Here is a 115,343-nt window from a genome sequence, read left to right as displayed (position 1 = left end):
AACGTCGCTGCCGGATCCGCTCTCACCCGACCTGATCCTCGCGTCGATCGGCAACATCGTCACGTGGGAGTTCGTCGGCTACAACATGCTGATCCTATATTCCGCACTGCGGGTGGTGAACCCCGCGCTGTATGAGGCCGCGGCGATCGACGGGGCCGGACAGCTGAGGATCATCAGAGCGATCAAGTTGCCGGCGCTCCGCGGCCCCCTGCTGATCGCCACGATCTTCTCGATCATCGGCAGCTTCCACCTGTTCAACGAACCGAGCATCCTCCAGACCCTGGCACCGAACTCGATCACCACGTACTTCACGCCGAACCTCTACGCGTACTCGTTGTCCTTCGCCGGTCAGCAGGTCAATTACGCGGCCACGGTCGCGATCGTCATGGGCGTGATCACGATGGTCGTCGCCTACCTGGTCCAGCTCCACGGCATCCGGAAGGCGGTCTGAGCATGGCCCTGGCCTCAGCGGCCACCCGGACAGCCGGACGCCGTCCACCGCGACTGCGGCGACGCGCCACCCGCCGCCGCGGCAGCGTCACGCTGACCGCGCTGACCGGCCTCGTGCTGGTCTACGCGCTGCTGCCGCTGGCCTGGCTGCTGATCAACGCGACCAAGACGCAGGAGGGGCTCTTCGACTCCTTCGGACTGGCCCTCGCCGACGACTTCGCGTTGTTCGACAACATCGCCGACACCGTCTCCTACAACGACGGCATCTTCCTCCGCTGGCTGCTCAACACCCTGCTCTACGTGTGCGTCGGTGCCGGTGGCGCTACCGTGCTGGCCGCGCTTGCCGGTTACGGACTGGCGAAGTACGACTTCCGCGGCCGCAAGGCGATCTTCGCGGTGGTCATCGGCGCGGTGGCGATTCCGGGCACCGCGCTGGCGGTACCGACCTTCCTGATGTTTTCCAGAATGGGCCTGACCAACACCCCGTGGGCGATCATCATCCCGTCGCTGGTCTCCCCGTTCGGCCTCTACCTGATGTGGATTTTCACCGCCGACGCGGTGCCGGACGAGCTGATCGAAGCAGCGCGGGTCGACGGCGCTGGCGAGTTCCGGACCTTTTCTCTATCGGCACGCCGCTGCTGGCCCCCGGGACGGTCACCGTGCTGCTGTTCAACCTGGTCGCCACCTGGAACAACTACTTCCTGCCGTTGATCATGTTGAAGAACCCGGACTGGTACCCGCTCACCATCGGACTCAAGACCTGGAGTCAGCAGGCTGGCACCGCAGGCGGTGAAGCGATCTTCCACCTCGTGATCACCGGTTCGCTGCTGACCATCGTGCCCCTGATCGCGGTGTTCCTGCTGCTCCAGCGGTACTGGCAGTCCGGCCTGGCCGCCGGGAGTGTCAACGAGTAGCACGCTCGACGCCCGACCACTCGCCCGTCAGCGGTCCCACACCCACACGAAGGGAACGATCATGATGGTCCTACCCCGGCGGACGCTCCTGGTGAGCGCGGTCCTCTGCGGCTCGCTCCTGGTAACCGGCTGCGGCTCCGGTGACGACGGCGACTCCGGTGGCCCACCGGCCGCCGTGTCCGACGCCGACATCGAGGCCGCCCTGGAGGCCGGCGGCACCATCACCGTGTGGGCCTGGGAGCCGACCCTCAAGCAGGTTGTCGCCGACTTCCAGGACAGGTACCCGAGGGTCACCGTCAATCTGGTCAACGCCGGCACCGGCAACGACCAGTACACGGCGCTTCAGAACGCCGTCACGGCGCGCTCCGGCGTGCCCGACATCGCCCAGGTCGAGTACTACGCGCTGCCGCAGTTCGTGCTCGCCAAGTCGCTGACCAACCTGAGCGGATACGGCGCCGACAAGCTCGAAGCGACCTTCACCCCCGGCCCGTGGAACGCCGTGCGGTCCGGCGACGGCGTCTACGGTCTGCCGATGGACTCCGGCCCGATGGCACTGTTCTACAACAAGGAGGTTTTCGACAAGCACGGGTTGACGGTCCCCACGACCTGGGACGAGTACGTCGCCGAAGCCGAGAAGCTGCGGCGGGCCGACCCGGATGCGTACATCACCAGCGACACCGGGGACGCCGGCTTCACCACCAGCATGATCTGGCAGGCCGGGGGCAGACCGTACCGCGTCGACGGCACCACGGTCGGCATCAATTTCGCCGACCCCGGAACCCAGCGGTTCACCGCCACCTGGCAACGACTCATCGACGGCAGGCTGCTCGCGCCGATCACGAGCTGGAGTGACGCCTGGTACAAGGGCCTGGGCGACGGCACCATCGCCACGCTGGTCATCGGCGCCTGGATGCCCGCGAACCTGGAGTCGGGTGTGCAGTCCGCCCACGGCAAGTGGCGCGTCGCCCCCATGCCGCAGTGGGACGCGGACGGTTCGGTCACCGCCGAGAACGGCGGCAGCTCACTGGCGATCCCCGACCAGGGCACCAACAAGGCACTCGCCTATGCCTTCCTCAGGTACGCCACCGTCGCCGAGGGTGCGCAGACCCGGACCGACCACGGGGCCTTCCCCGCCACCACCGGACAGCTGAACTCGCCGCATTTCCTCGACAAGGAATTCCCCTACTTCGGTGGCCAGCAGGTCAACCAGATCCTCGCCGAGTCCGCGAAACAGGTCGCCCCCGGCTGGTCCTACCTGCCGTTCCAGGTCTACGCCAACAGCGTCTTCGGCGACACCGCCGGCAAGGCGTACCTCGGCGCCACCACCCTCCAGGACGGACTTGTCGCCTGGCAGGACGTCTCGGTGACGTACGGCAAGGAACAGGGCTTCACTCTCCGGTGACCCATCGCGCCGTCCGGGCGACCGCCCGGCCGTGGCCGGGCGGTCGCCCGCTTCAGGTAGAGATCGCCATCGTCGTTGGGAGCTCGTCGTGGGAGAACACCGTGATCATCGATGGCTACGCTGGCCCTCGGAGCCCGACCGGGTCCGCCTGGGGTACGGCGCCGACTACAACCCGGAGCAGTGGCCGCGCCACGTGTGGCGTGAGGACGCGCGAGCGATGCGGACCGCCGGGGTGAACATCGTCTCGCTGGCGATCTTCTCCTGGGCCCGACTGCAGCCCGTCGAGAACGAGTGGGACTTCGCCTGGCTCGACGAGGTCATGGACCTGATGCACGAGAACGGCATAGCGGTGGACCTCGCCACCGCCACCGCCTCCCCACCGCCGTGGCTCACCACCAGGCATCCGGAGATCCTGCCGGTCGATCGCGACGGCCGCCGGCTCTGGCCCGGCGGCCGGCAGCACTGGCGACCGACCTCGCCCATCTTCCGGCGTCATGCGCTACGTCTGACGCGCGAGCTCGCGAAGCGCTACGGTCCGCATCCAGCGCTGACCGCGTGGCACGTCTCGAACGAACTGGGATGCCACAACGTCCACGACTACTCCGACGACGCCGCCTCCGCCTTCCGCACCTGGCTGCGCGCCCGCTACGGCACCCTGGAGGCGCTGAACAAGGCGTGGGCCACGGCGTTCTGGTCACAGCACTACAGCGACTGGGAGCAGATTCTGCCGCCCCGGCTGGCCGCCACCTACCCGAATCCCACCCAGCAACTGGACTTCCGACGTTTCTCCTCCGACGCCCTCAAGGACCATCTGCGCGCCGAACGTGACCTGCTGTTCCAGCTGACCCCGGACATTCCGGTGACCACCAACTTCATGGTGACCGGAGAGAGCAACGGGATCAACTATGCCGACTGGGCCTCGGAGGTCGACTTCATCGCCAACGACCACTACCTCGCCCCCGGCCCCCAGGCGTACGACGAGCTGTCGTTCTCCGCCAACCTCACCGCCAACCTCGCCGGTGGACGGCCCTGGTTCCTGATGGAGCACTCCACCAGCGCCGTCAACTGGCGACCGGTGAACCTTGCCAAACGGCCCGGCCAGATGATCCGCGACTCCCTGACGCACGTCGCCCACGGCGCGGACGCGGTCTGCTTCTTTCAATGGCGGCAGTCGGCGGCCGGTGCCGAGAAGTACCACTCCGCAATGGTGCCGCACGCCGGTGAGGACAGCGACGTGTTCCGGGGCGTCACCGACCTCGGCGCCGCCCTGCACACCCTGGCACCGGTGGCCGGCGCGACGCGAAGCCGGGCAAGGGCCGCCATCGTCTTCGACTGGGAGTCCTGGTGGGTCGCCGAGCTCGACTCCAGCCCCACCGACCGACTCCGCTACCGGCAGGAGGCGCTGGACTGGTACACGGCCTTCCTCGACCTCGGCCTCCGGGCCGATGTCGTGCCCCTGAGTGCTCCGCTGGAGGAGTACGACCTGCTCGTCGCCCCCATTCTGCACGTCGTCCCGAGGTCCCTGGCCGACCGGCTCCGGGCCTACGTCGCCGCGGGTGGGCATCTGGTCACCACCTACTTCTCCGGCACCGTGGACGAGCACAACCACGTCTGGCTCGGCGGCTACCCCGGTGCCGTCCGAGACGTGCTCGGGATCCGTGTCCAGGAGTTTGCCCCGCTCGCCGACGACCATGGCGTCACGCTCGACAACGGCACCACCGGCATGCTGTGGACCGAGCGGATCGACCTCACCGACCCCGAGACCGAGGTGCTGGCCCGCTACACGGCCGGGAACCTGGCCGGCCACCCGGCCGTCACCCGTCGGGCCGCAGGCGACGGCTCGGCCGCCTACGTCTCGACCCGGCTCGGGCCGGCGGGCCTGTCGACCGTCCTGGCAGAACTGGCCGCTCTGGCGGGCGTGCACAGTGAACTTCCCGAGCGGTTGCGCGGTCGCGTCGACATGACCGTACGGGGGCGCTACCGGTTCCTGATCGCCAGAACGCCAACGGGACATGTCGCCGGCGGGGAGTTCGACACGGACAGGGCAGTGCCCGGCGGCACGCTCCTGCTGCAGCTGGGCGACGTGACGGTCATGCACCTACCGGCCGAGGATCCCGTTTCGCGACCCTGACACCGGACGATCGGGTGACGTCGGGTCTGGTCCGGACAGCAGCTGGGCGACGTGACGGTCATGCACCTACCGGCCGAGGATCCCGTTTCGCGACCCTGAGAGGGTGTTTGAGAAGTTCTCGTGATGGGTGGCGTGTCGCGCCGTCGGTTAGCGGCCGTTGGTCCATAGTGGCTCGATGTCGCGTCAGCGTCGCTACCCCTCGGACCTGACCGACGCCCAATGGGCGCTGGTCGAGCCGCTGCTGCCACCACCGAGAACCGGTGGCCGGCCGGAGAAACATCCACGCCGCGACGTGGTGAACGCGATCCTGTACGTGGTGCGGACCGGCTGCTCGTGGCGGCAACTGCCGGTCGACTTCCCGCCGTGGCAGACGGTGTACTGGTACTTCACCCGCTGGGAGGAAGACGATGTCACCGAGCGGATCCTCGTCGCGCTGCGCCGAAGGGTCCGCGCCGCCCAAGGCCGCGCCGCCGAACCCACGGCAGGCATCATCGACTCCCAGAGCGTCAAAGGCGCCGACACCGTCGGCCGGGACACCCGTGGCTACGACGCGGGCAAGAAGGTCAACGGCCGCAAACGGTTCATCGTCACCGACACCCTGGGTCTGCTCCTAGTCGTGTGCGTGATGGCCGCGAGCGTGCAGGACCGCGACGGAGCGAAGACGACTCTGCTGTCGGCGTACCTGTTCACCCCGGTCCGGTTCGTCTACGCCGACGCCGGCTTCGCCGGAACCCTGGTCGACTGGTGCCAACGCATCCTGCGCACCACCCTGGAAATCGTACGCAAGGCCCCAGGCCAGAAAGGATTCGCCGTAATCGCCCGCCGATGGGTCGTCGAGCGCAGCCTTGCCTGGCTGACCGGCCACCGCAGACTGGCCCGCGACTACGAACGCCACCCCGCCACCTCCGAAGCCATGATCCGCTGGGCCGCCATCAACGGCATGCTCCGCCGCCTCACCCGCGGCCGACCCGCACGCCGTCAACGAGCCTGGACCCTCGACAACCTCAAAGCCTGACCCTTCTCAAACACGCTCTGACACCGGACGATCGGGTGACGTCGGGTCTGGTCCGGACACCGGTGTCCGGACCAGACCCTGCTACCGGCCGCCGACCTGTGCCGGCGACGGTCTGCTGCGCGACGTCGGACAGCACGACGGCCGGTTCGGGAGCGGCCCGAGGGCTACACCGGAAGCGCCGTACCGTGCCGGCATCCGGAGCAGCCCACCGCGCTCAACGCGGTCCACGTGTTGAGGTCGGAGCTCGTGGCGGTCCACAGCCCACCGTTGGTGTACCTGTCGACATAGATACGCCACCTGCCGTCGTCCAGTCTGACCAGGGACGGACCCTCGTGACCGGAGGTCCACAACCGTCCCCGGTTGGTCCATCCCTCGAACAGGTTCGCGGTCGTGGTCCAGTGCTCGATGTACTTCGTCGTCTCGTTCTTGACGAACGCGTGCCACACGGTGCCCGACCTCACCACGAAGGTGTCGATGTAGTTGGTGCCCAGACCCCACATCCGGGCGGGGCCGCTCCATGCGGTCAGATCCGTGTTCTGGGCGGTGTAGACGTACGGGCGGAAGCAGTTGGAGCAGGTGGTGGCAGCGACGCTCGCGATGATCCGTACGGTGCCGCCCTCGACGTAGAACTCGGGAGCCCAGGTGAACCTGGTGTTGGCGATCCCGGAGTTGACGCTGGCCACGTGCGTCCAGGACGTGAGGTTGGTGCTGGACGCGATGTTGAAGTAGGTCGAGTTGGTGGTCCAGGACTGGACGGTGTACGCGATGTAGTACCTGCCGTTGTGCCGGATGATGCTCGGGTCGCGGAGCACGCCGGTGGGGCCTCGGAAGTTGGTGTCCGACAGCACGCTGTAGCTCGTGCCGCCATTCGTCGACCGGTAGACCCACAGCTCCTGGTCTGCTGCGCCGTCACCCTTGAACGTGGTGTAGACCAGAGTCGTGGCGGCCGAGGCCGGCTGTGGTGCGACGACGGCACCGGCGAGGACGGCGCACACGCTGACCAGTGCGGCCAGCCAGCGCAGCAGTCTGCTCGATGGGTTTCTCGACGTTGTCATGCTGCCTCCGTTGGCTCTGCTGACGCCTCGGCTGTTCGGGAGCCGTGCGTTGGTCACCGCGCTCACGCCTCCGTACGGGACCATTGCTGGTTGGTTCCGTTGCCACAGGTGTACTGCTGGATGTCGGCGCCGTCGCCGGTGCCGGCGTTGACGACGTCCAGGCACTTGCCGCTGTGGCGGGCGCGGAGCTGGTGGTAGCTGCCGATCGCCGTCCACTGCCACTGCTGGTTGGTGCCTGTGCCGCAGGTGTACTGGATGATGTTGGCACCGTCGGCGGTGGAGCCGGAGGCGACGTCGAGGCACTTGCCGCTGTTCTGGTTGACGAGGCGGAAGTAACCACCACCGGCGTCCTGGAACTCCCAGCGCTGGTTCCCGCCACCATTCCAGCCGTACTGCTTGACCTCGGCGTTGTTGGCCGTGGAGTTGCTCACCACGTCCATCACCCGGCCACTGTTGCGGTTCGTCACCCGGTGGTACGTCGGGGAGTTCGCCGTGATGGTGCCGGTAGCTGTGTCGATGGTGATCGACGGAGCCCAGCTCAGGCTCATGCTGGTGCTGGACGGGAAGGTGATCGGCAGCCAGACGTACTGGGAGTCGTTGACCGGGCCGCCCCAGGCACCGGCCCAGCGGTCGCCCAGGTACAGATAGCTCGTGGTGGTCGTGCCCTGGATGGGCAGCACGAACGCCGGCTGGGAGCGGAAGGTGGTGGAATCACCCACGTTGGTCCAGCCGGTCCACGGACCGGAGATACTCGACGCGGTCGCGTACCTGGCCTGGTTCGGGCTCCAGCCGGTCGCACCCGAGGTCAGCATGAAATAGGTACTCCCCCGCTTGAACAGGGCGGGAGCCTCACGGTGGGCGTCGTTCCAGAAGTTGCCGACGAGGCTGGCGACGTTGAGGTAGTCCGAGGTGAGCCGGTAGATGTGCAGGTCGTAGTTCTCGTCGGCAGCCGAGATCATGTAGCCGGTGCCGCCGTCGTTGTAGAGCGTGATGTCTCGCGACATGTGCCCGAGCGGGCGAAAGCTGCCGTGGTAGGTGTAGTTGCCGTCGACCGTGGCCGACGAGGCCACGGCAGCGCGCGCCTCGCTGTAGTTCGTGCCGTTCTCCTTGTGCATCCACATGACGTAGCGCCCGGTACTGGCGTTGTAGATGACCTTCGGCCGCTCGATGTTGGCGGACTGCAACTCGGCAGCCGAGGACTGGGTGAGGACGTTGTTGCGGAACTCCCAGGTACGCAGGTCGGTGGAGCGGTAGACCGACACTGCCCGGAACGTGTTGTTCGGGTTGCGGTTCTCGCCGAACCAGTAGTAGTAGGAGCCGACCTGGAGTACGCCGCCGCCGTGGGCGTGCAGGGCGTTTCCGCTGGTGTCGGTGAACTGGGTGCCGTTGGTGATGGTGACCGCGACCGCCTGGGCGGGTCGGCCGTCGCCGGCGACCGCCGCTACGACCATTCCGGTTGTCACGGCGAGCGTCATCGCGAGTGACAGCAGCCCTCTGCTCGATCTCACTGCGCTACCCCCTTCTGCGGGCCGGAGTGACCGTCGCAGGACGCGGGCAACGATGCCTCTGGTGACCGTTTCTTGTCCGCCCTGCGGCGATGCCGTCGCCGGCGGCGCGGCACGTCCGGTCCAGCGACGATTCACACGTGGGTAACTTCTTGGTAATCGACGCGGTCCGAGCACGCCATAGATCGCACCAAATCATTCACGAACATACATAGACGAACGTCACCAGGGTCGCCGGTCCCACTAACGCATCGGTGAACGCGGCCACGACGAGTCGCGGACGACAAGCTCGGGGGCGAGAAGCACCCGGTACGCCGGGCGGCGTTCGCCGTCGAGCAGGCGCGAGACCATCAGTTCCACCGCGAGCCGGCCGACGTGACTCTTCGGTGGCCGGATCGCCGTAAGCGCCGGATCGGCGAGGTGGGCAAGCTCGTCGTCGTAGGAGACGATCGCCAGGTCTTCGGGAATCGCGAGGCCGTGCTCGGCGCAGACCTGCGCGACCGCTATCGCGTGCGAGTCGCTGTGGATGATCAGTGCGGTGATCTCGGCGTGCCGGCACCGCCGGACAAGGCGGCCGATGGTGTCCCGGTCGTCGCTCGTACCGAGCGTCACCCGCTCGCGCAGCACGAGCAGGTCGGACACGGCGGGATCGGCCGTCGCCGCCTGCCAGGCCCTCAGCAGGTGGGCGGAGGTCGGGCTGCCACGAGACACGACGAGGCCCACCCGGCGGTGTCCCTGTTGCCGAAGATGGTGGATGGCTATCTCCAGACCGAGTGCGTGGTCGCTGCGCACCCACTCGATCTGCCGGGTGAGGGGCGTCCATCGCCGGGGCTGGCGCTCGACGAGAATCGTCGGCACCTGTAGGTGCCCGATCCAGTCGAGCATGTCCTCCGCGCGGTCGTCGTCGAGGCTGGGGGCGAGGAGCAGACCCTGGACCTGTTGGCCGGCGATCAGCAGGCCGATCTGGCGCCGGTCCTCGTCCGGGTCGTAGCTGGAACCGCGCAGCTGGATGCTGACGCCGAGGGCAGCCGCGGCGGCTCGTGCCCCGCCCACGATCGACGGCCAGTAGAAGTCCAGCGACGGTACGACCATGCCGACGGTGAACCGCATCGGAGCGCGTCGCGGCTGCTTGTCAGCGCCGCCACGCAGCGGCAGGGTCGCACCACCGTGGACCTTGGAAACCAGTCCTCGTTGAGCCAGGGCGGCGATGTCACGGCGAATGGTCAGTTCGCTCACGCCGAACTCGCGGGCGAGATCGCGAACCCGCACGGCTCCGTTCCCGCGAAGTGCGGCGAGCAGTCGCTCCTGCCGCTGCGTACCGAACAGCCGCCCTTCCATCATGCCCGCCTCACCTGAGGCCGCCAGACGATCGCCGGCAGCGGTCGGGCGGCCTCGACGAATGTCGCGGCCCCCGAAAGCGGGTTCCGCTGATGTCCACGTCCCGTCCGTTCACGTCGTCCGGCGGCTACGCCGTGCGCCCGAGAGGGTCGCCAGGGTGTTTCTAGCGGGCGAGCCAGCCGCCGTCCACCGGTACGACGGCACCGTGCACGTAGCGGGCGGCGTCGGAGGCGAGGAAGACGACAGTGCCCGCCAGGTCGTCCGCTGCCCCCCAGCGGCCGGCGGGAATCCGTTCCCGGATGGCGCGTTCCCGGTCGGGATCCTCGCGTAGTGGCGCGGTGTTGTCGGTGGCGATGTAGCCGGGCGCGATCGCGTTGACATTTACCCCGCCGGGAGCCCACTCGTTTGCCAGTGCCCTGGTCAGGCCCACCACGGCGTGCTTCGCCGCGGTGTAGGAAGGGACCCGGATGCCGCCCTGGTAGGACAGCATCGAGGCGATGTTTATGATCTTCCCGTGGCCGTGGTCCAGCATCACCCGCCCGGCCGCCTGACTGAGGTGAAACACCGCGTTGAGGTTGACCCGCAGCACGGCGTCCCAGTCCTCGGCCGGGTACGCGGCGGCGGCCGCGCGGCGGATGATCCCGGCGTTGTTCACCAGGATGTGCAGGCCACCAAGTCCGGTGACCACCGCGCGCACGGCGTCGGCGAGTTCGTCCGGTCCGGCGGCGGCTAGATCGCCGGGCACCACCAGGGCGCGCCGGCCCGTCGCTTCGACGTCGGCAACCGTCTCGGTAGGGTGAGTGCGGCCCAGCAGGGCGATGTCGGCACCGGCCTGGGCCAGGGCGATCGCGATCGCCCGGCCGATGCCCCGGTTGCCGCCGGTGACCAGGGCGACCCGTCCGTCCAGCCGGAATCTGTCCAGAATCACGGCTACAGGCCCACGCTGCGCAAGGTGGGCACGGTACCGCCGACCCAGGCGAGGTCGGTGTCCTCCCGGGCACCCTGGGTGCGCTGGGAACCGGCAAGGAACCACAGGTAATAGGTGGTGTACCCGGGTGCGCTCACCACCGTGTGATAGCCCTCCGGCATCATGTGCATGCCGTGGTCACGGACGGTGAAGTTCTCCTCGTACCCGTCGTCGGTGTACATCCGGCAGATGCCGAACCCATCAGACGGGTTGACTCGGAAGTAGTACATCTCCTCGTGGGCGGCCTCCGACGGCAGGTCGTCGACCTTGTGCCGGTGCGGCGGATAGGTGCTCCAGTTGCCGGAGGGCGTGTACGTCTCCCCCACGATGAGCCGACCGGCCGGCAGATCCGGCTGCGCAATCTCAGTGAGGATCTGGTGATACGTCCGGCCGAAGTTGGCAGCACCCCAGCGGCCACTCGCGACCCGATCCGGTTCGATGACGTACGGATCGACGGCCAGGTCGCTCGGCGCGCTCGGGAGTGCGATCTCCACCGCACTGTCCGCCACGATGGCGACGTCGGCGCCGGCGGGAATGAAGACGGAGTGGGGCTTTCCGGAGAACACGTCCGCCCGCCCGCCGACCTGCGCGAAGTGGTGTCCGGCGACGGTGAAGCTCGCGGCTCCGCCGAGGACGACCGCGAGGATCTCCCGATCGCCGGACTCACCGGTCCAGCGCTGGCCCGCCGCCAGCTTCAGCAGCGTGAAGTCCAGCAGCCCGCACGGGTTGAAGGGCAGCTTGTTGTGGCCGTACTCAGCCGGGAGGTAGCAGTGGTAGCGGTAGTCCATCAGTTGGCCTTTCGGTCGGGGTGGGGTTTGCAACGGACGCTGGCGGCAGCTACCAGGGGCTGGTCCAGCCCGGATCGGTCGCGCGAACCAGGGCTTCGAGATAGAAGTAGTCGCCCCACAGGTTGCCCTCGTCGACGCCGATGCCTTTCGGCTTGTCGTACACCCCGTGCAGGATCAGCGCGTTCGAGGCCGGGTGGCGGCTGGCGGCGTAGTGGTCGATCAGCGAGCGGAGGATCCGATCGGCTGCCTCGCGGTAGCTGTCGGCGCGCGCGGTGTCCGTGAGGTTGTCCGCCAGCTCGATCAGACCGCAGACGGCGATGGCCGCCGCCGAACTGTCACGCTCCTCGCCGCTGCCGTCGGTGAACTCCAGATCCCAGTACGGCACCTGGTCGGCGGGCAGTCGGGCCAGGAAGTAGTCGGCGCAGATCTGGGCGGCCACGAGCAGCGACGGATCCCTGGTGTAGCGGTGGTTGAGGCTGAAGCCGTAGATGCCCCAGGCCTGCCCCCGCGCCCAGCAGGAGTCGTCGGCCTGGCCCTGTTCGGTCTCTCCGCGCAGCGGCGCCCCGGTGGCCGGGTCCCAGTAGAAGGTGTGGAATGTCGTGCCGTCCGGGCGCAGGATGTGTCGCCGTAGTTGGCTGCTGTGCCGGTGTGCGGCGGTTGCGTAGCGTTCGTCTCCGCTGGTGTGACTCGCCCAGTACAGCAGCGGCGTGTTCATCAGGCTGTCGATGATGGTGCGCCCACGCTGACGCGGGTCCCGCAGGTCGCCCCAGGCCTGGATGATTCCGGCCGGTTCCAGGACACGGGTCATCAGGTGGTCGGCGGCCGTGAGGGCGGCCTGCCTGGCCGATGTGTCACCAAGGCGTCGTGCCGGAACGACGCAGGCGAGGGTGTAGAGGAATCCCAGATCGTGGGTGTCCAGGTCGATCCGGCTGGCCACCCGGGCGACGAAGCTGTCCACGTGCGACACGCCCGCACGGCGGTAGCGTTCCGCTCCGGTCAGATCGTGTGCCAGCCACAACATGCCCGGCCAGAAGCTCGTGGTCCAACCCACGTTGGCGCCCGCCGGTTGCCCGCCAGCCGGTGCGCGCATCGGGTAGCGGTTGTCGACGGTGGTGTCCGCCGGATACTGGTCGCCGAAGGTGTCGATGTTCGCGTCCAGGGTGCGCAACGCAGCGGACACGGCCGTGGGGATCGTCTCGGCGTCAGGACTGGGACGGGCACTGATAGCCGTCATGGAGGTTGCTCTCCCTCGGGTCTGCGGTCGGATCACCATCGGCCCGACCTGGTTGTCGGACTGTGGTGACGGACGATCGGGCGGTTCGGGGTTCGGTCGGCGGATCGAGTGCCACGCGTAGGCTGAAGCGACTGTTCGCCCAGACCACGTACAGCAGCGGCGCGGCGGCGATACCCAGGGCGATCGCCGGACGCAGCGCGACGAGCTGCGCCAGCAGGGCGAGCACCAGCAACGACGCGACGGTGAGGTACCAGCGACGCACCGCCAGGTAGAGGCAGGCCCGCGCCACCCGGCGCAGCCGCGCGGCGGGCTGTTCCGCGATGGCCACCAGTCCGAGCAGCGTGGTAGCGACGGTGAGGACGGCCAGCATGGCCAGGATCGGCAGCGTGACCGCTCCGGCCCGGTGTCCCCAGAGGGCATACGCGTCCACGCCGAGGACGACCAGGACGGCGGTCGCCGCGGCGGCCCAGAGCGTCGCCGGCCGGGCGGTGGCCCGCCAGGCACGGCCGAAGATGCGCAGCGGGCCTTCGGCCCGACCGGCCGAGTAGGCGGACATCACCGCGAAGATCCCGCAGAGCCCCGGTGCACACAGCGGAGCCGCCAACGCGTACAGCGGCCAGGCCCGGGTGCTGTCGGTGGTGACCGCGAGCAGCACCAGCGGCAGGCCGCCGGCCACCAGCAGCAGGTTGGTGACCAGTGCGGTGTACACCCCGTCGAAGATGGCCTGGATGGTGTCGTGTCGCATCGATCAACCCTTCAGACCGGTGGTGGCGATGCCTTCGACGAAGTGCCGCTGCCCGAGCAGGAAGATGACCGCCACCGGCAGCACAGACAGCACGGAACCCGTCATGATGAGCGCGAACTCGGCGTTGTACTGGGTGATGAACGTGCGCAGCCCCAGCTGGATGGTGCGCAGCTCAGGGCTGCGCAGGTAGATCAGCGGACCGAGATAGTCGTTCCAGGTCGTGACGAACGTGAGTAGCGTCAGACTCGCCAGCGCCGGGCGGGACAGCGGCAGCATGATCCGCCGGTAGATGCCGAACTCGGAGAGACCGTCCACCCGTGCCGACTCGCTGAGTTCCTCGGGGACCGTCTCGTAGAACTGCTTCATCAGGAACACACCGAAGGCGCCGAACGCCTGGAGTGCCACGATCGCCCACAACGTGTTGGACAGCTGCAGCTTGGACATGAGGATGAACTGCGGGATCATGTACGACTGCCACGGCACGGCGATGGTCCCGATGTAGGCCAGGAACAGCAGGTTGCGCCCCGGGAAGCGGATCCGGGCGAAGCCGTACGCGGCGAAGCTGCCGGTGAACACCTGGAGCAGGGTGACGATGACCGACAGCAGCAGGGTGTTCTTCAGCCACGTCGTCATGTCTGACCGTTGCCAGATGTCGACGTAGTTTCGCCATATCAGCGTGTCCGGGATCCATTTGATCGGGATGGTGAACACTTCGCTGTTGGTCTTCAGCGACGACATCACCATCCAGTAGAACGGCAGCAGCAGCGCGACCACCGCGAGGACGAGACCGAGGTATCCCACCACCCGCCAACCGCGGGAGGGGACGCGGCGACCGGGTGCGGAGTTGACCGGCCCGGTACTGGAGAGGGGTACGGGGGTTGTGGTGAACCGGGTCGCGGTCATCAGCTCTCCCGCCGGTTGTTGATCCAGAACTGGATGGCCGTGACCCCGAAGCAGATCGCGAACAACACAATGGACACCGCCGAGGCGTAGCCGAACTGGTTTTCGACGAAGCCCTTCTGGTAGATGTACTGCGACAGCACCAGCGTGGACTGGCCGGGACCGCCCTCGGTCATCACGAGGATGAGGTCGAACACCTTGAAGCTGCCGATGGTCAGCATCACGACGACGAAGAACGTCGTGTGCCTCAGCCCCGGGATCGTGACGTGCCGGAACCGTTGCCAGGCGGTCGCGCCGTCGATCTTGGCGGCCTCGTACAACTGGGCGGGGATGGTCTGCAGGCCGGCCAGGAACAGCAGCATGTAGTAGCCCATCTCCCGCCAGGTCCCGACGATGATGACCGCCGGCATCGACCAGTCCGCGGATGTCGTCCAGCCGGGCGGGCTGCCGACTCCGATGGCCCGCAGGAACGCGTTGACCGGCCCGTACTCCGGGCTGAACAACTGGTTCCACACCACCGCGATCGCCACGATCGAGGTGATGTAGGGAAAGAACGCGACGGTCCGGAAGAAGCCCACACCCCGTAGCCTGCGGTTGAGCAGCAGCGCCAGGCCGAGGGCCGCAGCCATGGTCAGCGGGATGTGCAGGACCGAGTAGTAGAGGGTGTTCTGCAACGCCGTCCAGAAACTCGAGTCCCCCCACATCCGCCGGAAGTTCGCGCTGCCGGTCCACTCGGCCGCCCCGAACACGTTCCAGTCGGTGAAGGCCAGGTAGAACAGCGCCACCACCGGCACCAACGTGAGCAGGGCGAAGCCGACGAAGTTCGGCAGGATGAACGACCAACCGGCGACGGTGTTGCGCCATACCAGGCGGCTGCGTCTGGGGCGCGGCCGTGTCAGTGTTGCTGCCATCAGGGACTCTCCGGGGAAGGCGTTTTCGGGTCAGGTGGCGGGCCCGACGCCGGTTCGCGTCGTACGCCGGACCCGCCGATCGCGCTCAACGGCGACCTGTCGCCGGACCTTTCTCAACAGGCACCGCGCGCCGGCCGTGACCGACCGCCGGTGGGTGGACGGAGGAGGTCACTGGTTGAGGACCTCGTTCTTGGCGCGGGTCTGCGCCTCCGTGATGGCCTCGTCCAGGCCCTTGCTGTCGGACATGACCGCCGAGTGCAGGTCGTTGAGCACGTTCTGCGTGCCGGCCGTGTGCTTCGAAACCGGGTTCTCCGGACGAATCTCGTGCGTGCCGTAGGCGAACTTCGACAGGTCGTCGCCGGGCACTCCGTCGAGGGCGAACAGCGTCTCGGTGATCGGGTCGGAGGACTGGGCGGGAGTGATGCCGATGCCCGCCAGCGCCTTGCCGGCATCCTCACTGGCCACGTACGCGAGGAATGCCTGAGCCGCGGCGATCTTCGACTTGCTGATCTTCGGGTTGATTCCCATGCCCGTCGGATCGCCGAAGGTCACCGGTGTGGCGGAGGTGCCGGCGGTGGACTGGTCGTACTGCGGCGCGGGGGCGAGGCCCCATTCGAACGTGTCGGATTCGCCATTCTTGCGCTGGTTGAGCAGGGTGGCCACGTACCAGGTGCCCATGAGCAGCATCGCCGACTGCTGCTTGCCGAACTGCGCCTGGTACGTGAGTTTGTTGGTGTTCGCGGTGCCGAAGGTCGGCTGCGCGCCGGCGGCCTGCAGGTCGAGCGACCGCTGGTAGTAGGGCCTGAGGTAGGCGAAGTCGCCGGAGAGCAGATCGGCGCCGGGTGTCTGGGCGAGCGCGAATCCCTGCGTTGTCGACTGCCAGACGTGTTGGTAGGCGCCGGTCGCGCTGGATCCGGCGGCCTTCAGTCCGGCGGTGAGCTGCTTCGCCGCGGCGGCGTACCCGTCCCAGGTCCAGGTCCCGGTCGGATGGGCCACCTTCGCCTTGTCGAACAGTTCCTTGTTGTAGTACAGAACCCACGAGTCCTGCCGGTACGGGACCGCGTAGGTCTTGCCGTCGACCTGGTACGGGGCCAGCGCGGGCAGCGAGCCGAGCGCGGACCCGGCGTCGGACACGTCGAGAAGCTGGCCGCCACTCTGGTAGGTGTAGAAGTTCTTCAGGTTCTTCAACACGTACACGTCCGGCGCGGTGCCGGCGGCGAGATCGGCGATCATCTGGGTGTCGTAGTTCGCGGCGTCGTACTCCTTGAGCTCGACCGTCACGTTGGAGTGCGTCGCCTTGAACCCATCGGCGAGCGTCTGGAACTCCGGCGTTGAGGACAGGCTCCAACCCGCCAGGGTGATCGTCACCGGGGCGTTGGGGTCGACTGGCTCGTCCTCGCCGCCGCAACCCGCCACGACGAGCGTCAGCGCCATCGCGGTGCTGACAACGGCTGGTATCGCGCGTTTCATACCTTCTCCTTGGATCAGGGGCCCTGGGGGTGGGTCCACGCTGGCACCAGGTCGATCAACCGGTTGGCCTGGTCGGTTCCATGTCAAGGCGAATCGTGGTAGTGAGTCCGTCCGGCCAGTCGACCGTCACGTTCGCGTCAGCGGCATCAAGGACTGCCCGACAGGCCGGCCGTGCTGCGCTCGCGTCACCGCCGGACAGCTCGACGAGGCACGCGGTCCAGGTGCCGGTTCGGGCGGGGTACGCGAGCCACGGCACCGTCAGCGCGCCACCCAACGGCCCACCGTCGGGGACCGAGGTGACACCGGGGGAACCGCTGCCGAGGACGCTCTCCAGCCGGCTGGTCAGGCCCCCTCCGGTCACGCTGAGCGCGTCGCCGTGGGCGGTGGCGGCCACCCCGTCCGGTACCGCCCAGCCGCCGACGACCAGCCGCAGACCGGTGGCGTCGACCCTCTCGGCGAGGTCCTCGATGCGGGCCAGGCGCAGCTCCCAGGGGCCGCGGACCAGCGAATAGACGGTGAGGTGACCGGCCGGCCACGATTGGCCAGCGCGCCCGCTTCCATGGTCGCGCTGGCCGGGGTCGGGGTCGACCCAGTGTGCGAGGGTGCACGAGCCCGCCACGCCGATGCCGTCGTCAGCTCGCAGTACCAGCAGCCGCAGGCCGGCGCGGTGGGTGGCGCGACCGGCACCGTCGACCAGGGTGACCGACTGGTCGAGCGGCGTCAGCCAGCCGCACTCGGCGAGCACCGGGCTTGTCGCGGTCGAGTAGCCCAGGCGTGTGTAGAGAGGTGAGTCGCCGACGCTGGCGCCCTCGACCGCGTGGTCGGTGCCGTGGTTGACCACCCGCACGATGCCGTCGGACCGCACGGCCGAGATCAGCCAGCCCGGTGCGCGTACGGCCCGCACGGTGTCGCGCTCCTCGACCGGCAGCGGCTGCTCCGGCGATCGCCACACCGGGTGATCGTCGGGCAGCGCGATACCGAGCAGCCCCTTGCCGGCCCAGTAGGGGGACCCGGGCCCCGAGTAGTGCTGGGCGAGCCGCGGCCACGGTCGATGCCAGCCGATGGTGAGCAGGTCATCCGCGTCGGGAACGCCGTGGGTGACGAAGTGGCGCACGGTCTGCGTGGCGGCCCGACGCAGCTGCCCGAGGCTGACCGACGGCACCCCGGCGATGACGCCGACCCAGAACGGCGCCGCGGCGGCGAACCGGTAGATCAGGCTCCGCCCCTGGATGAGCGGTGCTCCGTCGGCGCCCACCAGAGCGACCGCGTCGCGCAGGAAGCGGTCGAGGTTCGCCCGGTCCCGGTCCCGGCGATCGACAGCGAGGTCACCAGCGCCGGCCATCCTCGCCCACAGCGTCGGATACAGGTGCAACGCCCAGCCGACGTAGTGGTCGTAGGCGCGTTCCGGCCCATCGGACATCCACCCGTCTGGGCGCGCGAAGCTGTCGTGGGTGGCGAGATCCTCGGCCATCTCGTCCAGCGAGTACGGCCCGCCCACCGAGCGCAGGAACGTCTGTACCAGCAGCCGGAACCAGACCCAGTTGATCCTCGGATACGTGTCGTCGCCGACGGCCGGTGCGAGGTACCGCACCACGCGCTCCTGCACGTCGGCCGGCAGCCGGTCCCAGAGCCACGGCCGGGTCAGGTCGAGGATCAGGGCCAGCGAGGCGGCCTCCACTTTCGCCTGTGGGTGCTCGTCCAGCCGGACCCACCGCTCAGCGGAGGTCGGATCGGTGCCGGCGGCGATCCCGGCCGCGTACCAGTCGATGAGATCGTCGACGCCCTCCCCCCGTGCCCCGGCCACCCGGAAACCGGCCAGCAGGAACGTCCGGGCGAAACCCTCAAGCCCATCGACGGCTCGCCCGTACCCGCCGGCCGGGCCGGGAAAGGTGATGAGGGCGTGCCGCGGCGAGGCGTGCGCCCGGGCGGCGGCGAGCAGCCGGTCGGCGAGGGCCAGCCAGTCGCGGCGGCTCCATGTCCCGTCGCTGTGCGGGACCGTCGTGGTGGGGACCACGTCGCTCGGCGTGCCGGACATCATCAGGCAGGTCCTGTCGCATCGGCCCACGTCGGGGGAAGTAGGCGAACGGAAGATGTCGCCAGCTCTGTGTCAGCAGAGCGACAGCTGGGTTTCCGAAGTAAAGCGCTCACAACCGAACAAGTCAATGCCAGTAACAAACTCAGACGGACATGTTCGATCAAGAACGCGCCTAAGCCTATATAGATATTTGCCGTTTTAATCTGCAAAAAGGGCATGGCCTACGAACAGACCAAAGGGACGAATCTCCACTTTTGTGGGCCACAAGCTCCCGGCCTCAGACTCTGATCGATCGAGATCGACCCTGATACGGTCACAATGGTTCATGTCCGCTCTTCCGTTCATCGAGGAACCATGCCCGCCATAGACCGCTTCACCGGTCCGCTCGCCGCCGCCTGGCCGGGTGTCGGAGCCACCCTGCTCGAGCAGGTGCTTGAGCCGGCCGAAAAGTCGCTGCCCGTCCCCCCGGCAGAGGAGCGGGCCGTCTGGGCCGAGTCGCGTTTGGACGTGCCCACCCTGAGGCGGTTGCGGACCCGAGCTGAAGAGGACCTGGGCCGACCCTGGCCTTCGCTGTTGGCTCGTCACTACGCCAGGTACTTCCGCGACGGCGACCGGGACGCCTACGAACAACTGGTCTTCGCCCGGCAACAGCGGTTGAGCCGGGCCAGCGTTCTCGCCGCCGCAACACTCGAACCGGACTGGCTCGACGAGGTGGTCGACGGCGTCGTGTTGCTGTGCGAGCAGAGTTCCTGGTGTTGGCCCGCCCACGACGACACCCGCGCTCGCCACGACGCGGTGCTGCCGACCGTGACCGATCCGGTCCTCGACCTCGGCGCGGGCGAGGTCGCCGCGCAGCTCGCCTGGATCGACCACCTGCTCGGCGGGCCACTCGACAAGCACGCACCCGGCCTACGCCCGCGCATCCGGCACGAGGTCGACCGGCGCGTGCTGACGCCGTTCACTCGCCGCCGCGACTGGCACTGGCTCGGCCTTGACGGCGACGCCCACAACTGGAGTGCGTGGATCCACGCCAACGTCCTCGTCGCCGCGCTGCGCCTGGTCGACGACCCACCGCGCCGAGCGGCGATCGTTGATCTGGTCATTGAGGGCCTGGACCGGTACGTGGCCTCTCTGCCGGTCGACGGTGCCGTCGACGAAGGCTACGGATACTGGTGGCAGGGCGCGTGCCGGGCCCTTGAGGCACTCGACATCCTCGCCCACGCCAGCGGCGGGACGCTCGACGGCGTGCCGGGCGAGGCCCTACGGCACACCGTCGCCTTCCCTCATCGCATGCACCTTGGCGGTGCCTGGTATCTCAATCATGCGGACGCGGTGGCACGGCCGCCGGCCAGCCAAGCCTGGGACGCCCTGTATCGGGGCGCACGACGCGTTGGCGACCAGGATGCGCTGGCACACGCCACCGCCCATCGTGACCGCGACGCGCCCGTGGCCGATGAGGATCAGGGGCTCGGCCGGTTGCTGCGCGCGTTGAGCCACCAGGAATGGATCAACGCCCTCCCCGGCACATCGCCGCTGCCACGCGACGTGTGGCTCCCCTCCACCCAGGTCCTGCTGGCCCGCCGCCGCCACGGCAGTTCGGCCGGTCTGACGCTGGCGATCAAGGGCGGGCACAACGGCGAGCATCACAACCACAACGACGTCGGCGCCATCGTGGTCGCGCTCAACGGCGTACCCGTGCTCGTCGACGCCGGCCGCCCCACCTACACCGCACAAACCTTCGGACCCGACCGCTACGACATCTGGACAATGCAGAGCGCGTGGCACAACGTCCCCCACATCCGAGGTACCGCCCAGGCCCCCGGCCACGACTACCGCGCCCGCGACGTGGCGGCCGTCATCGACGAGACGAGGGCCGAGTTGTCCCTGGACATCGCCGCCGCCTATCCACGCACCGACGTGCACCACTGGCGGCGCAACGCACGGCTGGAGCGCGAAAGCGGGCGGATCGTGGTCACCGACACCTGGGACCTCGCCCCGACCGACTCGGCCGCGCCGACCCACGTCCACCTGCTCGTCGCCGGTGACGTGCGGCTCAGCGCGGGCCGGGCGGAGATCACCGCACGTCACGACGCCGGCCGCCTCACGCTGACCTGGCATCCCGCGTCTGCCCCCGGCACCGCGACTACGCGACCACTTGATGATCCAATGCTCGTCAGCGTGTGGGGACGGACACTCACCCGCCTGGAGATCGACGTCGGCGCGACCACGGCCACCGGCACGTTCATCCTCACCGTCGAAGAGTCCCCAACCCGCGAAGTGTCTTCCTCGGAGGTGCCCGATGCCCAGGAGAGGTGACGCCGTCAGCCCGCCCGAGGCCCAGCGGGGGCCATTGCAGGCCGCCCGTCGCCAACACCTGCTGGAAGCACTGCACCGCGACGGATGGATGCGCATCTCCGACCTGTCCCGGCGGCTCGGTGCCGCGCCGGTCACCATTCGCCGCGACCTGGCACAGTTGGCTGCTGAGGGCCTGGTGCAGCGGGTCCACGGCGGCGTGGCCCTGATCGAACCGGGCGAGCCGCCGGCACCCGAGGAGGAGCCCGCCACCGGGCTGGAATCCCTCAGCGGGCGTACCCTCGGCATGCTCGTGCCCTCCCTCGACTACTACTGGCCTGACGTGGCCCGCGGCGCCGAGGAGGCTGCACGCGAGCTCGACATGCGGGTGGTCCTGCGCGGCTCCTCCTACGACACGGAGGACGACAAGCCGCAGCTGACCCGCCTCGTCGACCGGATGGGCGTCGATGGACTGATCGTCGTCCCCCGTATGGACGCTCCGACCGCCGGACGGACCATCGACTGGCTCGCCCACATCGGCGTTCCGGTCGTACTGCTGGAACGGTCCGCGACGGTCGGTGCGCACCATGCGGTGATGGAGTCGGTGGTGACCGACCACGCCCTGGGCGCGGCCATGGCGGTACGACATCTCACCGCCCTCGGGCATCGCAGGGTCGGCCTCGTGCTCGACGCCAACAGCCCCACCCGGCCACACGTGCGCCGCGGTTGGCTCGATGCGGCGGCCGAGTGCGACATGAACCCTCAGGACGCCCTGGAGGCCGTGATTCCCGACATCCGCTCACCCAACCGCGACGCCCTCCTCGACCAGGTCCTCGACCGCTGTCGGGAGACCGCAACCACCGCGCTGCTGGTGCACGCCGACGCGGAGGCCATCGCGCTGGTGCAGCGCTGCGAGGAACGGCACATCACCGTGCCCGGCGATCTGTCCATCGTCGCTTACGACGACGAGATCGTGGGGCTCTTCAGCCCACCGCTGACGGCGGTCCGCCCCCCGAGACGTTCCATCGGCCGCGCCGCGGTACGCCTCGTCGCCGATCGGCTCGCCGATCCCGACCGGCCCACCCATCGGGTCGTCATCAGCCCCTCCCTCCGGATTCGTGAGTCGACCGCAGCACCGCGGGCATAGCCTTCCCACATTCGTCGGCACCAGGTCCGGCGGCTGAGGTGATGGCCGCGCGTGCCGCCCAGCCAGTTGGCGACGTCCTCCGACGCGGCAGCCGTCACCGGGGCTGCTGGATCGCTGCGACGGCAGTATGTGAGCGATAACGTCGCATGCTCCTTGAGATGTGCCGGTCGCTGCCTATAGCAGAACAGCGGCAGTAGGGCCGCCTCGAATTGTAATGATGTCTTGACATTCTTCGATGTGAACGACAACATTCCTACAGGGCGAAGGTCCTGACACAGTAGACCTTCGTCCTCCGGAGCGCTCTCGAACGCCGATCCGAGGAGTGCGACATGCGCCTGCTCCACCCCGGTCGAAAAGCGGTCGCCCGCGCGATGACGGTCATCCTCGGCATCTCCGTGGTGACGATTGTCGCGACACGGCCCGCCCACGCCGCCGAGATCCCGACCGGGGCACGATCGCTTCAATCGGTGAACATCGCCGACTCCTACCTGCGGCACGCCGACTACCTCGGCGGCATCGCGGCGGTCAGTGCCTCCAGTTCCGCGCAGGCCAAGAGCGACGCGACCGTCACGGTGACCCCCGGGCTGGCCGGCGGCGCCGGCTGCGTGTCATTTCAGGCCGCGAACGGCATGTGGCTGCGGCACCGCGACTACCGGATCCGGCTGGAGGCCAATGCTGGCACCGGCACCTTCCTCGCCGACGCCACCTTCTGCGTCCGCGACGGCTCGGTCAGCGGATCGGTGCGTTTGGAGTCGGCCAACTATCCCGGGCGGTTTCTCCGTCACCGCAACAGAGAGCTCTGGCTCGACCCGCCCACCACGAACCCCTCCACGTTCGCCGCGGACAGTTCCTTCCGCGTCACCACGCCGTGGGTCGCCGGCAGTCGCAGCCCGGTCATCAAGGGCCTCTACGCCGACCCGAACATCGCCCACCTCAACGGTCGCTACTACCTCTATCCCACCACCGACGGCCACAACGGCTGGAGCGGCAGCCGGTTCACGGCTTTCTCCTCCACCGATCTGGTGAACTGGACCCACCACGGCACCATCCTCGACCTCGGCCCCCAGATCAGCTGGGCCGACGACCGGGCCTGGGCGCCGACGATCGCCTACCGCAACAACCGCTACTACTTCTACTTCAGCGCCGCGACCCACATCGGGGTCGCGACATCCAGCAGCCCGGCCGGCCCGTTCACCGACCCGCTCGGCCGCCCCCTGGTCCCCGCCGGCTTCCGCAGCGGCCAGATGATCGACCCGCACGTCTTCACCGACACCGACGGACAGTCCTACCTCTACTGGGGCAACGGCTCGGCATACGCCGTACGACTGAACGCCGACATGGTCTCCTTCGACCCGGGGCAGGTCCGCACCTTCAGCCTGCCCAACTACCGTGAAGCGGCATTCGTGTTCAGGCGCGACAACAGGTACTACCTGACGTACTCGGTAGACGACACCCGCTCCGAGAACTACCACGTCGAGTACGCCACGGGCACGTCACCGTTCGGCCCCTGGACCCACCGCGGGACCATCCTGTCGAAGAACCTGAATCTCGGGATCAAGGGCCCCGGACACCAGTCGGTGGTCCAAGCCCTCGGGAGCGACACCTGGTATATCGCCTACCACCGCTTCGCCATCCCGGCCGGCAACGGAACCAACCGCGAGATCACCATCGACCAACTGCGGTTCAACGTCGACGGCACCATCCAGCCCGTGATCCCCACCCGCTGATCGGCACGTCGGGAAGGGTGACCGAGCGGGTGCAACTCCGGTTCCGACCACCCGCCCGGGGCTCGTACGGCTCGGTCGACGCACACACGTCCGATGAGATTCGGCCGGTACCAGCATGCCAGACCACGACAACGATTCGATCCAGATCGATTGACAGCCGAATGCCCGGCCGGAAAACTGGCTGGTGCGGACCACCCTTCCAAAGGTGGCGTCGCTTCAGGCTCGCATCGACGACCCGACGATCAGCACCGCGCGAGCCGCCGCGTCGCGCGGGACGGGTGCCACCGAATACCGCACATGGAGGATCCGATGCAGGTATTGAAACGATTCATGGCTGCCGCTGCCATCGGATCCCTCGCGCTGAGCATGGTTGGCTGCGGGGGCGACGCCGGTTCGGACTCCACCACCCTGCGGTACTCGTGGTGGGGCAACGCCGACCGCGCCGCGCTGATGCAGCAGGCGATCGACCTGTTCCAGGACCGGAACCCGAACATCAAGATCACCCCAAGCTTCCAGGAGTACGAGGCGTACTGGCAGAAGATCGCGACGGAGACCGCCGGTAACAACCCGCCCGACGTGTTCCAGATGGACTTCTCGTACCTGCGCGAGTATGCCGACCGCAACGCGCTCTACGACCTCAAGAAACAGGAGGGCGACGCGCTCAGGCTCGACGACCTCCTCGACGGGCTCAAGGGTGCGGGTGAGGTCGGCGACGGCCTGTACGGCGTCCCGGTGGGCGGCAACACCTGGGGGTACATCTACAACCCCGCGGTGTTCGAACAGGCCGGCGCACCGGAGCCGAAGCGCGGCTGGACCTGGAACGACTACCGAGCCACACTTGCCAAGATCACCCAGGCCACCGGCGGCAAGGTGTATGGCGGGGCCAACTACATCGGCAGCTACTACAACCTGGAACTGCAACTGCGACAGGAAGGCGGACTGCTGTACACCGAGGACGGCAGGCTCGGCTTCGACAAGGCCCGGCTGGCGAAGTTCCTCAACGAGGGCAAGGCGCTCGCCGAGGCCAAGGTCGTGCTGCCGGTGGAGAAGGGTGTCCAGATCAAGCCGCAGCACGCGCTGGAGCTCGACCTGATCGCCAGCGACCTGAGCTGGGACAACTTCATGGCCCGGTACGCCGCCAGCACGAAGGAACAGCTTGAGCTGGGGCCGGTCCCGTCGGACGTCCCAGGCAGCCAGGGCCAGTACCTCAAGCCCGCCATGCTGCTCAGCGCCTCGACAAAGTCGAAGCATCCGGAGGCGGCGGCCCAGTTCATCTCCTTCATGATCAACGACCCGGAAGTGGGCAAGATCTTCGGTGCCAACCGGGGGCTGCCGGCCACCAACGCGCAGCGCGCCGCCGCCCAGCTCGAAGGCCCGCTCGCCGCCGTCGCCGCGTACGAGGATGAGCTCAAGGACCAGCTGACCAAGGCGCCGCCCGCGCCGCCGAAGGGCGCCGGCACCATGGAGCAGGCGTTCATCCGGATCGCTGAGGAGCTCCAGTACGGCCGGATCACCGTTGACGAGGCGGTCAACCAGTTCTTCACCGAGGCCGAAGAGACCCTCGAGCCCTGACGATGACAACAGTCACGCCGACCCGGCATACCGAGGTCGACAGTGCCGGGCTGTCGGGTCGCAGCAGAAGTGGGAGTACCCGACAGTCCGGCGACGGGGTGGCGGGCTACCTTTTCCTCTCGCCGTGGATCATCGGCATCCTGCTGCTCACCCTCGGCCCGATGCTGGCCTCGCTGTACCTGTCGTTCACCGACTACGACCTGTTCAACCGCCCGCAGTGGATCGGCCTCGACAACTACCAGCGGATGTTCACCGACGCCCGATGGCTCACGTCGGTGCGGGTCACCACGATGTACGTGGTGCTCGCCGTGCCGATCAAGCTGGCCTGCGCGCTTGCCGTCGCCATGCTGCTCGACAACGAGCGGCGGGGGCGGTCCTTCTACCGCGCCGCGTTCTACGGCCCCTCGTTGATCGGCGCTAGCGTCAGTCTGGCGATCGTCTGGAAGGCGATGTTCAGCGACGACGCCGTGGTCGACCGACTGCTGCAAACGGTCGGCGTCAACGTCGGCGGATGGGCCGGCAATCCCGATTTCTCACTGCTCATGCTCGTCCTGCTGGCCGCATGGCAGCTTGGCGCCCCAATGGTGATCTTCCTCGCCGGGCTCAAGCAGGTACCCCGGGAGTTGCACGAAGCGGCCGAGGTGGACGGTGCCGGCGCGTGGCGACGGTTCCGATCCATCACACTGCCGATGATCTCGCCGGTGATCTTTTTCAACCTGCTGCTGGAGACGATCAACTCGTTCCAGGTCTTCACGTCCGCGTACATCGTCGGCGGACCCAACGGCCAACCGGCCGGCACCACACTGTTCTACACCGTCTACCTCTTCGACCGTGGCTTCGGCGACTATCGCATGGGTTACGCCTCGGCCATGGCGTGGATGCTGCTGGCCGGGGTCGGGCTGGTGACGCTCCTCCTCTTCCGCACCGCCCGCAGCTGGGTGTACTACTCGGGGGACAGGCAATGAGACCGAAGCTGTCGACCGTGGCCTGGCACGCTTGCGCCATCGCGTTGCTCGCCGTCGTGCTGTACCCGATCGGCTGGGTGTTGGCGGCGACCTTCAAGCCCACCGAGGACATCATCGGCAGCCTCCAGTTACTGCCCACCCGCGTCACGACGGTCAACTACGACCGGGCGCTCGACGGCATTGCCGGCATCAGCGTGGTCCGCTTCTTCTGGAACTCGATGGTCCTGGCGGTGCTGTCCGTCGTCGGCACGGTGGCCACCTCAGCCATGGCGGCGTACGCGTTCGCCCGGCTGCGGTTCCGCGGTCGCGGCCTCATGTTCGTCCTCATGATCTCCACGCTGCTGCTGCCGTTCCACGTGCTCATCATCCCGCAGTACGTGGTCTTCCAGAAGCTCGAACTCGTCGACACGTACGCCCCGCTGCTGCTGGGCAAGTTCCTCGCCACCGAGGCGTTCTTCGTGTTCCTCATGGTGCAGTTCATGCGGGCGATCCCGCACGAGCTGGACGATTCCGCGAAGATCGACGGCGCCGGCCACTGGGGCATCTTCTGGAACATCGTGCTGCCGCTGTCCCGCCCCGCCATCATCACCACGGCGATCTTCACGTTCATCTGGACGTGGAACGACTTCTTCGGCCCCCTCATCTACCTCAGCACCCCCGAGAAGTACCCGTTGCCGTTGGCGCTCCAACTCTTCATCGACGAGACCGCCGGTTCCAACTTCGGCGCGCTCATGGCGATGTCGATGCTCGCGTTGGTGCCCGTGATCCTGTTCTTTCTGTTCTTCCAGCGCTTCCTGGTCGAGGGCGTCTCCACGTCGGGCCTCAAGGGGTGAGGCGCTTCGCGCTCTTCGGGGAGTGCCTGACGGCCGGTCTACTGGTCGCGCTGGCGGTCCTCCCGGTCGTCACGCTGCTGCCAGCGCTGGCGGCCGGCTGCGCGCACATCCGGGCGCACGTCGACGGTGAGAGCACCGCGATCCGTACCTTTTTCGCGCGGATCGGCGCGGCGTACCCGGGGAGTCTCCCGCTGTCGCTCGGCGTCGCCGCCGGTTATGCGGTCCTCGCCACCGACCTGCTCGTCCTCCGCGCCGGCGTGCCCGGTGGTGGCGGCGTCGCCGCCGCGTGCGCCGTCGTGGCTGTGGCGCTGTCGGTGGTCGTCCTACGCGCCGCGGCCGGCTGGTCGCCGGGCATACCGTGGACTCAGCTGGTACGGCGGGCCGCCGGCCTCGCCGTCAGGGGCGATCCGTCCGGATCCCTGCTCCTCGTCATGGCCCTCGCCGTCCTCGTTGTCGTCACCTGGCAACTGCTGCCGCTCGTGGTGCCGATGCTCGGCTGCCTGCTCATGGCCGCCGTGGCGGTCGAGCGCCGCCATGCCGCCGGGCCGGTCTAGGCCCCAGGAGCGTTCACCGAGCCGCCCCGGGTTCGACCGAAGGCGAGGTGGCGGCCGGCACCAGCGGCCGGCAGGGCGGTCGGCGACCAGTTCAGGTGGCATCGGCAGGCTCTGGCCCTCGGGCCGACGACCGGATAGTATATCGACAGGCTTCTATTAAAACGTTTCAGGGTCGCGCTGACGTCCAGCCCACAGGCCAGCCGACGCGGGAGCAGTTGGGCGGGCACCCACCACGCTCCGCGCCCGGGCGGGCAGACATCACAACCCAGGAGACCAGATGAGTCCTCGCTACAGACCCCGTCCCCGGCTCGCCGCAACCCCAGCCGGACTGCTCGCGGCCGTCTGCGCCACCGCCGTTGCCGTGGCAGCCACGCCAGTGTCCGCCGAGCCCGGCCACACCAATCGCGTCGGCGTCGTCCAACTGGAGCACCTCAACCGTGGGCTGGTGGCCGCGACCACCGACGCAGGGGTGTTCCTCAGCTGGCGCCTGCTCGGGCACGAGGTCACCGGATCGGCCCCCACCGGCATGACGGGAACGAACTTCCACGTGTACCGCGACGGCAGGCGGATCGCCACGGTCACCGACAGCACCAACTACCTGGACCCAGACGGCACCCCTACGGCCAGGTACCGCGTGGCGGCTGTCGTCGGCCGGCACGAGATCGACCGGAGCCCGACGGTGACCACGTGGTCCGACGACTTCCACGATCTTCCGCTACGCAGGCCGGCGGATGGCGTCACCCCGGCCGGGGAGAGCCACACCTACTCGGCGGGCGATGTGAGCGTCGGAGACCTCGACGGCGACGGCGCGTACGAGTACATCGTCAAGTGGGATCCGTCGAACGCCAAAGACGTGTCGCAGGTCGGCTACACCGGCAACGTCTTCGTCGACGCGTATCGGTTGGACGGCACGCTGCTGTACCGCATCGACCTCGGCGTCAACATCCGCGCGGGCGCACACTACACCCAGTTCCTGGTCTACGACCTCGACGGCGACGGCCGGTCGGAGCTGATGTTCAAGACCGCGCCGGGCACGACGATCACCAGGTACGACAGAAAGGGCAACGTCGTCTCCAGGCGGTACATCAGGCTTCCGAAGAAGGACGTCCAGGCGGGCATCTCGCACACCGACGACTACCGCCTCAGCGCCACCGACTACCACGCGCACATCGTGCGGATGTTCCGGCAGTGGCACCGTCACCCCGAGGTGATGGCCGGGCGCTGGCCCGCCACCCTGGAACAGGCGTTCGGTATCGAGCCGCGCTACCCGTACCCACTTTCGCGGGAGGACGCGCAGACACTCGCGGACCACTTCATGGACGTCTACGCTCCCAGCCGCAGCAGCCGCAACAATTTGCGGGCCTTCGAGGGCTTCATCCTGCACGGCCCCGAATACCTCACCGTCTTCGACGGCGCCACCGGACGAGACCTGGAAACCGTGCACTACAAGCCCGGACGGCATGACGACGGCCTGATGTGGGGCGACTACGCGATGAGCCGTATAGAGCCGGGAAACCGGGTCGACCGGTTCCTCGCCGGCGTGGCGTACCTGGACGGCCGGCGTCCGTCGGCGGTATTCGCCCGCGGCTACTACACGCGGTCGACACTCGTGGCCTACCGCTGGGACGGCGCGCGACTGACCGAGGACTGGTACGTCGACAGTGGCTGGACGCCGATGACGAACCCCTTCCACGACAGCCCGCACGGCCGGGACGGCACCGACCCGCAGTTCGGCACGATCACCACCCAGGGCCAGCACTCGCTGAGTGCGGCCGACGTGGACGGCGACGGTAGGCACGAGATCGTCTATGGCGGGGCAACCATCGACCATGACGGATCCCTGCTGTACAGCTCGTTCGGCACCATGCCACCGGAGAGCGCCGACCCGGGAGCGTCGGCCCGGATCGGTCACGGCGACGCGATGCACGTGACCGACATCGACCCGCACCGTCCAGGGCTGGAGACATACCAGGTGCACGAGGGCGGGCAGTGGGCTCCGTACGGCTTCACCCTGCGCGACGCCGCCACCGGCGGGCTGCTCTACGGCGGCTACACCGGCGTCGACACCGGTCGGGGCATGATCGGTGACGTCGTCCCCGAGCATCCAGGTCTGGAAACGTGGTGCTCGCAGCCCTCCGGGTCGATCGACGGACTCGGGCTGCGCGGCGCGGACGGGACGCGGCTCGGTGACCGGGTGCCCGGTACGAACCAGAGCATCAAGTGGGCCGCCGACATGACCACCCAGATCGTCAACGGGGCGATCGACGCCACGCCGACCATCGACGACTGGCGGCGCGGCACGCTCCTCACCGCGGAGGGAACCCGCACCAACAACCACACGAAGGGGAACCCGAGCCTGGTCGCCGACGTCTTCGGTGACTGGCGGGAGGAGATGCTCGTCCGGACCGCGAACAGTTCGGCACTCCGGATCTACCTCAGCACCGAGGTGACCGATCGCAAGCTGTACACGCTCATGCATGATCCGCAGTACCGCGCCGAGGTGGCCCGGCAGCAGACCACCTACAACCAGCCCTCGTATCCGAGCTTCTATCTCGGCTCGGACATCGACTGGTCGCAGGTGCCGTTGCCCAGGATGCGGGCACCGGGCAGCGTTGCCAGGCCCGGCGACCGGCTCGACACACGGATCCGTGCGGATGAGGTGCCCGGCCCCATCACATGATCGGCCACGCTGACGGCCCGGCCGGGAGAACGACGACCCGGCCGGGCCACGTTCCGGTTCGGTCGATGCCGCCGCACAGCAGTTTGCGGGCCACGCTCAGACGGCCCCTCCGGTCACCCAGCGCAGCGCATGGGCCAGATGGTCACGGAAGGCTTGCTCGGCGTACGCCTCGATCGTGTGTCCGAGCGCAGTGTAGAAGACTCGACCCCCGAGCCGTTCGTGACACCAGGCCAGCGGATGATCCGCGCCCATGCCGCCACCGTCGTACGTGGACTCGTCGATACGCAGCAGGATCCGGGCGTCGGGGTACGAGCGGAAGTCGTACCATTCGTCGACGCGCGGCCAGGACACTGGCAGGTGGGCGGTGGCCGGATGATCCGGGTCGACCACGGTGACCGTGGCCGGTTGCACCTCCGGGTGCTTGTCGAACCAGGCGCCGACCAGTTCACCGTAGAACGGCCAGCCGTACTCGGTGGCAGCGGCGGAGTGCACGCCGAGGAAGCCGCCGCCGCCGCGCACGTACGCCTCCAACGCGCTCCGGGCGGCGTCGGTGAGCACGCGGCCGTTGGTGTTCAGGAACACGACCGCGGCGAACCGAGCCAGATTGTTCCGAGTGAAGGCGTCCGGGTCCTCAGTGGCCTCGACATCGTCTCGAAGCTGGCGGATGGTCCGCACGCCGGCCGGGATCGAATCGTGCCGGAACCCCGTCGTACGGGAGAAGACCAGAACTCGCTTCATCCGACATCGATCCCGGGACCGCTCATCACCTGCATGATGCCACCTGCGCTCCGGGTCGTCAGCTGCCGGGCTCGGTGGTCGATGATCGGTGGGCCCGGGCACCACCCGGCCGGCGACGGGTGACGCCTGACGCGCGGCGGTTGGAGCGACCCGCGCCGGTGTCCTGCGACAACCGCATGATGACGGGGATGGATCCGATCGGTCGTACCTAATCCCTGTGTTCGAGCCTGAATGTTCCTGAACGTGTCGGTTCGAGTTCTGGTTTCTTGTTGTTGTTTCCGTTACCGATGTAACTCAGACGACATCAGCCTGATGTCCGAGCCGGAGGCCCAGTTCAGTGATTGGACATTCGATGACACGGATCACATCGTCTGATGGGCATGCATCAGGGCCGTCGCGGAGCACTCGATCGTCGCGCCGGCTGCTGATCGCCCTGGTGACCGCTCTGACAGCCCTGGGTAGCGTCGTCGCCATCTCGTCGCCGGCCACTGCCGCCACCCGCCAGTTCCGAGGCATGAACTGGGCCGTGCTGGGAGACAACTTCAGTACCGGCCCACTCGTCGTGCAGGGTCTGAGCTCGTCGGACAGCAACGCGACGGTGCGGGCCAAGGCCAACGCCCTCTACGACGACATGGCCGCCACCATGGGGGTCAACACAGTCCGGCTGCCGATCAACACCCACACGGTGGGGACGACGTGGTGGAATGCCTACCGGGGCGCCATTGACGCCGCCACCGACCGCGGATTCAAGGTCATCCTCGCCTACTGGGAGGACGGCGCCGCCTCCGGCGGCAGGATCACGAACCTCGCCGCGTGGAACACGATGTGGTCCACCGTGACCAACACGTACGGCTCGAACCCCAACGTGTACTTCGAACCGATGAACGAGCCGCACGGGTACAGCTCGACGGAGTGGCGCAACGTGGCGGCCAACTGGCTCAGCTACCACTACTCGGCGGCGCCCAGCCGGGTGCTCATCGGCGGCACCGGCTACAGCCAGGACCTGCGCGACATCTGCAACGACAGTCGCTTCAACTCGACGCTGCTCTCCTTCCACCACTACGCCTTCTTCTACAGCGCGATGACCTACGACGCCTTCCGGAGCCACATCCAGACCCGCCTCGGCAACTGCGCCTCCCGCGCGGTCGCGACCGAGTTCGGCGCGCCCATGGACAACGGTCTCAACTACGGCGACCCGAACAGCACCGACAACTTCGTGCGCCACATCCGCGCGATGGCCCAGGTCATGCGGGACAACCAGATGGGCGGCACCTACTGGCCGGCCCTCGGCGGCAAGCCCGGCAACATCGGCTACGACTGGTACTCGATGTTCGCCCTCAGCGGCAGCGGCACCAACCTCAACCTGACCATCCGCAACAGCTCCGGCGCCGACCGGATCCGGTACGCCTGGGGTGACACCATCGGCGGCGGCCCCACGACGCCTCCGCCGGCGGCGGGAACGTTCTATCGCATCGACGTGCGTCACAGCAGCAAGGCCATGGACGTCCAATCGCCGAACACCGACAACGGTGCGCGCGTCGGCCAGTACACCTACGGTGGCAACGCCTGGCAGCAGTGGCGGTTCGAGGATGCCGGCAGCGGCTACTGGCGCATCATCAGCCGGCACAGTGGAAAGTGTCTCGACGTGGTGAGCGCTTCCACCGCCGACGGTGCCGAACTCATCCAGTACACCTGCGGCACCGGCACCAACCAGCAGTTCCAGATGGTCGCCAACGGCAGTTACTTCCAGCTCCGGGCGCGGCACAGCAACAAGTGCGTGGACGTACCGTCCGCGTCGACCGCCAACGGCGCGATCCTCAAACAGTATCCGTGCAACACCGGCACCAACCAGCAGTGGTCGCGCACAGCAGTCTGACGGCCACCTCGACGCGACCGCGATCCGCGGTCTCGCCTCAGCCCCGGTGCCGAGTTCGTGCGCGGCGCCGGGGCCGGTCGTCCCGGTCATTGCGGAAGGAAGGGTCACCGGCCCTCGCCCACGCGGTCCGAGCGTATGCGGTCCAGTCGTGGTCAGTTCCACCCGCCTGAACATCGCACCACGCGCGTGCGACCGTCGAAAGGACCGCACCATGCGCATACGTAGGCAAACCATTGCCACCGCGTTGGTCACCGCTGTCACCGTCAGCGTGGGCCTGGTGGTTTCCTCCACCCCGAGCAGCGCGGCTCCTGGAGAATCCTTCCAGAACCCCATCGTCGGTACGCCCAACAGTGCCGACCCGTGGCTCGGATACCACAACGGCAACTACTACTACACGGCCACCACCTGGACCGGGAACATCTACATCCGCAAGGCGTCGACTCTTGGCGGCCTGCGGACCGCGCCGGAGACCCGGGTCTTCACGATGTCGCAGCCGAACGCGACGTCGAACATGTGGGCTCCCAGCATGCACCTGCTCGACGGCCCGAACGGGCAGCGCTGGTATTTGTACTACTCGGCCGGCCCGAGCGCGTGCTGCGGCGGGCAGCGTCAGCATGTGCTGGAGAGCGCGGGAACTGACCCGATGGGTCCCTACACGTATCGGGGCCAGCTCAACCTGATGCCGAACAACGGCTGGTCGATCGACGGTAGCGTCATGACGGTCAACGGGGTGAACTACTTCGTGTTCTCCGCGTTCAACAACAACAGCGGGTTCGACAACGGCGGCCTACAGAGCCTGTACATCACCCGCCTGACCAACCCGTGGACGCCCGCGGCGTTGGGTACGCTGATCTCCGAGCCGACCCACTCGTGGGAACGCCAGGGCAACCCCGTCAACGAAGGCCCCTATGTGCTGCAACGCGGCGGGCGCACCTTCCTCACCTACTCGGCCAGCTACTGCGGCACACCCGACTACAAGATCGGGGCACTGGAACTGACCGGCTCCAACCCGCTGAGCCGCAGTTCGTGGACCAAGCTGGCCAACCCGCTCTTCCAGCGCGCCGACGCCAACGGGGTGTACGGTCCCGCCCACCACTCCTTCTTCACCTCGCCCGACGGCACCGAGGACTGGATCGTCTACCACGCCAACTCCTCGTCCTCGCAGGGATGCGGTACCACCCGCACCAGCCGGGCCCAGCGGATCTCCTGGAACCCGGATGGCACGCCCAACCTGGGCATGCCCGTCGCCACCTCGACGGTGCTGGCCGGCCCGTCGGGCGAGCTCGACAACGCGGGCGCGGTGCCCGTCCAGCGGTTGCAGTCGTTCAACTTCCAGAACCGCTACGTACGGCACCAGGACTACGCCGTCCGGATCGACTCGAACGTGAACCCGGCGTTGGACGGGCAGTTCCGGGTGGTCCCCGGACTGGCGAACAACGGAGCCGGGTACGTGTCGTTCGAGTCGGTGAACTTCCCCGGGCACTACCTGCGGCACGCCGATTACGTCCTCCAATTGAGTCCGAACAACGGCTCGGCAGTGTTCAGCGAGGACGCCACCTTCCGTCAGGTGGCCGGACTGGCCGACTCGTCATGGTCGTCGTTCCAGTCCTACAACTTCCCCGACCGATACGTCAGACACAGCAACTACGTGTTACGGATCGACCCGATCAGCAACGCCACGGGCCGCGCCGACGCCACGTTCCGCCGGACCTCCTAATCCTTCAGCAGAACTTTGTTGAACCCTGTTGTGGTGGCTCATCGACATCGACGTTCGAATTGCGCGGACCCCGCAGCTGCCATCGCCCGCCCCGCCCCTCGCGGGACTTCCTGACCGGGTACGCGCCGATACCGCAGATCCGCGCTGTACCGAGTACCGGCGGAGCGGGTGACCGGTGAACTTCCCTGAGCCCGGCGGGTCGATGCCGATATCCGTACCTGCGTTGACAGCCTGAGTCCGTTCCGTAGTATAGATATACAATAGTCGATGGGTGGACGCCCAGTCGGGTTCCGCTCGGCCGCCCCGGTGATCGGTGAGGCACGCTCCGGCCCCGCCGGTCCGGCGCACCCGCCTGCTGGGTTCAGGTCCTCCGTCGATCCACTCCACCACCATTCGGAGGATCGGTAATGCGCGTACATCGTCCCCGGTCCCGGCTGTGGGCAGCCGGGACCGTGGCGGCAGTGGTCGTCGCCAGCGGAGCGGCTATCACCCTCGCCGGACCCGCAGTGGCCGCACCCGGCTGCCGAGTCACCTACACGGTCGGCTCGCAGTGGCAGGGCGGTTTCACCGCCACTGTCACCATCAACAACCTCGGCGACCCGGTCAGCTCCTGGACGCTCACGTGGAGCTATGACGCGGGCCAACGCGTCACCCAGGCATGGAACGCCACCGTGACGCAAAACGGGAGCCAGGTCAGCGCACGCAACGCCAGTTACAACGGCAGCATCGCGACCGGGGCCAGCACCTCGTTCGGCTTCAACGGATCCTGGAGCGGCAGCAACCCCGCGCCGACCAACTTCGCCGTCAACGGCACTGCCTGCACCGGATCGCCCGGCCCCAACCCCACGACGCCGCCACCCACCACACCGCCACCCACCACACCGCCACCCGGCAACCCCACCTGGGGCACCGCACTGCCGCCCGCAGGAGCGCAGACCAGCCGGGCGTACGACCTGATCGCCACCGCCAACGAGAAGGGCTACCTGCCCCGCTCCGGCGAGTGTTCGGTCGAGATCCACGCCCGGTACTGGACGTACGGTCCGGACGGCAAGGTCTACCCGACCTGGCACCCGCCGCGCGACCCCAGCGGTTGCAACTTCGGCCACGAACACGGTGACGACCCCAGACCGTCCGACCTGTTCAGCACCGCGGGCTGGCCCGCCTTCGGCTACACCAGCGAGGTGATGCTGGACCACATGCCCGAGCACAGCCACCGGCATGAGGACCACGTCGGGCACAAGGTGCTCACGGTCAACAACGTCAACGTGATCCAGGGCGACAACGGCAGCAGCTTCTTCCCGCCGCAGGGCACCACGATCGCGACCTGCGACACCCTGCTCAAGTTCCACCAGGGCACCCACTCGCCGGACGCGTTCAGCAACAACCTGCATGAACTGCTGTTCAACCAGCGCTGCACCGCCAGCAACGGCGGGCAGGTCACCGAGGCCCGGTACAGCGCGATGATCCCGCTCGGCCGGCCCGGCGGGTTCAGCCCCAGCGAATGCCCGGGCTTCGGTGGGCAGTTCATCAACGTCGCTCCGGCGGTGCCGGCGGACTCGCCGTCAGACACCCGCTCCCTCGGCCGGCTGATCACCGAACCGGGCTGCGTGCAGGCGATCCGGGAAGGCCGCACCCACTACGACCCCCTCTACCCCAACCCCGTGCCGTTCACCGTCTCCGACATGGACGACTTCTGGTTCTCCGACTTCCAGGTCACCGGCCCCGGGCTGAACTTCCGCCTGGCACCGCTGTTCTACGTGGTCAACCCGTCGCGCTACTACGACCCGTCCAAGCCGAACAACCTAGGCCGCATCGTGGACCTGTGCTACACGAACCTCGCCGGTGGTGACTACTGCGACCAGGCCCGCCAGGCCGGCCAGAACCTCGCCTGGGACGACCCACGCTCGCCATTCAAGGGCACCCTGCGAGAATTCCGACCCGGCACCTTCCAGGTGCAAAACAGCGGCCCGACCACCGTCTACACCGACGTGCACGGCCGAAACGCCTCCAGCACACCATTCACCGGCTCCATCAAGCAGTACTTCTCCGGCAACCAAGGCAGCTCCATGTACGTCCGGGGTGCCACCAGGGACTGGTCCGCCAGCGGAGTACACGCCCCGAACTGACAACCAGCAACCATGACCGGGCCCGCGACGGAACCTCCGTCGCGGGCCCGGACCGCGCCAGCGGGCAGCTATAGCCGACACGAGAAGGCCGGGCCCCACCGCTCAACGGCCGCCTGCGGGGATGACTTCGCGGAAGACGGTCACCTTGCGGCGCAGCTGGTCCAGGCCGGCACCAGCCGGCTTCCGCATCAAGTGCCTTCGACCATGGCGCTTCACAACCGGCAGGTGAGGTCACCGGGTTCTTCATGTACTGCACGTAGCTGTTCAGCTGCTCGGCATAGTCGTCGTAGTAGTTCGCCGGGGCGGTCCACGGCGAGGCAAGGATCTTGACATCGAATCCGTACGGCTTCGCCGTTTGCACGCTGCTCGCGTACAGACCGCACGGGCTCGACACGGGCGACACCACGGTCCTCATGATTGACAGACCGAGCTGGCCAAGCCCCCTACCGACGAGAGTCTGCGTTTGGCCTGTCGTCCACGGGTCACCGGAACCACCGAAAATCGGGGTCGCGGCCCCGAACCCATCGATTGTCTGGAAACTCGAAGCGGTGTTGACGGTGATTTCGGGTGTCGCGGCCAGCGAGGGTGGCGCGGTCAGGATTCCCCCCGCGACGGTGACCAAAACGGTCGCCGCAGACCAACGCAATCCGTGATTTTCACTTCACTGAGCTTCTGCGGCAACAGCTGACGAAGGGCGGCGAGCCCGCCGGCTCCTGATCACCGGGAGGCCCGCCGCCCTGCTGTCCAGGCGCGGCGGGCAGCCGGTGTCATCCCGTGGTGCAGGACCTGATCTGGGGTCGGGCCCAGCTGTTGCCGTTCATCATGGTGGTGAAGCCGAACGTGTTTCCGCTGCCGTTTGACCGGACGGTCATGATGTTTCCGCTGGCGTCCCAGCTGAAGCTGCCGCTCCAGGTGGTCGAGACCTTCTGCGGCGCGGTGATGGCCACGACCACCGTCCAGGTGCTGGCCCCGCTGACCGTCACCGACGTGTTGTAGCGGTCGCCCCATACCGTGCCGGGCGTCATCGAGGCGGTGCAGCTGCCGCCGGTCGGGGGCGGAGTCGTGGGCGGCGGAGTCGTGGGCGGCGGAGTCGTGGGCGGCGGAGTCGTGGGCGGCGGAGTCGTGGGACCGTCAGCGAGGGTTGGCGTCTGCCAGTCTCGCCACTGAGCCAGGTTGCCGGCCGCCTTGCTGGCGATTCGCATGGTGCCCGCGGAGTTGCCCGTCTTCAGCAGGAACTTCTGGATGTGCTGCTGCAACGGGATCCGCCATTCGGACCGGTTGGCGCAGTGACTGCCGTCCTGCACGTCCGACCAGTAGGTGATGTTGTCGCCCGCGCCGAGAGCCTTGTAGACCTCCGCGCCGCCCAGTGCCGCGACGCTGGCGGAGCGTGGCCCGAGGTTGGCGATGTGCGGGTTGTCCATGATGAACAGTCCCCGTGGGGCGATCATCGCGACGATCTCGTGGGTGTCCACCGGCAGGTTGTTCGGGCTACCCGTGAAGGAGCCGAACGCATCGCCGAGCCACGGCTGCTCGCCGTAGGCGCTGCTCAGGCTCTGGGCACCCTCGCCGGGAATGCCGCGGAAGATAGGGACACCGGCGCTGCCGGACTCGATCGGCATGGTCAACGCGATACGCTGGTCGAGCGCGCCGACCGCGAATGCGCCCTTACCAAACCGAAAACACCCGGTGACGCCGATGTCGGTCCGCAGGATGTTGCCGCCGGAGGACTCGATGACGTCGATGATCCGGCTCACCCCCCACGACCAGGCGGCCAGCAACCCGGTGCTGCTCGTGTTGCCGTAGATGCTGTAGAACGCGCCCTGCTTGTTACTGCGCGGCGTGCCCTCCCGACCAACGGCGTAGGGATCGTAGTTGATGACGGCTGCGCCAGCGGATCGAATGGCGGCCGTGTCCGCGCCGAAGCCACCCAACACCACAACGGCCGGGAAGGGACCGTTGCCACTGGGCAACTGGACACTAGCCGAGAAGCTGGAACTCCTACCGTTGTGCGACACGTTCACCGTGATGTTGCTGCTCGACACCGTCCCCGTGACGCTCGCCGGCTTCGCCGGCTTGTCACCGTACACATAGCGTTCGACCAATTCCCTGATCTGTGCCCGCTGGCATCGCCAGTCCGCCCTGCTGGAAATACGCGAGCCGTCCAGCCTGCGGAACGGGTCGGGCAGCCGGGAGTTCGCGGTCAACGAGCCGGGCAACGACACCGAACAGTCGACGCCCTCGTCCTCGACGGCGGAAGCTGCCGCCAGAGCGGCAGTGCTGTTGTTAGCTACTCCGATAGCCGTTCCACCGACGGCCAGCGCCCCGACCGCTAATGCGGCGAGCACCAGGCGAAATCTGGAACGGACTGAGCGGATGTGCATGGCCGGTCCTCTCCTGAGGTGATGTGTGGCTGCGCCACCTGTGTGCAGCGACTCAGCGGGCGGTCCGGCCACCAACCCACATAGCCATATTTCGATATGATTGCCAACCTAGCGTGACCGTCACTTGCTCGCAACCCCATCGGTTGAAAGGTCGGACAACGGGCAGCCGCACGAAACAACATGCCTCGTCCGATGCGAATCGCGCCGGGCGGGGTCAAACCCGAGTCTTATCAAATTAGTGCGCACCTGGGCTGGTGCGGATCGTCTTTGGGGGCATGGCGCAGGTCGCCGGGTAGGGGGTCAGCGGCGGTGAGGGTGTGGTCGTCGACGCGGTGGTGACGGTGCGGTGCTGTGCTCCCGGTCCTTGCGCGGATGGGGTTTTTCGGTAGGGCGGCAGCGCTTACCAGGCGCAGGGTGTGTAGTCCTTGAGGAAGCAGCCGTGTAGGTCTTCGCCTTGTTCGCCGCGGATGATCGGGTCGTAGACCCGGGCCGCGCCGTCGACGAGGTCCAGTGGGGCGTGGAAGCCGGCGTCGGCCAGGCGCATCTTCGTGGGGTGTGGCCGTTCGTCGGTGATCCAGCCGGTGTCGACGCTGGTCATGAGGATGCCGTCGGTCAGCATCTCCTGGGCGCTGGTGCGGGTGAGCATGTTCAGTGCGGCCTTGGCCATGTTGGTGTGTGGGTGTCCTGGTCCTTTGTAGCCGCGGGCGAACTGGCCCTCCATCGCCGAGACGTTCACCACGTACTTGCGGCGGGCGGTCGCTGCGGCCATCGCCGGTCGCAGTCGGCTGATCAGGACGAACGGCGCGGTCACGTTGCACAGTTGCACTTCGAGCAGTTCGACCGGGTCCACTTCGTGCACCCGCTGCACCCAGCTGTTGACCGGGTCGAGGTCCGGGACCAGGCCGCCGGCGTCGATGGCGTTGGCTGTTGCGATCCGTGCCGGTGAGGCGGAGCCGCTGGTCAGCGCCAGCGCGGTCAGGGCGTGCGGGGTGATGGTGGGCGAGTTCAGTGGGGCTGTCAGGCTGCCCGCCGGGTCGCCGCGGCCGGCCGGTTTGGCGAATGTGATCATTTCCGGCAGTGGGCCGTCCGGCAGGGCCGCCGCCTCCGCGGCGACGAGTTGCGCGTACGCGGCAGGCGTGCGGCGTACGGTCTGCGCCGCGTTGTTGATCAGGATGTCGAGTGGCCCCTGGCCGCTGACCGAGTCAGCGAGGGCGATGACCTGGGCGGGGTCGCGTAGGTCGATCCCGACGATCCGCAGGCGGTCGAGCCACTGCCCGCTGTCGGGCATCGCGGCGAATCGGCGGACCGCGTCGTGGGGAAACCGGGTGGTCACCGTGGTGTGCGCGCCGTCGCGCAGCAGCCGCAGCGCGATGTACATGCCGATCTTCGCCCGGCCGCCGGTGAGCAGCGCGCGCCGGCCGGTCAGGTCGGTGCGGGCGTCGCGGCGCTCCCGGTTCAGTGCGGCGCAGGGCGGGCAGAGCTGATGGTAGAAAGCGTCCACATCGCGGTAGCGCTGCTTGCAGATGTAGCAGCCACGCGGCTTGTGCAGGACGCCGGCCGTGGCGCCTACGGTGGGGGAGGCGAGCGGGTTGCCCTGGGTCTCGTCGTCGATCCGACCCGGGGCGGCGGTGGCGGTGGCCGCCGTCACCGCGCGGTCGGCCGCCGCGATGGCATCCCGCCGTTCCTCACGTCGCCGCTGCTTGATCATTTTGTAGAGCTTCGCGGTGGCCCGCTGCACCCGCACCACGTCGGGGTGATCGGGAGGCAGGTCCTCCAACGCCTCGAAGACGCTGAGACAGGTCTCCAGCCGGGCCGGATCAATGCGGTATTGACCGTTTTCTGTAATTCTGTCCGCCGTCATGGTGTCGCTGTCTCGTCCCGTTCCCTGCGCCGGAACATGTCCGGCCCACCCCAAGTCCGACCCGGAACTGTACGCACCGCGCGGCCTCCGACGCATCCCGCACCTGTTCATCAGCCCGACGACCGTAGAGGTCACACCTCGACCAGGTTCATATGTGCAGGTCCGGTCCGTCTGCGGCGGGTCGTAGGTGACGGGCCAGCACGTCCCATAGGGGAGCCGATCACCGGACCATCCGTGAGATACCACGGCAGTCGGATTGGAGTGGCGCTGGCGCAATCGCCAGCGCCACTCCCTCGATCACAACAACTCATAGGCCGCAGCGCCGTCCAACCGCTCAGCGCGTCCCAGCCATGCTTCTATCGTCCGGACAGTGCGCTGACATCGTGAGCCTTGAGGCCGGCGGTCGCCTACTCGCAGCCCGGCGGTTGTCGCCTCTTCCTCCCATTCCGACCGTTGAGGCCGCATCTCACCGGTGAAGACCACCGAATCGTCTGAGTTGAGGTTCCACTGGTCGCGCCGGTGCCGATAGGCCGAGTTCTGATCGGCATGGCGACCGTGCCTCACCGGCCTCTACCATGGCCGGCGACCCGGGGTACCGAACTCAGCCGACGGGTAGCGTCGACTCGCGCATCACGACGCGACTCGGGAATTCCTCCGAGGTGGGCACGGCTCCGTCGATGGCCGCGAAGAGTCGCTGGCCGGCTACCGCGCCGAGGTGCTTGAGGTTCATGTCGATGCTGGTCAGGCGCGGGCGGGAGTGCGCGGCGATCGCCTCCCAGTTGTCGAAGCCGATCACGGACATCGTCTGCGGCACGTCCCGCCCGAGATCGCGGAGCGTCTCGAGGACGCCGCGCGCGATCTGGTCGCTACCGCAGAAGATCGCGTCGACCTCGGGATGCTGCTCGACGACCATCCGCGCCGCCGCGCGTCCCCACGACTCGTCCCACGACCCGAAGTACGGCCGGTCACCGACCAGGTGCAGGCCGGCGCCCGCGAGTGCCGCCGCCGCGCCCTCGGCGCGGTCGCGTGCGGCCTGGAACCCGGCCTCACCGGTGATGTGGGCGATGTTGCGTCGACCGCACGCCAGCAGATGCTCGATGGCGAGCCGCCCACCACCCACGTTGTCGACGGTGATCGAGACGTCGGCCGGATTCGCGGAGGGAGCGTAGACATACACCACCGGGACGGGAATGTTGCCCGCCAGTGGTGGCCGGGGATCGGTGCGGGAGCCGACGACGATCAGGCCGTCCACCCGCCGGGACAGCAGCGCATGTACGTGGTGCTTCTCCCGGATCGCGTCGCCACGCGCGTCACAGAGGAAAACCGAGACCTGCCCGGCCCCGAACGCGTCCTCCGCGCCCATCAGGATGGGGATCGAGAAGCGACCCTCCAGGTCGCTGGTCAGCAGGCCGACGGTGCCGGTCCGGCCGCTGAGCAGTCCGCGGGCGAGGGCGTTCGGCGCGAAGGACAACAGCTCCGCAGCCTCCAGCACGCGTACCCTGGTCGTCGCCCGTACCTCGCCACGCCCGTTGATGGCCTTGGACGCGGTCGCCACCGATACCCCGGCGAGCTTGGCGACATCGGTGAGCGTCGGCGTGCGGTTGAGGGGGACCTCAGGCTCGCTGGTCATACGCTGCTCCCTTCCAGCGACCGGCACAGGTGTGGTGCGCCGCGACAGGCCGCCTCCGGAGTGCCGTGACCGCTCCTAGCAGAAGTCCAACCATAAAAGCTTTTCGAGAACGTTTCAGCACGGTTGCCGACATGGGGAGGCCAGCCCTTGGTCGGCTACCTATGCAGAACACTACACGGAAGCGCCCCGTCGACCGATGGCAGGAACACCCGGCCGGAAACCAGGCCCCGAAACCTGCGTCGAAAAGTCTCGGCGCGAATGGACCGGTACGCACGACGGTGGTAGCGCCCCGCCGGGACGCTCACCACCGCACTGCTCGACCAGGCCGTGCACCGTCGCCGCCCGGCCCAGCCCAGCCGCGCGATCGACCCATGTCTCAGCCTGCGTCGATCGCGTCGTACTCCGCTTCGATTCGTGCCGTCACCGGCTGCCTCTCGACGGCTCCGGTGACCTTGACGGTGGCGTGGGGCACCCGCCGCGCACGTCTACTGGGCATGTCCTCCTCCTCGTTATCGGCGCCGCCGGCCGGGTGAGGCGTCCGGCGGTCCACCGTGGCCGTGTTCGCGTAGCCGGGAGATATAAGGTCGCTGGCGTTAACATCGGGCCGGCCCTCAGGTCGGGGCCGGTCCGTCGGTGGCCACTGGAAGCCAGACCCGCATGGTCGACGGGCCACGGTTGGCCCACGCGTGGTAAGGCACCAGCGCCACCTCGTCGAGCACCTCACCGACCACCGGGGCCGACTCGACCGCGTCGGCGAGGTAGGGCCATTCGTGCTCCCGCGGGCGTACCCGACGGCAGCACACGGTGACCCGGCCGTCGACCAGGCGGGGTGGCCGGCTGACGTCGACCCGCAACTCGTCGACCGAGTCGACACCCGGCACGTCCACGGACTCCAGGGCGAGCACGAGGGGGCCGTGCTCCACCGCCACGCAGCCACGGACGGCGTCGATGCGGGGATCCGGGTAGGTGAACCGGGGCACCGTCGGCAGGGAGAGCACGACCTCGTCGCCGCGCCGCCACGCCCGGTGCTCCGTGACGGCTCCCGGGCCGACCGGCCGGGTGTGGCCGTCGACCGTCACCGTCGCGCCCCGGCCCGCCCAGCCGGGCACCCGCAGCGACAGCGACCAGGGGCGCTCGTCGTCGGTGTCGATCCGCACCCGGATCGTTCCGCCGCGCGGGTAGTCGGTGGCCACCGTCACGCACAGGTGACGGCCGTCGGCGAGGCGGTGCTCGACGGTGCCGGGAACGTACTGGTGGAGTTGGAGGCCGTCGTCGTCGGCCGTGGCGACGTAGGCGGTCAGGCTGGCCAGGGTGCGGGCGACGTTTGTCGGGCAGCAGGAGACCTCGAACCAGGGCGCCCGCAACGAGGCCGCCGCACGCAGGCTGGGCCGCTCGGCGTCCGGGTGGATGCCCAGCTCGCGGCGGTGCAGCGTGTTGGTGTAGAAGAAGCTGCGCCCGTCGGCCGACGGCGAGGTCGACACCACGTTGAACAGCGTCCGCTCGATGAGGTCGGCGTAGCGGGGATCGCCGTCGGCGAGCAGCAGTCGCCACGCGAGCATCACCGAGCCGACACCGGCACAGGTCTCCGAGTAGGCCCGATCCGGCGGCAGCACCCAGTCCGCACCGAACGCCTCGTCCTGATGGCGGGAGCCCTGTCCGCCGGTGACGTAGGTGCGGCGCGTCACCGCGTTGCGCCACTGGTTGCGTACCGCCTCCAGCAGGCTGGCGTCCTTCAGTTCCACGGCGACGTCGACGGCGCCGGCGGCGAGGTAGTTGGCCCGGACCGCGTGCCCCCGCAGGACGGTCGCCTGCCGGACCGGAAGCTCGTCCTGGAAGTACTCCCGGCCGAACTCCACGTCGCTGAGCCGGCCGTGACCACGCCGGTCGACGAAAAGCGCGGCCTGGGTCAGGTAGCGGTCCTCACCGGTGGTTCTGGCGAGTTCCACCAGCGCGGTCTCGATCTCCGGATGCCCGCAGAGCCCATCGATGCCGTCGGGCCCGAACGTGTCGCAGACGTTGTCCGCCGCCCGGCGCGCCACCTCCAGCAGCCCGTCATCCGCTCCGGGGCGCGTGCGGGCGCGGGCGACCGCGGCCTGGAGGAGGTGGCCGACGCAGTAGAGTTCGTGACCCCATTCGAGGTCGGACCACCGTGGTGCCTGCCCCGGCCGACCGAACATGGTGTTCAGGTAGCCGTCCGGTTCCTGGGCCGCCGCGACCCGGCGCACCATCTCCCGCAGCCGCGATTCGAGTCGCGGGTCGCCGGTGCGGCCGATCTCCCACGCCAGCGATTCGAGGTACTTGTAGATCTCCGAGTCGGAGAACTCGCGTCCCCGGCGCCCCTGCGGCAGGTCACCCCGCGCGGCGAGATCGAAGTTGCCGATCCAGCCCTCCCGTTCGAGCCAGTGCTCGATGTGGTCGAGAGTCGCCGTGCCGTTGATCGACTGACGCTCGGCCCAGAATCCGCCCGCGATACGCACGGCGTCCAGCCCGAGTGGCCGGAGCCGGCCACGGACCGGCACGACCGGCGCGGCCATGGGTACGGTGCCGCTCATGTTCATCCTTTCATCGCGCCGGACATGAAGCCGCGCACGTAGTGTCGTTGGAGCAGCAGGAACAGGACGATGCACGGAAGGGCGAGAACGACGACGCCCGCTTCGGTCGCCCCGTAGTCGACGACACCTTGGACCTGGCCGCGCAGGTTGGACACCGCGAGCGGGAGGGTCATCCGCTCGGTGTCGTTGATGAGGATCAGCGGCGCCATGAAGTCGTTCCACGCGGCGAGGAACGCGAACAGCCCGACGGTGATCAGGCCCGGCTTCACCGCCGGCAGCAGCACTCGCCAGAGTGCGCTGAACGACGAGCATCCGTCGACCAGCGCGGCCTCGTCGAGTTCACGGGGCACCGCTTCGAAGGAGATGCGCATCAGGAAGGTGGAGAACGGCAGCTGGAACATCGTGAGCACGAGGGCGACGCCGACCAGCGAGTTCTGCAACCCGACCTGGTTGAGCAGCACGTAGAGCGGGATGAGCAGCGTCGCGTACGGCACCATCAGGATGGCGAGCGTGACCAGGAACAGGATGTTCCGGCCCGGGAAACGGAACCGCGCGAAGGCGTAACCGCCGAGCAGTGAGATCAGCAGCGTCAGGGCAACCGTGAGCAGCGAGACGAACGCCGAGTTCGCGAGGTAACGCCAGACACCGGCCTGGTAGCCGGCCAGGGTCCGGTAGTTGCCGAGCCCCCAACCGTCCACCTGGTTCGTGCCGGCCTGCGGGGCGACCGAGGCGACCGCCGTCCAGACCAGCGGAGCCAGGAAGATGAGCCCCACCGCCGCGGTGAACACCCAGTACGGCGTACGCAGCGCGATGCCGGCGACGGTGACACCGCCGGGCCGGGCCGACCGGGCCGGCGTCGCCGTGGATGGCGGCCGGCCCTCGCCGGCGGTGGTCGAACTGGAACGGGAAACGACGACCATCGGCGTCAACTCTCCTCGGACCGGAACGCGCGCAGTTGCAACGCGTTGATCAGGACCAGGGCCAGCAACACGATCACAGAGAGGGCCGCCGCCACGCCGAGGTCGTTCTGCCCCTGGAACGCCACCATGTAGATGAGCTGGACGACGGTGATCGTGCTGTTGTCCGGGCCCCCCTTGGTGAGGATGTAGAACTGCTCGAAGGCGAGCAGTGAGCCGGTCACGCAGAGCACGGTCGTCAGTGCCAGCGTCGGGCGCAGCAACGGCAGGGTGATCTTCCAGAACGTCTGCCACCGGCCGGCGCCGTCGGAGCGGGCCGCCTCGTACACGTCCGCCGGTATGCCCTGTAGGCCGACCAGCATGAGCACCATGTAGAAGCCGGCGTAGCGCCACACGATGAGGAAGGTGGTCGAGAACAGCGCCGCGTTCGGGGAACCGAGGAAGGTGAAGCCCAACTGGTCCATCACCGGCGCCAGCGGGCTCGCGTACGGCGAGTAGAGCACGTAGAACAGCAACGACGCCGAGGCCAGGCCGAGCGCGCTGGGGATCAGGAACGACGCCCGCAGGAGGTTGTTCCACCGGCTCGACTCCTGCACCAGCAGGGCCAGTCCCAACCCGAGCGCCAGCAGCAGCACGGTCGCCAACGCGGTGTACTTGACGGTGAACACCACCGAGTCGGTGAAGAACCGGTGGTTGATCGCCTTGACGAAGTTGTCGGGTGCGTTGATGCCCTGGTCGCCGGTGAGCAGTGGCCACCGTGAGACCGACATCCTGACGACCAGCAGCAGCGGGACCGCGAACAGCGCGATGACGAACACCGCTGTCGGTGTCGCGTAGAACCAGCCGAGCAGGGCCCGGCGGCCACGCGGCCGCGTACGGCGCCGCATCGCCGCACTGGGCGGGCGAGACGGTGCGGTGACTTGCATCAGAACGGACCTCTCCTCGATTCGGCCGTGGGCAGTCGTTGACCCGCCCGCTTCATGTCCGCACCGCCGGCGGTGCCGAACTGGACGTGCGTGGGTCGGCACCGCCGGCGGCTGGTGGTTACTGCTTGAGCACGGCGGTGATGTCGCCGTTGTCCTTCTGTAGGTCGCCGCTGCCGTTGAGCACCTGGTTGCGCACGAGCGTGAGCCAGGGGCTGTTGGGCGCGTTGAACGCCTGCTGGAAGTTCAGCGCGACAGGCGTGTCACCCTGGCCGGCCACCTCGTTGATGGTGACCAGCCGCGAGTCCTCGGCGGCGTACCTGTTGTCTGCGAGATCGGCGCGGGAGACCACGTCCTTGTTCTTCGCCAGCACCTCGACCTGGGCCTGTTCGGACATCATCCAGCTCAGGAAGTTCCAGGCCTGCGCCGCTTTCTTCGAGTCCTTGGAGACACCGATGCCGTCCCCGCCGACGAAGGTGGAGGCGCCGCCGTCGGGGCCGGGGATACCGGCGACACCGACGTCGAACGGCGTCGAGGAGAGCAGGGTCGCCGGGTAGAACATCAGCCCGACCTTGCCCTCGGTGAAGGCGGCGGTCCACGTCGGTCCCGTCTCGCCGGCCGAGGCGGGCAGTACGGCGCCGGAGCGCCACAGGTCGTGCCAGGTGCGGTAGACCTGCTGGGCGGTGTCGTCGGCGAGCTTGGACTCGGTGCCGTCCTCGCTGAGCACCTGGCCGCCGCCGGCCCAGATGGACGGGAACCAGGTGAACACCAGGCAGCCGCCGCAGTTCAGACCGGCTGCCGTGCCGTAGACGCCTTCCTTCTTCAACGCCTGGATCGCCTTGGCCGCGGCCGCGTACTCCTCCAGGTTGGCCGGCGCCTTCTCCGGATCCAGCCCCGCGTCGGTGAACAGCTGCTTGTTCCAGAACAGCATCGACAGGTCGAGCACGAAGGGCAGCACGTGCGCCTTGCCGTCGACCGTGCCGGCAGAGAGGTGCCCCTTGTTGATGGAGTCCTTGAAGCTGAGGCCGCCGATGTTGGTGCTGAGGTCCTGGAACAGGCCCTGGTTGACCCAGTTCGGCACGTAGACGATGTCCGCGGCGAAGAGGTCGGGCAGGCTGCCCGAGCCGGCTGCCGCACCGACCTTCGCCACGTAGTCGTCGTTCGGCACGACGGTGAGATTCACCTGGTTCTGGTGGCTGGCGTTGTAGGCGTCGACCAGCAGCTTCGCCTGCTTCTCCAGCGGAGCACGGGTCCACAGGGTGAGTTCGCTGCCGTCGTCCACGCCGTCGGGCCCGGCCTCGGCGGCGCTCGGGCCGCTCGGTTCGTCGCTGCCGCACGCGGCCGCGCCGACGACCAGCGCCGCCACGAGGACGCCGGCCAGCGAGCGCAGGGCAGTCCGCCTGCCCAGGGTTCTCCTCATGATCTCTCTCCTCGGGTTATCCGGTCTGTCGGCCGGTCGCGGGGCGAAATCCATCCACTCGGGACGGTCTTCGGCGGCACCACCTCGGTGTTGAATGCCAGCCACGTCGCCATCCCGTCTCCGCCTTCCGCCGGATCCGGCGCGGCTCGTGGATCAGGTCATCCAGCCGCCACCGGGGTGATGGGTGTCACGTTCCGCCGCTAGCGTGTCCGACGAAAACGCTTTCGGCAAGATGTCGTACGGGTAAAACCCGAGAACTACTCGGTGCGCCGCCAGCTTCCCCTGTACCCGCCCTGCGCAGTACGCTTGCTCAGAATCGAGGGCGGCCGGGCACCTGCCCGCCGGCCTGAAAAGCTTGCGAAGGCATTTCGGTTGTTGGACCGGTCCGGCCACCTCCGGTCGAGGCTGGCCGATGGCGGCGACGCGCTCGGCGGAGCCACCGGCCGCCAGGGTCGGGGGCCGCGACGGCAGGCGGCGGACGGGACCGCAGGGCCCGTCCGCCGCTGTGCACTCCGGACATACCGTCGTTCAGCCGCTGGCCCTGACCTCCAGCAGCCCCACCGACGCGGTGCCCGCCTGCAACACCACCCGGAGCCTCGACGTGCTCACGGCCGGGAAGGTGACCTGGTTGTACCGGTTGAGCCCGAGCGGATATCCGCTGGCCCCGGGGATGTCGGCGTACCCGCTCCCGTTCCAGTACTGCAACCGCCACGACGCCGGCAACCGCACCCCGCCGTTGTCGTCGAAGAAGTACACCTCGGCCGCCCGCACCGTCTGCGCCGTCGACCAGGTCAGCTCAGCCCACTGCTCTCCGGCGTTCGGCCAGGTCCCCCACCGGGGATTGACCGTGTCGTTGGACGCCGGCGGGTCGATGCCGTCGTTTATCGCCGCCACCGTCTCCCAGGGAGAGGTGTACGACGCCGTGGGCGTCGCCGAGCCGGCCAAGTTTCCCGCAGGCGGCGGGGTACCGCCCCGGCCGTAGAGCTTGACCTCGGTGAGGCCGGTGCGGAACCCGGAGGCATGGGTCAGCTGCACCCGGATCCGCGAGGTGCTGACCGGGGTGAATCGGGCGCGGTTGAGGTTGGCCCGGGGCGACGCCGGGGTCTTCGCCTGGTTCGCGGCGTTGACCCAGGAACTGCCGTTCCAGTACTGCACGTTGTAGGACGCCGGCGCCCGGTACCGGTTGCCGGCGCGGTCGTCGCGGAAGTGCAGCCACGCGTCGTCGACCGTCCGGGACTGACCGAGGTTGATCTCGTACCAGTCGGTGGCATTCGACGACCCGGAACTTCCCCAGATCGGCGCGTTTGTGGGGAATCCGTCCACGGCCGCGCCGGTGGACGTGCCGGACGCGGTGTACGACGCCGACGTCGCCGCGCCCTGGGCGAGGTTCGGTGTGGTCGAGGTCAGGTCGACGCCGGCCTTGGCGAACATGTCCACCATGCGGGCGGACGTGTGGTTGACGTTCTGCGGCAGTTGCAGGCCGGCGAACGCGGCGCTGAACGTGGTCGTGCCGCCGGCCGGCAGGGTGACCGCGCCGGTGGCCGGGTTGTACTGCACCCGGGTGAGCCGGTCGACGGTCGCCACCCGGGTTCCGTTGAGGAAGATCGAGTAGCCCTGCGGGACGCCCGGGTACCGGCTCACCCCGTCGGCCGGGTCGTCCCAGACCACACTGAGATTCGCGTTGCGGTAGCGCAGGTTGTTGACCGCGAAGTGCGACCACCCGATGTCGATCGGCCACAGCTCGATCGTGTTGTCGGTGCGTGGCCGCAGCCCGGCGACGTCCTCGACCACGGTCCAGTTGCTGCTGCCCAGGATGTTGTGGTGGATCCAGGAGCGATAGGTGATCGACGAGCCGTTCCAGTTGGACCAGAACTCGTTGGCGTCAGGCCACTGGGTGTTGCCGTTGACGTACTGGGCCCAGACGTTCCAGTAGAGCAGCTTCTTGTAGTGCTCGGCGGTCATCCACTGGTTCGGGTAGTTGCGCAGCACCGAGGAGTAGAGCCGGAACTGCACGGTCGAGTTGATGGTGGAGAAGTTGTTGCTGCCGGGGTTGCCGGCGGCGGCAGCGGCGGCCTTGTCCCGCTGGTTGGCGGTGTAGAACGGGAAGATCGGGTACTCGGCCGGGTCGTCGAAGAGCCGCAGCGCCTCACGGTAGGTGGCGGTGTTCGGCATCAGGCCGACGGAGTACGGATAGTAGTTGTTGATCTCCTTCCAGGGCACGTGGGTGTTGGTGCTGACGTGCCGGTGCTCCAGCAGCCGCCGGCTCGGGTTCCACAACACGTCGACGATGCCGTCGCGGATCCGGTTGGCCAGGGTCTGCATCTCGTTGGCCTTGGCCGAGTTGCCCAGCACCGTGTACGCCTGCGCGGCGGCCAGCGCGTTGCTGTAGACGTACGCCCCCTCGGCACGGTCGAGGTTGCCGGAGCGCCAGTGGAACGACACCGCATCGGCGTCGTTGCCCGTCATCGCACCCCAGTTGTACTCGATCACCCCGTTGTTGTTGGTGTCGTAGGTGGCGAGCTGCCCCTTGACGTCCATCTCGGCGTACCGGGCGAAGTTGTGCAACATCGCCGGCTGGCCTCCGTGTAGCTGGTACGCCCGCCAGGCGGCCTCGGAGAGGTACTGCGTGTAGCTGTTGGACCAGTTCTCCGGATCGCCGGGGTTGTCCATGAACCGGCCGTTGGCCGACGACTGCCCGACCGACAGCCACGGCCCGTACGAGTAGATCGGGTTGCGCAGGTACTTCAGGTCGTCGACGTGCATCGGCTGGGTCAGCACGATGGCGTTGTTGTACCCGGTGACTCCCTCGATCGAGGTCGGGAACTGGAAGTCCTGGCCGGGGATGTCGACGTCGAGATAGTTGAAGCGCATCAGCCACCAGCGGTAGTAGATGTTCTTCTTGATCGCCGGGTCCGGCACGTCGATGTAGGGCACGTTCTCCGCCCACCAGCGGTTGTACTCGCGTACGTGGGTGGCGAAGGCGCTGGCCGGGGTGGCGTTGCGATAGCTGGTGTACTCGGTAAGCGACTCGGGGATCTCGTCGGTGACGACGCCCAACTGCACCTTGGTGGTGACGCTCTGGCCGGCGCCGAGGGTAACCGAGCGGTTCAGGCCGCCACTGCTGACGGTGAACCCGTCGGCGGAGAGCCGGGGCCGGATGGTGGTGAGGTTGTTCTTCACCTGCCGGCTGCCGGTCAGCTCACTGCCGCTGCCGGAGGTGGCGTACGGCGAGGTGACCCGCAGTTGCACCGTACTGCTGGCCGAGCCGGTGTTGGTGACGGTCAGGTTGGTCACCGCGACGTTCTGGTGGGTGATGAACTTGGTGACCTCGACGCGCAGCGAGCCGCCGGTGTGCACGCTACGCCAGTGGCTGGGTGCCTGCCAGCGCTGTGCCACCTGCTCGGTGAGGGTGCCTGAGCCGACCGTGACGGTGTAGGCGCCCTGGCTGCTGATGTTGTCCCAGTAGGCCGTGTTGCCGCCGAAGCCGATCACCGAGGGGTTGTGGGTGTACATGAACAGGCCGCGGCCCCGCGTCATCAGCCAGGTGCCGGCCGGGTCGTTGCCGGGCCGGGCGAGCAGCCGGTCCATCCAGAAGTTGGTGCCGGCGCTCTCGGCGTCGTAGATGGCCTGCATGGTGTTGCCGGTCGAGTAGCCGACTGGCGGGGCCGGCACGGCCGGGCCGGAGAAGGTGGGGTAACCGATGGTCTGGGCCGCGTGCGCCGGCCCGCCGGTGGTGGCGGCCAGGCTGCCCGCCACCAGGGTGGTCGTGACGAGCGCGGCCAGTGCCGCGCGCAGGGGTTGGATTCCGCTCATGATTGGAACGCCATCCATTCCAGGACTCCGGTGGAGTATCCGCTACGGGAGGTGATGCTCAGTCGCAGCCGGGTCGTGCTGACCGGGCTGAAGGTGGTGACGTTGTAGGTGTCGCCGGCCACCCCGCAGGCCGACTGGTTGGGCACCGGCACGTACCCGCTGCCGTTCCAGTACTGCACCTGGCAGGAGGCGGGCAGGTCGATGCCCTGGTTGTCGTCAAACCAGTAGGTGGCCGTGCGATTGGTGTTCTGCGCGGTCGACCAGCGGTACTCGATCCACTGGGTGCCCTGCTGCGGCCAGTTGCCGTAGGCCAGGTTGCTGCGGTCGGCGGAGCTGCTCGGCACTCCACCGTTGTTGATCGCGGCCAGGCTCTCCCACGCGGAGACGTGCGAGGTGGCGGCGGTGGCGCTGGGTGCCAGGTTGGTGCCGCCCGGCGGCTGGACTCCGCCGCCGGGGTTGGGCGGCGGTCCGGTGCTGGTCTGCACCACCGGCTGGATGGTGCCGTCGGCGTTGAAGTACATCCGGTCCACCGCGACCGAGCGGCGGAAGTTGCCGCCGCCGGGGGCGTTGGCGTTGTGGTACACCATGTACCACTGGCCGTTGAGCTGGGCTACCCCGGCGTGGTTGGTGGTCGACGAGACCTGACCGAGCACGACGCCCCGGTGCGTCCACGGGCCCATCGGGTTGGTGGCGGTGGCGTAGCGCTGGCATGCGTAGCTCGACGAGGTGACGCAGCCCTGGGTGTCGTTGGCCGCGTAGATCATGTAGTAGAGGCCGTTACGCTTGAACATGAACGGGGCCTCCCAGAAGTTGGTCAGGCCCTGCGGGGTGACCACCGAGCCCACCGTGTCGATCATGTTGCTGGCCAGCCGGACGGCCCGGGCTCCCCAGTAGCCGCCCCAGTACATGTACGCCTGGCCGTCGTCGTCGACGAAGACGGTGGGGTCGATGTTCAGCGGCGAGGAGTTCGGGGTGCTGTCGCTGATCAGCGGCCCGCCCTTGGCGTCGGTGAACGGGCCGAGCGGGCTGTCGGCGACGGCGACGCCGATGTTCATCCAGCCGGGACCGTTGCCGTTGACCGAGGTGTACCAGTAGTAGCGGCCGTTTCGGTATTCGACCTCGCTGGCCCAGGCGTCGGCGCCCGCCCAGCCGAACGTGCCGATGTTCGCCCGGGCGCCGTGGTGGGTCCAGTTCGCCGCGTCGGTGGTGGAGAGCACGTGCCACTCGCGCATGACGAAGTTGTTGGTACCCACCGGCGCCTCGTCGCGGCCGGCGTAGACGTACATCGTGTTGCCCACCACGAGGGGGGCGGGATCGGCGGTGTAGATGCTGGTGATGATGGGATTGGCGGCCGAGGCGGGCGGTGCGAGAGCCAGGCTCGCGGCCAGCGCCGCAGCACACCCGGCGGCCAGGACGCGGACAACCGTTCGTCGTCGCATGGGGAACTCCTGTCGGCAGGGGATTGACTTACATCACTTCCAGCCGCCAGAGTGCGTTACGAAAACCCTTTCGACAAGATGTCGACCGTGTAAAAATTGCGGCCTCCTGGTGACGCAGCCACCTTTCCCCATAGCCCGTCTGGGCACTACGCTTCCGGTCAACATGGGCACGGCAGCGCACCCGCCGGCCGCCCTAAAAAGTTTGCGAAAGGCTTTCGGTGGGCCGACGACGATCCCAGTCAGTGACGTTGAGCGACGTGGCGACCCGCGCCGGGGTCTCCGTGGCCACCGCGTCGAAGGCGCTGAACAGCCGGGCCGAGGTCGCCCCGGCCACCAGGGAACGGGTCCTGCGGGCCGCCGCCGAGCTCTCCTTCCAGCCCAACGTGCTGGCTCGCGGCCTGATCTCCGGGCGCACCCGGACGGTCGGGCTGCTCACCGACGAACTCGGTGGCCGCTTCGCCATACCCATCCTGCTCGGCGCCGAGAACGCCCTCGGCAACGGGCAGATGTCCGTGCTGCTCTGCGACGCGCGCGGCGACGCGATCCGCCGGCAGCACTACATTCGCACCCTGCTGGCCCGCCAGGTCGACGGGTTCATCGTGGTCGGCGACAGCAACGACCTGCGTCCGTCGCTGACCCGGGACATCCCGGTTCCGGTGGTATACGCCTACGCCGAGTCAACCGACCCGTGCGACCTGTCCATCGTCGCCGACGACGAGGGCGGCGCGAGACTCGCCGCCGAGCACCTGGTGTCGCACGGCCGGCGCAGGATCGGGCACATCACCGGACCGGACACCTACCGCGCGGCACGCGACCGGGTCGCCGGCCTGCGAACGGTGCTCACCGAGGCCGGGCTCACCCTGGCCGGCGACCCGCTCTTCGGCGAGTGGTCGCAACGCTGGGGCCGGCACGCCGCCCGGCTGCTGTTGGCCGCCCGACCGGACGTGGATGCGATCTTCTGTGGCAATGACCAGGTCGCCGCCGGTGTCGCCGACACCCTACGTGGCCTCGGCAGGCGCATCCCCGACGACGTGGCGATCGTCGGCTACGACAACTGGGAGTTCTTCGCCGCCGACTGTCGCCCGCCGCTGACCACCGTGGACCTCAACCTCGAACAACTCGGCGCCGCAGCGGTCAACCACCTCTTCGCCGCCCTGGACGGCAACCCCGCCGCGGGCGTCATCCGGCAGCCGGGCCGCCTCGTGGTTCGCGAGTCCACCGGGCCCGCGCGGCATAAGTGAGAGACCGTCGTACCACGTGGCGTCACCGACGGTCGAGCACACCGGACGGCGTGCGCCGGGTCGCCGGTCGCACGTCCACCCCGCGGTTGTCGGGCGCGGCCGCTGTGCTCTGCCGAACAACGAGTTCAGGCACCAGCAAGCAGCAGCCCGCCGCTTCGCCGGGCCAGGCCGTCGCCCCTCCTCGGACAACGCCCGCCGAAAAGGGTTTCGGCAACGCCTGCCAGCAGAGTACCGCCAGCCCGGCAGAGACAACAGAACGCTCATGACCGACGAGCAGAGCACGACCGGGCATTGAGAGAGATCTTCCGGCCAGCCCGCCACCCTCACGCACGAAAACCATTTCGGCAAGCGGTACGCACGAGTTGCCGCGAAGGTTGCAAAAATCCCGGGGGCGGGGGCGGGCCGCCACGGGGGCGGTTTAGTTTGTATGGACGCCAATCTATATCGCTTTGGTGGTCGCTGCGCCGACCGCCGGGCCCGACCCGTGGAGGACCATCGATGAGATCGTCAAGAACAGGCACCCGGATCGCGGTGGCGTTGATCGCCACGCTGGCCACCACCGGCGGCGCGGCGCTCGCGGTGACCGGTGCGCAGGCGGCCGCGCCGGGCTGCCGGGTCGACTACCGGATCACCAACCAGTGGTCAGGCGGCTTCGGCACCGACGTCACCGTCACCAATCTCGGCGACCCACTCGACGGCTGGACGCTGACCTGGACGTACACCGCCGGACAACGGATCAGTCAGGCGTGGAACGCCACCGTCACCCAGACCGACGGCCGGGTCACCGCCACCAACGTCAGCTACAACGGAGCCCTGGGCACCGGAGCCGGCACCTCCTTCGGCTTCAACGCCTCGTGGACTGGCAGCAACCCGGCACCGGCCTCGTTCGCCCTCAACGGGGTGACCTGCACCGGCGCGCCGGGCACACCGGCGCCGACGACGCCCGCACCCACCACGCCCCCGCCGACCAGCCCGCCGCCGAATCCGACCACACCACCGCCGACCAGTGGCTGGAACCCGCCGGCCCACCTGGTCACCCCCCTCAACCAGGTCTGGCAGCACGTCGAACAGACCTACAACAACGGCAACCCCTACAGCTTCCGCAACTACGGCTGGGACCAGGTCATGGCCAACCGCGGATACCTCAACTTCTGCGTCCGGTGGGACTCCAGCGCCACGGTCACGGCCGCCCAGCGCGACCAGATCCACGCCACCCTCGCCCGCCAGTACAAAAAGTGGATGGACGTGATGGCCGGCCACAACGCCTGGCCGTACCGAGAGGTGCCGATCCGGGTGGTCGGCTGGGCCGTACGCAACCGCAGCCAGTTGCAGTGGACGGACAACTCCGTCGACATCTACGTCAACAACATCCGGGAGAACGCCCCGCAGTGCGCCCCCGAATGCGGCCGCTTCTTCAACCAGAACGGCCAGTACCCGAACTGCCCTGGTGGAGCCGCCCGACACTACGACCAGTCACTCTGGCTGACCGACGGCTTCGGTGGCGGCGCCGGCGGCGACTGGGGCCAACGCATGGGCCGCGAATATTACATGAACAACCTCAACGCCGAGAACATGACGATCCTGCTGCACGAGATCGGCCATACCTTCGGCCTCGACGACTTCTACGACTGGACCCCGAGCGGCGTCGGCGGCTTCATCATGAAGGCCGGCAGCGCCAGCTCCATCACCGAGTTCGACGCCTGGATGCTCCGCGACTGGTGGCGCCACCTCAAGAGCCGCTACGGCTACTGAACCGGATGGGCCCGGTGACCCGCCGGGCCACCCCGCGACCGGACCGACCGCAGGAGTATGAGCCACGCTGACAGGTGGCCGTGCTTGCGCCGAGGAAGGGCGGACACGGCCACCCACGTGGTGCAGCCCTTGTAGCGCGCACCCACCACACCGCCACCCGGCAACCCCACCTGGGGCACCGCACTGCCGCCCGCGGGAGCGCAGACCAGCCGGGCGTACGACCTGATCGCCACCGCCAACGAGAAGGGCTACCTGCCCCGCTCCGGCGAGTGTTCGGTCGAGATCCACGCCCGGTACTGGACGTACGGTCCGGACGGCAAGGTCTACCCGACCTGGCACCCGCCGCGCGGCACCCGCCGCGCGACCCCAGCGGTTGCAACTTGTTCTACGTGGTCAACCCGTCGCGCTACTACGACCCGTCCAAACCGAACAACCTAGGCCGCATCGTGGACCTGTGCTACACGAACCTCGCCGGTGGTGACTACTGCGACCAGGCCCGCCAGGCCGGCCAGAACCTCGCCTGGGACGACCCACGCTCGCCATTCAAGGGCACCCTGCGAGAATTCCGACCCGGCACCTTCCAGGTGCAAAACAGCGGCCCGACCACCGTCTACACCGACGTGCACGGCCGAAACGCCTCCAGCACACCATTCACCGGCTCCATCAAGCAGTACTTCTCCGGCAACCAAGGCAGCTCCATGTACGTCCGGGGTGCCACCAGGGACTGGTCCGCCAGCGGAGTACACGCCCCGAACTGACAACCAGCAACCATGACCCGGGCCCGCGACGGAACTCCCGTCGCGGGCCCGGACCGCGCCAGCGGGCAGCGGCACCGGCGGTACGAGAAGCCCGGTTGTCACCATTTGACGGCCGCCTGCGCCAGCGAATCGATGTGGCAGGCCGTTCGGGCGGGTAGTGCCAAACATCGACCCAAGGTACGCGCGACGAGGCCGGCACTCACCACGACCAACCGGTTCGCCCTCATGCACCGGCTCAACGCGATGAAACGGGGCGGAGACCCGGGAGCGGAAGATCGGCGAATTCATCGCCATGCTGGCCCGGCACGACACGATTCACCCGCAGAAGGCGAAGCCGCCGCAGTCTCGTGAGGCGTGCGGCACGATCCCGGTTCCTTCGCACTGCCGCGCTGCCCGTATCTCCTCGACTCGACGAGCTGCTGCTCAGAATCCTGCAACAAACCTGCACATCGCGGGGCTTGTCTTCTGGGCAAGCGCTTTCCTAGCCTGACATTACATCGATGTTTCGCTCTATAGCCAGGCTGATGACATGAACATGTAGCCACTCTGCGGTGTCGGGCTGCCCAGGAGACGCCTCGCACCGTGCTCACTTCCGAGGAGACGAACAGTGAGAACTACAGTGCGACAAAGGCTGCTCGCCGGCGGCACCGCCGTGGCCGCCGCAGCCGCCCTTGCCTCGGCGCTGCCGGTGTCCCAAGCGTCCGGCTCAGCTGACGCTATCGCCGCCGCGCCGATAAGCGCCAGCGCGACGAACCTCAGTCTCGGGGCCGGCTCCGACGGCTCCAGCAAGGCCAGCGGCACCAGCTACGGCAATGTGATCGACGGCGACATGGGCAGCTACTGGTCACCGACCGGCACGACCGGTCGCATCTCCGTCAAGTGGGGCACCGCCACCACTGTGGCGTCGGTGAACATCCGGGAGGCCGCCGGCGCGGTAGGTGTCGTCGGCTCCTGGCGACTCGTCAACAACGACACCGGCGCCACCCTGGCCAGCGGTACCGGGGCCGGAGTCATCAACTTCCCCGCCACCTCACTGAGAAAAATCAACTTCGAGATCACCGGCGCGAGCGGCACGCCGAGGATCGCCGAGTTCGAGACGTACGCCTCCGGTGCGACGCCCGGGCCGACGACCCCGCCGCCGACGACCGGGCCGACCACCCCGCCACCGAGCACGCCCCCACCGACCAGCCCGCCCCCGCCGTCGAGCGGCACGGTGTACGTGGCGCCGACCGGCACCGACAGCGCGGCCGGCACGCTTGCGAACCCGACGACGCTCACTTCCGCGATCACCCGGATTCCCGCAGGCGGGACGATCCTCCTGCGCGGCGGCACCTACCGCTACTCGCAGACCATCACCATCGCTCAGGGCAACAACGGCACGTCGAGCGCACGCAAGAACATCTTCGCGTACGCGGGTGAGACCCCGATCCTGAACTTTTCGGCGCAGAGCGAGGACCCGGCCAACCGGGGCCTGGCGGTGGGCGGATCGTACTGGCACATCCGCGGCATCATCGTCGAGCGGGCCGGCGACAACGGCATCCTGCTGGCCGGCAACAACAACATCATCGAACGTACGATCACCCGCCACAACCGGGACTCGGGGCTGCAACTCTCGCGGCTGGTCGCCAACGCGCCCCGCGACCAGTGGCCCGCCAACAACCTCGTGGTGAGCACGGTGTCGCACGACAACGTCGACTCCGACGGCGAGGACGCCGACGGTTTCGCCCCGAAGCTCACCGTCGGCCCCGGCAACGTCTTCCGTTACACGGTGGCCCACAACAACATCGACGACGGCTACGACCTCTACACCAAGAGCGACACCGGCGCCATCGGCGCGGTGACCATCGAATCCTCCCTCGCCTACAACAACGGCACCCTGAGCAACGGCGGCCAGGCCGGCAACGGCGACCGCAACGGATTCAAGCTCGGCGGCGAGGACATCGCGGTGAACCACACCATCCGCGGCAACATCGCCTACAACAACGGCAAGCACGGGTTCACCTACAACCGCAACCCCGGCACGATGACGGTGTCGAACAACGCCAACATCGGCAACGCCGAGCGCAACTTCAACTTCGACGGCGGCTCCTCCGTGTTCCGAAACAACACCTCGTGCAACGGCGGCTCGAACGACCGGATCATCGGCAACTCCGACAGCTCGAACCAGTTCTGGTCCGGCACCAACGGATCCCGGTGTTCCTCGTACACCGGCGCTCTGGGCTGGTCCTTCGCCTCCGACGGCCGGCTGGTCGTGACCTTCGGCGGCCGAGTGGTCACCCCGTAACGAGCGCGGCCGATGCCGGCGTCACCGCCGAGATGACGCCGGCATCGGCTCAGGTCCAACGGGTCAACGCTTGCCGCGGTACGAAACCACGGTGTCCGGGACGTCGCCGTACCGGAGCAGCCACTCGCGCTCGACATCGGTGACAGGTCTCGGCCTGCCGCCATCGACGAGCACCAGCACCTGCCGGCTGACGGCCGCCTCGGCCCCGTCACGACTGCGGCGCAGTCGGTAGGTGGCCCGGACGGACGTTCGACCGACGTGATCGACGGTGAGGCCGACATCCAGCGTGTCGTCACTGAGCGCCGCCGGCAACAGGTAATCGCACTCGACCCGGGCGACGACGAACCCGTCCTCAGTCCAGCGCACCCCCGTGTCCTGCTCCAGGCAGCGCAGCATCGTCGTACGGTGGTCTTCGCAGTAGGTCAGGTACCGAACATGGTTGACGTGGCCAAACACGTCCAGGTCGCTGAACCGGATCGGTACCGTCACCACGAACTCAGGCATCGCCGTCCTCCAACTGGGCTACGACGTGTTCGGCGATGGCAAGACTGGAGGTCGCCGCCGGCGACGGCGCGTTACGGACCAGCATGATCGGTCCGACCCGCTCGATCAGGAAGTCGTCGACGAGAGATCCATCGCGGGCGACCGCTTGAGCACGGACACCGGCCGGTGCCGGCGCCAGATCGGCTGCGGTGAGCCCGGGTAGGTAGCGCGCGGCGCGCCCGGCGAAGCGTCGGCGCGACAGCGAGCCGGCCAGTTCGTACATCCCGGTACGCCAGTGCCGCCGTGCCATCCTGGCCGTTCCCGGCCACACCGCCATCCGTGCCAGGTCAGGAAGGCTGACATCACGCCAGGTGTATCCCTGAGTGGACAGGGCGAGAACGGCGTTCGGTCCGACCAGCACCTCGTCGTCGACATGGCGGGTCAGATGAATACCGAGGAACGGGTAGCGCGGATCCGGCACCGGATACACCAGCCCTCGCACACGGTCACGCAGACCAGCCCGCAACAGGTAGTACTCGCCACGGAACGGGATGATGCGGGCGTCGCCGCGGCCACGCACCATCGCCGCCACCGCGTCACCGGAGAGACCGGCGCACACCACGAGCCGGCCCACGAGATACCGTTCCTGACCTGCCGACACCTCGATATGCCCGACCCCCGGTCTGATGCGGTGTACCTCGGTGGACGTCAGCACTCGACCGCCGAGCCGCCGTACGTCTGCGGCGAGACGCTCGCAGACCGCGGCGAAGTCCACCACCGCGGTACGGGGTGAGTGCAGTGCGGCGATGCCGGCCACCGCCGGCTCGCGATCGGCGATGCCGGCGCGGTCGAGCCGCGCCAGGTCCGGCACGCCGTTGCTCCGCGCCCGGTCCTCGATCCGGTCCAACGCCGGCAGTTCCGCGCGGTCCAGGGCCACCACGAGCTTGCCGAGTTCCCGGTAGGGCAGCGTGTGCTCGGCGCAGTACTCCCGCAGCAGGCCCGCGCCTCGGCGACAGAGGTGAGCCTTCAGGGAGCCGGGCTGGTAGTAGAGGCCAGCGTGCACCACGCCACTGTTGTGGCCGGTCTGGTGTGCGGCGAGTCGGTCCTCCTTCTCGAAGACCGTGACGCTGGTGCCGGGCCGGCGCAGCAGCAGTTCCCGTGCGACCGCCAGCCCGAGGATGCCGCCGCCGACAACTCCGACGGTCTGCTTCCTGCTACTCATGCGGCCAGCCACCCTCCGTCTACGGCAATCATCTGACCGGTGACGTACGTTGACGCCTCAGCGAGAAGAAAGACCACGGCGCCACCGAGTTCCTGCGGCGTGCCAAGGCGGCGCATGGGGATCCGCGACCTGATCCACGTGTGCCGTTCCTGGTCGTCGAGCAGGTCGGCGGTGAGCGCCGTCCGGAAGTAGCCAGGAGCCAGGCAGTTCACCCGTACCCCGTCGGCCGCCCACTCGGCCGCCAGCGAGCGGGTGAGGCCCAGGACGCCGCTCTTGCTCGCCGCGTACGCCGCGACGTCGCGCAGGCCGATGGCGCTGGCCAGGGAGCCGATGAAGACGTGGCTGCCGCCCGCGGAGCGGGCGCGTTGGGCGCGGTACAGCGACGTGCTGAGGAAGAACGGCGTGTCCAGGTTGACCGCGAGGACCCGCCGCCACTCCTCGGGCCGGAAGTGGGCCGCCGGTGACCGGCTCTGCACACCCGCGGCGTGGACAACCCCGTGCACCGGCCCGGCCAGCCGCTCGGCCTCGGCCACCAACGCATCCGCGTGACCGGCCTGGTCGGCATCGGCCAACAGGTCCCAACGCAGCGGCACCACCCTCGGGCCGCCGGCCAGGGCCGTCTCCTCAAGCTCCACGGCCGAGCGGGCGACGGCCACCACGCGGGCACCCGCGCCAGCCGCCGCCAGCACCATCGCCCGACCGAGGCCACGCCCGCCGCCGGTCACCAGCACGGTACGGCCGGTCAGATCGAATGGCGAGGTCACCACGCGAACCGCACCGCACAGGTCTTGACGCGCGAGTAGAAGTGCAGGGCCTCGGTGCCCTGCTCCTTGAACGGAGATCCCGATGCCTTGAATCCGCCGAACGGGTGGTGCACGTCCCAACCCGACGTGGGCAGGTTGACTGCCACCTGACCGGTGTCGGCGCGGTCGAGGAAGAGGTTTGCGTGGGACAGGTCGCGCGTGAACAGCGCCGCCGCCAGCCCGAACTCCGAGTCGTTGACCGCGGCGACCGCCTCGTCGAAGCCGTCGACCTCCAGCAGAGCGAGCACCGGGCCGAAGACCTCCTCGCGCCAGATGTCCATGTCGGCGGTCACCCCGGTGAGGATCGTCGGCTGGACGAAGCAGCCGTGTGCCAGCCGCTCGTCGTCCGGTGCCGTACCGCCCTCCGCGACCGTCGCTCCGGCCGCGACCGCGGCGTTGACGTGGTCGAGCACCGCGACGCGGTGCCGTTCGTTGATCACAGGTCCCATCGCTGTTCCGGGCTCGCCGCCCGGCCCCAGCACGAGGGCGCGGACCCGGGTACGCAGCAACTGGAGCAGGCCGGCGCTGACCCGCCGGTCGACGATCACCCGACTTGTCGCCGTACACCTCTGGCCTGCCTGGGCGAAGGCCGCCGCCACGATGGTGTCGGCGGCGAGGGTCAGGTCGGCGTCGGCGAGCACCACCGTGGCGTTCTTGCCACCCAGTTCGGTCTGTACCCGCAGGTTTCGACCGCTTACCGAGGCGTGGATGGCGGCTCCGACCTCGTTGCTGCCGGTGAAGGTCACGGCGGCCAGTCTCGGGTCGTCCAACAGCGCGGCCGATATGTCCGCACCGCGGCCGGTGAGCACCGACAACACCTCGGCGGGCAGCCCGGCGTCCACAAGTGCGCGGGCCAGCCGCACGCTCACCAGCGGGGTGTCCGTGGCGGGCTTCAGCAGCACGGCGTTGCCGCAGGCCAACGCGGGGGCCAGTTTGCGGGCCGGGGTCAGGAGCGGGTCGTTCCACGGCGTGATGGCCAGTACGACGCCGACCGGCTCGTACCTCACGCTGGTGGTCGTGCCGGGCCGGCCGTCGTTGAGGCTGTACCCGGTCGCCGAGCGAGCCAGTCCGCCGTAGTACTCGAAGAAGTCGGCCGCCTTGGTCAGCTCGATGCTCGCCTCGGCTCCCGTCTTGCCCATCTCGCGCACCAGGTCGGCGACGATCGGGGCGCTACGGTCGCGCAGCAGACTCGCCGTCCTGAGCAGGACCGCACCCCGGTCGAGGCCCGAGGTGCGCCCCCAGGCCCGCGCGCCCCGGATGGCTGCGGCATAGGCGCTGTCGATGTCGGTAGCCGTCAGGGCCGGTACCCGCGCCACCACCTCGCGCAGGTCCGCCGGGTCGCGGACCTCCAGATCCGCGCCCTGGGTGGCACCGCGCCACTCACCGGCCACCAGCGTCTCGACGTTCCTGATCTCGGTCGCCGCGGTCGTACTCATGCGGACACCACCGTCGGCGACGAGGCCCACGCGCCGCTCAGATCTCCTTCGACCATGTGGGTCAGAAGATCTCGTACGGCGGTCTCGGTAAGCGGCACCGGGTTGTTGGGCCGCGGATAGTCACGCATGATCTCGGTGGCCATCAGCGCAACCTCCGTGGGTCGAATCCCGATTTCCGACAGGTGGCCGGGTAGTCCGAGACGGGCGGTCAGGGCGGCGACCTCCTGGGCGGCGTCCGCCAGCGTGCTACCGGCCCGGCCGGTCAGCAGCTCGGCCAGGTGTACGCCGATCTCGGCTGGCACCGCCGCGTTGTAGGCCAGGCAGTACGGCAGCGCCAGGGCGCAGCAGGTGCCGTGCGGCAACGGTGAACGCCGCGCCACCACGTAGGCCAGGCTGTGCCCCAGCACCACGCCGGCGTTGAGCGCGATCCCAGCCAGGTGCGCGGCGTAGAGCGTACGGCCGCGGGCGGCGCCGTCGCCCGCGACGGCAGGTTCGAGGTTCGCGCGCAGCATGGTGATCGCCTGGGCGCTTAGTGCCAGCGTGAAGGGCGTGCGGAGCGTCGACAACATCGACTCGATCGCGTGAGCCAGCGCGTCCATGCCGGTGGCGGCGACGACCGTGCTGGGCAGCCCGGTCACCAGTTGCTCGTCGAGCACGGCGATCGAGGGCACGAACTGGCTGCAGCTGATGACGCGCTTGACACCACCGACCGTGATCATCGCAATTCGGGATGCCTCCGAACCCGTACCGCTCGTCGTCGGCACGAGCACCAGCGGCGGCAGCGACCGCTGCGGCTCCACCACCCCCACGTGGTCGGCGGCGGCGCCCGAATTGGTCGCGAGCAGCGCCGCGACCTTGGCGGCGTCCATGGCGCTACCACCGCCGATCCCGATCACCGCTGTCACGCCCCGCTCGCGGGCCTGGGCGGCGGCGGCGTCGACAACGGCCTCGCCGGGCTCGCCGGAGACCTGGTCGAAGACGTCGGTCACGAAGTCGGCAGCATGTAGACCGGTGAGCAGGTCGGCAAGCAGACCGAGCTGGGTGACGGCGGCGTCCGCGACCACCAGTACCGGCCCGGGTGCCACACCCCTTGCCCGCAGCACCGAGCCGACCTGTCCGGACGTCCCGGGACCGGCCAGCGTCTCGCGTGGCGCGAGGTGACCATGAATTTGTGCGTGCTCGCTGATGGGCATCGTTGCCTCCTACGCCGCGCAGGGCTGCGGCTGTTCGGCTGGCTCGGTGGTGGGCACCACGAGCACCTTGACGGCTGTCTCGTCGGTGGCACTGGCGCGGATGGCGGCTCCGGTCTCGTCGAGCGGGAACCGATGCGACACCGCCGCGCGCATCGACACGCGCCCGTCGACGATCAGGCTGATCGCGCGGTGGAAGTCGCGATCCAGGTAGGCAAACGCACCGCGCAGATCGGCGTGTGCCGCCTCAACCGGAATGGGCCGGTCGGACAGGCCGAGCAGTACCAGCGGTGCCCGCTCGGCCGCACGCGCCGCGGTGGCCAGCCCGCCCGATGCACCGGACGCCTCGAAGACCGCGTCGTGGCGGCCGGTGGCCACCTCGTCCGCGGTAACGGTCCTCGCGCCGAGCACCTCGGCCGCCGCGCGCCGGACCGGCCGCGGCTCGACAACGTCGACGCTCACGCCACCGGCGATGAGCGCGCCGATCACGCACAGTCCGACGGATCCGGCACCGACCACCAGCGCCTGATCGCCGGCGGACGCCGCGGAGAGCGTGATCGCGCGGATCGCGACCGCCAGGGGCTCCGCCCAGAGCAGGTCCTCCGGATCGACGTGCTCGGGCACCGGCACGACGTCGCGGCCGATGACGGCGTCCGGCACGAGCACCTCCTCGGCGAAGCCGCCAGCCAGTCCGTAGGCGAGGCTGCGGGCCGCGCTGCGGCCGCACAGGTGCGCGTCACCTCGTGCGCAGTACCAGCATCTGCCGCAGGTCCGCAGGGGACGAACCGCGACGAGGGTCCCGGGCCCCAACTCGACCTCGGCGCCGACGGCGATCACCCGCCCGGCCATCTCGTGACCCATGACCTGGCCCGGTTTCACATAGTGACCGTGCAGGTAGCTCCCGACGTCGGAGCCGCAGACCCCGCACGCCGTCACCCGGAGCAGCACGTCCCGTGGGCCGAGTTCGGCCCGTTGCACCTCGACGATCTCCACCGCGCCTGCGGCACGGAACACCGCCTGCCGATACCCGCTCAATGCATCTCCTGACCGCCGGTCACGTTGATCGACTCTCCCGTTACGTAGGCCGCCCGTGGCGAGGCGAGGAACCGCACCATGTCGGCGATGTCGCCCGGCACCGCGAAGCGTCCGAGCGGGATCTGCCGGAGCAGCTTGGTCTTGTAGCGCTCGGGATCGATCCCGAACCGCTTGGGGTAGGTCTCGAACACGCCTCCCTTGACGTCGAGCAGCGGCGTGAGCACGGTGCCCGGGCAGACCGCGTTGACGGTGACACCGTGCGGCCCCAACTCGTGAGCAAGGCTCTGGGTGAACCCGAGGACGGCGAACTTCGCGGCCGTGTAGGCGGCCATCGAGGGTTGGCCGGTCTTGCCCGCCTGGGACGCCATGTTGATGATCCGGCCGCCGCGGCCCTGCCGGACGAGGATGCGCGCCGCGGCCCGGCTACACAGGAAGGTGCCCGTGGCCATCACGTCGAGGTTGAGTCGCCAGTCGGCCTCGCTGAGATCGACCACGTCGGTGAGACCGACCGCGAGACCCGCGTTGTTCACGGCCACGTCGAGTCGCCCGAACGTGTCGACGGCGGCGGCGAACAGCGCGTCGACCTCCGCCGCGCGCCGGACGTCACAGGGCACGGCTAGGACGTCGCCACCGGTCGTCTGCGCGAGTCCGCTGGCCGTGCGGTCGAGCATCGTCGCGGTGGCGGACTCGTAGTCGGGGTGTGAGCTCATCGGTGTGGCGAGGTCCGACACGATCACCCGGTAGCCGTCGGCCAGCAATCCGGCCGCGATCTCCCGGCCGATCCCACCCGGCCGGCCGGCACCGGTGACGACGGCTACCGGCGCCTCGTCCCTACTCATGACGCATCCCTTCCGATCAGGCCGGCGGCGAGTAGCTCCCACGCGCTCATCAGGTCCCGGCGCTGCAGCAGCCGAATCTCCCGCTGCACGATCGTCGTCGGCGTGGGCGTGGTCCGGGCGATGCCTGGCACGCCGGCGGCACCGCCACGGCGTACCGTGGCAGCAGCCCACGCGAGATCCCCGTCGAGATCGATGACCACGTCCGCGCGTCCCGGCCGTCCGCGGGCGATCCACTCGTCCCGGGACGCCTCGCCCGGCAGGACATCCGCCACGACGGTACGTACGAGGTCGCACACGGCGGCGGCGTGCCGGTGGTCCTGGGTGCGTACCTGCACCGCGCCGAGCGGCATTCCGCTGGCGAGCACCATGTCCACGACGCTGATGGCGTCGAGCAGCAGCGGCGCCGACGCGACCGGTGGCCCGTTGCGGTCGGTGCGCGCGGTGTTCGCCGAGGTGCAGTGGGCCGGATCGCCGACCCGGCATCGGGGGCACGCTCCGCACTGGGCGGAGCTGAGGGTGGCACCCTCAGCGCTCACCTGCACACGGTACGGGCCGAGCTCCTCAGTGCTCATCATCTTCTCCCAACCGACTGGTCGGTCGACCGTACTGGCCAAGCCCATGCACGGTCAATGACTAAACCCACTGTCGCTGCCCTTCTGGCGAGCTGCTACCGAACGCTACTCGACTGGCCAGTCGGTAAGTTTGGGGTGACGAGCCTCCGCAACTCCTTCTTGAGCAGCTTCCCGGAGGCGTTGCGGGGCAGCGTCGGCACGACCTCGATCTCGTCAGGACACTTGAAGCTCGCGAGCCGCGCCCGGCAGAAGGCGCGGATGTCCTTCAGATCGGGCGTCGCCGCGCTCGGCACCAACACGAGGTAAGCCTTGGGCCGCTCACCCCAACGCTGGCTCGGGACCCCGATCACGGCCACCTCCGCCACGGCAGGGTGGTCGAGCAGGACGCTCTCCACCTCCGCGGGGAAGATGTTCTCGCCACCAGAGATGATCATGTCCTTGACGCGGTCGCAGAGATACAGATGGCCGTCAGGCCCGAAGTAGCCCATGTCGCCCGTCCGCAGCCACCCCCCGGGCATCAGCACCGCCGCCGTCTCCTCGGGCCGCCGCCAGTAACCGGCCATGACCTGGGCACTACGCACCCAGACCTCGCCCACCTCACCGACAGGCAACTCGGTGCCGTCGTGCAGTGCGCGGATCGACAGCTCGATGCCTCGGCGCGGACGCCCGCAGGAGCGCAGCAGATCAGGCTCGCCCTCGGCCGGCTCGGGCTGCCCGGCCGCCTCCCGATGCGCCTCCGGTCCCAGCTGGGTCATCGAGCTACAGCTCTCCGTCATCCCGTAGGCCTGGATGAAGTCCGCATCCAGGACCTCAAGAGCCTCCCGCAACTGAGTACGCGGTATCGGCGAGGCGCCGTACACGATGATCTCCAGCGCCCTGATGTCCAGGCGATCCCGGAGTTGCTGCTCAACGATGGAGGCCATCAGAGCGGGCACCAGGATGACGTGGGTGACGCCGTGCGCGGAGATCGACCGTAGGATCAGATCCGGCCGAGCCTCCTCGAGGAGCACCACGGTGGCACCCCGGGCGACCGAGACAAGGATCCAGCCAAGCCCGCCGATGTGGAAGGCCGGCAGCGGGCACAGCAGGACCGAGCCCGGCATCACCCGCCAGTCCTCGTGCGCGCCGCTGAGCAATGACCACATGTTGCGGTGACTGAGCAGGACCCCCTTGGGTCGTCCGGTGGTGCCGGAGGTGTAGAGCTGCACGCAGGCGTCGTCGAGGTCGGAGCTGCTCCGACCCGCGACCGGCACAGCTTCGCCCACCCACGTGTCGTAGTCGCGCCCGCGCGTCGACGCCATCTCGTTGCCCGTGGTCGAGGCCAACAGCACGATCGCGGGACCGTCGCGCGTCGGGTCGACGAGGCCGTCCGCGGACGGCACCTGCGGATCCACGACGACGAGCCTCGCCTCGGCGTCCTCGACGATGGCGCGAAGCTCCGCCGTCGCCAGGCGCCAGTTGAGCACCACCGGCACGGCGCCCAGCACGAGGGCGGCGAAGTAGACCTCGACCAGTTCGACCCGGTTGCGTGCGAGCACGGCCACCCGGTGTCCGGCGGCGACGCCGTCGGCCGCCATGGCGCCGGCGACCTGACGCGTGCGGGTGGCCAGTTGGGCGTACGTGAGGCTGCGTCCCCGCCACTGGACCGCCAGGTGGTCGGGGCGGTGCTCCGCGTTGTCGTCGAGCGCGGTCAGCAGGTCACCCGGACCGCGCGTCAGCCAGGTTGCCGGCATTGCCCATCTCCTCCTCGGCGGATCTCGCCTCGTCCCGTACCTGGACGAGCTTCCCGAGCGCGGTTCGGAACAGCTGAACGAAGCCACCGGGCATCAGGAACATCACGGCGATGATGGCGACGCCGAACACCATTCCGGACAGACCCTGGTTGACATCCGCGGCATACTGCGGCAGGAGGTGCACGATCGCCGCGCCGAAAAGCGCACCCCAGACCGAACCCAGGCCGCCCATGACGACACCCGCGAGTAGGAAGATCGACAGCATCACGCCTACCGACTGTGGCGCGATGAAGCCGATGGCGAGCACGTAGAAGGCACCACCGAGGCCGGCGAGCATACCGCTCGCGCCGAACAGGGCGGTCTTCCAGCGGGCGGTGTCGACGCCCTGACTGCGCGCGACGATCTCGTTCTGTTTGATGACGGCCAGGGCCAGCCCGCTGTAACCGCTGGTGATCCGCGATACCAGCCAGGTCACCAGCAGCATCGCCGCCAGGACGATGTAGTAGACGCTCGCGTCCTTGCCCAGTGGGCTGTCACGCAGCCAGTCAGGAGTCGGCACGATGACACCTTGGACCCCGCCGGTCAGCCCCTCGAAGCGCCGCAGCAGCGGCCCGGTCGACAACGCCAACGCCAGGGTGGCCAGCGCGAGGTACAGACCCCTCAGCCGCAGTGCAGGAAAGCCGAGCAGTAGGCCGGCCCCGCCCGAGAACAGGGCGACCGGAATGAGCGTCGCGAAGAAGTTCCAGCCGTGGTCGGCCATGAGTACCGCACTGGTGTATCCACCCACGGCGATGAAGAAGCTGTGTCCGAGCGAGACCTGCCCGCCGTAGCCGACCAGGAGGTTGAGCCCCAGCACGCCGATCGCCAGGGCGAGAATCAGGCTGACCTGGAACACGCTGAACGCCGTCATGAAGAACGGAATCGCCAGCGCGACCAGGAGCACGACGCTGACCGCCACGCGGGTGACATGGCGCGCCCGACGTGGACTGACGACGATCGGAAAGGCGCTCATACCCGCGCCACCTCCTTCGAACCGAGGAGTCCGGCCGGGCGCACCAGCAGGACGGCCAGGATGATGGCCAGGGCGAACACGATCGTGAGATCGGAGCCGATCCACGGGATGTAGGTGGCGGCGAGATTCTGGCCGACACCCACCAGCAGCCCGGCGATCACCGCGCCGATCGGACTGTCCCAGCCGCCCAGGGTTGCGGCGGCGAAGGAGTAGATGAGCACGCCGAACATCATGTGGGGTTCGAGGAAGAGCTTCGGAGCGATCAGAATCCCGGACATCGCCCCCATTCCCGCAGCCAACGCCCAGCCGAGACTGAGCACCGCGCCGATCGGGATGCCCACCAGCTGGCTGGAGGTGCCGTTGTCCACCACCGCGCGCATGGCCAGGCCCACCTTGCTGCGTTGAAACAGCAGAAAGAGCAGGAATGTTGCCGCGAGCACGATCGCCAGCGTCCCGAGGGTGGCGATCGAGGTCCGTACCGGCCCGATGTCGAGGGTTCCATCCGGGAGCAGGCTGGGGAACGGCCGGATCGTGTACGACCAGATCCAGCCCGCCAGGCTGTTGAATATCAGGAACAGGCCGAGTGTGACGATGATGATGGTCAGCTCGTCGCGCTTGCGGAACGGTCGGATCAGCACGCGCTCGATCCCGGCGCCGGCCGCCATCGACAGCACGACCGTGATCAGAAAGGCGAGCCAGATGTTCAGCCCGATCGCGGTCAGTTGCCAGGCGACGAAGGTGGAGAACATCGCCATCTCACCCTGGGCGAGGTTGATCACGCCGGTGGAGCGGAAAACGAGCACGAGCGCGACGGCCAGCGACGCGTAGATTGCTCCGTTGCCGATCCCGGACACTATCTGCTCTGCCAGTTGCTCCATGTCAGTACCCCAGGTAGGCGCGGCGGAGGTGCGCGTCGCCACGCAGCTCGTCGGATGTGGCGGCGGCGACGACCCGCCCGGTCTCCAGCACGTACGCGTGGTCGACGAAGGCGAGGGCCAGCTCGGCGTTCTGCTCCACGACCAGAATCCCGACGCCCGAATCGCCGTGGATCTCCCGGAGGATGGCGAACACATCCGCGGTCACCCTGGGGGCGAGGCCGAGCGACGGTTCGTCGAGCAGCAGCAGCCTCGGCCGCAGCATGAGCGCTCGGCCGATGGCGAGCATCTGCTGCTCCCCACCGCTGAGCGCGGCTGCCTTCTGCCGCCGCCGCTCCCGCAGCACCGGGAAGTAGCCGTACACCTTGTCGATGTCCTCGGCCACCTCACCGTCCTTGCGGGTGAAGGCGCCGACCGTCAGGTTCTCCTCGACCGTCAGCTGGCCGAACGTGCCCCGGCCCTCCGGCACGTGCGCCACGCCACGGGATACGATCTCCTGCGGTCGGCGACCTCGAATCTCCTCGCCGTTGAAGCGGATCGAGCCGGTGACGTCGATCAGTCCGCTGATCGCCCGGAGCAGAGTGGACTTCCCGGCCCCGTTCGCGCCGAGTACGGCGACCCGACCGGCGGGAGCGATGCGGACATTGAGGTCCCGCACGGCGTGGCGCCCCCCGTATCCGGCCGTCACGTCGCTGAGTTCGAGCAGAGTCATGACGTACCCCCGTCCCGGGCCGACGACTCGCCGAGGTAAGCCGACACGACGGCGTCGTCGCTACGAATCTCGGCCGGTGTCCCCTGCGCGAGCACCTGTCCGAAGTTCAGTACGACGATGTGGTCCGACAGATCCATCACCATGCGCATGTTGTGCTCGACCAGCAGGATGGTGAGCCGGTAGGTCCGCCGCAGCGTTCGGATGAGGTCGGACAACTCGTCGACCTCGGCCGCGGACAGCCCGTTCGCCGGTTCGTCGAGCATCAGCAGCGACGGCTCGGCGGCGATGGCACGAGCCAGCTCGATCCGCTTGAGTGTGCCGAACGGCAGGGCGTCCGGGCGCAGCGAGGCAACCTGGGCGAGCCCGAGGTCGCGGAGCACGATCTCGGTACGCTCCCGCGCCTCACGTTCACGCCGGGCGGTACGAGTGAACCCGATCCCGGCGCTGATCACGCCGTGTCGGCTGCGGGCGTTGGCGCCGAGCAGCACGTTCCCGCGCACGTCGAGCGCGGGAACCAGTCCCAGATTCTGGAACGTACGGGCGACGCCGAGCTGCGCGATCTGGTGTGCCGGCCGGGTCAGCAGATCGACGCCGTCGAACCGGACCGATCCGGTGTCGGCGCGATAGGCCCGCGTGATGACGTTGAACAGCGTCGTCTTGCCGGCACCGTTCGGTCCGATGAGCCCGACAACCTGGTCGCGGCCCACGGTGAAGCTGACGTCGTGCAGTGCACGCAAGCCGCCGAAACGGATACCGACGTCGCAGACCTCTAGCAGGATGTTCTTCCCCGCCTCGGGCTCGCTTCGTCGGGCGAGCAGCTGGTCGGTCATGTCTCTCCTTCGCCGTCGTGGTTGCGACCGGAAACAGGTTCGGGCGGTGCGGCCACCGGCTACCGGTGCGGCGCCCTGCGGCGCCACACCGGTCCCGGTCTACTGACCGGAAAGCTGTTCGACGGTGAGTTTCGGCGTGCGGCCCTGCAGATTGAGAGGCCCGCCGAGAGAGACCCACTTCTCCCCCTCGAACCTCATGAGTTGCAGGGATTCCACGGGAAATCGGTGGTCGGGAGTGGTGTTGATGCTGCTGCCCGGGATCAGCATCGGGTGCTGGATGTTGGACATGCTCAGGGCGGCGTCCATCAGCCCCTGGCGGGTGGGCTCCTCCATCAGTTTCAGCGCCTCCACCAGGGCGTAGAAGTGCATGAAACCGTGCACCGGCATGTTCTCGCTGAGGTTCTGCACGGATCCGTAGTTGGTCAGGATGTCCTTGTACTCGCGCATCCCCTCGTCGGCCTCCCACTGCGGATCGGCAGGGTCCTTGAAGTAGAGCGCAGTGATGACACCTTGGGCCTTGTCGAAGCCGGCCGGTTCGATCGTCGCCGAGATTGACGCGGATGGGCTGGGCAGCAGGGTGGTCTGCGGATCCCAGCTCGACTGGGCAAGGTTGACCAGTGCCTGTGCCGCGAACTTCGGCGTGGTGATCAGGTTGGCGACGGTGGCGTTGCTGGCGGCGAGGCGGGCCATCTGGGAGTCGACGCTCGCGTCGGCCGTCTCGTACGACTCCTTCGCCACGATCTTGATGTTCGAGTCGGACTGCTCGACAGCCCACTCGAATCCGGCGAGGAAGTCCTTGCCGTAGTCGTCGTTCTGGTACAGGATCGCCACGGTGGCGTCGGGGTCCGCCTGCTCAAGGTGCTGCACGAGGGCGGTCGACTCCAGCGAGTAGGCCGGCTGGAAGCCGACCGTCCACGGCCAGACGTCGGGTTGGGCTCCCCACTTCGTCGCACCGGTGGCGGCGAACAGGTGCGGCACCTCGGCGTTGTTCAGGTACTCCACGATCGCCGAGTTCGGCGGCGTGCCCACCACACCATTGATCGCAAAGACGTTGTCCGACTCCACGAGTCTGCGGACCTGCTCAAGTGACTTGCCGGGGTCGTACTGATCGTCGCGTGCCTCGACAACCAATTTGCGGGTCTTGCCGTCGGCGCTCTGGATACCGCCCTGGACCTCGTTGACGTACCTGACGTACGCCTCCGCGCCCTTGTACTGATCACCGTAGGCGGAGACGGGGCCGGAAAACGGGTAGGTGACGCCGATCTTGATTTCGGTGTCGGTGATACCGGGATCGGGGTAGGCCGACCCCGAGTCGCCGTTACCGCCGCTTACCGCCGAACCGGAGCAGGCGCTGAGCAACAAGGCGGCTGCGAGAGTGGCCGCGCCGGCCAGCCTGATCCGGACCGATCCACGCCGGTAGCGGCGGTGTTCCGTGAAGCGGGTCATCGTCTTCCTCCAGGTCAGGTCAACGTGCGGCGGCGGAGGTCGGGAGGGGGAACTGCATCTGCTTGAACGCGAAGTCGTACAGGTCGAAGAAGTCCTCAAGCTTGACGATCTTGTCGCCGTCGAAGGTGGCGATGCTGACGACATCGAGGAGGTAGCTGCGGCCACTCGGGGCGAGCTGGCGGCGTGGGCTGACCCGGAAGACCCCCGAGTGCGTCGCCCGCGCCTCGAACCGCATGACAACGGTGTCGCCCTCGGCCACGAACGGCTTGTACGTGAGGTTCTCGTCGGGGAATGCCTCGGTCAGGGTGAGCATGTACGAACGGATGGCGTCCTTGCCCCTGATCACGCGGCCGGGGCAGGTGTAGACGGCGTCGTCGCTGAAGTAGGAGAGGTAGCCTTCCAGGTCGTGTGCGTTCCAGGCGTCACACTGTGCGGTGGCCAGGGCCTTGAGGTCTGCCATTGCGGTCCTTCCGCTCGTCCTCGCCGCGCTACGAGTCGACTGACCAGTCGGTGGAACTATGTCGGATCGTAAATTCGCGGTTTCGGCGTCGTCAACGATCTGTGCGTGATCGACCGTCCTGACCTGGACGATCAGCGGCTGACGTAGGACTGTCGCCGCGTGGAGCGTGGTGTCTGCTAGTAGGGGCAGTGACGGGATCCCGGGGCTGGAATCGACCGTTCGGTCGGTTAGGGATCAGTCTCGGACTCCAGATTGCGACGCAGGACGCCGGTGAACCGCGCGGCGGTAGCGCCGTCGAGTACCCGATGGTCGAACGCCGAGGTGACGGTGAGCGACGGCCGTACCGCGATGGCACCGTCCACCGCGGTGACCACGTCACGAACGGCACCGGCGAAGACGATGCATGCCTGCGGCAGCGTGACCAGCGGAGTGCCGTGGTCGACGCCGTACATGCCGAGGTTCGACAGGGTGATCGTGCCGTCGTTGACGTCCGCCAGGCCGAGATCACCAGCCCGGGCCCGCTGCACCAGTTCACGCAGCCGCCTCGCACGACCACTGATCGTGTATTCCTGGGCCGACCGCAGGACCGGAACCTGCAGTCCCGAGGGCGTGTCCACGGCGATGGAGACGTTCACGTCGCCCCACATGACGACGTCGTCCCCCTCGAAACTCGCGTTCGCCTCCGGCACCTCCCCCACGCTGCGCACCAGGGCATCGAGGATCAGGTCGTTGAACCCGATCGGCAGTCCCGTACGCTCGCGCAACCCGTCGCGGCGGCGGCGCAGGGCGGTCGCGTCGACCTGGACACCCTGGCTGAACTGGGGAATCTCCGTCCAACTACGCGTCACCACGGACGCCATCCGTCGGGCGATCGGAGCCAGCGGCATCCGCTGGCGGATGCGCGGTGCACCCGGGCGGGCAGGGACGCTCGTGGATCGGGGCGGCGCAGCGGCAGGCGACGGCGCAGGGACAGGCGACGCAGGGACAGGCGGCGGAGCAGGGACCGGCGACGGGGCAGGGACAGGCGACGCAGACGGCTGCGCCGCGACGGATGCCGGGGCGTGCGACTCCACATCCCGCTCGGTGACCAGACCGTCCGGGCCCGTGCCCGGGACGTCGCTCAGGTCCACCTCCAGACGACGGGCCAGAGTCCGCGTGCGTGGCATCGCCCGGACCGGTCCGGTACGCGGGAGGCTTGTCTGCGGGGCATCGACCGGCGCCGACGGCGAGCCGGCCAGACCGGGCTCACCGGTGACCGGTGCCGACGCCCGCCCCGCGATGAGATCGTCGACAGCGGCTTCGGCCACGGTGTCCGGATCGGCGGGGTCGGCCGCCACGGCGATCAACGCGCCGACCGGCACCGTGCTGTTCGGTTCCACGAGTATCCGCAGCATTCGACCCGGCAGGCTCGCCTGCACGCTGGCCGTGACCTTCTCGGTCTCCACCTCGTAAAGGTCGTCGCCCGCCTCGAAGCTCTGCCCCGGCTCGACCAGCCACGCGACGAGCAGCCCCTCTTCCATGGTCTGCCCCAGCCGGGGCAGGAACAGCTTGTGCATCCTGTCCTCCGTTTCGTCAGCCCATGGCGCGACGGCAGGCCGCCACGAAGTCGTCGGTGGTCGGTATGGCCAACTGCTCCAGCTCCGCGCTCTGCGGCAGCGGAATGTCCTTGCCGCAGACCCTGGTCACCGGTGCCGCCAGGTACTCGATCGCGGCCTCGGCCACCAAGGCGGCAACCTCGTTGGCGGCTCCCCCGGCCGCGGGTGCCTCGCTACCGACGACCAGCCGTCCGGTACGGCGGACCGAGGCCAGGATCGTCTCGGTGTCCAGCGGGCGAACACCCCGCGGATCGATCACTTCCACCTCCACGCCCTCTGCCGCCAACTGCTCGGCGGCGGCCGTCGCCCGGTGCACCATGGAGGTCCACGCCACGACCGTGACGTCGCGGCCCGGGCGTACGGTGTTGGCCACCCCGATCGGCACCAGGTGCTCGCCGTCCGGCACCTCGCCCTTCAGGCCGTACAGCCCCTTGTGTTCGAGGAAGACGACGGGGTTGTCGGATCGGATCGCGCTCTTCAACAGGCCAAGGGCGTCGGCCGGGGTCGCCGGCGTCACCACGTGCAGGCCGGCGGCGGACAGCAGCAGACCTTCCGGGCACTGGGAATGCTCGGGCCCGGCGCCGTTGGCCGCGCCTTCCGGTGCCCGGATGACAAGCGGCACGGTGAACAGGCCGCCGTGCATGTACCGCCACTTGGCCGCCTTGTTGTACACCTCGTCCATCGCGACCTCGATGAAGTCCGCGTACTGAAGTTCGACGACCGGCCGGGTGCCGGTGAGTGCCGCTCCGACGCCACCACCGACGAGAAAGTTCTCCGAGATGGGCGTGTCGAAGACCCGGTGCTTGCCGTACTTGGCCTGTAGCCCCTTGGTGACGCCGAAGACGCCGCCGAAGGCACCGACATCCTGGCCCATCACGAAGACCGTGTCGTCGCGCTCCAGTTCCTCGTCGATGGCCCGGCGGATGGCCTTCGCGTAGCTCATGATCGGCATTTGTCAAGCTCCGTTCAGGCGTACACGTGCTGGAGGATGCGGGAGGGGCCGGGCTTCTCGCCGCGGAGCGCGACCGTGGCGGCTTCCTCGATCTCGGCCGCAACCTCGTCGTGCGTGGCCTGCAGCCACTCCCCGGTCGCATCACCGGCCTGGAGCATCCGTTCGGGGTACGTCGTCAGCGGGTCGCGCGCCTGCCAGGCGGCGAGTTCCTCCGCCGTGCGGTAGTTCGTCGGATCCCCCTCGTAGTGACCACGGAAGCGGTAGGTCATCGCCTCGATGAGGGTCGGGCCGGCACCGGCCCGGGCCCGGTCGACCGCGGCGGCGACGGCGGTGTAGACCGCGTCGGGGTCCATGCCGTCGACGACCTCACCTGGCATGCCGTAGGCGGCGGCACGGTCGGCGACCTGCGGCACGCTGAGCGCCTCGGCGGCCGGAACGGAGACGGCGTAGCCGTTGTTCTCGCACAGCCAGATCACCGGCAGTTTCCACAGCGCCGCCGCGTTGGCGGCCTCGTGGAAGGTGCCCCGGTTGGCGGCCCCGTCACCGAAGAAGCAGAGGACGACCTGGTCGGTGTTCCGGTGTCGGATACTGAGGCCGGCGCCGGCGGCGATGGGAAAGGAGCCGCCAAGGGTGCCGCTCTGGCCGAGCACTCCCACCTCGGGCCAGGCGATGTGCACGATTCCTGCGCCCAGACCGCCTGTGGTGCCCTGCGTGGTACCGAGGAAGTCGCCGAAGAGGCGGTCGATCGGTACCCCTTTGGTGATGGCATGCCCCATGCCGCGGTGGTCGTAGAGCAGGTAGTCGTCCTGGCGGAGGACCGCGGTCGCACCGACCGCGGTCGCCTCCTGACCGCGACCGGCGTGGTAGAAGCCGGAGGTACGGCCCTCCTCGATGAACCGCAACAGCCGGCCCTCCCAGAGGGCGACGCGCAGTATCTCCCGGTACAGGCGGCGACGCACATCACGCGTGACCATCGTGTCCTCCCTGTCGGCGGACCGTGCCGACCGACTGGTCGGTCGGTTGGCTGTTTCGTCGCACAGTAGGGATGGCCTGCCAGAGGTGTCAAGGGTCCTGTAGTCGCACCGCGCTACCATGGCACGACCTGCGGGTACTCGGCTCAGAACCAGCGGCGGGTCGACACACCCGACCAGTCGGTCTAGCCTGAGAGCCAGAGATCGAAGTCGGTAGGAGTGGCTGGTGAAGAGATCGGACAGCCGTACGCCCCCGGGCACCAGGGCGGCGTCGGCCAATCGACTGGCGCGGCGCCGCATGACCGCCGAGGAGCGCCGGCGCGAAATCCTGCACACCGCTGCCAACCTGTTCGACGACCGCGGTTATGCCAGCACGACCATGGACGACATCGCGGAGGTCGTCGGCGTGGCGAAGGCGACGCTCTACCACTACTTCCAGAGCAAGGACGAAATCCTGCACTGGATCCACGACGAGCTGATCGAGCTGTTGGTCTCCCGTCATCAGCGGCGACTCGGCGCCGGGCTCGGGCCCGACCAACTTCTCCTGGAGGTCATGGCCGACATCCTCGAACTGATGGAGACACACCGCGGACACGTGCGGGTGTTCTTCGAACACTTCCGTGAGTTGCCGGCATCAGCTCAGGACAACATCCGGGAGAAGCGCCAGCGTTATGACGACATGGTGCTCCAGGTGTTCACCGACGGGATCAGCAGCGGGGTGTTCCGCGACGTCGACGTCCGCCTCGCCTCCTTCGCCGCCTACGGCATGTGCAACTGGGCCTACCAGTGGTACGAGCCTCGTGGTGCGCTCCGGTCGCGCGAGGTCGCGTACCAGTTCTGGAGTTACCTGGTTCGCGGCCTGGCGCCGGACCAGAAAATTCCGGATCCCGCCAACCGCCGGACGCACGTATCGAATCCGCCGGCCGTCGCCCGCCTCGACGGTGATGCCGTGCCGAATCCGGCATGACAGCCCCGCCACGGCGGCCAGTCGCGAGGCCTCGCCGGTAGGCCGGCGAGAGCTGCTGGTGTCGGCGGAGCCAGTCAGTGCGGTGGCGACCGCTGGTTGACCGACACCGGCAGACTGCCGGCCGGTCATCGCATCAGGTGTGCGGTCGCGGCATCGTCGGCTGTCCGCACGCCGACCAGCCGCAGCGCGAACTCGCCGTACTGGTAGACGACCTGGTCCTCGGTCAGACCCCCACCCTCGCGGTACCACACGGAGGTGCCCATGCCGAGGTCCAGGATCGAGTAGGAGGCGAGCTTCGCCGACGACACCCTGAAGTGACCTGAACCGCGGCCCTCCTCGATGAGGTCGCGGAATGCGCGCTCGTACCGGGCCCGCTGATCAACCACGCCTTGGCGGTTGCGCTCGTCGAGGCTGGAGATCTCGCGGGTCCCGACGAACGCCTCCAGCCGGTGCCGGACGTGGAAGCGGACGTGGGACTCGGTGGCGCGACGCAGCCGCTCGGTCACGTCCGCACAGTCGGCTACCGCGGCGTGATGGTTGGCCAGGAGCCGATTCATCGTCGCGGTCATGATTCCAGCCAGGATCTCCTGCTTGGAACCGACGTGCTTGTACAGGCTGGGGCCCCGGATGCCGACGGCGTCGCCGATGTCGGCCATCGTGGTGGCGCGGTAACCGCGCTCGGCGAACAGGCGAAGGGCGGCCTCGAAGATCTGCGCGTCCCGCGTGCCCGCCATGCGGTCAACCTCCCTTAGGAATCGAGCGGCTAATGCTCATTATGGGATACAGGACACTACCTGAGCATGTCTCTTGACCACCAACCGAGGTCCTTGCTATCAAGAAGGCTAATCATCATTAGCCACCCGCGCTCCACGGGATCCGCCGCGACGTCAGGAGCCCCCTTGGCCATCACGCTGAACCACGAGCCCCACGTCGAGGAGTTGGCTCGACGGACCGCCACATTCGTCCGCGAGGTGGTGGTGCCAGAAGAGGAGCACCACGCCGACGCGCTCGCCGCCGACGGCGAGCGGTTGCGACTCCGGTTACAGGAGGCGGCCCGGCAGGCAGGGGTGTTCGCACCGCACGTACCCGCGCGGTACGGCGGTCACGGGCTCGACATGCGCAGCCGGGCCGTGGTCTTCGAGGAGGCCGGCTGGTCGTTGTACGGGCCCCTGGCGCTCAACATCGCCGCCCCCGACGAGGCCAACATGCACCTGCTCGACGCGATCGCCACCTTCGACCAGAAGGAGCGCTACCTCCGGCCGCTGGCGGCCGGCCAGGTGAGATCCTGTTTCGCCATGACCGAGCCGAGCCCGGGTGCCGGCTCGGACCCGTCGGCTCTCGCCACCAGGGCGACCAAGGTCTCCGGCGGCTGGCAGATCGACGGGCACAAGTGGTTCACGACCGGGGCCGACGGGGCGGCCTTTGCCATCTGCATGGCCCGCACCTCAGGCGAGCCGGGCGACCGCGACGGCGCCACGATGTTCCTCGTGGACGCCGACAACCCCGGCATCCGGGTCGGACGTCACCTCGACACCATCGACCAGAGCTTCGTCGGCGGCCACTGCGAGGTGGTCTTCGACGCATGTGTGGTACCCGACGAGGCCGTGCTGGGCGAGGTAGGTGCGGGCTACCGCTACGCGCAGGTACGCCTGGGTCCCGGCCGACTGTCCCACTGCATGCGCTGGCTCGGAATCGCCCGACGAGCCCACAGCATCGCACTGGGGTACGCGGCGCACCGGCGCCTCTTCGGATCCCGGCTGGGCGATCTCGGCATGGCACAGGGGATGATCGCCGACTCGGAGATCGACATCAGCGCCGCCCGCGCACTCATCATGCAGGGCTGTTGGGATCTGGACACCAACGGGCCATGGAAGCAGTCGACCTCGATCGCCAAGACCTTCACGGCGGAAGCGGTGTGGCGGGTGGTGGACCGATCGATGCAGATCTGCGGCGGGCTCGGCATGTCCGGCGATGTCCCGCTCAGCCGTTTCCTCCGTGAGGTACGGCCGTTCCGGATCTACGACGGCCCCTCGGAGGTACACCGATGGTCGATCGCACTCTCGGCACTACGCCGGGCCAGCTCGGACGGAGCGACCTCGGCGTGAGCAGCCAACCCAGAGGCCTCCCGCTGGAGGCATTGCAGCGGTACTTCACCGAGCACGTTCCCGAGGTGCGTGGCCCGGTCGAGGTCGAAATCCTGCACGGCGGCCGGTCCAATCTCACCTACCTGCTGACCGACGGGTACGCCCGGTGGGTGCTGCGTCGGCCTCCCCTCGGGGGACTCACACCGTCCGCGCACGACATGAGCCGCGAATACCGGGTCGTAGCCGCCCTGCACGGTACCGGCGTCCCCGTCGCCAGACCGGTGACGTTGTGCGAGGACGTCTCGGTCATCGGCGTGCCGTTCTCCGTCGTGGAGCACGTCGCGGGCCAGGTACTGCGGAGCCGAACGGATCTCAGCCGGCACGACGACGGTGATGTCGAACGATGCGCGTTCACGCTGATCGACGGCTTGGCACGGCTTCACGACCTGCCCTACCGGGACATCGGGTTGGCCGACTTCGGGCGCCCGCAAGGGTATCTGCGCCGGCAGGTGGACCGCTGGTACAGCCAGTGGCAGCGGGTGACCACCCGCGAGCTGACCGACATCGAGAAGCTGCGTGGCCAGCTCGCCGAGGATGGGCAGGCCGAAAGCGGCGCCTCGGTCGTCCACGGTGACTACCGCATCGACAACACCATCCTCGACGAGCAGGACATCGCGACGGTCAGAGCGGTCGTGGACTGGGAGATGGCAACCCTCGGTGACCCCCTGGCGGACCTCGGGTTACACCTGGTCTACCGGGATCCGGCGTTCGAGCCGGTGCTCGTGGGCTCGGCGGCCAGCGTGAGCGAACGCATGCCGTCAGTGCAGAGTCTGGCCGAACGATACGCTCGCGCTTCCGGTCGTGACCTGAGGCGGCTCGAGTACTACCTCGCCCTCGGCTATTTCAAAATCGCCGTCATCGCCGAGGGCATCCACGCCCGATACCGCAGCGGGCTCACGGTCGGAGACGGCTTCGAGACCGTGGGAGCGGCCGTACCCGAGTTGGTGGCCGGTGGTCTGCGTGCGCTGCAGGTCGGGAGGCCATCGTGACACCGACACCGCCGTCCCGTCCGGTGGCGCTGGTCACCGGTGCCACCGGTGGCATCGGACGCGCCATCTGCCAGCGCCTGGCCCACACGGGGCACGATCTGACGATCTGCGCCCGCAACGCCGAACGCCTGGCAGAAGTCGCCGACGCGCTGCGTCGCCATGACGTCCAGGTGCGGGTCGAGTCAGCCGACATGGCGGTGGAGGCCGACGTACTGCGCGTCGCCCACGCGCACGTGGCGGCCTACCACCGGCTGGACGCGTTGGTCCTGGCGGCTGGCGTCGGCACGGCCGGTCCGATCGAGACGGTCGGCCTGCGCCGCTTCGACAAGCAGGTCGCGGTCAACGTACGGGCCCCCTACACCCTGGTCCACGAGCTCATGCCGCTCATGCGCGCCACTGCTGCCCAGGACGCGAGGAACGGCGCCAAGATCATTGCGATCTCGTCCATCACCGGTGTGTACGCCGAGCCCGGCCTGGCCGCTTACGGAGCATCCAAAGCGGCACTCGGCGCGTTGTGCCGGTCGATCAATGTAGAAGCCTCTGACGCCGGAGTGACGGCCACCGCAGTCAGCCCGGGTTACGTCGACACGGACATGAGCGCCTGGGTCCACAACCGGATCCCGCCAGAGAAGATGATCACGGCAGGTGACGTGGCCGAACTGGTGATGAGCCTGACTCGCCTGTCCGCGCAGACCGTGGTGCCGGAGCTGGTCATCACCCGAGCCGGTGATCAACTTTACCGCGCCTAACTTGATTCAACCTGTGCGGCGTGGCCGGGGTTGGTCAGTGTCCACATCCCGGGGAACCTCAGCCCACTCCACTAAGCTTCCTGAGGAAGCAGCTGAAGAAGGGCGGCGAGCCCGACCGACTCCTGGTTACCAGAGGCCCGCCGCTCCGCTGATCACGAGCGGCGGGCACCGGTGTCATCCTGTGGTGCAGGACCTGATCTGAGGTCGGGCCCAGCTGTTGCCGTTCGACATGGTGGTGAAGCCGAACGTGTTTCCGCTGCCGTTTGACCGGACGGTCATGATGTTTCCGCTGGCGTGCCAGCTGAAGCTGCCGCTCCAGGTGGTCGAGACCTTCTGCGGCGCGGTGATGGCCACCACCACCGTCCAGGTGCTGGCCCCGCTGACCGTCACCGACGTGTTGTAGCGGTCGCCCATACCGGGGAGTGTGTCGATTTCCGTGTTGGGCCTGTGGTGTGATCGAGGTTGTTAGATGGCGATCCGGTCGCTGTAGGCGAGGATCAGGGCGTTGAGGGCTTTGGCCCAACCGTAGACCCGGCCGGTGATGCTCCCGCCACCTCGACGTTTCTGCTGAACGACGAGGTAGAGCACCTTCATCGCGGCCTGCTCGGTCGGGAAGTGCCCGCGCCGGCGGGCGGCTTGGCGGAACCGTGCGTTGAGGCTCTCGATGACGTTGGTGGTGTAGAGGACCTTGCGGACCTCGTGGTCGTAGTCCAAGAAGGGCACGAACTGCGGCCACGACTGGCGCCAGAGTTGAACCCGTCCAACCGGCGGACGTGCTTGGGCACGATCCGCGGCGTGAACGACCCGGCCCGGTCCCGCGGAACCTGGATCCGCACCGGCCCGACCTCGGCCTGCACCGTCTTCGCCCCGTGCCCGTTACGAACGTTGGTTCGCCGGCCGGTCGCCTCGTCGACACCTGCTTCGTCGAGGTGAACGTCCAGGGCAGGCAACAGTCAATGCCCATTCGTATATTTAGCGCCGTGACCACGAACGTTCACGGTGGGTGGATGCCGTATCCGGCGTCGAGGTAGGTGGAGGCGAGCAGGTGCCGGATCTGGTGGGGTCCGATGGGGCGGACTCCGGCGCGGGTGGCGAGGTGGTTGAAGCGGCTGGTGACGTTGTCGGGTCGCAGGGGTTGGCCGGTGCGGCCGGTGAACATGTACCGCGAACCAGCGTTCTTTCGTGGCGGTGAGGGTCGTGAGGGTCGCCGGGTCGAGAATGAGGGTTCGGGTGCTGTTGTGGGACTTGGGTGGCTTGTCGCGGACTCGGCTGGCCGGGTCTTCGACGACGCGTTGCCGGCGGACGGTGAGGGTGGCCAGGTCCGGTTCCAGATCGCGCCACTGCAGGCCGCACAGTTCGCCGCGTCGTAGGCCGGTGACCAGCAGCAGCCGCCACAGCGGGTAGAGCCGGTCATGGTGGACGTGGTCGAGGAAGCGGCGCGCTTCGGTGAGGGTCCAGACAGGCCGCAGGGTGTCGCTTTCGCGTGGCCGGTGCGCGCCGAGGGTCAAGCCGGTCTGTTCGCCGTATGCCTTGGTCAGCACGAGGTCGAGGGTGCGCAGGGTGGTGCGGGAGTAGCCGGCCGCTTCCAGGTGGCGGTAGGCGCGCTCGGTCATCCGGGCGCTGAGCCGCGAGCCTCGCACGGTGCCCAGGTAGGGGTAGATCAGGCTGAGCAGCCACGTGTAGTTGTAGACAGTGTTCGGCTGTAGTTCCTGCTCACGGGCACGAAGCCAGTCCTGGCAGAGGGTTTCAACGGTGTCGGTAAGCCTCGGACGGACCGTTCGCGCGTCACGTTGGCGGCTGAGCCGACGGTACTCGGCCAATGCCGTCTTCTCCGTCACGAACCCCGTCCGACGGGCCTGCATCCGCGCCCCGTTACGGTCACGTCCCATCTCCAACCGGAACCCGTACAACCCGGTGACCGGATCCCGAACGATCACACCACCATCTACCACGACGACCTCCTCACCGCCTGGCAATCACCTCCAGCACTGGAGGCCCACCCCAGCCATGGGAACCCCGCCACCCGCAGACACAACGGACCGGCTGCCCGCCGCAGATCACAAACGGCCGCCCACTCGATGCGGGGTGGATCGTGACCGGCGGCGTAAGCACCGACGTCACCCTACGGACATCCGTGTCGAAGGCGTGTCAGGATCATCCACAAGGGACGATGTCGAAACCTGAGGCAAGCCCTTCCGGGCCGCGGTGCCCAAGACGCAGGAAGCCTCCGAGCCACATGGCAGAGAACAAGGTCGTTACGCCTGCTCAAGGGGCCTGCACCGTCATCGCGATCTCTATCCGCACTCCGCCGCACAGGGTGCCGTCGAGCCACGCGCACTCGTCGCCCGAATGCAGGCAGGACGGCGATCGACCTCAGACCGTACGTTCGTACGGGCAGAATCAAGTGTCAAAACCCGATCAACACATCCATAGGCATAAGAGGGTGTTTGAGAAGTTCTCGTGATGGGTGGCGTGTCGCGCCGTCGGTTAGCGGCCGTTGGTCCATAGTGGCTCGATGTCGCGTCAGCGTCGCTACCCCTCGGACCTGACCGACGCCCAATGGGCGCTGGTCGAGCCGCTGCTGCCACCACCGAGAACCGGTGGCCGGCCGGAGAAACATCCACGCCGCGACGTGGTGAACGCGATCCTGTACGTGGTGCGGACCGGCTGCTCGTGGCGGCAACTGCCGGTCGACTTCCCGCCGTGGCAGACGGTGTACTGGTACTTCACCCGCTGGGAGGAAGACGATGTCACCGAGCGGATCCTCGTCGCGCTGCGCCGAAGGGTCCGCGCCGCCCAAGGCCGCGCCGCCGAACCCACGGCAGGCATCATCGACTCCCAGAGCGTCAAAGGCGCCGACACCGTCGGCCGGGACACCCGTGGCTACGACGCGGGCAAGAAGGTCAACGGCCGCAAACGGTTCATCGTCACCGACACCCTGGGTCTGCTCCTAGTCGTGTGCGTGATGGCCGCGAGCGTGCAGGACCGCGACGGAGCGAAGACGACTCTGCTGTCGGCGTACCTGTTCACCCCGGTCCGGTTCGTCTACGCCGACGCCGGCTTCGCCGGAACCCTGGTCGACTGGTGCCAACGCATCCTGCGCACCACCCTGGAAATCGTACGCAAGGCCCCAGGCCAGAAAGGATTCGCCGTAATCGCCCGCCGATGGGTCGTCGAGCGCAGCCTTGCCTGGCTGACCGGCCACCGCAGACTGGCCCGCGACTACGAACGCCACCCCGCCACCTCCGAAGCCATGATCCGCTGGGCCGCCATCAACGGCATGCTCCGCCGCCTCACCCGCGGCCGACCCGCACGCCGTCAACGAGCCTGGACCCTCGACAACCTCAAAGCCTGACCCTTCTCAAACACGCTCTAAGTGAAAAAGGCCAGCCGAGCTGGCCTTTTTAAAGTCGGGACGGCCGGATTCGAACCGACGACCCCTTGACCCCCAGAGAACCAGCAGGACTGCCGGGGTCTGCCGAACGGTACCGGCTCCTGCCGGACATGCAGGTCAACGGGCAGGTGGCGGTCCGGGACAGGTCGGGCTCTATCGAGCCCTCTCGGACCATCCGTGAGACGAGCGTGAGACATCACGGCAGTTCGGTTTGGAGTGGCGCTGGCGCAATCGCCAGCGCCACTCCCCCGATGACAACAATGCCGTAGACCGTCGCCACTTCCGGCCGCCGCGTCCCGTCCGATCGATTCAGCGCGTCCCAGCCATGCTTCTACCGTCCGGCAGTGTGCCGGCACCGGGAGCCTCGAGGCCGGCGAGCATCTGCTTGTACGCGGTGGGGTGAACGATCGGAATGCCGTACTGGCGGGCCTTTTCAGCCTTCCCGGACATGCTGTCTGGGTCGGCAGCAACAAGGAGTCGGGTCTTCTTCGTGACACGGTCGCCTACGCGCAGACCGGCTGCTGTCGCTTCCTCCTCCCATTCCGACCGTTGAGGGCGCATCTCACCGGTGAAGACCACGAGATCGTTTGCTTTGAGGTTCCACTGGTCGCGGCGGTGCCGTCGCTGCCGGCTGCTGTCGGTCATGGCGATTTGCAGGGCATTGTCTACCTCGGGTCGTGGTAGGCCCAGCAGATCGGCAACTTGAATCAGGTCATGCCGCTCTGCGGCCGTCACTACACCGTCCTCGGCTGCGACCTCGGCTAGGCCGGCGAGGTAGGAACGGTGTAGATCCTCAACATCGACGCGAGCCAAACCAAGGTCTTCCGCCGTGGCGACAAGTGCGTCTGCCTCAGTGGTCGAGACATGCCGATCGAGGAGAGCCTGGTCAAGCAGATCCAGGTAGGCATCACCCTTCGGCTCGTGTAGCCGTGGCAGTCGATCGACGAGTCGGGCGAGGAAGTGCTGGTCGCGATAGCCAGGTGTCCGGCGTTGGACGGGCACGACCGATACGGCCCGAATGGGCGGCCACGAAAGCTTGGCCGCCGTCGTTATCGCAGGCTCCCATGGAGGTGGGGTGCCGGCTGAGGCAAGGTACCGCACGAGCAGTTGGGCGGCCGCTCGGGCATCATGCAGCGCGGAATGTGCTCGGTGCGGCGGCAATCCAGCCGCCCGGCAGCAGTCGTACAGACTTCTTCCGGCCAACGGCAGGAAATGCGACGCCAACCGCATCGTGCACAACCCAGCAGCTGGGTCAATAGGTGCCTGAATTCCCGTCCGCCTGTACTCAGCCCGCAGGAACGACGCGTCGAAGTGGAGGTTGTGCGCGGCGAGAACACGACCGCGTACCAGCCCAGCGACATGTCCGGCGATCTGCTCGAACGTGGGAGCCCGCCGGGCCTCGGCTGCGGTGATGCCGTGAATGAGCTGCGGACCGAGATCCCGTTCCGGGTTGACGAGACTGCACCATTCCCCGGTGACCCGGCCGCGCTCGTCAAGGTGCACCACAGCAACCTCGACAATCCGGTCGTGCCAACTGGTCCTCGTGCCTGTGGTCTCCAAGTCGATGACCGCGTACATAAGTCCCTCCCCTACGCCGACATCGCTGCCCTGCTGGCCACGGCTTCCCGCAATCGCGCTAGCCAACGAGGCGCCAGCGGCAGCGGCTTACCCAACGAGCGCAGGTAGCTACGCCGGTAACGCGTCTGCTCGGTGTCCTCCCACAACTGCGCGGTGGCTGCGACAGCCGACGTCAGCGCCAAGGCAGTCGCCGCGACCGGTGAAGCAGCTGCCGGCTGCGCAGACGTGCGTTCCGCGAGTTCTTTCCAGGCCGGCACCTCGGTCGGCCATGCAAGCGAGGCGATCTTCGACTTCGACAACGCACGATGCCGCTCGACGGCCTCGTCGTACCAGGCCCGCTGCTCGGCGATCTCATCAAGCAGATCGGGAATCGCAAGAACGTTGCCCTCCAGAGCAGCAACCGTTGGAGCCGGCAGCAGATGGCCGATCCTGTCCAGGATGCTGGTCACGGCATCGACTTCCCAATCGATCAAGCACCTGTCCACCAGCAACCGCACAACCGCGACCATCTGCTCGGCATCGCGCTCGACCTCGTCAAAACGCAGCACCCAGGCACCGCCAGCACGCCCGATGGCGCTCAACCGCCATATAGCCAGCGCTTCGCGACCGTCGCTATCGGCACCCACCGCGAGGACCGCGTGGCCACGTACCCCGGGCACATAGTCACTTGTGACAGCAAGTTCATCGTTTGGTTGATCAGGATTCGATGTCACGGCTCTCCTTCACCATCGAGAAGGGAGGGTCGATGTAACCACTCTCGAAGGCGTACCAAATCAGGTGAAGGGCTACCGCTCCCCGGTCCGAGGTGCAACCTCGACATCCATCCGGGTGATCCGCACCAGCGGGACATGCTGCTGGCTGGCCGGTTGTCAATCTGATGCCTCGACCGCTATCCGGAGAAGAGACGGTTTTGTCCAAACCGGTGCCCGCTCTAACACCGCCGACGCCACTCACTGATCGACAGCGACTAACAGGCAACCGACGGGAGGAGCATCTGTCGGCGGCCCCGTGCCTTGACAAGCACCGGGGCGCCCACCGCAGCGACCCACTGCGAGTGGCGCTCGAAGGTGCTGACAAAGAACGACACTGGCTGGCGTTGCCTCGCGCGCCACCGGCTCCCTGCGTGGGCGGGGCCGTCGCCGTTACCGGGTCCGTTACGGCGAGGACCCGCCCTGCCGCCTCATCCAGACTGCACCGTTGATGAGAAACACAGCCTGCAGAGCGTCCTAGGATAGGAGTTGGAGGCATTCAGCGCCTTCTGCTTCCACAACAACCCGGATTCTTCGAGGAGCTCGTCACCGATTTGCTGACGCTGGCTGGGCTCACCGAGCGGTGGGAGCGGATCCGATGGTGACCACGCGCGCCCACTCGGGCGGTGAGTCCGGCATATAGTCGGGGTCGTTCTCGTCCCACCGGCCGAGTCGAGAAAACAGTCCCACGACGGTCCGACAGCGCGGGCGTGAGGTCGGCCAGGGTGTCTGTCCATCGGACAGCACGACGATGACATCCGGGCCTGGTCTGTCTCGCAGCGCTCGGGCGAAACCGGCGCGCAGGTCGGTACCCCCACCACCGACTAGTGGGATGTCCTCGGCTCGGCACAGTGGGCGTACGACTTGGGCTGCCGCGTCGCAGGGCAGCACGGTGACGAGGTCGCGGCGGCCACCCACGGCCCGGGAGATCGCGGCGACCTCGAGCAGGGCGCTGCCAAGTTCGGCGTCGCTGACCGACCCGGAGGTGTCGATGATGACGCAGACCCGCGGTGGCCGGCGTCGCAGCGCCGGCAGGACGACGCCGGGTGCGCCGGCGGAGCGCCGTGACGGCCGGCCGTAGGTGTAGTCCTCGCCCACGCCGGGCGCGGAAACCGCCGAGCGGACCGCGGCTCCCAGGAGTTCTCGCCACGGCTGTGGTGGATGGAACGCCCGTTCCGCCCACCGTCGCCAGCCCTGGGGGACGTTTCCCGGTCGGCCGGTGATGCCCTCGGCCACCCGGAACCGCACCGCATCCCGCTCCTGCGGGCTGAGGGCGTGCGCGCCGTCGGGTCCGAGGTCCCACTCTCGCTGCAGCCCGTCGGCGCCGCTGCCGCAGTTCAGCCAGGCCAGATGCTGGGTACGCGGCCCGAGCCGGAACTGCCGCAGGTAGTCCTCCATTAGCTGGCCCTCGGGCAGCAGCAGGGAACTCGGCTCGACCGCGCCTTCCGGGCGGGCCAGCCCGTTGCCGAAGACGTCGTCGTTGATCTCGCAATCCGCGGCGATGTTCATCCGCAGTCGCTCCCCCGGCCCGGTCAGCCCTCGTTCCCGCGCGATCCGGTCGCCGCGCCCGTGGTGGTCACGCAGTAGGTGCGAGACCTCGTGTACCCACACTCCGGAGAGTTCCTCCACAGGTGTCCGGTCCACGAACGCTGGCGAGACGTAGCACCGCCAGTGCGGGTCCACCGCCATCGTCGGCACCCACCGGGACTCGACCACATGCAGGGCGAACAGCGCCGTCGCCAGGTAGGGCCGGACCCGGGCGGCGTGCAGCCGGGCGGTGAAGAGCTTGTCCCGGTCCAGCGTCCCGGAGTGTTCGGTGCTCATCGGCCGGTCCCCGCGACCGCCGCAACCCGGGCCGCCGTCTGGTCGGCCCGTCGAGACAAGGAGACTGCCCCGGCGAGCTGCTCGATCGAGGCGGGCACGTCCCAGTTTTCCTGGCGCAGCCGGGCGAGGGTGGACGCGGGCACGACCACCAGGTCCGGGGCACCGGTCTCCACGGCCCGGACCAGCAGTGCCCAGGCCGCATCCCAGCGGGACTGATCCGGACGCCGGCGTACCGCCTCCACCACACCGTCGAGCACGGCCTGGCGTAGGTCGCCCCGCTCGGGCAGGACGGCGGTGGCCGGGTCGGCGAGCAGCACCTCGGGGTCGGGGAGGTCCATCCGGTCCAGGCTGGCCAGCAGTTCCAGTCCGGGGCCGTCACCTACAGTGCCTCTGACCAGCATCGACAGGACCTCCCGGGAGACGTCGGCCGCAGTGGCGAAGGCAATCAGGCGCAGGGTCATCTCCCAGCTGCGCGGCGACGGCCACGGACCACCACGGCTGGCCTCACTGGTAGGCAGCCGGTGCACGAGCCCCGGGCGAGCCGACAGCAGCCCACAAACCGCACGGCGGGCGAGGGCAACGGCCTCGGGCAGCCGCTGCGGGTCGAGCCGGGGCGGCATAGCCCGGGGCCAGGTCCCACCCAGACCGCGTACGACGACCTCATGGTCGTGAGTCCACTGTAGGTGGACGAAGCGGTTGGCCAGCGGCGGGCTCAGCTCCCAGCCGTCGGCGGCGGAGGACCGTGGATTGGCGGCGGCCACGATCCGGACCCCGGCCGGCAGACGCAGGCTACCGATCCGCCGTTCGAGCACGAGGCGGAGCAGGGCGGCCTGCACGGCGGGCGGGGCGGTGGACAGTTCGTCTAGGAACAACAGTCCGCGACCGGCGCATACCAGGCGCACGGCCCAGTCCGGCGGCGCCATCGGCACACCCTGGGTCGCCGGGTCGTCGCCGACGACGGGCAGTCCCGAGAAGTCGGACGGCTCGTGGACACTGGCGATCACCGTTGTGAGCGGCAGGTCCAGGGATGCGGCGAGCTGCGTCAGCGCGGCAGTCTTGCCGATTCCCGGCTCGCCCCACAGCAGCACCGGAAGGTCGGCTGCCACGGCCAGGGTCAGCGCCTCCAACTGCGGGTGGCAGCGGGTTTCTGTGGTGGTGTCGGAAAGCAGCGCGAGCAGGTCGGCGGCGACGTCGAGCTGCGGCATCGGGGTGGGGTCGATCGAGGTACGGGTGGAAGGCATCTGAGATCACCTTTGAGATCGTGGTGGGCCGGCCTGGGCCGGGCAGGGGTAGCGGACCGCTGGTCAGCGGGCGATCGCGTGACGTGGGTGGGAGCGGCGGTCACGCTTGGGCTGCCAGTCCCGGGAGCAGGGAGCAGGTCCGTGTCCGGTCAGCCCGGCTCGGAACAGCCCGTACGTGATCCGCCGCAACGCGGCGTCTTCCAGCTCCTCCCGCAGATCCCCGCAGCGCAGAAGCGCATCGGGCCCGAGCAGGGCCTCGACAGTGGCCAGCGCGCCGGCGGTGTCCCCGTGGTCCAAGCGGGCACGGATGTCCGGAAGGCACTCCGGGCTGCGGTGCGCCTCGTCGATAGCCCGCAGGCAGGGAAGCGGGTTGCCGGTCAGCGCGGCCAGCAGTTCCTCCCGGCGAATCTCCGCTGGGCCGTGGTCCAGGGGTGTGAGCCCACCGTCCACCAGGCCGATGCGGTGCCAGGCTCCCCGGCAGGCAACGAGACCTGGCGTTGCCGCCGGGTCCGGCAACGTCGGGGTGCCGGCCGGTAGGTGACCAGGCGCGAGCGCGGAGGCCACCAGCGGGTGCAGCCGGTCGATTGCGATCCGCCCGCGACGCAGCAGCTCCACATCGGGTGCCAGCCAGGTCGCCGCGTCTGGCAGCACCGGCCCCCCGGCGACACCACCAGCCCGCGAGGCCCCGGCGATTCGCGCCGCGGGTGGCCGCAGGTCCGTGCTTGCCGGAGCAACGTCCAGGACCAGACGACGTCGAGGGCCGAGCCGCACCACCACCGAACCGCTGGTCCGGCCCTCCTCATGGAGCAGCAGCGTCGCTTCGGCCGCCCACCGGTCCACCGCGAAACCACATTCCCGCAACGCGTCCCACAGCGGATCACGGTGCACCGCGGCGGCGTTGTCGGAGGGCAGCTGCTCCAGGCCCGAGCGGCACCGCAACTCGTCGGCTCTCCGCGCATCCCACAAGTGGCGGTGCAGGTCCAGGCGGAACCGACGGTCGGGACGCGGATGCGGATGAGGGCCGTCGTCCTTGTCGCGGCATCCAACGGCCCACAGCGCCAGGCTGATCCGCTGGCCCGCATCCGCCCAGGCCGGTGGAGTCCGGGCCACGAGGTGCACCGGCTCAGCGCCGTCGTGTTCCGTCAGGCCGTACCGCGTCAGCGAGATAGTCAGGCCCGGGCGCAGCAGCCCGTCCGGAGCGATCCTCGGCAAATGCCAGCGCAGCAGGTCTGGCGCGAGGTACCGGAGATCGGACCGCAGCCGGGCGGCCAGTTCCCGACCGTGGCAGCGAGCCACGGCGCGCAGGTTCAGGTCAACATCGACGCGAGCGGCCGCGCATGCACCAGCCCAGTCACCAACGCGACGACGAACTGTTGCGGCTTCGATCATGGACGGCGGCACGGCGTACTCACGCACGCGCCGCCAGAGGGAAAGGCGGGAATCCGCATTCGCGGCCAGGGAGCGCATCAGCACTCACCTTGCGCGAACCGGACCCCCAATCTGAGAGAAGAGTTCATCGCGGCGCAGTGTAGCGCTCCGCCGCGAGCTAGCCAAGGTACAAAGTCGAGGGCCCGCTGCCGGCCCGGTCGCCCGTCCGCGATCACGGCCCCGCCGCCCTCGGCGACGAGACGGACCAGCCTACGAAACTGAGCGGGGAACTTGAGCGATGCGCCAACCCGGCCGGGAAGTCGTCGTCACCATGGAGGCCGGCGCCACCCACTCGGCCGGACGATCCGGGGACTGCTGCTCGACCGGCACGCCGCAGACTCGCGATCGGTACGAGCCGAGGCGCCAGGTGAACGCTCGCAGATAGTCGAACGTCTTGAACGACACACCGGGCCGGAAGTAGGTGGTCTGGACGAAGTCAGGAACTGCTGCAACTGCTGATGCTCGACCCCGAGCCGTTCCGCCATCGGCTGCATCGACTTCCGCCGGCCGTCCAGCATCAGCCCACGCAGATACCGCAGACCGGTCGCCCGCTGATCCGAGCGCCGCAACCCCGCGAAGATCCCCGCCGCGAAGTCCTCCAACCGCGTCCGCACCCGAACGAGTTCCCGCTCATCCACGCACCGCACCCAAACACCACCACGACGTACATTCAAGCGACACGCCACAACGACCTAACAAAGCACTACTAATCCGGCTGTGGCGGTCAGCGGACCTCGCTGACCGCCATCGGGGTGACCACCACCGATCACCGGCAGGGCTCAGGCACAGGTACGGATGTTTCCGTTGTGTCCGGCCGGCGTGGTGTACTTCTTCAGCACCCATCCGAGGTACGGGTCCTGTTCGGAGCTGACCTGGGTGGTCCGGTCGCCGCCTCGGTTGTTGGGCCACTTGACCTTTAGCCAGACCGAGCTGGTGTCGTTGCCGTTGAACCCGGAGTCGAACTGGCACACCGCGAACAGCGGGCTGTCCTGCCGGGCGATGCCGAGCTTCTCACAGTGCGGGTCCACGCAGCCGCACGTCCGCTCCGGGCAGCGGCGGACGGTGAGCCCGACGTCGGTGCCGTCCACCACCGTGTCGTACACCCGGAACCCCCACGGTCCGGGGCCCGACGGCTCCTCCTGCGTGCCGTACGGTAACTGCTTCTTCTCCGGTACCCCGTGGCAGTTCACGGTCCCCTGGGCACCGAAGTTGACACAGCCGTTACCGGCGTCGTCGCCGATGGTCGCCTCGGTCCGGGTACTCTCCGGCGGGCTGTCGGCCGAGCCGCGCTGCGCATAGATCATCGCGGCTGCGGTGATCAACGCGCCGATGACGATCGGAATGCCCGCCAGAAGAATTTTCCTGTTTTTTGACATCGATGATCGATCTCTCGATGATTGCGACGTTTGCGGTCGCTGGTGGGTTGCCTGCCTGCAGGAGAATAGAGATGTTTGCTCGCACTTCCCTCGCACCCCCAGGGAGATCGGAATGGGAGCGGAATGAAGGCCCGTGGTGCGCGCCAGGCCAGCATGTACCTGCGGGAACTGCTTGACGGACCCTATCGGGACCGCTGGGCGCGAGCCGAGCTTGTGCTGCGTGACCACGACGGCCTGAATCAGGCCGCCGTTGCGAAGGTGCTCGCCGCGTTTCTCTGGCAGAATCCCCGGACCCCCACAGATCGTGATCTCGATCCGGAGAAGCTTAAGGATCTTGTCTCTCGCGCTTTGACCGGCAAGGTGTTGAGTCGGCAGACCATGCAACTGTTTGTGGACGCCTTCGGGATCGGCGATGCGCACGCCGCCAGCCTGTGGCGGCAGTGGGAGGGCGTGGAACTTGCCCGGGTCATCTACGGAGACCTTCCACCGCTCGCCGGGGAAGTGTCGGACCCGCCGGAATACCAGACGATCTCGTTGCACGAATTCCACTATCTCGGTGCCGACGGCCAGCCCGCGTCGCATCGGACCATCCAGGACATCCGGTCGCTGGTAGACGGGCTGACAACCTATCGCTACACCTTCGACACCGATGAGGTGGAGGTCGAGCGCGTGCAGGGTGGCGTACCCGGCGAGCCTTATTGGCTGCGCGACAGTCTCTGGGCCGTCAACGTCATGCTGCCCCGCCAGCTCAACCGGGGTGAGATGACGAGCATGGAGTACGTCACCCGGTTTCACTACTCCGCCGACGTCGAGCCGGTGTTCCGGCGGGTGGCGCACCATCGCTTGGAGAAGGTGGCGATCCGGGTACAGTTCGATCCCGCGCGGCTGCCCCGCCAGGTCTGGTGGACAGAGTGGGCGGACTACCGAGACCCCGACGATCGAGTCGCCCGCCAGCACCCGGTAGAACTCGACGTGGAGAATGCGGTTTACCACTGCGTTGACGTCGTCGATCGCTCCGTGATCGGGTTTGCCTGGCAGTTCGACCCGGTCTAGCTTGATCTTTAACCTGGGGTTGGTTCGTATCGACCCTGGCTGATCATGGGCGCAGTCCTTGGCTGATCAATCTTCTGCGGTGGAGGCCCACCCAGCCATGGGAACCCCGCCACCCGCCGACACGACGGACCAGTTGCCCGCCGCAGAACACGCGCAGCCGCCCATCCGGTTCGGGGTCGATCGTGACAGGCGGCGGGAAGCACCGACGTCACCGTACGGACATCCGTGTCGAAGGCGTGTCAGGATCATCCACAAGGGACGATGTCGAGACCTGAGGCAAGCCCTTCCGGGCCGCGGTGTCCAAGACGCAGGAAGCCTCCGGGCCACATGGTAGAGAACAAGGACGTTACGCCTGCTCAAGGGGCCTGCACCGTCATCGCGATCTCTACCGAACTCCGCGACATCGGATGCCGCCGAGCCACGCGCACTCGTCGCCCGAACGCAGGCAGGACGGCGATCGACCCCAGACCGTACGCTCGTACGGGCAGAATCACGTGTCGAAAGCCGATCAACACATCCATAGAAATAACTGAAAAAGGCCAGCTGAGCTGGCCTTTTTCAAAGTCGGGACGGCCGGATTCGAACCGACGACCCCTTGACCCCCAGTGAACTAGTAGGTCTACCGGCACCTGCCGGACGATGCCTGCTGGTACCGGACATGCAGGTGACTGGCGGTGTGAGGATCCGGTCCACGCCAGTCACTGCCGGGCCATATCGGGCCGTCCGTGAGACGGGCGTGAGATCTCACTGCAGCCCAGATGACAGAGAGGCGCTTACTGGAAACCAGCAGCGAGCGCCTCTCTGCGCGCTGCTGCATGGCCGACCGGCCATTGCACCCAGCATCCCGAAAGAGCACATCGAGTAGGCCGGCCCCTGCCGTGCCGAAACGGGCTGACACGGCACGCATGCGCTGACAGCGGAGCCGCCCGGCGAGGCCGGTCCGATGGCGACCCGCGAGGTTCTGCCCGCTACCCGAGAGGCTCAGTCGATCGGCATTGGCATCGATCCATCCGGTAACGTAGGGTATCGACAAGGTTCCACTTAGTCAGCTATCGCTAGGCCGTGTCTTCAAAGAGTCACAACCATTGCAGTAGGGCGGCGATGGTGACCGTGGCCTGGTACGAGGTCGCCGTCTTGTCGTAGCGGGTCGCGACGCTGCGGCATTGCTTGAGCCGGTTGAAGCAGCGCTCGACGACGTTGCGCCGCTTGTAGAGCTGTTTGTCGAACACCGGCGGCCGGCCTCCTGCGCTGCCGCGCCGGCGGCGGTTGGCCTGCTGGTCGGCGCGCTCCGGGATCGTGTGCCCGATGCCTCGCCGGCGCAGGTCCGCGCGGATGGCCTTCGAGCTGTAGCCCTTGTCGGCGATGATGTGATCCGGGCGAATCCGAGGCCGGCCGGGACCCTGACGTTCGACGCGGATCGCGGCCATGACCTGGGCGAAGCGGGTGCAGTCGTTGACGTTGCCGCCGGAGAGCACGAACGCCAGAGTCCGGCCGGCGCCGTCGCAGGCGAGGTGAATCTTGGTGGTCAGTCCACCTCGAGATCGACCGAGGGCGTGATCTTGTGGTTCGTCCGTTTCGCAGGTCCCCCTTTAGCGCCGGCGGCGTGTTGGTGAGCCCGCACGATCGTCGAGTCCACCGACACCAGCCAGTCGATGTCCCCGGCCGCGTCCGCGTCGGCCCGAACCCCGTCCAGCATCCGCTCGAACGTCCCGTCCAGTGCCCACCTGCGAAAACGGGTATAGATCGACTGCCAGGACCCGTAGCGGGCCGGCACGTCCCGCCACGCCGCCCCGGCCCGGATCTTCCACACGATCCCGTTGAGCACCCGCCGGTCATCGGCCCGCGGCCTGCCACCGGTCACCACCGACGGCAGGTACCGCGACAGGGCTTCCCACTCGACGTCAGACAACTCGTAGCGACGACCCACGCGCTACATCATCCGACACCAAGATCCTTTGAAGACACCGCCTAGCACCGCACCGGGTCAACCGGATCAGCGAGGTGGCCGCGACATGGACACCGGCAGACACAATCCCAGTTGCGAGACAGCCCGAGGACACCGCTGCCTCTGCACCCAGTGCGGCGGCAGCCAGCATGGCGTGCAGGGTTGGCTCGACCACGTCGACCAGGACTATCTGACCCGTCACGAGGGCCGGGAGCGCTTCGAGAGCAAACTGGCCTGGACAGAGCATCGTCCACGGTCCCTGGAGCAGACCCGCGGCAACCAGGAAGTCACCACCGACCTCGCCCGGATCGACATCGCGGACTGGCTTGCCGCTCCGTCGCCGCCCGTGGGGCCCGAGAACGGCGAGCCGTACCCGACGCCAGCCGAGCAGGTGACAGCGCTTGCCGAGGAAATGACGCGCGGAGCCTGGCAGGAGATCGTCACGGAAATCGACCGTGCCACTCCGGACGCCACCAACGTCAAGCGCGACCTCACCAACCACTTCTGGTGCGATCTCTTCATCGGGCTGGTCCAGGCGATCGAGATGACCCAACGAGGCTTCGACAGCATCCCCAAAAAGGCCAAAGCCCTGATCCTGGGTTCGGGACTACAGCCCGACCGACCCCACGTCACCGATGCCCTTGTCAGTCTGATCGTCGACAAGGCGTGGCACGGATTCCAGGCCGCAGCGTTCGCGGGCGCACCCCTGCTCGACCTCATCTCAAACGATGAAGCCTTGCGCGCACTACGGATCCTCGCCGTGTTCATCTGCCCCGCACCAGCACAACACCCCGCACTACGGCAACACGCCCTGAAACCGCTCGGAGAAGACGCCACCAAGATCCTCACCGATCAGACCAAGACCAGACTTGCCGAGCTGTTCACCGACTGGCGAGCCGACGGCGATGCCCCGCCAAGCAGATAGCTGCGCCGAGCCGTGCTCCCCGCGCCGACGGCGCGCTCGTTCAAGACACGTGCCCACTCCGTCATGACAATCGGCATACGCCGGGGCAGCATCAGGGTGAGCCGACCGATCTGAATATGAGGTGGAGCCTGTTGTCGTAACTCGGGCACGATGCCGGGATGAGGCGCTGACTGGAGACCAGCAGTCCAGCGCCTCTCCGCCAGCTGCATGGCCAATCGGCCACCGCGCCCCAGCATCCCGGAAGTGCACATCGAGGGCTGTGTCCAAGCCGGTCACAGCCACTCGTTGATGGCCGCGGGAGGATCGTGGCTTCGTAGCGCACGGCGAGTTTGTCGAACCTGGTGGCCACGGCCCGACTGCGCTTGTCGCGGTTGATCCCGCACTACAGGCCGCGCCTGGCCCACCTGGGCATCACGAACTCGTTGACGCCGCTGCGACTGCCGCCTGGCGGCAATCGAGTGAACTCGATTGCCATGAACCTGCGGTTGCGGCCATTACCGCAGCGTGTTGATAGGTCGCGGCAGTCAGCCAGGCCACCGCCAGGACGGTGGATTCCTGCTGGTTCAAACGGCCGAACGCGTCGCGGCTACGCCGGTGGCCCGCGCGCCGCAACTCCTGCAGCACGGACGCGGCTGTCGGCAGCTGGGCGTCTAGCAGCGCCCGTGCGTCGCGGTCGACGTCCGAGATCAGGGCACTGCGGCCAGCGGCGACCACTCGTTGCAGGTGGTGGGTGAGGAGATGCAATGGCGGTTGAGGTTGGTCGGCGCTCGGAGGCTCAATGGTTGTGCTGCCGGGTAGGTCGGCGCGCTGTAGCTGGTCGATGCCAAGGTCGACGTGTCCGCCAAAGCGGTCCGGCAGCCAGGACGCGGCAATGGCGAGACCGTGGACCTGGCAGGGTCCGTGGAAGCGTCCGATCATGCGTACCGGCATGCCTGCGGAGTGAGCGGCGAGCAGGCGGAGGTTCGCGACGTACGGGAGCACCGGATCATCGTGTGGGGCGAGGACGACGACCGGCCCCGGCAGGTGCGTTGTCGTCAGGAGCAGGCCTCGCTGGTCGGCGTTGAGGACGCCGTCGAGGAAGGCGAGGTCGTGTCCGGCGGGGCGCTCGGGTGGGGCGAGGTCGAGGGCGTTCAGCCAGCGGGCGGCCTGTTCGGGGATCGACTGCCGCCAGAGGGCTGCGGCCGGTTCCTCGTGCCACGAGCGACCCGAGGTACGGACGGCCTGCACTGCTCTGCCGTGGCTGAGTCGCCGGTCGGTTGAGGCGTGCGCGTTGACGGCGACGAGCCCGGCCCGGCCCAGTTCCCGGTGGCTGAGCGTCGCGTCGCCGAAGTTGACGTTTGCATGAGCGGCGTTGCGGGCGCTGTTGCCATCGCCGGGACGTGCCTGTGCCAGGCTCCAGATGGTCGCGTTGTCATCGGTGAGGTAGCTGACCGCGCCGAGGTGGCCGGTGGTGGTGCACAGGGGCTCCGCGCACAGCCCGTACAGATGCAGATCCCCGACCGGGCGGTAGCCGCGCCGGCTCACACCCCGAGCGACGTGCTGGTCACCCACCCCGTTGGTCAGGAGGTGACAGACGATCAGCACTTCGCGCAGTTCCTCGGCGAGGTCGGCCAGCCGGAATCCAGGGACGCCGCGGCGAGCTGCGCGGAGTAGTTCCACCACTCTGGTCGCGGCTGTCGCCAGTCGGGGCAGTCCGATGGCACGGGCCTGGTGGATGGCCCGTAGCAGGTCCGCTTGGAGCACCGCGCCAGCGCCTGCCACGCCGTGCTCGAGGAGCTGCGCAGCGACCTCGTGTACCTGCGCGGCGACGGCGTGTTGCTCAGCCGTGGCGGACGAGTCGGCAGCGTCGTCGGGTAGGTCGGTGCTGGTGGTCACCGTGGTCTGGGGCGTGCCCGGGTCCGGTCCGGCCGCGACCGCCTGGTGCGGGTGGGTGGCGAGGACGGGTGCGGCGCTGAGCACGGCGGCCCGGTGCAGGCAGCGTGGTGCGAGCAGACAGTTGCAGGTGGCTCGGTCGGCGGTGTCGACCGGCGTGGTGAGGGTGACGGCGACCTGGTCGTCGATGGTGACGGTCGCCCCGTCGGCGGAGGTCGTGATAGACCAGGTCGGCTGTTTCTCCAGGGCCTGGTCGAGCTTGGCCAGCAACCGGTTGGGCAGGGCGGCGACGGCGTCGGCGACGACGTGTGGCGCGACAGCAGGCAGGCTCATCGGACCTGATCTCCGATCCAACGGGCCAGTTCAGTGGGGCTCAGCGCGGCGACGGGCATCCCGGCGGCCACCAGCTGCCCGGCGACGGCGGTGCTGTAGCGGGGTCGACCCCCGTCGTCGAGGCTGGCGCAACCGAGCAGGGTGACCCCGTCGTCGGCGAGCGCCCGGGTGGCTGCCAGAAGTCCGCCGATGGAGTGCCCCTCTTCGAAGTCGCTGACCAGCACGACGAGGCTGCGGCTGGGGGTGGTGACGAGCTGCCGGGCGTAGCGCAGGGCGGCGGCGATGTGGGTACCGCCACCCACGCTGATCTCCAACAGGAGGCTGAGTGGGTCAGCGACCCGGTCGGTCAGGTCGACCACTTCGGTGGAGAAGGTGACGAAGTGGGTTCGTAGGGTCGGCACGCCGGCGAGGACGGACGCGGTCAGCGCCGCCCAGATCGTGGACGGCTCCATCGACCCGGACACGTCGACGAGGAGGATGATCTGCCAACCGGCACTGCGCCGACCGCGGCTGCGGAAGATGAACCGTTCGGGGCGCAGCTGCACCGCGCCGCGGGAGTCGAGGTGTGCGGTGTGCAGGTTGGCGTGCACCGTGGCGCCGAGGTCGAGGCGTCCGCTGGGTCGACGGCTGCGTCGTGGTGTGGCAAGCCCGGTCAGTGCCGGCCGGATCTCCCGGGCTAGCTGGGCGGTCAGCTCGTCGACGAGCCTGGCCACGAGTGGGCGCAGTCGGTTGAGTCGCGCCTCGGGGAGCCCGCCGGCCAGGGCCAGGACAGTGTGCAACAGTTCCACCGAGGGTCGGACGTCTTCGGGTGCGATGGTGAGCAGGGCATCGGCCCGTCCGCGTTCGGCGGCGCGGGCGAGCACCTCGTCGCGTACCGCGGCGCCGAACAGCGCTTCGAGGTCGTCGGCCCACTCACGCACCTGCGGGTATGCGGATTGTCGTCCGCCGACCGGTCCGGTGATGGTGTGGGAGCCTTCTCCCCAGCCGCTGCCGTACAGCTCATCGAGGGCGGTGGCGAGCCGGCGGGCGTGCGGTGGCAGGTCGTCGGCGCGGCGGCCGAGCAGCAGTCGCCAGCGCTGCGCGGCGGGCAGCGTGTGCGGTCGGGAAGCCGGGCGGGGTTCCACCGGGGGCGGTGGTGGAGCCGACCACTTGGCGGTGTGGTCTGCTCCGCCCAGGGGCAGCCCGAGGGCGGTCAGGGCCTGCCGGCCGGACTGGTCGGCGGCGAGCCAGTCGGCGAGTAGCCCTGGTGAGACGGTCATCGTCTCGTCGACGTCGCCGATGCGGTGACGGACGGTATCCAGGAGACGGTCCCGATCGGCGGGGCTCAACGCGTCGAACCCGCCCCGCAGCGCGGGCAGCCGGCGGATGAAGTGGTCGTCGTCCCAGCCGTCGATGGTGTCCAGTAGCGGAGCCAGCGTGTCCCCGCCGGTTTCGAGCAGGGCGCCGGCGAGGGTGAGCGCTCCGCGGAGTCGGTCGGTGCATTCGGCGGCGGGCATCTCTGTCCAGGATGCCAGGACCGCGCCGAACGCGTCCGGGGCGGCGAGGCCGAGTAGCACTTGGACGGCGTGGGCCGCTCCCCGCATCAGTGGTGAGCCGTCGCGGGCGAGGCAGTTGACAGCCTGGCTGAGCCGCAGCAGGTGGCCGCTGTCGTCGGCATGCCGGACGAGGTCGAGCAGAGCGCGGGCGTCCCCGGGGTCGGTGGATCCGCCGAGCCCGTCGATGGCGCGGACTGCCGCGGCGTGCAGGTGTGTCAGGTGCTCGTCGAGGCCGGTCGGTGGTGTCGGGGTGGCGGGGATGTGCCCACTTCGCAGCCGCTGGAGCAGGCGGCCGGCGGTGGCGAGTTCGGCGAGGGTGGCGGTGTCGGTCACGGCGGTGTGCAGGTCGGCGAGGCGGACGTCGACGGCGTCGGGTAGGCCGCAGGTGGCGGCGCGGGCGAGCCCGGCGACAGCCTGCGCGGCGGTGGGGCCGCCGTCGGCCAGCTCTCGGCGACGCCGGGTGTTCAGCATGCCCGCGGCGGCTTGGGCGAGGGTGACGCCGTGTGAGCCGGCGGCGGCGAGCCCGGCGTCGGTGCCGGGCTGCCAGTGCAGCCGCCAGCGGGTGGTGAGCGTTTCGTCCGTGGTGGTCTCGGCAGGCTCGGCGTAGGGCACCTGACAGGCGAGCAGTCGCTGCAGGGCGGCCTCTCGTCGCCGGTCGAGTGGAGTACGCAGTGGATCAAGCCGAACGGTGCGGGGCGGGTCACCGGGACCGGGCAGGCGCAGCTGCCGCAGCAGAGCTGTGGTCGCGGGAGTCAACCCGCACACGGGTGTCTCAGGGCAGGGCTGACCGCGGTGCTGTCCGATCAGGGTGTGCTGCATCGCGGCGGCGACCGCTCGCCCCCGGCCGGCCGGCTCGCCCTGGGCGAGGACGGTCTGCACTGCTTCGACGAGTTCGCCGCGCCCGGCGGCGGGCAGGTTCCGCAGGTGGGCGAGGTCGTGGGCGAGTCGGGTGATCTCGGCGGCCTCGGCCGGCCCGGCGGGGTGTCCCTGGTCCCGCAGGTGCCGGGTGATCTCGACGGCGAAGCTGCGCAGGTGGGCGGCCAGCGCGGTGGAATCGGCGTACGCGTCGTGGACAGCCTGCTGCCAGCGAGGGTCGCGGATCCCGGCGGGATATCCGGACCGCGCGTCGAGCAGGTCGAACGAGTACGGCACCAAAGAGATGAGCGGGGTTCGTCGCGACCCCCCGACGTCGGGTATGGGAGGTGTGGTGGCCGCCGGGTGAGCCGGTGTGGTCAGGGCGGGGGCGTGGAAGGCGCCGACGACGACGGCGAGGCGGCCGGAGGTTTCCGCGATGCGCTGTCGCATCCACGCCTCGCGCCGCTGGTCGAGGGCGCCGATGCCTCCGGCGGCATCGGCGCGGAGCGCCCAGCCGACCGCCAGCGCCGATCGGCGTACCGCTTCGGGCGGTGATCCTGGGGCCGCCGCCTCGACCCAGCGGTCCCACAGGTCGTCTCCGGTCCGACCGGTCAGGGTGGCCTGCACAGTGTCCGCGTACCCGCTCACCCGCGGCCCGACGGCCGCCGGGCGTTCCTGCCACGCCGGGTCGCTCAGCGGAAGATCGCAGCAGTGGGCCGGCACGCCTCGCCGTTGTGCCCACCGCAGCGCGGCCAACTCCGGGGAGAAATCGGCGAACGGGTAGAAGGCGAGCGGTCCGCCCTCGTCACCGCTGGCGGCGGCGAGGGCGACCGGCGCCTGGGTGTCGGGGTGCGCCAGCCAGGTCAGCCACGGCTGCATGTCGGCGGGCAGCTCGACCAGCACCGCGTCCGGGTGGGCCGCGTCCAGCAGGGCGGGGATCGCGGAGGCGAGTACCGGCGAGTGGTGCCGCACTCCGATCAGGGTGACACGGCCTGTGTCGGTGAGACGTGCAATGGCGGCGCGCGGGTCCTCAGCCGTGCTGTCATCAGTCATGCAGGACATCGCGCTGTTCCCATAGCTGACGCCACATCCGGCCGCCGGCCTCGGCGCGGCGGCGCAGGGCGCCGTCCCAGTACGCCAGCAGCCGGGCGTGGTCGGCCGGGTCGTCCTTCCGCACGACGCCCACCAAGTGCCCGGGGAGCAGCGACAACGGGTCCGGGCCGGGCAGGTACGCGGTGGACAGGCAGATCGACGCGGCGACGGCGACCGCCTCGGCAGTGCTCATGACCGAGGACGGGCGTTCCACCTCCCAGCCCTCGACGGTGCTGCCGGTACGCAGGTCGCGGAAGGCGGTCACCAGGGTTTCCAGCACCGCCTCGTCCACGGTGTACGCGGCTCCGACCCGTTCCACGGCGGCCCGGGCCTGCCGGGTGACGAGGGCGACCTCGGCGTCGAAGTCGGCGATCGGCGGTACCACCTCGAAGTTGAACCGCCGTTTCAACGCCGCGGACATCTCGGACACACCCCGGTCCCGCAGGTTGGCTGTGGCGATGACGCAGAAGCCAGGAGCGGCGTAGGCGACGGAGTCGTCGGCGAGTTCGGGCAGGACCAACCGTCGGTCGGACAGGATCGACACCAGCGCGTCCTGCACCTCGGGCAGGCAGCGGGTGATCTCCTCGATCCGGGCGACGGCGCCGGTGGTCATCGCGGTGAGCACCGGCGAGGGCACCAGTGCCTCCCGGGACGGTCCCTTGGCCAGCAGGAGCGCGTAGTTCCAGCCGTAGCGTAGCTGTTCCTCAGTGGTGCCGGCCGTGCCCTGTACGGCCAGGGCACTGGTGCCGCAGACGGCAGCGGCGAGCAGCTCGGACAGCATCGACTTGGCGGTGCCCGGTTCGCCGACGAGCAGCAGGCCCCGTTCTCCGGCCAGGGTCACCACACACCGCTCGACCAGGTCCCGTTCCCCCACGAACTTCGGTGCGATGGTGACCTGGCGCCCGTCGGGGCCCGGCACGGGGCGACCGGCGGAGCCGGCGATGAACGTGACCGCCGCCCGGGGGGTCAGCCGCCAGCCGGGCGGGCGGGGGCCACGGTCGGCGGCGGCCAGGTACGCCAGCTCGTCGGCGTACAGGTGCTCCGGCGGGTCGATCTGTCGGGCGTTCACGCCTTCTCCTGCAGGTCGAGGTAGCGCGGGTTGTCGCCGGCGGTCACCCGGTCCCATGCCGCGCGGAACAGCTCGGGCGTGGGACGGGTGACCAGAGTCAACCCGTTGAGGGACAGGTACAGCGGCTGCTTCCAGACCTCCATGGGTGGGTTGGGAGTCTTTGCCGCGAGCCAGCCGCCGGGCAGAAAGACGCCACGACCGGCACGTTCCCGCTTGCCCGCCACCACCAGCCCTGAGTCGAGCAGAGCCGTCTGGGCCTGCTTGAGGGTGGCGGGCTTCCACGCGTTCCAGGTCCGCACGTTGACGTCGGTGGGGTGCGGCAGGGCGAGCAGTTGCAGGTAGTAGCCGGCCTGGTCCCGGTCGAGGCCGGTGTGCGCTGCGACAGCGTCGACCAGGTCGGGTGCGCTGACCCGCGGGTCGCGGTGTTCGCCGCTGGCGCCGTCGGGGGTGGACAGCACAGCGATGAGGTCCGGTGAGAGCACCAGCCGCAGTGTGTCGGCGATCGGCCCGGGGATGAAGCCGATCGCCGGGTCCTGCGGTCCGCTGATCAGGGCCGGGGCGAGATGGTGCACCACGGTGTCCCCGAAGGCGTGTCCGGCCACCAGCGCCGGTCCCACCTGGGGCGGCTCGTCCACCTCGTGTCGCCCCGCGCCGATCAGCAGCCGCGGGTTGCGCAGCCGCTGCCGCAGCAACTCCTGAGCCCGGGGCAGAGCGTCACGCATCGGGTCACCCCACGGCAGCTCGTAGGCCAGCCACAGCAGCGCCACCGTGCACCCGTACAGGTGATTGCCGTCGAAGGGGGTTCCGCCCATGGTGGTGGTATCCAGTCGGCCCCAGTCGCCGGGCCGGCTTTCCCCGTCGGTGGTCAGCCAGCTTCCGGTAGCCGGCTCGGCGATCGTCTGCAGGATGTCGGCCGCTCGTGTCGTAGGCAGGATGCGGGTGGCGTCGGCGAGCAACTTCTCGCCGATCACCACGCGGGTACCGCGCAGTGCCAGCCATGCCATTGCGAGGCGGTCGACGTCCGGACCCTTCTGCCACAGATCGGCCGGGTCCCGCGGCATCGCCGCGTCCACCAGTGCGATCCGTTGCCCGTACGACAGAGACTTCAACGCCTCGCGGGCGGTGCGCGCCTGGGTGCTGTTCACCCCGAGGACGCGCCGCTGGTCGGCGGTGAGGAAGTTCGCCTGCCATTCGTCGATGCCGGGAAGACCAGCCAGCAATAATCCGGCCTCCGCTCGCGTCATTCCGGTGCGCCGCACCAGGTCGTCGACGCATTCCGGGCGCCATGGGGCCGGGCCGTGCTCGGCGAGCAACCGGCAGAACACCCTGATCCGATCAGCGCCGCGCCAGCCCGCCGTGGCGGTCTCCGCCTCGATCGTGGCCCCAGGCGGCGGAGTGAACCGCCCGTCCGGGGCCAGCTGCACGGCGGTGCGGCGCCACTGCTTGCTCCGCCCGGCGTACCAGGTGGGGCCATGTTCCGGCAGCAGCACCGTGACCTGGGCATCGACGCGCTGAACGACCCGGTGGTTCTCCGGAGGCGCCTCGTCCCACGCCGCGGTGAGGACCCGCACCGCGTGCGCCGGGTCGGCCAGAACGGTACCGGCCAGGGTGGACAGCAACTGGGTCAGCGCTTGGCGCTCCTGCTCAGCGGTGACTGGCGCGGCGGCGCGGATGGCCAGGGCCCCGAGCCCGCCGAGCGCATCCACCCACGTGGGACTGGCCTGCGGCACCTCCTCGGCTGTCCCGTCCGCAAGGAGGTCGGCGACCGCGGTGACCTGTCGAAGGATCTCCCGCCGCGTCCCGGCGCTGCCGCCGTAGTAGGTGAACCGTTCCCTCGGCAACAACCCCGACCAAGCGGTGCGCAACAGATCATCGGCGACGCCTTCGACCGGGGCCTCGACGACCGGATCGGTCGCCAACAGCTGCGGCAGCCCTTCAAGCCGCCGGCGCAGCCGTACCGCGCGCACCACCTTCTCCGCCACGACGGTACGTAGCACCGGGTCGGTCACCTCCGTCAGCACCTCGGTGACGATGGCCAGCGCCACCGCGTTGATCTCGGTGGACTTCGTGACGGAGTCGTCGATCGCCATCAACCGGGCCGCGTCGGCGGCGTCGAGCCGCCGCAGCCGGGCCGAACCCGGCGCATCACGGGGGCCCAGCGCATGCCACCAGGCCAGCGGCGGAAGGTACCGGGAGGGTCGGCACCGGTCCACCGGTTCTCGGCCGTCGGCACTCCACACGGTCAGCTCCAACTCGGCCCGGTGATGGGGCCGCCCGGTCACCGGTAGCACGACGTCGCTACCCGGCAGCCGCAGGCCGGCGACCAGCGCGTCGCCGTGGAACGGGTTGCGGCTGGCCCGAACCGCGCCCGGATGCCAGGACACCTGCCGTCCGTCGACCCCCTCCCCCACCTGCGTGCCGTCCGGCAGGCGGGTCACCCGCCACCCGACCAACCCGTCGCGCCAGCCCAGCGGCGACGAGGCGAACTGGGCCGGCGCCGGCCGCAACTCGCACAGGTCAGCGACGAGGGTCGCGCCGGAGGGCAGGTCGGCGGTGAAGAACGCGGGCAGGCTGTACCGGCCGCCCTCGCCCGTCGCCGGGTCGTACTCCCGCCAACGCCGCTCACCGACCATCGGGTTGGTGGGCCGTTCGTATCGCCAGAACGAAACGCCGTCGCATGCGACCGGATACGTCGCGGCCGGACTACGGGTGTCCCCGGCGTGCCAGGGCCGACCACCCGTGGTCGTCGCGCCATCGGGCAACGGCAACGACAGCGACCGGCGGCCCCACAGGGCGTGGTCGGTCGGTTGGCCGGGGTCGATCAGCTCGTCCGGGTCGGCCGACCAGTAGCCGGCGAGCCGACCGCCGGTGGTGTACCAAGTGACCAGAAGTTGCCCGTTGACCAGCCGGCAACTGGTGTCGGCGTAGGAGTTACGCGCGTATGGGCTGTCCTCGCGCGGATACCGGAAGATGTGTTCACTGGTCGGGCCGTCGACGTCGACCACGTGCGCCGTCCGGTTGTCGTGCACCACCAGCTGCGGCCAACCGTCGCCGAAACGTCGGCCAACCTTGTCCTCGGCCACCTGCTCGTACTCCGGCCAGGACAGCTCCGCGGCCAGGCCGGCCCGCATCGACCGGGCGAGGACCGCAGGCACGTCAACCCGCGCCAAGGCGGTGAACGCATCCGGTGCCAACGCCACACCGGCGGGCGACCACACGGCCGCGAGCTGGGACAGCGCCTCGTCCAAGCCGATCAGGGTGCCCTCCGGCACCCGGGCAGCCCGCTCGACGAGCAGCTCGGACAGCACCTCCCGCACGCCGGCCGTGCCCAGCGTTTCGGTGACCAACCGCGCCGGCAGCGGCCCCGACCCCTGCTTGTCGTGCAGCTCCGACAGGGCAGTTTCGGCACCCCGTGCCAACAAGGGTCGACACCGGGGGTCGGCGGCCACGACGCGTAGGTCCCGCCGGCCGGAACCGACGTCGTGCACCCAGGCAGACACGTTGAACGCACCGCTGTCGGTGTCGATCACCACCGGCACCTCACCAGCGAGGCACACGTCGAGAATGTCCAGGTCGGCCCGGTGAGCGAAGTCGCTCCACAACGTCACCGGCCGGCCCTCCGCCCGTAGCCGCGGCACTAGGTCCGCCACGACACGGATCAGCCGCTCACAACGGCGCCGGCTACGCCGCTCTCGCAGCGCCATCAGCCGCTCCAGCCACCGCGCCGCAGACACCGTCGCCGCCTCGTCACGTAGCAGATCGAGCGTGCCTGCCGCGTCCAGCAGCTCCAGCCAGAAATCGGTGACGTCGGTGGACCAGCCGGGCGGCTCGGGGAGAATCTCCACCAACCGCATGCGCACCGCCGGATCACGCCTGGCCAGCCGCGTCAGCGGTTTGCGGTACGCCTTCCACACCGCCTCGCTCGATCGGGTCATCGCGGGGAACGCCAGCAGCTGCCGGATCACCGCCTCGGCCTGCTCCTCGGCGTCCACGCCGGCCGCCTTCGCCAGCCGCCGGAGATCCTCGGCCATCCCGGCGTACGGCGCCAGCCCCCCAGCGACGCGACGAATGGCCAGAGTCCGCACCAGCTCGTATGCCTCAGGCGCCGGCCGCCGCGTCGCGACCGCGCGGGAGTACTCGGTCAGCATCTTCGCCGTCAGCGCACCGGCGAAGGCGAACTCCAGGTGCACCTCCCGCAGCCGCTCCTCGTCCACTGTCAGGCCGTGCACCTGTTCGGCCCGACGGGCTTCCGCGAAGCAGCCGCCGGCCATCCGTGGGTTGTCGGCGGCGCGGAACGCCCGCCCGGCCTCCTCCCAGAACGTCGGCAGGAAGTGCGGCGCCGCCGCACCCAGCCGGGCAGCAAGCTGCTGGTAACCCTCGCGGGCGTTACCCGGCTTGGAGGCGGCGGTTCGGGCGAGCCGGGCCATGTCCTTGACCATTGCCAGTGCGTGCCGACCATTAGCCGGATCATTGATCAGGGCCCAGGCCGGGAACCCGAGCGACTGCCGCCGGGCGGTGCCCACCGGCGTCGGTTCGGCGGTACGGCTGAACCCGAGGAATTCCATCGACAGATCCTCAGCCACGCCCAGGGTCGCCCCGGCCAGACGGACGACAGTGCGATCGGTGAGCGCCGGATGGGTGTAGCGACGTGCGGTCACCACATCACGTCCGGTCTGCGCCTCACCGCCAGGCAGGATCGCCCCCGCCTCCAACAGCGCCTCACTCACGCCCGCTCACCGTCCTCATCGACAACCCGTCCGGCGTACAGGCCCGCCGCCATCCGCATTCCTTCCGACCACGCCACTGGCCCCACAGCCGCCAACTCCACCGACGCCCCCTCCGGATCGGTGAAATAAAGCGGGCCGGTCTCGGTCTCGTACAGCGGATCGCCCTCGCCGATCCACACCGACGCGACCATCGGGACGCCGTCCTCCCACACCCGCACCGACGCGGCACCGCCCTGCACCCGGTAGCCCGCCGACGTCGCCCGCGCCTGCACGTGCCGCAACTCCTTGTAGCGACCCCCGGCGTATCGGGACAGCTCGCGCCGACGCTCGTCGGGTGACTCCGGCAGCGCCCACACCTCCCGGAACAGCTGCAGCGTCTCCTGGCGCACCCCCAGGTCCGCGGCGAACTCCCGCAGATCGGCCAGTTCGGGCAGGCGAACAGGGTGCGGCAGGACCACCTGCAGGGCGGTGAGCCAGCCGCTCTCGCCGTCCAGGTCCACCACACCGAGACCCTTGTCCGGGTCCGCATCACGCAGCAGCCCCGCGCGGTCGGTGTCCCATCGCCCCGCACCGTCGATCGGCACCACGACGAGATCACGCAGCGCCATCCGCCACGCCTCGTCCGCCCACACCTCGCAGATCGCGGTGGTCGGCACGGGTAGCGACCGCACCATCCACTGCTCGACCTCCCGCCGGCAGGAGACCTCGTGCCGCTTCAACCACTCTGAGAGCTGCCGCAGGCCGACGACGGTGTCGGTGTCACGCAACGCTTTCGGCAGGCTCTTGAGCAGCCTGCCCTGGCGGTTGCGCGCGATCACCTTCCCGCGTTCCAGGCTCACCTCGTAGTCGGCACCGGCCGCCAGCCAGCCCATGTTGATCTCCTCCCGCGGGCAGTGAGCGGGATTCTGCCATCCGCGACCGACACTCGAGATCGCTGTCCGGCGGGGTGCACCCGCCGGACCACCGGGCACACCCGCGCTCGTCCGGCCGCTCCGCGCTGACGAACTGCTGCTGGACGCCGCCCCGCGGGACCATCGCCCACCACCTCCTTCCCGGGCACTCGTGTACTCCGGGGGGGAACCGCAACGTGCTTCATCCTTGACAGGTCGACAAGTAGGTCCGTCACATGCCGGCAGGACATACGGGGTTGTCGCGATGCTGTCGCAGCCGAACGGGGCGACGGTAGAGGTGGCAGAAGCTCACCTCTACCGAGGAGGACGTCATGAGACAGAACCCGAACCGGGGCCGCGTCTACCGCTGCTGCGCCTGTCGTGACAGCACCGGCCGACTACTCGGCCCCCGGTGCCCCAAGCTGTCCAACGCGAGGCACGGCGGCTGGGCGTTCGCCGTCGACCTGCCGAGCCTGAACAAGCGCAGGACCATGCGCCGTACCGGTTTCGCCACCAAGGCGGCGGCCTCGGCCGCCCACTCCCATGTGCTTGAGTGCGAGCGCGCCGGTGTCAGCCTCGACGGCAGCGAGACGGTCGCCAGCTACCTCACCTGCTGGCTTGAGACCAAATCCCCGGCCCTCAAGACGAACACCGTGAACCGCTACACCGCCTATATCCACAACGATCTCATCCCCGCGCTCGGCGCCGTGCCCTTGGAGCGGCTCACTCACGACCACGTCACCCAGTTCATCCAGCGTGAGCTCGCCGCCGGCCGCGGCCCGGTCACCCTGCGCCGCTGCGTGACGACCCTGTCGAGCGCGCTCAACGACGCCCGCCGCAACCACCGGCTGCCCCACAACGCCGCCCGCTTCGCCATGATCCCCCGACCGCCGGTGCCCGAGCTCACCTGCTGGAGCACCAGCCAGGCAAGCGCGTTCCTGCGGCACTGCCATGCCGTTGAGGATCCGCTCGCGGACCTGTTCGAGTTGATGGTCTGCACCGGGATGCGCAAGGGCGAGACTCTGGGCCTGCACTGGGCCGATGTGGACCTTGATGCGCGGGCACTGTTCGTGCGCTGGACGTTGGTGAGCGTCGACAACAGCCGCAGCATGTTGAACGCGCCCAAGACCCACGGCAGCCGGGCCTGGGTTGCCCTGTCCACCCGCGCCGTCGACGCGTTGCAGCGGCAACGCCGCCGCCAATGCCGGCAACAGGTGACCGCCCGCCATCACGACAATCTCGACCTGGTGTTCGCCAGACCCGATGGGCAACCCCTACGGCCGCAGTACGTGCTCGACCACCTGCGCCGCCTCACCGCCGACGCCGGGCTTCCGGCAATTCGGGTGCACGACCTGCGACACATCGCCGCCACGATCATGATCAACCATGGGGTGCCGATCGCCGTGGTGTCCAAGACGCTGCGCCACAGGAACGTGGCCACCACCATCGACATCTACGGCCACCTCACCCGCGACGCCGCCGCCGACGGCGTGAGCGCCACCTGCGCGGCCCTCGACGCGGCCGACGCCCGGGCCGCCTGACCGCCGCTGCAAGATCCGCGTGAGGCTGCGACAGCAACGCGACAAAACAACCCTAAAAAGGTCACAGGGGATATGCCGACGAAGGCATATCCCCTGGTCAGATGCGTCGGGACGGCCGGATTCGAACCGACGACCCCTTGACCCCCAGTAGTCCAGTGGCCCAGCGGCATGCTCACGCACGTTTGTCCAGGTCGCACCTAGCATAAACCAGCCGAGTAAAGGAGTCGTCACATCACCCGCCGCCAATCGGCTTTCCTACCACCACCCAGGCGAGCCACCCGTGAACTCGCCACTGGTCGCAGTAGTGGGAACCTGCCGGTGCCGCATCGAACCGGCGATGGCCCCGGTGGCGATCCTGCTGGGCGCCCCTCGTCAACATCCGCATTCCTGCCCTCCCGCCGGGGACTACCGCGGGGTCAGTTCCGCAATCTTGTCGACGAAATAGCTTCGCTTTCCCACTACGAAACGGTACTCGGCTCCCGATCTCGTCGTCACCGCTAGTCCGTTGGGGACGAGTCCCAGGTTCCGGTACTTGCGGGTAGCGACGATGTCCTGGAGTGGGATGTTGAGGGGTGCGGTCTGCACGTTGAGGGCGTGCGCTCGGAAGGAGAGGTGCTGATCGGTGAGGGTCAGGCGACCACCAACCGACTCGACTCCGCGCCAGAGGTTCGCTCGACGGCTGATCAATAGTTCGGCATCACTCATATTGATATCTTCGTTTCCTACTGAAGGAGGGGTGAGTATAAGGACATGACGGCGACTGCGGCAGAACCCGTCAGCGTAGCAAAAGTAGCGGCATGCAGATGAATGCACGAATCAGACTACGGCCACCCAGCTACTCTTTTTCCTTGACAACAAAGGTTAGACGCCGGGACGGCGATCATGGCCGAATGTTGGCCAAAGCAATAGCGATTTCGTTCAAGCTAGCAACCGTAAATGTCTCGCGGTCAAGGTCATCGATAACTCGCGACACGGCCGAGACTGCCTTATCGAGTTGTTCATCTCGTAGTGCTGCCGCCTCGCTCTCACCTTGGTCCTGAGATCCCGCATCCACAACTCCATAGAGCCTCTCCGATACAGCTTGAAACATCGGCTCCAGCAAGTACCATGTTGAGTCCGCGGCATCAAAGTCATCGACGACAGCACGGATTGCGGTATCGATGCAGACCCAGCAATCCTGAGCGGCCGTAAACCAGGTGACATCAGTAGGCTCTGACGGTGTCACCGCTTCGATAGACCCCAACAGTTCCCGGCCCCCGGCGACCTGATTACCCAGAGCCACTTGCCTGGCATAGTCTAAGGCGCGGTCGAGCAGAGCCTGGTCAGACGACAAGCCGGCAGCAGTACACCAGTCGAAATAGCGTGGCGCCAGAACGTAAGCGGCACTGCCAAACAGGGCAACCTTGCCACGTAGGCTCAGTCTCCGAACACGACCGGCAAAACTGTCTGCCACCACTTCGAAGGGACTCATTGATCAACCTCCACGCCCCGTTGCCTCAGCTGTAGGGCACAATCATGCTCGGCCGGGCCACAGGGCATGCGGACCGAGGTACCGACACGCCTAAGGCCAGGGACACCACGCAGGAGCTCCTCCTCAGCGTGCAACTTCCCGCTCCCCGGCACCCGAACGATGCCGAGGCGTTCAAGGGCCGCACGCTGGCCAGCATCAAATCCATTGCTCGATCCGGCGTAAAGACTACCCTCACCGTCGACGCCAACTGCGATCGTGCGATTGTTGCGCGCCGCAGGGTGTAGACCGGCTTCTCGCACCTCAGAAGCGAGCGAGCGAAGGTTTGGTACGGCGGCACCGCCTCCACTACCGCTTGCACCGATTGCTGATTGCGCTCCGATGCCTGCCATACGGAGGGAGGTGCGTAGGCCAGCGCCGGCGGCGAGGCCGAAGATCCCGGCGCCGAGAGCTGGCAGGAGGACTGCGCCGCCCGCGCCCAGCACGCCGCCGATGGCTCCGCCAAGTAAGGCTTCGCCGGCGAGTTGCCAGCCGCTTTCGTCGTCGGCGTCGAGGCTGTTGCTGACCAGGGATCCGACGGCGCCGCCGACGAATCCGCCGATCGCGGCGCAGCCGACGGCGCCCACGCCGAAGCTCGCTGCGGTGCAGGCTCCGCCGACGATGACGCCGGCGGCGACACCGGCCACGGCGCCGACGGCTCCGGCGTTGCGGCACCAGAAGCTGGCTTGGCATTCGCGTTGTTTGCGTTCTGCTTCGGCGCGTTCGTTGCTGGCCTGCCGGTACGTTTCGCGTTGTTGCTGGCAGCCGGATCCACAGGCCGGAGGAACGTACTTCTTGACGATCTTGGTTACTCGTTCCCCGGAGGGGGTGGTGTCGACGAAGGCGCGGTCGCCGGTGTCCTCACCGTTCTCAGTGTGGTAGAGGCCGGTGGGGTCGGCGTTGTCGACGGGGTTGTTGCCGCCGTACTGGTAGGCGTCGTACTGGTCGGGGTCGTCGGCGACGAGGACCGGGTCGACGGAGATGAACCGGCCCAGCGTTGGGTCGTACTGCCGGGCACCGACGTTGGTCAGCCCGGTGGGGTCGATGTCCCCGCCGACGAAGCCCTTGTTGTTCACCCAGACCGGGTTGGAACCACGTGCTGCCCCGTACGGGGTCTGACGGCGGATCGACACGGCCTGGGTGCCGGCGTTCACCGCGACCTGTTGGGTGCCCTGGTGGTCGTCGAAGAGCCAGGTCAGGTTGGTGGTCGCCGATCCGCCTGTGCGGGAGGCGCAGACGGTGCCGGCGAAGCTGTAGTAGCGGGTGCCGGTGTTCACGCCGCCTTCGCGGCGGATCTCCTGCCCGGGCAGGTAGAGGGTGGTGCCGCCACTGTCGC

At 68.5% G+C, this 115,343-nt stretch carries 86 protein-coding genes and 6 pseudogenes (2 of these 92 running past the window's edge); 31 read left to right on the top strand and 61 right to left on the bottom strand.

Translation table 11 applies throughout. From position 1 onward, the window contains the following. The 6 genes from O7601_RS18300 to O7601_RS18280 form a co-directional block, all read left to right on the top strand. Nucleotides 1-451, top strand: partial view of a sugar ABC transporter permease gene (locus tag O7601_RS18300; protein WP_281562318.1) — the 3' portion only. Its footprint begins 467 nt before the window's first position; only the last 451 of its 918 coding nucleotides appear in the window; its start codon lies off the left edge, out of view; the stop codon is at nt 449-451. Nucleotides 452-453: 2 nt separating this feature from the next. Beyond that, nucleotides 454-1,161, top strand: coding sequence for a carbohydrate ABC transporter permease (locus O7601_RS18295; protein WP_348650205.1), 708 nt, complete (start codon nt 454-456; stop codon nt 1,159-1,161). Next, nucleotides 1,110-1,364 (top strand): hypothetical protein, encoded by a 255-nt coding sequence (locus tag O7601_RS29510; RefSeq protein WP_348650204.1) that lies wholly within the window; start codon nt 1,110-1,112, stop codon nt 1,362-1,364. Before O7601_RS18295 ends, O7601_RS29510 begins: the two co-directional genes overlap by 52 nt. Nucleotides 1,365-1,425: 61 nt before the next feature. Beyond that, nucleotides 1,426-2,766, top strand: coding sequence for a sugar ABC transporter substrate-binding protein (locus tag O7601_RS18290; RefSeq protein ID WP_281562317.1), 1,341 nt, complete (start codon nt 1,426-1,428; stop codon nt 2,764-2,766). 88 nt (nt 2,767-2,854) lie between these two features. Next, nucleotides 2,855-4,897 (top strand): beta-galactosidase, encoded by a 2,043-nt coding sequence (locus tag O7601_RS18285; RefSeq protein WP_281562316.1) that lies wholly within the window; start codon nt 2,855-2,857, stop codon nt 4,895-4,897. Between the two features lie 175 nt (nt 4,898-5,072). Beyond that, a complete protein-coding gene (locus O7601_RS18280) occupies nt 5,073-5,912 on the top strand; it encodes an IS5 family transposase (RefSeq protein WP_281562259.1) in 840 nt (279 codons plus the stop codon). Nucleotides 5,913-6,076: 164 nt separating this feature from the next. Here the strand turns inward: O7601_RS18280 and O7601_RS18275 are convergent, their stop codons facing one another. The 11 genes from O7601_RS18275 to O7601_RS18225 form a co-directional block, all read right to left on the bottom strand. Next, complete coding sequence (locus tag O7601_RS18275) at nt 6,077-6,967, bottom strand: family 43 glycosylhydrolase (RefSeq protein ID WP_281562315.1); 891 nt, start codon at nt 6,965-6,967, stop codon at nt 6,077-6,079. A 62-nt stretch (nt 6,968-7,029) separates the two neighbouring features. Beyond that, on the bottom strand, nt 7,030-8,418 hold the full coding sequence (locus tag O7601_RS18270) for an RICIN domain-containing protein (RefSeq protein WP_348650266.1): 1,389 nt from the start codon (nt 8,416-8,418) through the stop codon (nt 7,030-7,032). Nucleotides 8,419-8,715: 297 nt separating this feature from the next. Further along, nucleotides 8,716-9,813: a substrate-binding domain-containing protein gene (locus O7601_RS18265; protein ID WP_281562313.1), complete on the bottom strand. Its 1,098-nt coding sequence runs from the start codon at nt 9,811-9,813 to the stop codon at nt 8,716-8,718. Between the two features lie 160 nt (nt 9,814-9,973). Beyond that, entirely contained in the window at nt 9,974-10,738 is a 765-nt protein-coding gene (gene kduD, locus O7601_RS18260) for a 2-dehydro-3-deoxy-D-gluconate 5-dehydrogenase KduD (protein WP_281562312.1), read from the bottom strand. Nucleotides 10,739-10,740: 2 nt separating this feature from the next. Beyond that, nucleotides 10,741-11,565, bottom strand: coding sequence for a 5-deoxy-glucuronate isomerase (gene iolB / locus O7601_RS18255; RefSeq protein WP_281562311.1), 825 nt, complete (start codon nt 11,563-11,565; stop codon nt 10,741-10,743). A 49-nt stretch (nt 11,566-11,614) separates the two neighbouring features. Beyond that, on the bottom strand, nt 11,615-12,799 hold the full coding sequence (locus O7601_RS18250) for a glycoside hydrolase family 88 protein (protein ID WP_281562310.1): 1,185 nt from the start codon (nt 12,797-12,799) through the stop codon (nt 11,615-11,617). Then, entirely contained in the window at nt 12,768-13,544 is a 777-nt protein-coding gene (locus O7601_RS18245; protein ID WP_281562309.1) for a hypothetical protein, read from the bottom strand. Before O7601_RS18245 ends, O7601_RS18250 begins: the two co-directional genes overlap by 32 nt. A 3-nt stretch (nt 13,545-13,547) precedes the next feature. Continuing rightward, nucleotides 13,548-14,447 (bottom strand): carbohydrate ABC transporter permease, encoded by a 900-nt coding sequence (locus O7601_RS18240; protein ID WP_281562308.1) that lies wholly within the window; start codon nt 14,445-14,447, stop codon nt 13,548-13,550. After that, nucleotides 14,447-15,355 carry a sugar ABC transporter permease gene (locus tag O7601_RS18235; protein WP_281562307.1) on the bottom strand — a complete coding sequence of 303 codons (909 nt, stop codon included), beginning with the start codon at nt 15,353-15,355 and terminating at the stop codon, nt 14,447-14,449. The genes O7601_RS18240 and O7601_RS18235 overlap by 1 nt, the downstream gene beginning before the upstream one ends. Before the next feature lie 168 nt (nt 15,356-15,523). Next, nucleotides 15,524-16,825: an extracellular solute-binding protein gene (locus tag O7601_RS18230; RefSeq protein WP_281562306.1), complete on the bottom strand. Its 1,302-nt coding sequence runs from the start codon at nt 16,823-16,825 to the stop codon at nt 15,524-15,526. 55 nt (nt 16,826-16,880) lie between these two features. After that, on the bottom strand, nt 16,881-18,863 hold the full coding sequence (locus tag O7601_RS18225; RefSeq protein ID WP_281562305.1) for a DUF2264 domain-containing protein: 1,983 nt from the start codon (nt 18,861-18,863) through the stop codon (nt 16,881-16,883). Between the two features lie 351 nt (nt 18,864-19,214). On the opposite strand from O7601_RS18225, the gene O7601_RS18220 reads away from it, so the two are divergent. From O7601_RS18220 to O7601_RS18185, 8 genes are all read left to right on the top strand, one after another. Continuing rightward, on the top strand, nt 19,215-21,176 hold the full coding sequence (locus O7601_RS18220; RefSeq protein WP_281562304.1) for a heparinase II/III family protein: 1,962 nt from the start codon (nt 19,215-19,217) through the stop codon (nt 21,174-21,176). After that, nucleotides 21,160-22,299 carry a substrate-binding domain-containing protein gene (locus O7601_RS18215; RefSeq protein WP_281562303.1) on the top strand — a complete coding sequence of 380 codons (1,140 nt, stop codon included), beginning with the start codon at nt 21,160-21,162 and terminating at the stop codon, nt 22,297-22,299. The genes O7601_RS18220 and O7601_RS18215 overlap by 17 nt, the downstream gene beginning before the upstream one ends. Nucleotides 22,300-22,628: 329 nt before the next feature. Then, nucleotides 22,629-24,026, top strand: a complete 1,398-nt coding sequence (locus O7601_RS18210) for a family 43 glycosylhydrolase (RefSeq protein ID WP_281562302.1) — start codon at nt 22,629-22,631, stop codon at nt 24,024-24,026. A 93-nt stretch (nt 24,027-24,119) separates the two neighbouring features. Continuing rightward, on the top strand, nt 24,120-25,598 hold the full coding sequence (locus O7601_RS18205) for an extracellular solute-binding protein (protein ID WP_281562301.1): 1,479 nt from the start codon (nt 24,120-24,122) through the stop codon (nt 25,596-25,598). 2 nt (nt 25,599-25,600) lie between these two features. Further along, nucleotides 25,601-26,563, top strand: a complete 963-nt coding sequence (locus O7601_RS18200; protein WP_281562300.1) for a sugar ABC transporter permease — start codon at nt 25,601-25,603, stop codon at nt 26,561-26,563. Further along, entirely contained in the window at nt 26,560-27,396 is an 837-nt protein-coding gene (locus O7601_RS18195; protein WP_281562299.1) for a carbohydrate ABC transporter permease, read from the top strand. Before O7601_RS18200 ends, O7601_RS18195 begins: the two co-directional genes overlap by 4 nt. After that, nucleotides 27,393-27,950, top strand: coding sequence for a hypothetical protein (locus O7601_RS18190; protein ID WP_281562298.1), 558 nt, complete (start codon nt 27,393-27,395; stop codon nt 27,948-27,950). Before O7601_RS18195 ends, O7601_RS18190 begins: the two co-directional genes overlap by 4 nt. Before the next feature lie 277 nt (nt 27,951-28,227). After that, nucleotides 28,228-30,630 carry a rhamnogalacturonan lyase gene (locus O7601_RS18185; protein WP_281562297.1) on the top strand — a complete coding sequence of 801 codons (2,403 nt, stop codon included), beginning with the start codon at nt 28,228-28,230 and terminating at the stop codon, nt 30,628-30,630. 96 nt (nt 30,631-30,726) lie between these two features. Here the strand turns inward: O7601_RS18185 and O7601_RS18180 are convergent, their stop codons facing one another. Next, nucleotides 30,727-31,368, bottom strand: coding sequence for a ThuA domain-containing protein (locus O7601_RS18180; protein ID WP_281562296.1), 642 nt, complete (start codon nt 31,366-31,368; stop codon nt 30,727-30,729). A gap of 436 nt (nt 31,369-31,804) precedes the next feature. On the opposite strand from O7601_RS18180, the gene O7601_RS18175 reads away from it, so the two are divergent. The 3 genes from O7601_RS18175 to O7601_RS18165 all read left to right on the top strand — a co-directional run bounded on the left by O7601_RS18175 (nt 31,805) and on the right by O7601_RS18165 (nt 37,087). After that, a complete protein-coding gene (locus tag O7601_RS18175; protein WP_281562295.1) occupies nt 31,805-33,244 on the top strand; it encodes an RICIN domain-containing protein in 1,440 nt (479 codons plus the stop codon). A 211-nt stretch (nt 33,245-33,455) separates the two neighbouring features. Continuing rightward, on the top strand, nt 33,456-34,961 hold the full coding sequence (locus O7601_RS18170; protein WP_281562294.1) for a family 43 glycosylhydrolase: 1,506 nt from the start codon (nt 33,456-33,458) through the stop codon (nt 34,959-34,961). Nucleotides 34,962-35,368: 407 nt separating this feature from the next. Then, nucleotides 35,369-37,087 (top strand): cellulose-binding domain-containing protein, encoded by a 1,719-nt coding sequence (locus O7601_RS18165; RefSeq protein ID WP_281562293.1) that lies wholly within the window; start codon nt 35,369-35,371, stop codon nt 37,085-37,087. A gap of 767 nt (nt 37,088-37,854) precedes the next feature. On the opposite strand, the gene O7601_RS18160 is transcribed toward O7601_RS18165, so the two are convergent. From O7601_RS18160 to O7601_RS18120, 9 genes are all read right to left on the bottom strand, one after another. Further along, entirely contained in the window at nt 37,855-39,468 is a 1,614-nt protein-coding gene (locus O7601_RS18160; protein ID WP_281562292.1) for a cellulose-binding protein, read from the bottom strand. A gap of 400 nt (nt 39,469-39,868) precedes the next feature. After that, a complete protein-coding gene (locus O7601_RS18155) occupies nt 39,869-41,329 on the bottom strand; it encodes an SDR family oxidoreductase (RefSeq protein ID WP_281562291.1) in 1,461 nt (486 codons plus the stop codon). A gap of 601 nt (nt 41,330-41,930) precedes the next feature. After that, the gene (locus tag O7601_RS18150; protein WP_281562290.1) at nt 41,931-42,959 is read right to left on the bottom strand and encodes a LacI family DNA-binding transcriptional regulator; all 1,029 of its coding nucleotides are present in this window, start codon (nt 42,957-42,959) and stop codon (nt 41,931-41,933) included. A gap of 611 nt (nt 42,960-43,570) precedes the next feature. After that, nucleotides 43,571-45,511, bottom strand: a complete 1,941-nt coding sequence (locus O7601_RS18145) for a beta-L-arabinofuranosidase domain-containing protein (RefSeq protein WP_281562289.1) — start codon at nt 45,509-45,511, stop codon at nt 43,571-43,573. A gap of 2 nt (nt 45,512-45,513) precedes the next feature. Beyond that, the gene (locus tag O7601_RS18140) at nt 45,514-46,431 is read right to left on the bottom strand and encodes a carbohydrate ABC transporter permease (RefSeq protein WP_281562288.1); all 918 of its coding nucleotides are present in this window, start codon (nt 46,429-46,431) and stop codon (nt 45,514-45,516) included. 5 nt (nt 46,432-46,436) lie between these two features. Next, the gene (locus O7601_RS18135; RefSeq protein WP_281562287.1) at nt 46,437-47,315 is read right to left on the bottom strand and encodes a sugar ABC transporter permease; all 879 of its coding nucleotides are present in this window, start codon (nt 47,313-47,315) and stop codon (nt 46,437-46,439) included. A gap of 157 nt (nt 47,316-47,472) precedes the next feature. Further along, the gene (locus O7601_RS18130) at nt 47,473-48,771 is read right to left on the bottom strand and encodes a sugar ABC transporter substrate-binding protein (protein ID WP_281562286.1); all 1,299 of its coding nucleotides are present in this window, start codon (nt 48,769-48,771) and stop codon (nt 47,473-47,475) included. A gap of 528 nt (nt 48,772-49,299) precedes the next feature. Then, nucleotides 49,300-52,584, bottom strand: a complete 3,285-nt coding sequence (locus O7601_RS18125) for a discoidin domain-containing protein (RefSeq protein WP_281562285.1) — start codon at nt 52,582-52,584, stop codon at nt 49,300-49,302. Further along, a complete protein-coding gene (locus O7601_RS18120; protein ID WP_281562284.1) occupies nt 52,581-54,023 on the bottom strand; it encodes a family 43 glycosylhydrolase in 1,443 nt (480 codons plus the stop codon). Before O7601_RS18120 ends, O7601_RS18125 begins: the two co-directional genes overlap by 4 nt. A gap of 218 nt (nt 54,024-54,241) precedes the next feature. Here O7601_RS18120 and O7601_RS18115 point away from each other — a divergent pair, with 218 nt between their 5' ends. From O7601_RS18115 to O7601_RS18095, 5 genes and pseudogenes are all read left to right on the top strand, one after another. Further along, complete coding sequence (locus tag O7601_RS18115; RefSeq protein WP_281562283.1) at nt 54,242-55,264, top strand: LacI family DNA-binding transcriptional regulator; 1,023 nt, start codon at nt 54,242-54,244, stop codon at nt 55,262-55,264. 498 nt (nt 55,265-55,762) lie between these two features. Further along, nucleotides 55,763-57,016, top strand: coding sequence for a cellulose-binding domain-containing protein (locus O7601_RS18110; RefSeq protein ID WP_281562282.1), 1,254 nt, complete (start codon nt 55,763-55,765; stop codon nt 57,014-57,016). A 380-nt stretch (nt 57,017-57,396) separates the two neighbouring features. After that, on the top strand, nt 57,397-57,774 hold the full coding sequence (locus tag O7601_RS18105) for a hypothetical protein (protein ID WP_281562281.1): 378 nt from the start codon (nt 57,397-57,399) through the stop codon (nt 57,772-57,774). 198 nt (nt 57,775-57,972) lie between these two features. Continuing rightward, nucleotides 57,973-58,120 (top strand): annotated as a pseudogene (locus O7601_RS18100) (YdeI/OmpD-associated family protein); the annotation flags it as partial. A gap of 261 nt (nt 58,121-58,381) precedes the next feature. Next, nucleotides 58,382-60,058: a right-handed parallel beta-helix repeat-containing protein gene (locus O7601_RS18095; protein WP_281562280.1), complete on the top strand. Its 1,677-nt coding sequence runs from the start codon at nt 58,382-58,384 to the stop codon at nt 60,056-60,058. A 63-nt stretch (nt 60,059-60,121) separates the two neighbouring features. On the opposite strand, the gene O7601_RS18090 is transcribed toward O7601_RS18095, so the two are convergent. The 18 genes from O7601_RS18090 to O7601_RS18005 all read right to left on the bottom strand — a co-directional run bounded on the left by O7601_RS18090 (nt 60,122) and on the right by O7601_RS18005 (nt 78,227). Next, nucleotides 60,122-60,562 carry a thioesterase family protein gene (locus tag O7601_RS18090; RefSeq protein WP_281562279.1) on the bottom strand — a complete coding sequence of 147 codons (441 nt, stop codon included), beginning with the start codon at nt 60,560-60,562 and terminating at the stop codon, nt 60,122-60,124. Further along, on the bottom strand, nt 60,555-61,763 hold the full coding sequence (gene lhgO, locus O7601_RS18085) for an L-2-hydroxyglutarate oxidase (protein WP_269740882.1): 1,209 nt from the start codon (nt 61,761-61,763) through the stop codon (nt 60,555-60,557). The genes O7601_RS18090 and lhgO overlap by 8 nt, the downstream gene beginning before the upstream one ends. Beyond that, complete coding sequence (locus O7601_RS18080; protein WP_281562278.1) at nt 61,760-62,527, bottom strand: SDR family oxidoreductase; 768 nt, start codon at nt 62,525-62,527, stop codon at nt 61,760-61,762. Before O7601_RS18080 ends, lhgO begins: the two co-directional genes overlap by 4 nt. Further along, nucleotides 62,524-64,002, bottom strand: a complete 1,479-nt coding sequence (locus tag O7601_RS18075; RefSeq protein WP_281562277.1) for an aldehyde dehydrogenase family protein — start codon at nt 64,000-64,002, stop codon at nt 62,524-62,526. Before O7601_RS18075 ends, O7601_RS18080 begins: the two co-directional genes overlap by 4 nt. Next, nucleotides 63,999-65,195 carry an iron-containing alcohol dehydrogenase gene (locus tag O7601_RS18070; RefSeq protein ID WP_269740879.1) on the bottom strand — a complete coding sequence of 399 codons (1,197 nt, stop codon included), beginning with the start codon at nt 65,193-65,195 and terminating at the stop codon, nt 63,999-64,001. The genes O7601_RS18075 and O7601_RS18070 overlap by 4 nt, the downstream gene beginning before the upstream one ends. A gap of 9 nt (nt 65,196-65,204) precedes the next feature. Then, nucleotides 65,205-66,227 carry an alcohol dehydrogenase catalytic domain-containing protein gene (locus tag O7601_RS18065; RefSeq protein ID WP_281562276.1) on the bottom strand — a complete coding sequence of 341 codons (1,023 nt, stop codon included), beginning with the start codon at nt 66,225-66,227 and terminating at the stop codon, nt 65,205-65,207. Next, on the bottom strand, nt 66,224-67,066 hold the full coding sequence (locus O7601_RS18060; RefSeq protein WP_281562275.1) for an SDR family NAD(P)-dependent oxidoreductase: 843 nt from the start codon (nt 67,064-67,066) through the stop codon (nt 66,224-66,226). Before O7601_RS18060 ends, O7601_RS18065 begins: the two co-directional genes overlap by 4 nt. Further along, nucleotides 67,063-67,602, bottom strand: coding sequence for a hypothetical protein (locus O7601_RS18055; protein ID WP_269740876.1), 540 nt, complete (start codon nt 67,600-67,602; stop codon nt 67,063-67,065). The genes O7601_RS18060 and O7601_RS18055 overlap by 4 nt, the downstream gene beginning before the upstream one ends. A 131-nt stretch (nt 67,603-67,733) precedes the next feature. After that, a complete protein-coding gene (locus tag O7601_RS18050) occupies nt 67,734-69,371 on the bottom strand; it encodes a long-chain-fatty-acid--CoA ligase (RefSeq protein ID WP_281562274.1) in 1,638 nt (545 codons plus the stop codon). Next, nucleotides 69,337-70,383 carry a branched-chain amino acid ABC transporter permease gene (locus O7601_RS18045; RefSeq protein ID WP_281562273.1) on the bottom strand — a complete coding sequence of 349 codons (1,047 nt, stop codon included), beginning with the start codon at nt 70,381-70,383 and terminating at the stop codon, nt 69,337-69,339. The genes O7601_RS18050 and O7601_RS18045 overlap by 35 nt, the downstream gene beginning before the upstream one ends. Continuing rightward, nucleotides 70,380-71,303: a branched-chain amino acid ABC transporter permease gene (locus O7601_RS18040; protein WP_281562272.1), complete on the bottom strand. Its 924-nt coding sequence runs from the start codon at nt 71,301-71,303 to the stop codon at nt 70,380-70,382. Before O7601_RS18040 ends, O7601_RS18045 begins: the two co-directional genes overlap by 4 nt. After that, nucleotides 71,263-71,970, bottom strand: a complete 708-nt coding sequence (locus O7601_RS18035; RefSeq protein WP_281562271.1) for an ABC transporter ATP-binding protein — start codon at nt 71,968-71,970, stop codon at nt 71,263-71,265. The genes O7601_RS18040 and O7601_RS18035 overlap by 41 nt, the downstream gene beginning before the upstream one ends. Beyond that, complete coding sequence (locus O7601_RS18030) at nt 71,967-72,800, bottom strand: ABC transporter ATP-binding protein (protein ID WP_281562270.1); 834 nt, start codon at nt 72,798-72,800, stop codon at nt 71,967-71,969. The genes O7601_RS18035 and O7601_RS18030 overlap by 4 nt, the downstream gene beginning before the upstream one ends. 99 nt (nt 72,801-72,899) lie before the next feature. Continuing rightward, nucleotides 72,900-74,246, bottom strand: coding sequence for an ABC transporter substrate-binding protein (locus tag O7601_RS18025; protein WP_269740870.1), 1,347 nt, complete (start codon nt 74,244-74,246; stop codon nt 72,900-72,902). A 19-nt stretch (nt 74,247-74,265) separates the two neighbouring features. Further along, entirely contained in the window at nt 74,266-74,706 is a 441-nt protein-coding gene (locus tag O7601_RS18020; protein ID WP_269740869.1) for a nuclear transport factor 2 family protein, read from the bottom strand. Nucleotides 74,707-74,933: 227 nt separating this feature from the next. Continuing rightward, nucleotides 74,934-76,262: a dihydrolipoamide acetyltransferase family protein gene (locus O7601_RS18015; RefSeq protein WP_281562269.1), complete on the bottom strand. Its 1,329-nt coding sequence runs from the start codon at nt 76,260-76,262 to the stop codon at nt 74,934-74,936. A 16-nt stretch (nt 76,263-76,278) separates the two neighbouring features. Continuing rightward, nucleotides 76,279-77,253, bottom strand: coding sequence for an alpha-ketoacid dehydrogenase subunit beta (locus O7601_RS18010; protein ID WP_269740867.1), 975 nt, complete (start codon nt 77,251-77,253; stop codon nt 76,279-76,281). 14 nt (nt 77,254-77,267) lie between these two features. Then, nucleotides 77,268-78,227 (bottom strand): thiamine pyrophosphate-dependent dehydrogenase E1 component subunit alpha, encoded by a 960-nt coding sequence (locus O7601_RS18005; protein ID WP_281562268.1) that lies wholly within the window; start codon nt 78,225-78,227, stop codon nt 77,268-77,270. A gap of 223 nt (nt 78,228-78,450) precedes the next feature. Between O7601_RS18005 and O7601_RS18000 the strand changes: the two genes are divergently transcribed. Further along, nucleotides 78,451-79,191, top strand: coding sequence for a TetR/AcrR family transcriptional regulator (locus O7601_RS18000; RefSeq protein WP_281562267.1), 741 nt, complete (start codon nt 78,451-78,453; stop codon nt 79,189-79,191). 125 nt (nt 79,192-79,316) lie between these two features. Here O7601_RS18000 and O7601_RS17995 read toward each other — a convergent pair whose 3' ends face one another. Further along, nucleotides 79,317-79,925, bottom strand: coding sequence for a TetR/AcrR family transcriptional regulator (locus O7601_RS17995; RefSeq protein WP_281562266.1), 609 nt, complete (start codon nt 79,923-79,925; stop codon nt 79,317-79,319). A 165-nt stretch (nt 79,926-80,090) separates the two neighbouring features. Between O7601_RS17995 and O7601_RS17990 the strand changes: the two genes are divergently transcribed. The 4 genes from O7601_RS17990 to O7601_RS17975 all read left to right on the top strand — a co-directional run bounded on the left by O7601_RS17990 (nt 80,091) and on the right by O7601_RS17975 (nt 83,476). After that, the gene (locus O7601_RS17990; RefSeq protein WP_281562265.1) at nt 80,091-81,296 is read left to right on the top strand and encodes an acyl-CoA dehydrogenase family protein; all 1,206 of its coding nucleotides are present in this window, start codon (nt 80,091-80,093) and stop codon (nt 81,294-81,296) included. Further along, nucleotides 81,293-82,324 (top strand): phosphotransferase family protein, encoded by a 1,032-nt coding sequence (locus O7601_RS17985; protein WP_281562264.1) that lies wholly within the window; start codon nt 81,293-81,295, stop codon nt 82,322-82,324. Before O7601_RS17990 ends, O7601_RS17985 begins: the two co-directional genes overlap by 4 nt. After that, nucleotides 82,321-83,073 (top strand): SDR family oxidoreductase, encoded by a 753-nt coding sequence (locus tag O7601_RS17980; protein ID WP_281562263.1) that lies wholly within the window; start codon nt 82,321-82,323, stop codon nt 83,071-83,073. Before O7601_RS17985 ends, O7601_RS17980 begins: the two co-directional genes overlap by 4 nt. Nucleotides 83,074-83,290: 217 nt before the next feature. Next, nucleotides 83,291-83,476, top strand: coding sequence for a hypothetical protein (locus O7601_RS17975; protein ID WP_281562262.1), 186 nt, complete (start codon nt 83,291-83,293; stop codon nt 83,474-83,476). A 62-nt stretch (nt 83,477-83,538) separates the two neighbouring features. Here the strand turns inward: O7601_RS17975 and O7601_RS17970 are convergent, their stop codons facing one another. From O7601_RS17970 to O7601_RS17955, 4 genes and pseudogenes are all read right to left on the bottom strand, one after another. Next, a complete protein-coding gene (locus O7601_RS17970) occupies nt 83,539-83,667 on the bottom strand; it encodes a hypothetical protein (protein WP_281562261.1) in 129 nt (42 codons plus the stop codon). After that, nucleotides 83,641-83,829, bottom strand: a pseudogene (locus O7601_RS17965) (transposase); the annotation flags it as partial. The gene O7601_RS17970 and the pseudogene O7601_RS17965, both read right to left, overlap by 27 nt. 62 nt (nt 83,830-83,891) lie before the next feature. After that, a pseudogene (locus O7601_RS17960) lies at nt 83,892-84,023 on the bottom strand (IS256 family transposase); the annotation flags it as partial. A gap of 3 nt (nt 84,024-84,026) precedes the next feature. Then, nucleotides 84,027-85,025, bottom strand: a complete 999-nt coding sequence (locus O7601_RS17955) for a site-specific integrase (protein ID WP_281562260.1) — start codon at nt 85,023-85,025, stop codon at nt 84,027-84,029. Between the two features lie 563 nt (nt 85,026-85,588). Here O7601_RS17955 and O7601_RS17950 point away from each other — a divergent pair. Continuing rightward, entirely contained in the window at nt 85,589-86,428 is an 840-nt protein-coding gene (locus tag O7601_RS17950; protein ID WP_281562259.1) for an IS5 family transposase, read from the top strand. A gap of 348 nt (nt 86,429-86,776) precedes the next feature. Here the strand turns inward: O7601_RS17950 and O7601_RS17945 are convergent, their stop codons facing one another. From O7601_RS17945 to O7601_RS17910, 8 genes and pseudogenes are all read right to left on the bottom strand, one after another. Then, nucleotides 86,777-88,045: an exonuclease domain-containing protein gene (locus tag O7601_RS17945; RefSeq protein WP_281562258.1), complete on the bottom strand. Its 1,269-nt coding sequence runs from the start codon at nt 88,043-88,045 to the stop codon at nt 86,777-86,779. Nucleotides 88,046-88,056: 11 nt separating this feature from the next. Continuing rightward, complete coding sequence (locus tag O7601_RS17940; RefSeq protein ID WP_281562257.1) at nt 88,057-88,758, bottom strand: DUF6218 family protein; 702 nt, start codon at nt 88,756-88,758, stop codon at nt 88,057-88,059. Between the two features lie 609 nt (nt 88,759-89,367). Next, nucleotides 89,368-90,618: a VWA-like domain-containing protein gene (locus tag O7601_RS17935; protein ID WP_281562256.1), complete on the bottom strand. Its 1,251-nt coding sequence runs from the start codon at nt 90,616-90,618 to the stop codon at nt 89,368-89,370. Beyond that, on the bottom strand, nt 90,615-91,859 hold the full coding sequence (locus O7601_RS17930; protein ID WP_281562255.1) for a MoxR family ATPase: 1,245 nt from the start codon (nt 91,857-91,859) through the stop codon (nt 90,615-90,617). Before O7601_RS17930 ends, O7601_RS17935 begins: the two co-directional genes overlap by 4 nt. Nucleotides 91,860-91,922: 63 nt before the next feature. Next, entirely contained in the window at nt 91,923-93,326 is a 1,404-nt protein-coding gene (locus O7601_RS17925; protein ID WP_281562254.1) for a hypothetical protein, read from the bottom strand. 95 nt (nt 93,327-93,421) lie between these two features. Continuing rightward, a pseudogene (locus O7601_RS17920) lies at nt 93,422-93,514 on the bottom strand (IS5/IS1182 family transposase); the annotation flags it as partial. A gap of 210 nt (nt 93,515-93,724) precedes the next feature. Beyond that, nucleotides 93,725-93,868, bottom strand: a pseudogene (locus O7601_RS17915) (transposase); the annotation flags it as partial. 198 nt (nt 93,869-94,066) lie between these two features. After that, entirely contained in the window at nt 94,067-94,663 is a 597-nt protein-coding gene (locus O7601_RS17910) for a hypothetical protein (protein WP_281562253.1), read from the bottom strand. A 123-nt stretch (nt 94,664-94,786) separates the two neighbouring features. Between O7601_RS17910 and O7601_RS17905 the strand changes: the two genes are divergently transcribed. Further along, nucleotides 94,787-95,716 carry a hypothetical protein gene (locus tag O7601_RS17905; protein ID WP_281562252.1) on the top strand — a complete coding sequence of 310 codons (930 nt, stop codon included), beginning with the start codon at nt 94,787-94,789 and terminating at the stop codon, nt 95,714-95,716. A 1,076-nt stretch (nt 95,717-96,792) separates the two neighbouring features. On the opposite strand, the pseudogene O7601_RS17900 reads toward O7601_RS17905, so the two are convergent. Then, a pseudogene (locus tag O7601_RS17900) lies at nt 96,793-97,643 on the bottom strand (IS5 family transposase). Between the two features lie 85 nt (nt 97,644-97,728). Between O7601_RS17900 and O7601_RS17895 the strand changes: the two are divergent. Next, the gene (locus tag O7601_RS17895; protein WP_281562251.1) at nt 97,729-98,586 is read left to right on the top strand and encodes a hypothetical protein; all 858 of its coding nucleotides are present in this window, start codon (nt 97,729-97,731) and stop codon (nt 98,584-98,586) included. A gap of 411 nt (nt 98,587-98,997) precedes the next feature. Here the strand turns inward: O7601_RS17895 and O7601_RS17890 are convergent, their stop codons facing one another. From O7601_RS17890 to O7601_RS17870, 5 genes are all read right to left on the bottom strand, one after another. Further along, nucleotides 98,998-100,791, bottom strand: a complete 1,794-nt coding sequence (locus O7601_RS17890) for an SWIM zinc finger family protein (protein ID WP_281562250.1) — start codon at nt 100,789-100,791, stop codon at nt 98,998-99,000. Then, nucleotides 100,788-104,153, bottom strand: coding sequence for a DUF5682 family protein (locus O7601_RS17885; protein ID WP_281562249.1), 3,366 nt, complete (start codon nt 104,151-104,153; stop codon nt 100,788-100,790). Before O7601_RS17885 ends, O7601_RS17890 begins: the two co-directional genes overlap by 4 nt. 73 nt (nt 104,154-104,226) lie before the next feature. Continuing rightward, on the bottom strand, nt 104,227-105,342 hold the full coding sequence (locus O7601_RS17880; RefSeq protein WP_281562248.1) for an AAA family ATPase: 1,116 nt from the start codon (nt 105,340-105,342) through the stop codon (nt 104,227-104,229). Further along, nucleotides 105,339-110,069: a hypothetical protein gene (locus O7601_RS17875; RefSeq protein ID WP_281562247.1), complete on the bottom strand. Its 4,731-nt coding sequence runs from the start codon at nt 110,067-110,069 to the stop codon at nt 105,339-105,341. The genes O7601_RS17880 and O7601_RS17875 overlap by 4 nt, the downstream gene beginning before the upstream one ends. Next, complete coding sequence (locus O7601_RS17870) at nt 110,066-110,941, bottom strand: DUF4132 domain-containing protein (RefSeq protein ID WP_281562246.1); 876 nt, start codon at nt 110,939-110,941, stop codon at nt 110,066-110,068. Before O7601_RS17870 ends, O7601_RS17875 begins: the two co-directional genes overlap by 4 nt. Before the next feature lie 350 nt (nt 110,942-111,291). Here O7601_RS17870 and O7601_RS17865 point away from each other — a divergent pair, with 350 nt between their 5' ends. After that, nucleotides 111,292-112,500, top strand: coding sequence for a site-specific integrase (locus O7601_RS17865; RefSeq protein WP_281562245.1), 1,209 nt, complete (start codon nt 111,292-111,294; stop codon nt 112,498-112,500). A 405-nt stretch (nt 112,501-112,905) separates the two neighbouring features. On the opposite strand, the gene O7601_RS17860 is transcribed toward O7601_RS17865, so the two are convergent. The 3 genes from O7601_RS17860 to O7601_RS17850 all read right to left on the bottom strand — a co-directional run. Continuing rightward, nucleotides 112,906-113,205, bottom strand: a complete 300-nt coding sequence (locus O7601_RS17860; protein WP_281562244.1) for a GRAM domain-containing protein — start codon at nt 113,203-113,205, stop codon at nt 112,906-112,908. A gap of 175 nt (nt 113,206-113,380) precedes the next feature. Further along, on the bottom strand, nt 113,381-113,971 hold the full coding sequence (locus O7601_RS17855) for a hypothetical protein (protein ID WP_281562243.1): 591 nt from the start codon (nt 113,969-113,971) through the stop codon (nt 113,381-113,383). Then, on the bottom strand, nt 113,968-115,343 hold the final stretch of the coding sequence (locus O7601_RS17850) for an RHS repeat-associated core domain-containing protein (RefSeq protein ID WP_281566965.1). 5,170 nt of this gene lie beyond the right edge of the window; the window shows 1,376 of its 6,546 coding nt (coding positions 5,171-6,546); its start codon lies beyond the right edge, outside the window; it ends in the stop codon at nt 113,968-113,970. Before O7601_RS17850 ends, O7601_RS17855 begins: the two co-directional genes overlap by 4 nt.

Origin of the sequence: Verrucosispora sp. WMMD573 (genome assembly GCF_027497175.1) — a bacterium.
Classification (GTDB): Bacteria; Actinomycetota; Actinomycetes; order Mycobacteriales; family Micromonosporaceae; genus Micromonospora.
The sequence above is the reverse complement of the archived record's forward strand: the minus strand, read 5'-3'. Positions and strand labels throughout refer to the sequence as shown.

Coding starts and splice junctions, on each gene's coding strand:
- O7601_RS18295 (WP_348650205.1), top strand. CDS start 454: ATGGCCCTGGCCTCAGCGGCCACCCGGACAGCCGGACGCCGTCCACCG.
- O7601_RS18290 (WP_281562317.1), top strand. CDS start 1,426: ATGATGGTCCTACCCCGGCGGACGCTCCTGGTGAGCGCGGTCCTCTGC.
- O7601_RS18280 (WP_281562259.1), top strand. CDS start 5,073: ATGTCGCGTCAGCGTCGCTACCCCTCGGACCTGACCGACGCCCAATGG.
- O7601_RS18275 (WP_281562315.1), bottom strand. CDS start 6,967: ATGACAACGTCGAGAAACCCATCGAGCAGACTGCTGCGCTGGCTGGCC.
- O7601_RS18270 (WP_348650266.1), bottom strand. CDS start 8,418: ATGGTCGTAGCGGCGGTCGCCGGCGACGGCCGACCCGCCCAGGCGGTC.
- O7601_RS18265 (WP_281562313.1), bottom strand. CDS start 9,813: ATGATGGAAGGGCGGCTGTTCGGTACGCAGCGGCAGGAGCGACTGCTC.
- iolB (WP_281562311.1), bottom strand. CDS start 11,565: ATGGACTACCGCTACCACTGCTACCTCCCGGCTGAGTACGGCCACAAC.
- O7601_RS18250 (WP_281562310.1), bottom strand. CDS start 12,799: ATGACGGCTATCAGTGCCCGTCCCAGTCCTGACGCCGAGACGATCCCC.
- O7601_RS18245 (WP_281562309.1), bottom strand. CDS start 13,544: ATGCGACACGACACCATCCAGGCCATCTTCGACGGGGTGTACACCGCA.
- O7601_RS18240 (WP_281562308.1), bottom strand. CDS start 14,447: ATGACCGCGACCCGGTTCACCACAACCCCCGTACCCCTCTCCAGTACC.
- O7601_RS18235 (WP_281562307.1), bottom strand. CDS start 15,355: ATGGCAGCAACACTGACACGGCCGCGCCCCAGACGCAGCCGCCTGGTA.
- O7601_RS18230 (WP_281562306.1), bottom strand. CDS start 16,825: ATGAAACGCGCGATACCAGCCGTTGTCAGCACCGCGATGGCGCTGACG.
- O7601_RS18225 (WP_281562305.1), bottom strand. CDS start 18,863: ATGATGTCCGGCACGCCGAGCGACGTGGTCCCCACCACGACGGTCCCG.
- O7601_RS18220 (WP_281562304.1), top strand. CDS start 19,215: ATGCCCGCCATAGACCGCTTCACCGGTCCGCTCGCCGCCGCCTGGCCG.
- O7601_RS18215 (WP_281562303.1), top strand. CDS start 21,160: ATGCCCAGGAGAGGTGACGCCGTCAGCCCGCCCGAGGCCCAGCGGGGG.
- O7601_RS18210 (WP_281562302.1), top strand. CDS start 22,629: ATGCGCCTGCTCCACCCCGGTCGAAAAGCGGTCGCCCGCGCGATGACG.
- O7601_RS18205 (WP_281562301.1), top strand. CDS start 24,120: ATGAGATTCGGCCGGTACCAGCATGCCAGACCACGACAACGATTCGAT.
- O7601_RS18200 (WP_281562300.1), top strand. CDS start 25,601: ATGACAACAGTCACGCCGACCCGGCATACCGAGGTCGACAGTGCCGGG.
- O7601_RS18195 (WP_281562299.1), top strand. CDS start 26,560: ATGAGACCGAAGCTGTCGACCGTGGCCTGGCACGCTTGCGCCATCGCG.
- O7601_RS18185 (WP_281562297.1), top strand. CDS start 28,228: ATGAGTCCTCGCTACAGACCCCGTCCCCGGCTCGCCGCAACCCCAGCC.
- O7601_RS18180 (WP_281562296.1), bottom strand. CDS start 31,368: ATGAAGCGAGTTCTGGTCTTCTCCCGTACGACGGGGTTCCGGCACGAT.
- O7601_RS18170 (WP_281562294.1), top strand. CDS start 33,456: ATGCGCATACGTAGGCAAACCATTGCCACCGCGTTGGTCACCGCTGTC.
- O7601_RS18165 (WP_281562293.1), top strand. CDS start 35,369: ATGCGCGTACATCGTCCCCGGTCCCGGCTGTGGGCAGCCGGGACCGTG.
- O7601_RS18160 (WP_281562292.1), bottom strand. CDS start 39,468: ATGCACATCCGCTCAGTCCGTTCCAGATTTCGCCTGGTGCTCGCCGCA.
- O7601_RS18155 (WP_281562291.1), bottom strand. CDS start 41,329: ATGACGGCGGACAGAATTACAGAAAACGGTCAATACCGCATTGATCCG.
- O7601_RS18150 (WP_281562290.1), bottom strand. CDS start 42,959: ATGACCAGCGAGCCTGAGGTCCCCCTCAACCGCACGCCGACGCTCACC.
- O7601_RS18145 (WP_281562289.1), bottom strand. CDS start 45,511: ATGAGCGGCACCGTACCCATGGCCGCGCCGGTCGTGCCGGTCCGTGGC.
- O7601_RS18140 (WP_281562288.1), bottom strand. CDS start 46,431: ATGGTCGTCGTTTCCCGTTCCAGTTCGACCACCGCCGGCGAGGGCCGG.
- O7601_RS18135 (WP_281562287.1), bottom strand. CDS start 47,315: ATGCGGCGCCGTACGCGGCCGCGTGGCCGCCGGGCCCTGCTCGGCTGG.
- O7601_RS18130 (WP_281562286.1), bottom strand. CDS start 48,771: ATGAGGAGAACCCTGGGCAGGCGGACTGCCCTGCGCTCGCTGGCCGGC.
- O7601_RS18125 (WP_281562285.1), bottom strand. CDS start 52,584: ATGAGCGGAATCCAACCCCTGCGCGCGGCACTGGCCGCGCTCGTCACG.
- O7601_RS18120 (WP_281562284.1), bottom strand. CDS start 54,023: ATGCGACGACGAACGGTTGTCCGCGTCCTGGCCGCCGGGTGTGCTGCG.
- O7601_RS18110 (WP_281562282.1), top strand. CDS start 55,763: ATGAGATCGTCAAGAACAGGCACCCGGATCGCGGTGGCGTTGATCGCC.
- O7601_RS18090 (WP_281562279.1), bottom strand. CDS start 60,562: ATGCCTGAGTTCGTGGTGACGGTACCGATCCGGTTCAGCGACCTGGAC.
- lhgO (WP_269740882.1), bottom strand. CDS start 61,763: ATGAGTAGCAGGAAGCAGACCGTCGGAGTTGTCGGCGGCGGCATCCTC.
- O7601_RS18075 (WP_281562277.1), bottom strand. CDS start 64,002: ATGAGTACGACCGCGGCGACCGAGATCAGGAACGTCGAGACGCTGGTG.
- O7601_RS18070 (WP_269740879.1), bottom strand. CDS start 65,195: ATGCCCATCAGCGAGCACGCACAAATTCATGGTCACCTCGCGCCACGC.
- O7601_RS18060 (WP_281562275.1), bottom strand. CDS start 67,066: ATGAGTAGGGACGAGGCGCCGGTAGCCGTCGTCACCGGTGCCGGCCGG.
- O7601_RS18050 (WP_281562274.1), bottom strand. CDS start 69,371: ATGCCGGCAACCTGGCTGACGCGCGGTCCGGGTGACCTGCTGACCGCG.
- O7601_RS18045 (WP_281562273.1), bottom strand. CDS start 70,383: ATGAGCGCCTTTCCGATCGTCGTCAGTCCACGTCGGGCGCGCCATGTC.
- O7601_RS18035 (WP_281562271.1), bottom strand. CDS start 71,970: ATGACTCTGCTCGAACTCAGCGACGTGACGGCCGGATACGGGGGGCGC.
- O7601_RS18030 (WP_281562270.1), bottom strand. CDS start 72,800: ATGACCGACCAGCTGCTCGCCCGACGAAGCGAGCCCGAGGCGGGGAAG.
- O7601_RS18025 (WP_269740870.1), bottom strand. CDS start 74,246: ATGACCCGCTTCACGGAACACCGCCGCTACCGGCGTGGATCGGTCCGG.
- O7601_RS18020 (WP_269740869.1), bottom strand. CDS start 74,706: ATGGCAGACCTCAAGGCCCTGGCCACCGCACAGTGTGACGCCTGGAAC.
- O7601_RS18015 (WP_281562269.1), bottom strand. CDS start 76,262: ATGCACAAGCTGTTCCTGCCCCGGCTGGGGCAGACCATGGAAGAGGGG.
- O7601_RS18010 (WP_269740867.1), bottom strand. CDS start 77,253: ATGCCGATCATGAGCTACGCGAAGGCCATCCGCCGGGCCATCGACGAG.
- O7601_RS18005 (WP_281562268.1), bottom strand. CDS start 78,227: ATGGTCACGCGTGATGTGCGTCGCCGCCTGTACCGGGAGATACTGCGC.
- O7601_RS17995 (WP_281562266.1), bottom strand. CDS start 79,925: ATGGCGGGCACGCGGGACGCGCAGATCTTCGAGGCCGCCCTTCGCCTG.
- O7601_RS17970 (WP_281562261.1), bottom strand. CDS start 83,667: ATGAAGGTGCTCTACCTCGTCGTTCAGCAGAAACGTCGAGGTGGCGGG.
- O7601_RS17950 (WP_281562259.1), top strand. CDS start 85,589: ATGTCGCGTCAGCGTCGCTACCCCTCGGACCTGACCGACGCCCAATGG.
- O7601_RS17945 (WP_281562258.1), bottom strand. CDS start 88,045: ATGTACGCGGTCATCGACTTGGAGACCACAGGCACGAGGACCAGTTGG.
- O7601_RS17935 (WP_281562256.1), bottom strand. CDS start 90,618: ATGAGCACCGAACACTCCGGGACGCTGGACCGGGACAAGCTCTTCACC.
- O7601_RS17930 (WP_281562255.1), bottom strand. CDS start 91,859: ATGCCTTCCACCCGTACCTCGATCGACCCCACCCCGATGCCGCAGCTC.
- O7601_RS17925 (WP_281562254.1), bottom strand. CDS start 93,326: ATGCGCTCCCTGGCCGCGAATGCGGATTCCCGCCTTTCCCTCTGGCGG.
- O7601_RS17910 (WP_281562253.1), bottom strand. CDS start 94,663: ATGTCAAAAAACAGGAAAATTCTTCTGGCGGGCATTCCGATCGTCATC.
- O7601_RS17905 (WP_281562252.1), top strand. CDS start 94,787: ATGAAGGCCCGTGGTGCGCGCCAGGCCAGCATGTACCTGCGGGAACTG.
- O7601_RS17895 (WP_281562251.1), top strand. CDS start 97,729: ATGGACACCGGCAGACACAATCCCAGTTGCGAGACAGCCCGAGGACAC.
- O7601_RS17890 (WP_281562250.1), bottom strand. CDS start 100,791: ATGAGCCTGCCTGCTGTCGCGCCACACGTCGTCGCCGACGCCGTCGCC.
- O7601_RS17870 (WP_281562246.1), bottom strand. CDS start 110,941: ATGGGCTGGCTGGCGGCCGGTGCCGACTACGAGGTGAGCCTGGAACGC.
- O7601_RS17865 (WP_281562245.1), top strand. CDS start 111,292: ATGAGACAGAACCCGAACCGGGGCCGCGTCTACCGCTGCTGCGCCTGT.
- O7601_RS17860 (WP_281562244.1), bottom strand. CDS start 113,205: ATGAGTGATGCCGAACTATTGATCAGCCGTCGAGCGAACCTCTGGCGC.
- O7601_RS17855 (WP_281562243.1), bottom strand. CDS start 113,971: ATGAGTCCCTTCGAAGTGGTGGCAGACAGTTTTGCCGGTCGTGTTCGG.